The organism is Pseudomonas sp. S09G 359 (assembly GCF_002843605.1).
Classification (GTDB): domain Bacteria; phylum Pseudomonadota; class Gammaproteobacteria; order Pseudomonadales; family Pseudomonadaceae; genus Aquipseudomonas.
This window is the reverse complement of the sequence record NZ_CP025263.1, coordinates 3682011-3795027: the sequence shown is the minus strand read 5'-3', so window position 1 is coordinate 3795027 and position 113017 is coordinate 3682011. Positions and strand designations below refer to the sequence as shown.

General features: G+C 61.5%; 103 protein-coding genes, 1 tRNA gene and 3 pseudogenes (2 of these 107 only partly in view). 44 read left to right on the top strand and 63 right to left on the bottom strand.

What is annotated here, in order from left to right:
• Positions 1–537, top strand: the final stretch of a protein-coding gene (gene nirB / locus CXQ82_RS17190; RefSeq protein ID WP_101271076.1) for a nitrite reductase large subunit NirB. It extends 2007 nt beyond the left edge of the window; 537 of the gene's 2544 nt are visible here — the last part of the coding sequence; its start codon lies off the left edge, out of view; the stop codon is at positions 535–537.
• Complete coding sequence (gene nirD / locus CXQ82_RS17185; protein WP_101271073.1) at positions 537–896, top strand: nitrite reductase small subunit NirD; 360 nt, start codon at positions 537–539, stop codon at positions 894–896. Before nirB ends, nirD begins: the two co-directional genes overlap by 1 nt.
• 172 nt (positions 897–1068) lie before the next feature.
• Here nirD and CXQ82_RS17180 read toward each other — a convergent pair whose 3' ends face one another.
• The 6 genes from CXQ82_RS17180 to CXQ82_RS17155 form a co-directional block, all read right to left on the bottom strand.
• The gene (locus CXQ82_RS17180) at positions 1069–2400 is read right to left on the bottom strand and encodes an ABC transporter substrate-binding protein (protein ID WP_101271071.1); all 1332 of its coding nucleotides are present in this window, start codon (positions 2398–2400) and stop codon (positions 1069–1071) included.
• 31 nt (positions 2401–2431) lie between these two features.
• The gene (locus tag CXQ82_RS17175) at positions 2432–3499 is read right to left on the bottom strand and encodes a branched-chain amino acid ABC transporter permease (protein WP_101271068.1); all 1068 of its coding nucleotides are present in this window, start codon (positions 3497–3499) and stop codon (positions 2432–2434) included.
• A gap of 22 nt (positions 3500–3521) precedes the next feature.
• Positions 3522–4403: a branched-chain amino acid ABC transporter permease gene (locus CXQ82_RS17170; RefSeq protein WP_101271066.1), complete on the bottom strand. Its 882-nt coding sequence runs from the start codon at positions 4401–4403 to the stop codon at positions 3522–3524.
• 2 nt (positions 4404–4405) lie between these two features.
• Positions 4406–5182, bottom strand: a complete 777-nt coding sequence (locus tag CXQ82_RS17165) for an ABC transporter ATP-binding protein (protein WP_101271064.1) — start codon at positions 5180–5182, stop codon at positions 4406–4408.
• 10 nt (positions 5183–5192) lie between these two features.
• Entirely contained in the window at positions 5193–6248 is a 1056-nt protein-coding gene (locus CXQ82_RS17160; protein ID WP_101271061.1) for an AMP-binding protein, read from the bottom strand.
• Positions 6249–6406: 158 nt separating this feature from the next.
• A complete protein-coding gene (locus CXQ82_RS17155) occupies positions 6407–6904 on the bottom strand; it encodes a MarR family winged helix-turn-helix transcriptional regulator (protein WP_241088937.1) in 498 nt (165 codons plus the stop codon).
• A 49-nt stretch (positions 6905–6953) separates the two neighbouring features.
• Between CXQ82_RS17155 and CXQ82_RS17150 the strand changes: the two genes are divergently transcribed.
• On the top strand, positions 6954–8444 hold the full coding sequence (locus tag CXQ82_RS17150) for an FAD-dependent oxidoreductase (RefSeq protein ID WP_101271057.1): 1491 nt from the start codon (positions 6954–6956) through the stop codon (positions 8442–8444).
• Here CXQ82_RS17150 and CXQ82_RS17145 read toward each other — a convergent pair.
• Positions 8394–9068: an aspartate/glutamate racemase family protein gene (locus tag CXQ82_RS17145; RefSeq protein ID WP_101271055.1), complete on the bottom strand. Its 675-nt coding sequence runs from the start codon at positions 9066–9068 to the stop codon at positions 8394–8396. The two genes, CXQ82_RS17150 and CXQ82_RS17145, sit on opposite strands and share 51 nt — an antisense overlap.
• A gap of 77 nt (positions 9069–9145) precedes the next feature.
• Here CXQ82_RS17145 and CXQ82_RS17140 point away from each other — a divergent pair, with 77 nt between their 5' ends.
• Entirely contained in the window at positions 9146–9574 is a 429-nt protein-coding gene (locus tag CXQ82_RS17140; protein WP_101271053.1) for an HIT family protein, read from the top strand.
• Positions 9575–9578: 4 nt separating this feature from the next.
• On the opposite strand, the gene CXQ82_RS17135 is transcribed toward CXQ82_RS17140, so the two are convergent.
• The gene (locus CXQ82_RS17135) at positions 9579–10445 is read right to left on the bottom strand and encodes an aldo/keto reductase family oxidoreductase (RefSeq protein WP_101271051.1); all 867 of its coding nucleotides are present in this window, start codon (positions 10443–10445) and stop codon (positions 9579–9581) included.
• Between the two features lie 132 nt (positions 10446–10577).
• Between CXQ82_RS17135 and CXQ82_RS17130 the strand changes: the two genes are divergently transcribed.
• Complete coding sequence (locus tag CXQ82_RS17130; RefSeq protein ID WP_256581812.1) at positions 10578–11162, top strand: TetR/AcrR family transcriptional regulator; 585 nt, start codon at positions 10578–10580, stop codon at positions 11160–11162.
• Positions 11163–11180: 18 nt separating this feature from the next.
• On the opposite strand, the gene CXQ82_RS17125 is transcribed toward CXQ82_RS17130, so the two are convergent.
• Positions 11181–11741: a cysteine hydrolase family protein gene (locus CXQ82_RS17125; protein ID WP_101271047.1), complete on the bottom strand. Its 561-nt coding sequence runs from the start codon at positions 11739–11741 to the stop codon at positions 11181–11183.
• A gap of 120 nt (positions 11742–11861) precedes the next feature.
• Between CXQ82_RS17125 and CXQ82_RS17120 the strand changes: the two genes are divergently transcribed.
• Positions 11862–13250 (top strand): hypothetical protein, encoded by a 1389-nt coding sequence (locus CXQ82_RS17120; RefSeq protein ID WP_101271045.1) that lies wholly within the window; start codon positions 11862–11864, stop codon positions 13248–13250.
• 146 nt (positions 13251–13396) lie between these two features.
• On the opposite strand, the gene CXQ82_RS17115 is transcribed toward CXQ82_RS17120, so the two are convergent.
• On the bottom strand, positions 13397–14017 hold the full coding sequence (locus CXQ82_RS17115) for a LysE family translocator (RefSeq protein WP_101271043.1): 621 nt from the start codon (positions 14015–14017) through the stop codon (positions 13397–13399).
• 83 nt (positions 14018–14100) lie between these two features.
• The gene (locus CXQ82_RS17110; RefSeq protein WP_371917363.1) at positions 14101–15582 is read right to left on the bottom strand and encodes a PAS domain-containing methyl-accepting chemotaxis protein; all 1482 of its coding nucleotides are present in this window, start codon (positions 15580–15582) and stop codon (positions 14101–14103) included.
• Between the two features lie 247 nt (positions 15583–15829).
• On the opposite strand from CXQ82_RS17110, the gene CXQ82_RS17105 reads away from it, so the two are divergent.
• Complete coding sequence (locus tag CXQ82_RS17105; protein ID WP_101271039.1) at positions 15830–18028, top strand: OsmC domain/YcaO domain-containing protein; 2199 nt, start codon at positions 15830–15832, stop codon at positions 18026–18028.
• Positions 18029–18823: 795 nt separating this feature from the next.
• Here CXQ82_RS17105 and CXQ82_RS17100 read toward each other — a convergent pair.
• Together CXQ82_RS17100 and CXQ82_RS17095 are read right to left on the bottom strand one after the other, a co-directional pair.
• A complete protein-coding gene (locus CXQ82_RS17100) occupies positions 18824–19990 on the bottom strand; it encodes a cystathionine gamma-synthase (RefSeq protein WP_101271037.1) in 1167 nt (388 codons plus the stop codon).
• Positions 19987–21363 carry a cystathionine beta-synthase gene (locus CXQ82_RS17095; protein ID WP_101271035.1) on the bottom strand — a complete coding sequence of 459 codons (1377 nt, stop codon included), beginning with the start codon at positions 21361–21363 and terminating at the stop codon, positions 19987–19989. Before CXQ82_RS17095 ends, CXQ82_RS17100 begins: the two co-directional genes overlap by 4 nt.
• Before the next feature lie 248 nt (positions 21364–21611).
• On the opposite strand from CXQ82_RS17095, the gene atzF reads away from it, so the two are divergent.
• Both atzF and CXQ82_RS17085 read left to right on the top strand, forming a co-directional pair.
• The gene (gene atzF / locus CXQ82_RS17090; protein ID WP_101271033.1) at positions 21612–23408 is read left to right on the top strand and encodes an allophanate hydrolase; all 1797 of its coding nucleotides are present in this window, start codon (positions 21612–21614) and stop codon (positions 23406–23408) included.
• 2 nt (positions 23409–23410) lie between these two features.
• A complete protein-coding gene (locus tag CXQ82_RS17085; RefSeq protein WP_101273812.1) occupies positions 23411–24106 on the top strand; it encodes a GntR family transcriptional regulator in 696 nt (231 codons plus the stop codon).
• A 310-nt stretch (positions 24107–24416) separates the two neighbouring features.
• Here the strand turns inward: CXQ82_RS17085 and dapA are convergent, their stop codons facing one another.
• From dapA to CXQ82_RS17065, 4 genes are all read right to left on the bottom strand, one after another.
• Positions 24417–25280 (bottom strand): 4-hydroxy-tetrahydrodipicolinate synthase, encoded by an 864-nt coding sequence (gene dapA, locus CXQ82_RS17080; RefSeq protein WP_101271031.1) that lies wholly within the window; start codon positions 25278–25280, stop codon positions 24417–24419.
• 283 nt (positions 25281–25563) lie between these two features.
• On the bottom strand, positions 25564–26055 hold the full coding sequence (locus CXQ82_RS17075) for a VOC family protein (RefSeq protein WP_101271029.1): 492 nt from the start codon (positions 26053–26055) through the stop codon (positions 25564–25566).
• Positions 26056–26110: 55 nt separating this feature from the next.
• On the bottom strand, positions 26111–26506 hold the full coding sequence (locus tag CXQ82_RS17070; RefSeq protein WP_101271027.1) for an ester cyclase: 396 nt from the start codon (positions 26504–26506) through the stop codon (positions 26111–26113).
• 10 nt (positions 26507–26516) lie between these two features.
• Entirely contained in the window at positions 26517–27137 is a 621-nt protein-coding gene (locus tag CXQ82_RS17065; RefSeq protein ID WP_101271025.1) for a LysE family translocator, read from the bottom strand.
• Positions 27138–27412: 275 nt separating this feature from the next.
• On the opposite strand from CXQ82_RS17065, the gene CXQ82_RS17060 reads away from it, so the two are divergent.
• Both CXQ82_RS17060 and CXQ82_RS17055 read left to right on the top strand, forming a co-directional pair.
• Positions 27413–28396, top strand: a complete 984-nt coding sequence (locus CXQ82_RS17060) for a DUF1852 domain-containing protein (protein ID WP_101271023.1) — start codon at positions 27413–27415, stop codon at positions 28394–28396.
• 27 nt (positions 28397–28423) lie between these two features.
• Positions 28424–29458, top strand: a complete 1035-nt coding sequence (locus CXQ82_RS17055) for a methionine synthase (protein ID WP_101271021.1) — start codon at positions 28424–28426, stop codon at positions 29456–29458.
• Between the two features lie 29 nt (positions 29459–29487).
• Here CXQ82_RS17055 and CXQ82_RS17050 read toward each other — a convergent pair whose 3' ends face one another.
• Positions 29488–30405, bottom strand: coding sequence for a LysR family transcriptional regulator (locus CXQ82_RS17050; protein WP_101271019.1), 918 nt, complete (start codon positions 30403–30405; stop codon positions 29488–29490).
• Positions 30406–30520: 115 nt separating this feature from the next.
• Here CXQ82_RS17050 and CXQ82_RS17045 point away from each other — a divergent pair, with 115 nt between their 5' ends.
• From CXQ82_RS17045 to CXQ82_RS17035, 3 genes are all read left to right on the top strand, one after another.
• On the top strand, positions 30521–30925 hold the full coding sequence (locus tag CXQ82_RS17045) for a RidA family protein (RefSeq protein WP_101271017.1): 405 nt from the start codon (positions 30521–30523) through the stop codon (positions 30923–30925).
• A 121-nt stretch (positions 30926–31046) separates the two neighbouring features.
• Entirely contained in the window at positions 31047–32174 is a 1128-nt protein-coding gene (locus CXQ82_RS17040) for a saccharopine dehydrogenase family protein (RefSeq protein ID WP_101271014.1), read from the top strand.
• A gap of 3 nt (positions 32175–32177) precedes the next feature.
• On the top strand, positions 32178–32675 hold the full coding sequence (locus CXQ82_RS17035; protein WP_101271011.1) for a DUF2269 domain-containing protein: 498 nt from the start codon (positions 32178–32180) through the stop codon (positions 32673–32675).
• 4 nt (positions 32676–32679) lie between these two features.
• On the opposite strand, the gene CXQ82_RS17030 is transcribed toward CXQ82_RS17035, so the two are convergent.
• A complete protein-coding gene (locus CXQ82_RS17030; RefSeq protein ID WP_101271008.1) occupies positions 32680–33048 on the bottom strand; it encodes a DoxX-like family protein in 369 nt (122 codons plus the stop codon).
• Positions 33045–33497, bottom strand: coding sequence for a thiol-disulfide oxidoreductase DCC family protein (locus CXQ82_RS17025; protein WP_101271006.1), 453 nt, complete (start codon positions 33495–33497; stop codon positions 33045–33047). Before CXQ82_RS17025 ends, CXQ82_RS17030 begins: the two co-directional genes overlap by 4 nt.
• Before the next feature lie 180 nt (positions 33498–33677).
• On the opposite strand from CXQ82_RS17025, the gene CXQ82_RS17020 reads away from it, so the two are divergent.
• Together CXQ82_RS17020 and CXQ82_RS17015 are read left to right on the top strand one after the other, a co-directional pair.
• Positions 33678–34328: a hypothetical protein gene (locus CXQ82_RS17020; protein ID WP_101271004.1), complete on the top strand. Its 651-nt coding sequence runs from the start codon at positions 33678–33680 to the stop codon at positions 34326–34328.
• 121 nt (positions 34329–34449) lie between these two features.
• The gene (locus CXQ82_RS17015) at positions 34450–34917 is read left to right on the top strand and encodes a DUF1203 domain-containing protein (RefSeq protein WP_101271002.1); all 468 of its coding nucleotides are present in this window, start codon (positions 34450–34452) and stop codon (positions 34915–34917) included.
• 93 nt (positions 34918–35010) lie between these two features.
• Here the strand turns inward: CXQ82_RS17015 and CXQ82_RS17010 are convergent, their stop codons facing one another.
• The 5 genes from CXQ82_RS17010 to CXQ82_RS16985 form a co-directional block, all read right to left on the bottom strand.
• On the bottom strand, positions 35011–35367 hold the full coding sequence (locus CXQ82_RS17010) for a VOC family protein (RefSeq protein ID WP_101271000.1): 357 nt from the start codon (positions 35365–35367) through the stop codon (positions 35011–35013).
• Positions 35368–35425: 58 nt separating this feature from the next.
• On the bottom strand, positions 35426–36919 hold the full coding sequence (locus CXQ82_RS31780) for a methyl-accepting chemotaxis protein (RefSeq protein ID WP_101270998.1): 1494 nt from the start codon (positions 36917–36919) through the stop codon (positions 35426–35428).
• A 319-nt stretch (positions 36920–37238) separates the two neighbouring features.
• Positions 37239–39401: a TonB-dependent siderophore receptor gene (locus tag CXQ82_RS16995; RefSeq protein ID WP_101270996.1), complete on the bottom strand. Its 2163-nt coding sequence runs from the start codon at positions 39399–39401 to the stop codon at positions 37239–37241.
• 211 nt (positions 39402–39612) lie between these two features.
• A complete protein-coding gene (locus CXQ82_RS16990) occupies positions 39613–40260 on the bottom strand; it encodes a CPBP family intramembrane glutamic endopeptidase (protein WP_101270994.1) in 648 nt (215 codons plus the stop codon).
• 169 nt (positions 40261–40429) lie between these two features.
• Positions 40430–40924, bottom strand: a complete 495-nt coding sequence (locus CXQ82_RS16985) for an Lrp/AsnC family transcriptional regulator (protein WP_101270992.1) — start codon at positions 40922–40924, stop codon at positions 40430–40432.
• Positions 40925–41044: 120 nt separating this feature from the next.
• Between CXQ82_RS16985 and CXQ82_RS16980 the strand changes: the two genes are divergently transcribed.
• Both CXQ82_RS16980 and CXQ82_RS16975 read left to right on the top strand, forming a co-directional pair.
• Positions 41045–42079 carry a histone deacetylase family protein gene (locus CXQ82_RS16980; RefSeq protein WP_101270990.1) on the top strand — a complete coding sequence of 345 codons (1035 nt, stop codon included), beginning with the start codon at positions 41045–41047 and terminating at the stop codon, positions 42077–42079.
• A 63-nt stretch (positions 42080–42142) separates the two neighbouring features.
• Entirely contained in the window at positions 42143–43546 is a 1404-nt protein-coding gene (locus CXQ82_RS16975; protein ID WP_101270987.1) for an amino acid permease, read from the top strand.
• Between the two features lie 83 nt (positions 43547–43629).
• On the opposite strand, the gene CXQ82_RS16970 is transcribed toward CXQ82_RS16975, so the two are convergent.
• From CXQ82_RS16970 to CXQ82_RS16885, 19 genes and pseudogenes are all read right to left on the bottom strand, one after another.
• The gene (locus tag CXQ82_RS16970) at positions 43630–44391 is read right to left on the bottom strand and encodes a PIG-L deacetylase family protein (protein ID WP_101270985.1); all 762 of its coding nucleotides are present in this window, start codon (positions 44389–44391) and stop codon (positions 43630–43632) included.
• Between the two features lie 177 nt (positions 44392–44568).
• On the bottom strand, positions 44569–45228 hold the full coding sequence (locus CXQ82_RS16965) for a glycosyltransferase family 2 protein (protein ID WP_101270982.1): 660 nt from the start codon (positions 45226–45228) through the stop codon (positions 44569–44571).
• Positions 45225–45824: an SAM-dependent methyltransferase gene (locus CXQ82_RS16960; protein ID WP_101270980.1), complete on the bottom strand. Its 600-nt coding sequence runs from the start codon at positions 45822–45824 to the stop codon at positions 45225–45227. Before CXQ82_RS16960 ends, CXQ82_RS16965 begins: the two co-directional genes overlap by 4 nt.
• The gene (locus CXQ82_RS16955; RefSeq protein WP_101270978.1) at positions 45821–46579 is read right to left on the bottom strand and encodes a PIG-L deacetylase family protein; all 759 of its coding nucleotides are present in this window, start codon (positions 46577–46579) and stop codon (positions 45821–45823) included. Before CXQ82_RS16955 ends, CXQ82_RS16960 begins: the two co-directional genes overlap by 4 nt.
• The gene (locus CXQ82_RS16950; protein ID WP_101270976.1) at positions 46576–47574 is read right to left on the bottom strand and encodes an acyl-CoA dehydrogenase family protein; all 999 of its coding nucleotides are present in this window, start codon (positions 47572–47574) and stop codon (positions 46576–46578) included. The genes CXQ82_RS16955 and CXQ82_RS16950 overlap by 4 nt, the downstream gene beginning before the upstream one ends.
• A 1-nt stretch (position 47575) precedes the next feature.
• Complete coding sequence (gene glgX / locus CXQ82_RS16945; RefSeq protein ID WP_101270974.1) at positions 47576–49735, bottom strand: glycogen debranching protein GlgX; 2160 nt, start codon at positions 49733–49735, stop codon at positions 47576–47578.
• A gap of 121 nt (positions 49736–49856) precedes the next feature.
• A complete protein-coding gene (locus CXQ82_RS16940) occupies positions 49857–50126 on the bottom strand; it encodes a DUF2934 domain-containing protein (protein ID WP_101270972.1) in 270 nt (89 codons plus the stop codon).
• A gap of 24 nt (positions 50127–50150) precedes the next feature.
• Positions 50151–52901: a malto-oligosyltrehalose synthase gene (locus CXQ82_RS16935; RefSeq protein ID WP_101270970.1), complete on the bottom strand. Its 2751-nt coding sequence runs from the start codon at positions 52899–52901 to the stop codon at positions 50151–50153.
• Positions 52898–54982 (bottom strand): 4-alpha-glucanotransferase, encoded by a 2085-nt coding sequence (gene malQ, locus CXQ82_RS16930; protein WP_101270968.1) that lies wholly within the window; start codon positions 54980–54982, stop codon positions 52898–52900. The genes CXQ82_RS16935 and malQ overlap by 4 nt, the downstream gene beginning before the upstream one ends.
• A complete protein-coding gene (gene treZ, locus CXQ82_RS16925) occupies positions 54979–56724 on the bottom strand; it encodes a malto-oligosyltrehalose trehalohydrolase (RefSeq protein WP_101270965.1) in 1746 nt (581 codons plus the stop codon). The genes malQ and treZ overlap by 4 nt, the downstream gene beginning before the upstream one ends.
• Positions 56725–56743: 19 nt before the next feature.
• Positions 56744–58300, bottom strand: coding sequence for a glycogen synthase GlgA (gene glgA / locus CXQ82_RS16920; protein WP_101270963.1), 1557 nt, complete (start codon positions 58298–58300; stop codon positions 56744–56746).
• A 540-nt stretch (positions 58301–58840) separates the two neighbouring features.
• On the bottom strand, positions 58841–59794 hold the full coding sequence (locus CXQ82_RS16915) for a D-2-hydroxyacid dehydrogenase family protein (RefSeq protein ID WP_101270960.1): 954 nt from the start codon (positions 59792–59794) through the stop codon (positions 58841–58843).
• 26 nt (positions 59795–59820) lie between these two features.
• The gene (locus CXQ82_RS16910) at positions 59821–60822 is read right to left on the bottom strand and encodes an alpha/beta fold hydrolase (protein ID WP_101270958.1); all 1002 of its coding nucleotides are present in this window, start codon (positions 60820–60822) and stop codon (positions 59821–59823) included.
• A 44-nt stretch (positions 60823–60866) separates the two neighbouring features.
• The gene (locus CXQ82_RS16905) at positions 60867–61310 is read right to left on the bottom strand and encodes a YqaA family protein (RefSeq protein ID WP_101270956.1); all 444 of its coding nucleotides are present in this window, start codon (positions 61308–61310) and stop codon (positions 60867–60869) included.
• A 3-nt stretch (positions 61311–61313) separates the two neighbouring features.
• Positions 61314–61760: a DUF411 domain-containing protein gene (locus tag CXQ82_RS16900; protein ID WP_101270954.1), complete on the bottom strand. Its 447-nt coding sequence runs from the start codon at positions 61758–61760 to the stop codon at positions 61314–61316.
• Between the two features lie 82 nt (positions 61761–61842).
• On the bottom strand, positions 61843–62301 hold the full coding sequence (locus CXQ82_RS16895; protein ID WP_101270952.1) for an SRPBCC family protein: 459 nt from the start codon (positions 62299–62301) through the stop codon (positions 61843–61845).
• Positions 62302–62391: 90 nt separating this feature from the next.
• Positions 62392–62904: pseudogene (locus CXQ82_RS31980) on the bottom strand (methyl-accepting chemotaxis protein); the annotation flags it as partial.
• 348 nt (positions 62905–63252) lie between these two features.
• A pseudogene (locus CXQ82_RS31975) lies at positions 63253–64290 on the bottom strand (cache and HAMP domain-containing protein); the annotation flags it as partial.
• 230 nt (positions 64291–64520) lie between these two features.
• Positions 64521–65516 carry an aldo/keto reductase gene (locus CXQ82_RS16885; RefSeq protein WP_101270948.1) on the bottom strand — a complete coding sequence of 332 codons (996 nt, stop codon included), beginning with the start codon at positions 65514–65516 and terminating at the stop codon, positions 64521–64523.
• Between the two features lie 116 nt (positions 65517–65632).
• Between CXQ82_RS16885 and CXQ82_RS16880 the strand changes: the two genes are divergently transcribed.
• Positions 65633–66544, top strand: a complete 912-nt coding sequence (locus CXQ82_RS16880; RefSeq protein ID WP_101270946.1) for a LysR family transcriptional regulator — start codon at positions 65633–65635, stop codon at positions 66542–66544.
• Here CXQ82_RS16880 and CXQ82_RS16875 read toward each other — a convergent pair.
• Positions 66541–67446, bottom strand: a complete 906-nt coding sequence (locus CXQ82_RS16875) for an AraC family transcriptional regulator (RefSeq protein WP_101270944.1) — start codon at positions 67444–67446, stop codon at positions 66541–66543. The two genes, CXQ82_RS16880 and CXQ82_RS16875, sit on opposite strands and share 4 nt — an antisense overlap.
• 102 nt (positions 67447–67548) lie before the next feature.
• Between CXQ82_RS16875 and CXQ82_RS16870 the strand changes: the two genes are divergently transcribed.
• The 6 genes from CXQ82_RS16870 to CXQ82_RS16845 all read left to right on the top strand — a co-directional run bounded on the left by CXQ82_RS16870 (position 67549) and on the right by CXQ82_RS16845 (position 72230).
• Positions 67549–68109 carry a carboxymuconolactone decarboxylase family protein gene (locus CXQ82_RS16870; RefSeq protein WP_101270942.1) on the top strand — a complete coding sequence of 187 codons (561 nt, stop codon included), beginning with the start codon at positions 67549–67551 and terminating at the stop codon, positions 68107–68109.
• 40 nt (positions 68110–68149) lie between these two features.
• Positions 68150–69211: an acyl-CoA dehydrogenase family protein gene (locus CXQ82_RS16865; protein ID WP_101270940.1), complete on the top strand. Its 1062-nt coding sequence runs from the start codon at positions 68150–68152 to the stop codon at positions 69209–69211.
• Positions 69208–70011, top strand: coding sequence for an ABC transporter ATP-binding protein (locus CXQ82_RS16860; RefSeq protein ID WP_101270938.1), 804 nt, complete (start codon positions 69208–69210; stop codon positions 70009–70011). Before CXQ82_RS16865 ends, CXQ82_RS16860 begins: the two co-directional genes overlap by 4 nt.
• Complete coding sequence (locus CXQ82_RS16855) at positions 69998–71197, top strand: ABC transporter substrate-binding protein (RefSeq protein WP_101270936.1); 1200 nt, start codon at positions 69998–70000, stop codon at positions 71195–71197. Before CXQ82_RS16860 ends, CXQ82_RS16855 begins: the two co-directional genes overlap by 14 nt.
• Positions 71194–71955, top strand: coding sequence for an ABC transporter permease (locus CXQ82_RS16850; protein ID WP_101270934.1), 762 nt, complete (start codon positions 71194–71196; stop codon positions 71953–71955). The genes CXQ82_RS16855 and CXQ82_RS16850 overlap by 4 nt, the downstream gene beginning before the upstream one ends.
• 86 nt (positions 71956–72041) lie before the next feature.
• The gene (locus CXQ82_RS16845; protein WP_016978057.1) at positions 72042–72230 is read left to right on the top strand and encodes a hypothetical protein; all 189 of its coding nucleotides are present in this window, start codon (positions 72042–72044) and stop codon (positions 72228–72230) included.
• A 4-nt stretch (positions 72231–72234) separates the two neighbouring features.
• Here CXQ82_RS16845 and CXQ82_RS16840 read toward each other — a convergent pair whose 3' ends face one another.
• Positions 72235–72615, bottom strand: coding sequence for a fe2+ zn2+ uptake regulation protein (locus tag CXQ82_RS16840; protein WP_101270932.1), 381 nt, complete (start codon positions 72613–72615; stop codon positions 72235–72237).
• A gap of 236 nt (positions 72616–72851) precedes the next feature.
• Here CXQ82_RS16840 and CXQ82_RS16835 point away from each other — a divergent pair, with 236 nt between their 5' ends.
• The 3 genes from CXQ82_RS16835 to CXQ82_RS31290 all read left to right on the top strand — a co-directional run bounded on the left by CXQ82_RS16835 (position 72852) and on the right by CXQ82_RS31290 (position 76779).
• Positions 72852–75140, top strand: a complete 2289-nt coding sequence (locus tag CXQ82_RS16835) for an acylase (RefSeq protein ID WP_101270930.1) — start codon at positions 72852–72854, stop codon at positions 75138–75140.
• Between the two features lie 212 nt (positions 75141–75352).
• Positions 75353–75426 (top strand) — tRNA-Cys (locus CXQ82_RS16830).
• Positions 75427–75765: 339 nt separating this feature from the next.
• Positions 75766–76779: a DUF3800 domain-containing protein gene (locus CXQ82_RS31290; RefSeq protein WP_157832172.1), complete on the top strand. Its 1014-nt coding sequence runs from the start codon at positions 75766–75768 to the stop codon at positions 76777–76779.
• A gap of 44 nt (positions 76780–76823) precedes the next feature.
• Here CXQ82_RS31290 and CXQ82_RS16825 read toward each other — a convergent pair.
• A pseudogene (locus tag CXQ82_RS16825) lies at positions 76824–77558 on the bottom strand (tyrosine-type recombinase/integrase); the annotation flags it as partial.
• A gap of 32 nt (positions 77559–77590) precedes the next feature.
• Between CXQ82_RS16825 and CXQ82_RS16820 the strand changes: the two are divergent.
• Positions 77591–77896: a lysozyme gene (locus CXQ82_RS16820; protein WP_101270928.1), complete on the top strand. Its 306-nt coding sequence runs from the start codon at positions 77591–77593 to the stop codon at positions 77894–77896.
• Entirely contained in the window at positions 77893–78393 is a 501-nt protein-coding gene (locus CXQ82_RS16815; protein WP_101270926.1) for a lysis system i-spanin subunit Rz, read from the top strand. Before CXQ82_RS16820 ends, CXQ82_RS16815 begins: the two co-directional genes overlap by 4 nt.
• Positions 78394–78397: 4 nt before the next feature.
• Here the strand turns inward: CXQ82_RS16815 and CXQ82_RS16810 are convergent, their stop codons facing one another.
• Together CXQ82_RS16810 and CXQ82_RS16805 are read right to left on the bottom strand one after the other, a co-directional pair.
• The gene (locus tag CXQ82_RS16810; RefSeq protein WP_101270923.1) at positions 78398–79069 is read right to left on the bottom strand and encodes a hypothetical protein; all 672 of its coding nucleotides are present in this window, start codon (positions 79067–79069) and stop codon (positions 78398–78400) included.
• Between the two features lie 134 nt (positions 79070–79203).
• The gene (locus tag CXQ82_RS16805) at positions 79204–79542 is read right to left on the bottom strand and encodes a hypothetical protein (protein ID WP_101273811.1); all 339 of its coding nucleotides are present in this window, start codon (positions 79540–79542) and stop codon (positions 79204–79206) included.
• A gap of 591 nt (positions 79543–80133) precedes the next feature.
• On the opposite strand from CXQ82_RS16805, the gene CXQ82_RS31285 reads away from it, so the two are divergent.
• On the top strand, positions 80134–80562 hold the full coding sequence (locus CXQ82_RS31285; protein ID WP_157832171.1) for a hypothetical protein: 429 nt from the start codon (positions 80134–80136) through the stop codon (positions 80560–80562).
• 220 nt (positions 80563–80782) lie between these two features.
• Here CXQ82_RS31285 and CXQ82_RS16800 read toward each other — a convergent pair whose 3' ends face one another.
• From CXQ82_RS16800 to CXQ82_RS16780, 5 genes are all read right to left on the bottom strand, one after another.
• Positions 80783–81031 (bottom strand): DUF6124 family protein, encoded by a 249-nt coding sequence (locus CXQ82_RS16800; protein ID WP_101270921.1) that lies wholly within the window; start codon positions 81029–81031, stop codon positions 80783–80785.
• 518 nt (positions 81032–81549) lie between these two features.
• Positions 81550–81804 carry a hypothetical protein gene (locus CXQ82_RS16795; protein WP_101270919.1) on the bottom strand — a complete coding sequence of 85 codons (255 nt, stop codon included), beginning with the start codon at positions 81802–81804 and terminating at the stop codon, positions 81550–81552.
• Positions 81792–83210, bottom strand: coding sequence for an efflux transporter outer membrane subunit (locus tag CXQ82_RS16790; RefSeq protein WP_101270917.1), 1419 nt, complete (start codon positions 83208–83210; stop codon positions 81792–81794). Before CXQ82_RS16790 ends, CXQ82_RS16795 begins: the two co-directional genes overlap by 13 nt.
• Complete coding sequence (locus CXQ82_RS16785; protein ID WP_101270915.1) at positions 83210–84775, bottom strand: DHA2 family efflux MFS transporter permease subunit; 1566 nt, start codon at positions 84773–84775, stop codon at positions 83210–83212. Before CXQ82_RS16785 ends, CXQ82_RS16790 begins: the two co-directional genes overlap by 1 nt.
• Positions 84768–85877, bottom strand: a complete 1110-nt coding sequence (locus CXQ82_RS16780) for an HlyD family secretion protein (protein WP_101270913.1) — start codon at positions 85875–85877, stop codon at positions 84768–84770. Before CXQ82_RS16780 ends, CXQ82_RS16785 begins: the two co-directional genes overlap by 8 nt.
• Positions 85878–85977: 100 nt before the next feature.
• Between CXQ82_RS16780 and CXQ82_RS16775 the strand changes: the two genes are divergently transcribed.
• From CXQ82_RS16775 to CXQ82_RS16765, 4 genes are all read left to right on the top strand, one after another.
• Positions 85978–86688 (top strand): CerR family C-terminal domain-containing protein, encoded by a 711-nt coding sequence (locus CXQ82_RS16775; protein ID WP_101270911.1) that lies wholly within the window; start codon positions 85978–85980, stop codon positions 86686–86688.
• A 142-nt stretch (positions 86689–86830) separates the two neighbouring features.
• Positions 86831–86989, top strand: a complete 159-nt coding sequence (locus tag CXQ82_RS31460; RefSeq protein ID WP_177409914.1) for a hypothetical protein — start codon at positions 86831–86833, stop codon at positions 86987–86989.
• 352 nt (positions 86990–87341) lie between these two features.
• Positions 87342–87950, top strand: coding sequence for a LysE family translocator (locus tag CXQ82_RS16770; protein ID WP_101270909.1), 609 nt, complete (start codon positions 87342–87344; stop codon positions 87948–87950).
• 314 nt (positions 87951–88264) lie between these two features.
• The gene (locus CXQ82_RS16765) at positions 88265–89272 is read left to right on the top strand and encodes a GlxA family transcriptional regulator (protein ID WP_101270907.1); all 1008 of its coding nucleotides are present in this window, start codon (positions 88265–88267) and stop codon (positions 89270–89272) included.
• Between the two features lie 23 nt (positions 89273–89295).
• On the opposite strand, the gene CXQ82_RS16760 is transcribed toward CXQ82_RS16765, so the two are convergent.
• From CXQ82_RS16760 to CXQ82_RS16740, 5 genes are read right to left on the bottom strand one after another with little or no spacing between them, the layout of a single operon-like run.
• A complete protein-coding gene (locus CXQ82_RS16760) occupies positions 89296–90549 on the bottom strand; it encodes an FAD-binding oxidoreductase (protein ID WP_101270905.1) in 1254 nt (417 codons plus the stop codon).
• A 3-nt stretch (positions 90550–90552) separates the two neighbouring features.
• Positions 90553–92124 (bottom strand): aldehyde dehydrogenase (NADP(+)), encoded by a 1572-nt coding sequence (locus CXQ82_RS16755; protein ID WP_101270903.1) that lies wholly within the window; start codon positions 92122–92124, stop codon positions 90553–90555.
• Between the two features lie 58 nt (positions 92125–92182).
• Positions 92183–93130: a dihydrodipicolinate synthase family protein gene (locus CXQ82_RS16750; RefSeq protein WP_101270901.1), complete on the bottom strand. Its 948-nt coding sequence runs from the start codon at positions 93128–93130 to the stop codon at positions 92183–92185.
• Positions 93131–93148: 18 nt separating this feature from the next.
• Positions 93149–94090, bottom strand: a complete 942-nt coding sequence (locus CXQ82_RS16745) for a 4-hydroxyproline epimerase (RefSeq protein ID WP_101270899.1) — start codon at positions 94088–94090, stop codon at positions 93149–93151.
• Positions 94091–94101: 11 nt separating this feature from the next.
• Positions 94102–95727 carry an APC family permease gene (locus tag CXQ82_RS16740; RefSeq protein ID WP_101270897.1) on the bottom strand — a complete coding sequence of 542 codons (1626 nt, stop codon included), beginning with the start codon at positions 95725–95727 and terminating at the stop codon, positions 94102–94104.
• Between the two features lie 187 nt (positions 95728–95914).
• On the opposite strand from CXQ82_RS16740, the gene CXQ82_RS16735 reads away from it, so the two are divergent.
• Positions 95915–96697, top strand: a complete 783-nt coding sequence (locus tag CXQ82_RS16735; protein WP_101270895.1) for an AraC family transcriptional regulator — start codon at positions 95915–95917, stop codon at positions 96695–96697.
• Positions 96698–96803: 106 nt separating this feature from the next.
• Positions 96804–98867 carry a maltose alpha-D-glucosyltransferase gene (treS, locus tag CXQ82_RS16730; RefSeq protein ID WP_101270893.1) on the top strand — a complete coding sequence of 688 codons (2064 nt, stop codon included), beginning with the start codon at positions 96804–96806 and terminating at the stop codon, positions 98865–98867.
• Positions 98868–99496: 629 nt separating this feature from the next.
• On the opposite strand, the gene CXQ82_RS16725 is transcribed toward treS, so the two are convergent.
• Both CXQ82_RS16725 and baeS read right to left on the bottom strand, forming a co-directional pair.
• Positions 99497–100192, bottom strand: coding sequence for a response regulator (locus CXQ82_RS16725; protein ID WP_101270891.1), 696 nt, complete (start codon positions 100190–100192; stop codon positions 99497–99499).
• 3 nt (positions 100193–100195) lie between these two features.
• Entirely contained in the window at positions 100196–101581 is a 1386-nt protein-coding gene (gene baeS, locus CXQ82_RS16720; protein WP_101270889.1) for a sensor histidine kinase efflux regulator BaeS, read from the bottom strand.
• Positions 101582–101727: 146 nt separating this feature from the next.
• Here baeS and CXQ82_RS16715 point away from each other — a divergent pair, with 146 nt between their 5' ends.
• The 5 genes from CXQ82_RS16715 to CXQ82_RS16695 all read left to right on the top strand — a co-directional run bounded on the left by CXQ82_RS16715 (position 101728) and on the right by CXQ82_RS16695 (position 109263).
• On the top strand, positions 101728–102897 hold the full coding sequence (locus tag CXQ82_RS16715; RefSeq protein ID WP_101270887.1) for an efflux RND transporter periplasmic adaptor subunit: 1170 nt from the start codon (positions 101728–101730) through the stop codon (positions 102895–102897).
• Positions 102898–102899: 2 nt separating this feature from the next.
• Positions 102900–106028, top strand: a complete 3129-nt coding sequence (locus CXQ82_RS16710; RefSeq protein ID WP_101270885.1) for an efflux RND transporter permease subunit — start codon at positions 102900–102902, stop codon at positions 106026–106028.
• Positions 106025–107410 carry an efflux transporter outer membrane subunit gene (locus CXQ82_RS16705; protein ID WP_177409913.1) on the top strand — a complete coding sequence of 462 codons (1386 nt, stop codon included), beginning with the start codon at positions 106025–106027 and terminating at the stop codon, positions 107408–107410. Before CXQ82_RS16710 ends, CXQ82_RS16705 begins: the two co-directional genes overlap by 4 nt.
• Before the next feature lie 916 nt (positions 107411–108326).
• On the top strand, positions 108327–108743 hold the full coding sequence (locus CXQ82_RS16700; RefSeq protein WP_101270883.1) for a hypothetical protein: 417 nt from the start codon (positions 108327–108329) through the stop codon (positions 108741–108743).
• A gap of 127 nt (positions 108744–108870) precedes the next feature.
• Positions 108871–109263, top strand: coding sequence for a tautomerase family protein (locus tag CXQ82_RS16695; protein ID WP_101270881.1), 393 nt, complete (start codon positions 108871–108873; stop codon positions 109261–109263).
• A 33-nt stretch (positions 109264–109296) separates the two neighbouring features.
• Here CXQ82_RS16695 and CXQ82_RS16690 read toward each other — a convergent pair whose 3' ends face one another.
• Both CXQ82_RS16690 and ppk2 read right to left on the bottom strand, forming a co-directional pair.
• Complete coding sequence (locus CXQ82_RS16690) at positions 109297–109902, bottom strand: cysteine hydrolase family protein (RefSeq protein WP_101270879.1); 606 nt, start codon at positions 109900–109902, stop codon at positions 109297–109299.
• 63 nt (positions 109903–109965) lie between these two features.
• A complete protein-coding gene (ppk2, locus tag CXQ82_RS16685) occupies positions 109966–110883 on the bottom strand; it encodes a polyphosphate kinase 2 (protein ID WP_101270877.1) in 918 nt (305 codons plus the stop codon).
• A gap of 188 nt (positions 110884–111071) precedes the next feature.
• Between ppk2 and pstS the strand changes: the two genes are divergently transcribed.
• Together pstS and pstC are read left to right on the top strand one after the other, a co-directional pair.
• The gene (gene pstS / locus CXQ82_RS16680) at positions 111072–112103 is read left to right on the top strand and encodes a phosphate ABC transporter substrate-binding protein PstS (RefSeq protein ID WP_101270875.1); all 1032 of its coding nucleotides are present in this window, start codon (positions 111072–111074) and stop codon (positions 112101–112103) included.
• A 74-nt stretch (positions 112104–112177) separates the two neighbouring features.
• On the top strand, positions 112178–113017 hold the 5' portion of the coding sequence (pstC, locus tag CXQ82_RS16675; RefSeq protein WP_101270873.1) for a phosphate ABC transporter permease subunit PstC. The gene runs 126 nt beyond the window's last position; the window shows 840 of its 966 coding nt (coding positions 1–840); it begins with the start codon at positions 112178–112180; the stop codon falls past the right edge of the window.

Here is a 113017-nt window from a genome sequence, read left to right as displayed (position 1 = left end):
TCGCCGCACAAGCTCAAGTTTGCGGTGTCTGGCTGCACCCGCGAGTGCGCCGAGGCCCAGAGCAAGGACGTCGGCGTGATTGCCACCGAGAAGGGCTGGAACCTCTACATCGCCGGCAATGGCGGCATGCGCCCGCGCCATGCCGAGCTGTTCGCCACCGACCTGGACGACGCCACGCTGATCCAGTACATCGACCGCTTCCTGATGTTCTACATCCGCACCGCCGACAAACTGCAGCGTACTTCGGTATGGCGCGAGAGCCTGGAAGGCGGCCTGGATTTCCTCAAGGACGTGATCCTGCACGACAGCCTCGGCCTCGGCGCCGAGCTCGAAGCGCAGATGCAACTGGTGGTCGACCGCTACGAATGCGAGTGGGCCAACGCCCTCAAAGACCCGGAAAAACTCAAGCGCTTCCGCACCTTCGTCAATGACAAACGCCCGGACCCGGACATCCATTTTGTCCAGGAACGCGGCCAGCGCCGGCCGATCATGGCCGCCGAACTCAACCTGATTCCCGTCATCGAGGAGATCGCCTGATGAGCCAGCCCCACATTCAACAACTCGCCACCTGGAAAGGGGTGTGCAGCGAGCAAGACCTGGTGAGCAACTCCGGCGTGGTGGTGTGGCTGGACGGCGCGCAAGTGGCGCTGTTCTACCTGCCGGGCGCGCAGGAGCAGACGCTGTTCGCCATCGACAACCATGACCCGGAATCCGGCGCGAATGTTATCGGCCGTGGCTTGGTGGGCAGCATCAAGGGCGACCTGGTGGTGGCCGCGCCGATCTACAAGCAGCATTATCGATTGCAGGACGGGCAGTGCCTGGAGGCGCCAAATCAGCGGTTGCGGGTATGGCCGGTGCGGTTGAACGCAGGCGTGGTGGAACTCGGCCTGGACTGAGCGCTGAGTGGGATTCAGCTGATACACCGGGGTCCAAATGTGGGAGGGGCGGTGCGACGATTCGACTTGCTCGCGAATGGGGAGTGTCAGTCACTGCATTTGGCGACTGACCCACTGCATTCGCGAGCAAGCCCGCTCCCACACTTCTGTATTGCGTTTCAGCCGATGGATCTTACTGCTCCTTGCTGCAATCCCTCGGCGTAATGCCTTTCTCCTTGGCGTACTGCGCGGCCGACGCTTCGATGATCGGCCGCAGCAGTGCGCGGTCGGCCTGGACCCAATCGCTGATCAGGTTCCAGCGCTGCCCATCCCATTGCTGAAAGCGCACCGCGCCGCCGCCTTCGTGGTCGGCGCAGGAGAGTTTCAGCGGTTGTACCAGGCCTTTCGCGCCCAGCGCTTGCAGGCGCGCATCGTCGAGGTTCAGGTGCTCGAACCCCCAGCGTACCTGTTCGCCGGTAAGCGCTTGGTGGCCGTATTTTTCCTGGGCCAGGCGCACGGCTTCGACGTTGAGAATGCCGTTGACCACGCCCAGGTTGTAGTACACGGTGCCGAAGCGTTTCGGGTCGGCCAGGTTGCCCTTGCCGGCGTCGACCACTTCCTGCTTGATACCTTGCAGTACCGGGAAATCAGTGCCCGACGGGTGGGTGGTGATCGAGATAAAGCCCTTGGCCGCACTGCCGGCCGGCACCACGTCTTCTTCCGAATTGCTCCAGATATTGCCGATGATGTGATCGGCCGGGTAGCCGACCTTTTGCGCGGATTTTAGCGCCACCGGGTTCATCACGCCCCAGCCGCGCAAGATCACCCAGTCGGGCTTGAGGCGGCGGATGTTCAGCCATTGGGACTGCTGTTCATTGCCGGGGTGCGGCACTTCCAGCAGGGTCAGTTCGAAACCGGCGTTTTTCGCCAGGGTTTCCAGTACGCCGTTGGTTTCCTTGCCGTACGGGGAGCCGTGGTAGAGCACGGCGATTTTCTTGCCCTTGAGTTTGTCGGCGCCGCCTTCGCGTTGGCCGATGTAGTTGATGATCGCCGAGACTTCCGAGTACGGGTTCAGTTGCAGCGGGAACACGTAGGGGAACACGCTGCCGTCGGTGGAATCGGTGCGCCCGTGGTTGATGGTGATCAGCGGCAATTTGTCGGCTGTGGAGCGGTCCAGCGTGGCGTAGGCAATGCCCACCGACAGCGGGTTGGTGGCGGCGGCGGGGGCGCCGTTCAAGCCACCCTTGAGGCGCTCGTAGCACTCGACGCCTTTTTCCACCACGTATTCGGTTTCGCATTCGCTCCAGGTCAACTTGACCCCGTTCACACCGCCCTTGGCGTTGACGTATTGCAGGTAGTCGATAAAGCCACCAAAGAACCCGGTGCCACCGGCGGCGTAAGGCCCGACCCGGTAGCTCTGCAACGGGAAGTATTGTTCGTTGGCGGCCTGGGCGCCGCCGGTGAGCCCGGCGGTGATCAAGGCCAGGCCCAATGCCAGGCGGCGCAGCGATAAGCGGTGTGTCATAGAGGGTATTCCTGGGGGGGGGGTGATGAATTTAATAACGCAACGGCCAGACCCTGGCCCGTTGGCGAAAGCGCTGCCACAGTCGGGCCAGCCCCTCCGGTTCTTTGATCAGGAAGGTGATGATCAGCGCGCCGAACAGCATCTTCTGGATGTTTTCCAATTGGCCCGCGTCCATCAGCCCCGCAGGTAACAGGGCAAACAGGTTGCCCAGCAGGATCGGGAACAACACGATGAACGCCGCGCCCAGGACATTGCCGAGCACGCTGCCGAGGCCGCCGATAATGATGATGAACAGCACCTGGAACGAGCGGCTCAGGTCAAAGCCGTGGGGCTCCACCGTGCCGAGGTAGGCAAATGCCCACAGTGAACCGGCGACGCCCAGATAGAAGCCGCTGATAGCAAACGCCAGCAGCTTGGCCTTGAGCAGGCGGATGCCGATCACGGCGGCGGCGGTGTCCATGTCGCGCACCGCCATCCAATTGCGACCCAGCTCGCTGCGTACCAGGTTTTTACCCAGCCAGAACAACCCGACTACCACCGCCAGGGTCAGCAGGTAGCGGCCCCGGGGCGAGCTGAAATCGAGTCCGGCAATCAGCAGCGGCGGCGAGGTGATCACCCCGGACGCGTTGTCGTTGGTAAACCAGCTGAAGCGGGTGAGCACCCACTCGACCACGAACTGCGCGGCCAGGGTTGCCACCAGCAGGTAGAAGCCCTTGATGCGCAGGCTCGGCAAACCAAAAAACACCGCCACCAACGCGGCGATCACGCCGCCCAGGGCGAAGCTCACCAGCAACGGCAAGCCAGGCACGCGCAGTTGCAGGTTGTAGGCGGCAAATGCGCCCACCGCCATGAACGCCGCCGAGCCCAGCGACAGTTGCCCCGCGTAGCCGGTGAGCAGGTTCAGCCCCAGCCCGGCGAGGGACAGCACCAGCAGCGGCACCAGGATTGCGCTGAACCAGTAGTCGTTGCCCAGCCACGGCACGGCCAGAAACGCGAAGCCCAGCAACAGCCACAGCGCGATGCGGTCCTGACGCAGGCGGAAGGTGCGGCGCTCGGCCGCGTAGGAGGTGCTGATTTGACCGACTTCTTGATACAGCATGCAGGCATTTCCTTAAAAACGATCAGACCCGTTCGATGGCACGCTCGCCGAACAACCCGGCAGGCCGCACCAGCAAAAACAGCAACGCCAGGACGTAGGGCACCCAGTTTTCAATACCGCTGCCGATAATCGGCCCGAGGTAGATCTCGGCGATTTTCTCCGCCGCACCGATGATCAAACCGCCGACAATCGCCCCACCAATCGAGGAGAAGCCGCCGATGATCAACACCGGCAACGCCTTGAGCACCACCAGCGACAGCGAGAACTGCACCCCCAGGCGCGCGCCCCAGAGCAACCCGGCCACCAGCCCGACAAACCCCGCCACTGCCCACACCAGGGCCCAGATGCGCGGCAGGCGAATGCCCACCGCCATCGATGCCAGCGGGTCATCGGCCACCGCACGCAATGAGAGGCCAATCCGGGTTTTGTTGAACAGCAGTGACAGCACCAGCACCAGCGCCGCTGCGGTGCCGGCGGCAAACAGATCGAATTGCGACAGCAGCATGCCGCGGATTTCCAGCGGCTCATCGGCGATGCCCAAGTCCAGCCCGTGCACCTGCGCGCCCCAAAGGAACTGCGCAAACCCTTCGATCATGTAGGACAGACCGAGGGTGGCCATAAACAGGATGATCGGCGGGCGATTGACCAGCGGGCGCAGCACCACTTTCTCGATCAACAGCGCCAGCACCACCATGCTGGCCAAGGTGGCGAGGAATGCCCAGGCAAAGGGCAGGCCGCGTTCGAGCAGGCTGACAAACGTCAGCGCGGCAAACAGCACCATGGCGCCCTGGGCAAAGTTGAACACGCCGGAGGCCTTGTAGATCAGTACAAAACCAATCGCCACCAGGGCATACATCACGCCCGCGAGGAGGCCGCCGATCAGCACTTCGAAGAAAAATTCCATGCTCAACTCCCCAGGTAGGCGGCAATGACCTCGGGGTTGGCGCGCACCTGTTCCGGGGTGCCATCGCCAATCTTGCGGCCATAGTCGAGCACCACCACGTGGTCGCACAAGCCCATGACCACGCCGATATCGTGTTCGATCAAGACCACCGTGGTGCCGTATTCGCGGTTGATGTCGCGGATGAACTGGCTCATCTGTGCCTTCTCCTGGGCGTTCATGCCGGCCATGGGTTCATCCAGCAGCAACAGGGTCGGTTCGCAGGCCAAGGCACGGGCCAGTTCCACACGTTTTTGCAGGCCGTAGGGCAGGGTGCCCACCAGCACGTGACGCCACGGGTGAATCTGCAAAAAGGCGATCACCTGTTCGGCGTGCAGACGGTGCGCGTCGTCCTCGCGTGGCGCGCGGCCCAGGCGCAGCATTTGCTCGACCCAACTGCTGCGGCGCTTGAGGTTGCGACCGCTGAGCACGTTGTCGAGCACGCTCATGCCCTTGAACAACGCGATGTTCTGGAAGGTGCGCGCGATACCTCCCTCGGCGGCCTGATGCGCGCGCATGCGTCGGCGGGTCTGGCCGGCGTAGCGGATGCTACCGCTCTGTGGGTGGTAGACGCCGTTGATCACATTGAGCAGTGAGCTTTTGCCGGCGCCGTTGGGGCCGATCAGCCCGCAGATGTCGCCGGCCTTCACATCGAAGCTGATCGAGGTGATGGCCTTGATGCCCTTGAACGACAGGGAGATGTCATCGAGCCGCAGTAATACTGTTTCAGTGGAGGTGGGCATGGCGGGCTCGTCAGGCTGGGTGAGACAGCAGGGGGGCGATGGGTTCATGGCGCGTGGACGGTTCCTGCCAGTTGCCGGGGTGAATGCCCAAGGCGGCAAAAAACGCCGCGCTTTGCGGGCTCAGCGCCGGCCCCACCAGCAGGGGCGCACGCAGGCGGCTCATGCCCAGCACATCGCGCAGCGGCCGGCGTACCAGCCAGTGGCCAAGCCAGCGGCGCACGGGCGATGGAGTTGGCTGCATGGCCCAGGTGTACAAGCGATGGCTGAACGTGCCGGGCAGTGGCAGACGCTCGCGCGCCCACTCTTCAAGGCGCCCGTAGGACTCGCGGGTGCCTAGCACCAGCGTCGGGCCCAGTTCTCGGCGGTCGGTATCGCGGGTGCTCAGGGCTTCGGGGAAGTTCAGGCAAAACCCGGCCAGCAGCCAGGGTGCGAGCAAGTAGCGCGCCTGCCCGCTGGCGGCAAATACCCGAGCCGCCAAGGCCTCTTCGTGGCTGCCGAGGTGCTCACGGGCGATCAGCGTGCGAGCGCCCGCCAGCAGTTGCGCATGGGTCAACTGCACGCGCATGTCGGCATGGAACACGAAGGCGAGATCGCTTGAATGTGCAGCGCATGCGGGCGCATCGGCGTCGATGTACAGGTCGGCGTAGGCGATCAGGCTTCTATGTTGGGGCTGGTTCAAGCCGCGCCCGTCGAGGTACACCAGCACCTCGCACTCACTCACCTGCTGAACGCTCTCCAGGTCTTGTGCCAGCACCAAACGCGGTCGCAGTGCCGCCAGCCGCGCACGGTTGTCGCGGTCGGGGTCCAGCAGGGTGACGCTGGCGCCCAACCATTGCGCGGCCAGCGCCAGCAACAGGGCCTCGGGGCGCGCCTGGCTGAGGATCAACACCTCATCGTCGCGCCCAACGCCGCGCTGTTGCAGGGCGCCAGCCAGTTGGCCGATGTCGTCGGCCAGTTCGCTCCAGCATCGCTCATGCCAGATGCCCAGCCGCTTGTAGCGCAACGCAATCGCCTTGCCGCGGGTTTGGGCTTGGCGCAACAGCGCCTGGGGCAGAGTGTGGGGCATGGGTGCATCCTTCGGGGTGTATGCGAAGGCGATTGCACGGGCCATGCCAGGGGAATAAAAGCTTTTACTTCAAGGGGATACGGCGGTTGTGCGGAGAAAAGGCATGTGTCGATTCAGCACAAGCTGTCCAGGCACTGTTGTTGCGGCAACAGTCAGGGTTAGTAGATATCTTTGGTGGCGCGGACCGAATCGTCCTTCAGCTCGTCGGCGAACTTGCGCATCAGCCGCACCAGGTTGTCGAAGTCGCCCTCGTCCCAGGTGGAAAAGATCGATACGCCAATCTTCTCGCGTGCTTCATCGACACGGTCGGTCATGGCCTTGCCTTTTTCGCTGATCACCGACTCGCGCACGCGGCGGTCGGCTGCGCTTTCCTGGCGCAGGATCAAGCCGAGGCTTTCCAGCTTGCCGACTTGGCGGCTGACGGTGGTGTAGTCGCGGCCGACGCGGTCGGCCAGTTCGACCACGCCGATCGGGCCCAGCCGTTCCACCAGCACCAGCAGCGGAAACAGCGCGCGATCCAGGGAAATCCCGGCCTCGCGCACCATGGCTTCGTCACGTTGCGGGCGGTTCATCACACCCACGATTTCCACCAGGGACCCATGCAGATCGCGCAGCTGGGCGGATATATGTGCGGTTTGCACATTTTTAATTGACACTGATTTTCTCCGTCTTAATATGTGCATACTACACATATAGGTGATCCGTATGAGCGAGCCATGCGCTGTCGATGTACTGATTTGCGGTGCCGGTGCCGCCGGCCTGACCTTGGCGATTGACTTGGCCAGGCAGGGCATCCCCCTGCGCCTGATCGAAAAAAGCCCGCGACCCTTCCACGGTTCGCGCGGCAAGGGCATTCAGCCACGGTCGCAGGAAGTCTTCGAAGACCTGGGGGTTCTCGACCGCCTGGTGGCACTGGGGGGAGTCTATCCGACTGAGCGGCGCTACCGCGATGATGGCAGCTACAGCGATGCGGATTTCATCGAAGCCCAGGCACCGACACCTGCCGAACCCTATCAACAACCGTTGATGCTGGCGCAGTTTCTGACCGAGCAGGTGCTGCGCGAGCGCCTGCTGGAGCTGGGTCATCAGCCAGAATTCGGCTGTGAGTTGGTGGGCTTCGTGCAGGCTGAGGATGGCGTCACTGCGCAGCTTGTCGGGCCGGCGGGAGAAGAACGCGTCCGCGCACGCTGGTTGATCGGCGCCGATGGCGGCCGCAGCCTGGTGCGGCATGTGCTTGATATCGGTTTTCCAGGCAAGACCCTGGGCGTCAGCGCCCTGGTTGCCGACGTGGTGTTGAGCGGTTTACCCCGCGACCGCTGGCATCGTTTTGGCGAAGGCGACATGCAGCGCCAGATTGCCCTTTGCCCACTGGCCGGGACCGAGCTGTTCCAGATCCAGGGGCCGATTGCGCCCGATGCCGACATTGATTTCAGCGCCGAAGGGCTTAGCGCAATTGTCTCCCAGCGGACCGGGCGCGACGATATACGGGTGCATTCGGTGTCGTGGGCATCGGCCTACAACATGAATGCGCGCCTGGCCGACAGGTACCGGGTTGGCCGGGTATTGCTGGTGGGCGACGCGGCGCATATCCATCCACCTACTGGCGGCCAGGGTCTCAACACCAGTGTGCAGGACGCCTATAACCTGGGCTGGAAGCTGGCGGCGGTGATCAACGGTGCGCCGGATGGATTACTCGACAGCTATGAGGAAGAGCGTCGTCCTGTTGCCGCGAATGTGCTCGGGTTATCGACTCAGTTGCTGGGTGAGATGAAAAAGGGCGAGATGCGTCGGGGCAGGGAAGTGCATCAGTTGGATATCGGGTACCCGCAGTCTTCATTGGTCCTGGCGCATCCGGCATGTACGGCCAGCCTATGTGCCGGTGATCGGGCTCCCGATGCGCCGATACGTGGCGCCGCCGGGCAGGCGTTACGGGTGTTCAATCTGCTGCAAGGCCCGCACTGGACACTGCTGGGCTATGGCGCGTCGCGCGCGCTGGTGGCGCCACGGCCAGGCCTGCATATCCATGTGTTTGGCGCGCAAGGTGAGTTGGTCGACGACCAGGGTCATTTTCAACGTGCCTATGGGCGGGCGATAGGTGATTGGGTGCTGGTGCGTCCCGATGGGTATGTCGGCGCGATGGTTTCGTCAGCCCAGGTCGACCTGCTGGAGGCCTACCTCGGGCGGGTGCTCAACTGAGCGCACGGCGGCTTCCAGGCCGGTCAGGGCACTGGTGAGCGGGCGTGGGCCTGCCGTGACAGACGCGGCCGCGCCGCCCATTGATGCCTGAGCCAACGCAACCGTTGATGCACCTGCCACGTAGGCGGCATCGGCGGCCTTGGCGACAGCCGCCAGGTAACCGTCGATGTCGCCCGCCTTGAACAGGTCCCATGCCCCCGGAACCCATTGCACCTCGACGCGCGCATTCGCGTGCAACGCCGCCTCACGGAACAGCCGCGAGGTGGGCTCCAGGGTTGTCTGCACCGCACACAACACCACGACCTTGCCGCCGGCCTGAACCGCTGAAGTGGCGAGTGCTGCGTCGGTGCGCAGAATCGGCGTGCGGGTGCCGATCCCTTCAATCGCCGGGCCCAGGGTCGAGCAGGTGAGGACAACCGCATCCGCGTGCTGCGCCAGTGCCAGCAGCGCCGCTGCGGTTGCAGCGGCGATTTCGGGCGTCAGCTGGCCGGCGTGTTCGGCTGCGGCCAAGAGGCCGGCGCGCACTTCATGACGCAGCACCTCCGGGCCGAGCCCCAAGGCTTGGGCGGCCGCGTCAAACACGCTGATGTTACTGGCGGCGGTGTGCAGGCAGGCAATGCGCATGGGTGGGTTCCAGGGCTGGAAATCGGGTTGCAGCGCGTTAAGATGCCGTCCCCACCCAGCTTAATCAAGGACACGCTGTGGCGCTGATCATGGAACGCGTAGCACTGGCTCGCAACGGAGCCAACGACAAAGTCATCTGCCGCATGCCCTCGGGCTGGGCAGTGATGGGGGACGTGCAATTCTTGCCGGGGTACTGCCTGTTGTTACCCGATCCCGTAGTGGCGAGTTTGAACGACCTGGACGCCGAGGCCCGTGCTGTCTATCTGCTGGACATGGCACGCATCGGCGACGCGGTGCTGCAGGCCACCGGCGCGCTGCGCATGAACTACGAGATCCTGGGCAATTCCGAGCCCGAGCTGCATTGCCATCTCTTCCCACGCTACGCCTCGGAGCCAGACGACAAACGTAAGATGCCCGCCTGGTTTTATGACTGGAAAAACGCGGTGCCGTATGCCGAAGACGTGCATGGGGAACTGCGCAAGGCTATTGCGCAGTTGCTGGGCTGAGACCTCAACCGGCGATGGCGTTCAGTTGCGCCACCACGTCATCCGACAAATCCAGTTCCCCCACCGCCAGGTTTTCATGTAAATGGGCCACCGACGAAGTGCCGGGAATCAGCAGGATATTCGGTGAACGGTGCAGCAACCACGCCAGCGCCAGTTGTTTGGGCGTCACCTCCAGCTGCTGCGCAAGGCTGGACAAGGTAGACGACTGCACCGGGCTGAAACCACCCAACGGGAAGAACGGCACATAGGCAATGCCGTCCTCGGCCAGTTCGTCGATCAAGGCGTTATCGTGCTGTTGGGCGATGTTGTAGAGGTTCTGTACGCAGACGAACTTGACCAGGGCACGCGCTTCGGCGACTTGCGTCGGGGTGACGTTGCTGATGCCGATGTGGCGTACCAGCCCCTGGTGTTGCAGCTCGGCAAGCGCGGTCAATGAGGCTTCGATTGAGCCTTCACCCGGCCCCATCAGGTTATACGCGCAGCGGAAATTAACCACATCCAGCACGTCCAACCCAAGGTTGCGCAAGTTGTCGTGTACGGCCTGGGTCAGTTGCTCTTTTGACGCAGCGGCATGCCATCCGCCCTCATTGTCGCGACGGGCACCGATTTTGGTGACGAGGGTGAGATCATCCCGATAAGGGTGTAGCGCCTCGCGGATAATCTGGTTGGTGACGTGGGGCCCGTAGAAGTCGCTGGTGTCGATATGGTTCACACCGGCTGCGACGGCCTCGCGCAGCACGGCCAGTGCCGCGTTACGATCCTTGGGCGGGCCGAACACATGGGGGCCTGCCAGCTGCATGGCGCCGTAGCCGATGCGGTTGACCTGGCGGTCGCCGAGGGTGAATGTGTCGCTGGTTGCCAAACGTGTCATGTGCGTCGCCCTTGCTTCAACTGAGTAAGGCTCTAATATGAAGGATCCTTCAGATATTGGAATTCGCATTCCGTGAGCTTTCCCAAACCCTCCTTGAAGCCAAGAAAATCGGCGGTTCAGGCGCGCTCAGCGGTGACTGTCGAGGCGCTGCACCAGGCAACCATTCAGGTTTTGATCCAGCAGGGGCTGGTGCGTTGCACCACCACCCGCGTGGCGGAACGGGCGGGGATTTCGGTGGGCAGTGTCTACCAGTACTACCCCAACCGCGACGCCTTGCTCGCCGCCGTATTGGAGAAACACCTGGAACGGTTCGCCCAGACTGTGGAGCAGACCTGTGCCCGCCATCAAGGCATGCCGGTGGTTGAAATGGCGGCCGGGTTGGTGTCGGCGATGGTCGCCGCCAAACTGCGCGACCAGGGCATTTCCAAAGCCCTGTATGCCATCGCGGGCGAGCGGGGCGGCGCTGAGTTGGTCGCCCGGGTCAATACGCGCGTGGTGGCGGTGATCGCAGCAATGCTCGCGACCGCCGCCGATGCGCATTTTGACGACCCTCACCTGACCGCGGCCATTTCCTTCAGTGCGATCGCCGGCCCGGTGCGCACGCTGCTCGAAGGCAATGCGTCGCCTGCCTTCGAGGCCGGTCTGGAACAACAGACCACGTTGTTGTTGACCGCCTACCTGCAGACCCATCAACACGTTTTATCAAGCAAGGAATAGACCCCGTGCATATTGCGCTCAGATCCTGGCGATGATCTCGGCAGTCTCCACCACCCTGGCATAGTCCATCGCCAGGTTGCTCAGCGACAGCGCGTGCACATCCTCCGCCGGCCAGAGGCGTCCCGCCAGGTCGGTCTGGTCGAACGTGTAGCAGGCGTCCGCCGCCACGATCACCTCAAAGCCCAGGTTGCCGCCCGACCGCGCCGTGGCCTCGACAGAGTTGTTGGTAATCACCCCAACGATCACCACCTGCCGGATCGCACGGGCATGCAGCCAGCGTTCCAGCCCGGTGTGGGTGAAGGCATCCGGGACGTTTTTCTCCACCACATGCTCATGGGGCAGTGGTTGCAGTGCGGCCTGGAACTCACAACCCGGCTGGCCCGGCCAGAACACCGAACCGGGCGTGCGGGAAATATGCCGCACATGCACGATGGGCCGCGATGCTTGCCGCCATGCGCTGAGCAGGCGCTGCATCTGCCCTTCGGCGTCAGGGTTGTTACGCCGCCCAAGCGTAGGCTGGTGCATGCCCTGTTGCATGTCGATGAGCACCAGTGTGGCGTTGCTGGCTAGCGGTTCCATGGCACGTCCTTTGGCTGCTTGAGGCACGAAACATATCAGCCAACGTGGGCCGCAAAACAGCGATTTGTTCGAAAACACACGCTACACTGCCGCCCCCGAATTTCAGCAAGGATGCTTTGAATGCGTTCGCTTGTCAGCGCTGTGCTGCTCTCCACGGCGCTTGCCGCCCCGGCCATGGCCGAACCCCGCTCGTTCTCGGTCGATGACCCCAGTGGCAACTACCTGGTTGAAGTGCTGTTCCCGCAAGTGCCCGAAGACCTGCGCGAACTGGTGCGCGCACTGATCACCGTGCGCGACAAAAATACGCTTGAGATTCTTCAGCAACTGGAGACGCCAGCGGGCAATGTGCCGCTGGACCGCGACGGCAAAACCGATACGCATCACCTGGTGGGTGAGTACGGCCTGTTGTACTTCGCTGACATCAACGGCGATGGTCGCCAGGACCTGGCGATCCGCAACGACACCGGCGCCGACAAGGACTTCCAGTTCAACTACGACGTGTACCTGCAAGACCCGCAGAAGCGCCAATGGGTATTGAACCGCCCCTTGACCGACCTGGCCAACGAAAACTCCGGCGGGATGTTCACGATCAATCCCAAGGACGGCGTGATTCACACGCAGACCGACCGAGGCTGCTGCTGGACGCGTAGCAGCCGTTGGCAAATGCGTGACGGCGAGCTGATGCGGCTGAGTTTCTACACCCAGGAAGACGTGCCGGCGACGGACGACGACGCCAACAACAGCATGCCCAGCGGCTATATGCTCCGCACCACCGGCGAGTGGAAAGACGGCCAATGGCTGGAAACCCCAAGGCTCGAAGGCCCGGTCAATGAAGACGCGCAGCGGCTGGTGGGCACCCTCGACGGCAAGATCCCGGTGGAAATCTGGTACCAGCAGCAGGGCGCCGTGATGATCGGCGAGCTGCGCTACACCAAGAGCGGCAGCGCCAAACCGATTAAACTGGTGGGCGATCGCGGCGAGTATGGCGACGAATCCTTCCTCTACCTGCACGAATACACCGACGACGGCCATCAGACCGGCATCTGGCGCATCAAGTCGGATTACACCGGCACCTGGGTCAGCGGCGCCAAGGGTGACAAGCGTGAGCGGGCCATCCAGCTGCACGACGAATACCGTGAGCCTGAATACGACAAGTTCGACGAAGTCGCCCGCGACCAGCGCGACGGCCACTACCAGATGCGCAATGACTTCCTCGACCGCGACGGCGACCTGGACTTGAAAATCCTCCCTGAACGCGACGCCCAGGGCAGGGAACTCGCGGAGTTCACTATCACGCTCAAAGACACCGGCACCGACAAAGTCATCGTGACCACCCACCTCACCGTGCCGATGGAAACCGAAAACCTCATCATCGTGCGCGAACCGGAGGCGGGCCGCCGCGCGGGGCCGTACCACATTCAATTGGTGAAGAACTTTGCAGTTATCGAGCACAACTCGGCGCCGGACTTTCCGGATTATTTGACCGGGATGTATCGCAAGCAGCCGTGAGGTGGGCGTCGTACGCTCCTCACTCCAGGTCGATGTGAAATGTGGCAGCGCTCATTGGGTTCGGTTTGAGCGCTGACAGGTAGATTTAGCCCACTTGCTGTAACGCGCCCAATGACAGTGAGCTGCCCGGTTCGCCTTGCGGCGGCTCAACGCCTACTGAACGCCAACCGCGCCGCAAACATCACAAAGATCACGCCCGTAGTGCGGTCCATCCACTGAATGACCTTTTCCCGGCGCAGCACGCCGGACAGCTGCTGCGTCGCGCCAATCAACACCAGCGACCACAGCAGCCCCAGCGCTACATGAATGCTCACCAGGCCGAAGGTCCAGGCAATCAATGATTGGCCCTGTGGAATGAATTGCGGCAGGAACGACACATAGAAAATCCCCACCTTGGGGTTCAGCACATTGCCCAGCATACCCTTGATAAACCAGTTGCCACTGGGCTTGCCATCCGCCACGGCAGGGGCCAGGGAGCGGCGCGGGCGCAGCAGCATGTTCAGGCCCAGCCAGGCCAGGTACGCGGCGCCGCAGTATTTGAGCAGGTTGAAGGCCACTTCCGACACCGCAATCAACGCGCCCAGGCCAAAGGCCACCGCCGCACCCCACACCAGGCAGCCGGCGTTGATCCCCAGCGTGGCCTGCAACGCCTGGCGTTTGCCTTCCACCGTGGCGGTGCGCAGCACCAAGGCTGTGTCGAGCCCGGGCGTGAGGGTGAGCAGGGTGGCGGCGAGGGTGAAGGCAAGGAGGTTGTCGGTGATGGACATGCGCTGGGCTTCTTGGCGGGGCTTGCAGCGACGTTAACCCACGCCGGTCCGCCCTGCAAACGGGCGGACCGGCGTGGGGTGGGTTAGCGGTTGAAACGCTCGACCAAGGCGTATTGGGTCGACGCGGTATTGGTCAATTCCTTGCTCAGGTCGGTGGATTGGTGGGCTTGCAGCGAGGTCTGGTCGGCCAGTTCGGCGATGGTGGTGATATTGCGGCTGATCTCCTCGGCGACCGCGCTTTGCTCCTCGGTGGCGGCGGCGATCTGGGTGGTCATGTCGGTGATGTGCGACACCGCTTCGCTGATACCCACCAGCGCCTGGTCGGCTTCAAGCACCCAGGCCACGCCTTCCTGGGCCTGGCGTTGGCCGTGCTGCATGCTGGTCACGGCGTTGTTGGAGGAGGTTTGCAGTTGGGTGATCAGGGCGTGGATCTGAGTGGTGGATTGCGAGGTGCGCTGGGCCAATTGGCGCACTTCGTCGGCCACCACGGCAAAGCCGCGACCCATGTCGCCAGCACGCGCGGCTTCAATGGCGGCGTTAAGGGCGAGCAGGTTGGTTTGGTCGGCGATGCCTTTGATCACATCCACCACGCTGCCGATTTCATCGCTGTCGCGGGCCAGTTGCGCTACGGTGGCGCCCGTTTCGCCGACTACCGCAGACAGGCGCTCGATGGCTTCACGGGTGTCACGCGCGACTTCACGCCCGCGCCCGGTGAGGGTATTCGCTTGTTGGGTGGCGTCAGCGGTGCGCTGCACGTGGCTGGCGACTTCCTGGGTGGTGGCGGCCATCTGGTTGACGGCCGCCGAGACTTGTTCGGTCTCGACGCGCTGGCGGTCCAGGCCTTTGGCGCTGGCGGTGGCCAGTTGATCAGATTGCCCGGCGAGGGCACTGAGTTGCTCGGCACTGTCCTGCAGGCGTGTGAGGCAGGTTTTCAGGCGTGCGGTCTGGCTGAGGAACGCGGTTTCCAGGCGCGCCTGGGGGCCGCGGGCGTCGCTGTACATCTGCGCGATCAAGGCATCCGAGGTCGACGGCTCCACACCCGCCAGCAGGCGTAAGGTGCTGCCTTGGCGAACGCGTGAACAGAGCACACCCACCGGCACCGCGACGGCCACGGCGACTGCAATGGCCAGCGGCGCGCTGAGAAACAACCCGGCGACGCTGCCGGCGACCGCGGTGGCCACGTAGGGCACGCTACTCAGTAGGGCGGGCAGCCAGGCATCCTGGCGCGGCACGGCCGGTTTGCCCTGGCTGATGCGTCGGTAAAGCGCTTGGGCGCGACGGATCTCGTCGGCCGTGGGCTTGACCCGCACCGACTCGAAGCCGACCACGTTGCTGCCGTCGAATATCGGTGTGACGTAGGCGTTGACCCAATAATGGTCGCCGTTTTTCGAGCGGTTCTTGACGATCCCCATCCAGGGCAGGCCCTGCTTGAGCGCATTCCACATATGCGCAAATACGGCCGGGGGCACGTCGGGGTGACGCACGATGTTCTGCGGGGCGCCGATCAGGTCGGCCCGTTCAAAGCCGCTGATGTCGACAAAGGCATCGTTGCAGTAAGTGATCACACCTCGAACATCCGTCGCCGAGATGAGTTTTTGTTGCGGCGCGAGGGAAATCTCGCGTTGTGTTACAGGCTGGTTGTTGCGCATTCCGACTACTCCCTGGTTGCACTCAGTCCATCGGCGCCAACTGGCAGAAGATTAATGCACATCTGCTATTTCGCCAGCCGCTGGTCAAAAGCCTGAAACTTCCCGATGAAACACCTCATAATGGCGGCCATTTTTGTTTAGCCCGTTATTCTGGTGTGCCCGTATGGAAATTAAGGTCAACTTTCTCGACAACCTCCGGCTTGAAGCCAAGTTCGATGACTTCACGGTGATTGCCGACCAACCCATCCGCTATAAAGGCGATGGTTCGGCGCCGGGCCCATTCGATTACTTCCTGGCGTCGTCGGCGTTGTGCGCGGCGTATTTCGTGAAGTTGTATTGCGAGACGCGCAATATCCCCACGGACAATATTCGCCTGTCGCAGAACAACATCGTCGACCCGGAAAACCGCTATAACCAGATCTTCAAGATCCAGGTGGAATTGCCAGCGGATATCTCCGATAAGGACCGCCAGGGCATCCTGCGTTCCATCGACCGTTGCACGGTAAAAAAAGTGGTGCAGGCCGGTCCCGAGTTCGTGATCGAGGAAGTCGAAAACCTCGACGCCGATGCCCAGGCATTGTTGATGCCCAGCAGCACTTCCCAGGCGGGCACCTACATTGCCGGTAAAGACCTGCCGCTGGAGCAGACCATCGCCAATATGTCCGGGATCCTTGCCGACCTGGGCATGAAGATCGAGATCGCGTCGTGGCGCAATATCGTGCCCAACGTGTGGTCGCTGCATATCCGCGACGCGCACTCGCCGATGTGCTTCACCAATGGCAAGGGCGCCACCAAGGAAGGCGCGCTCGCGTCGGCGTTGGGCGAGTTTATCGAGCGGCTCAACTGCAACTTCTTCTATAACGACCAGTTCTGGGGCGAAGACATCGCCAACGCAGCGTTCGTGCATTACCCGGACGAGCGCTGGTTCCAGCCGGGGCCTGACGATGCGCTGCCAAGCGAAATCCTCGATGCCTACTGCCTCAAGATCTACAACCGCGAGGGTGAGCTGCGTGGTTCACACCTGTTTGACACCAACTCCGGCAATGAACAGCGCGGTATCGTGTCGCTGCCGTTCGTGCGCCAGTCCGACGGCGAAGTGGTGTATTTCCCGTCCAACCTGATCGAGAACCTCTACCTCAGCAATGGCATGAGCGCGGGCAATACCCTGGCCGAAGCCCAGGTGCAGTGCCTGTCGGAGATTTTCGAGCGGGCAGTGAAGCGCGAAATCATCGAGGGTGAATTCGCCCTGCCGGACGTGCCCGCCGAGGTGTTGGCCAAATACCCCGGCATCCTGGCCGGTATCCAGGGCCTGGAAGCCCAGGGCTTCCCGGTGCTGGTCAAGGACGCGTCCCTGGGCGGTGAATTCCCGGTGATGTGCGTGACCCTGATGAACCCGCGCACCGGCGGCGTGTTCGCCTCGTTCGGCGCGCACCCAAGCCTGGAAGTGGCGCTGGAGCGCAGCCTCACCGAACTGCTGCAAGGCCGCAGCTTCGAAGGCTTGAACGACTTGCCGCAGCCGACCTTCGAAGCCCAGGCGGTGACCGAGCCGAACAACTTCGTCGAGCACTTTATCGACTCCAGCGGCGTGGTGTCGTGGCGCTTCTTCAGTGCGCAGTCGGACTACGAGTTTGTCGAGTGGGACTTCTCCGGCGAAGGCGAAGACTCCAACGTCCAGGAAGCCGCGACGCTGTTCGGCATTCTGCAAGGCATGGGCAAAGAAGCCTATATGGCCGTGTACGAGCACCTCGGCGCCACCGCGTGCCGCATCCTGGTGCCGGACTACTCGGAAATCTACCCGGTGGACGACCTGATCTGGGACAACACCAACAAGGCGCTGTTTTTCCGTGAAGACATCCTCAACCTGCACCGTCTGGACGAGGCCGAGCTGACCGCACTGGTCGAACGCTTGATCGAAAGCGAGCTGGACGACTACACCGACATCACCACCTTGATCGGCATCGAATTCGACGACAACACCGCCTGGGGTCAACTGACCATCCTGGAGTTGAAACTGCTGATTTTCCTGGCCTTGCAGCAGTATGAAGAGGCCAAGGAATGCGTGGAGATGTTCCTGCAGTACAACGACAACACCGCCGAACGCGGCCTGTTCTACCAGGCGATGAATGCGGTGCTGGAAATGGAACTGGACGACGACCTGGAACTGGCGGATTACGAAGCCAACTTCCGCCGCATGTTCGGCAATGAGCGGATGGACGCGGTGATCGGCTCGGTCGATGGCAGCGTGCGCTTCTACGGGCTGACGCCGACCAGCATGAAGCTGGAAGGCCTGGACCGGCATTTGCGTTTGATTGACAGCTACAAGAAGCTGCATTCGGCACGGGCCAACATCACTTCTGCCTGACGCAGGCTCAATGTAGGAGGGGGCTTGCCCCCGATGGCGGAGTATCAGTCAACAGATACATTGGCTGATCAACCGCTATCGGGGGCAAGCCCCCTCCCACATTGGATCACTGGCGCATGTTCTGAATGTGCGCTTGATTGACAGCTGGCGGAAGGCTGTACAGCACGGGCGAAGATCACTTCTGCCTGACGCAGGCCCAATGTAGGAGGGGGCTTGCCCCCGATGGCGGAGTGTCAGTCAACAGATACATTGGCTGATCAACCGCTATCGGGGGCAAGCCCCCTCCCACATTGGATCACTGGCGCATGTTCTGAATGTGCGCTTGATTGACAGCTGGCGGGAAGCTGTACAGCACGGGCGAAGATCACTTCAGCCTGACGCAGGCTCAATGTAGGAGGGGGCTTGCCCCCGATGACGGAGTGTCAGTCAACAGATACATTGGCTGATCAACCGCTATCGGGGGCAAGCCCCCTCCCACATTGGATCACTGGCGCATGTTCTGAATGTGCGCTTGATTGACAGCTGGCGGGAAGCTGTACAGCACTGGCGAAGATCACTTCTGCCTGATGCAGGCCCAATGTGGGAGGGAGCAAGCCCCCTCCCACATTGGATCACTGGCGCATGTTCTGAATGCGCGCTTGATTGACAGCTGGCGGGAAGCTGTACAGCGCGGGCGAAGATCACTTCTGCCTGACGCAGGCTCCATGTGGGAGGGGGCTTGCCCCCGATGGCAGTCTTTCAGTCACTGCATCTGGTGACTGGCCCTCCCACATTGATCTTTGTTGTCCGGCCTATTTAGATTTGGGCCAGCGCCTGCGCCAGATCCGCCCTCAGATCTTCCACATCTTCAACCCCCACCGATAACCGCACCAGCCCATCACCAATCCCCAACTGCGCCCGCGTGGCCGCCGGGATGCTGGCATGGGTCATGATCGCCGGGTGTTCGATCAAACTTTCCACGCCCCCCAGGCTTTCGGCCAGGGCGAAGATTTTGACGGTTTCCAGGAAGCGCGTGGCACCGGCCAGGTCGGTGTTCAAATCCACCGAAATCATCCCGCCAAATCCACGCATCTGCCTGCGGGCCAATGCGTGCTGGGGGTGGGACGCCAACCCCGGGTAATACACCCGCGCCACTTGCGGTTGCTGTTCCAGCCACGTGGCCAGGTCGAGGGCGTTGCTGCAATGGCGCTCCATGCGCAAGGCCAGGGTTTTTACACCGCGCAGGGTCAGGAAGGCGTCGAAGGGCCCGGCGATGGCGCCCACCGAGTTTTGCAGGAAGCCCAGGCGTTCGGCGAGTTCTGCGTTGTCGCCGACGATGGCGATACCGCCGATCACATCCGAGTGGCCGTTGAGGTACTTGGTGGTGGAGTGCACCACCACATCAACACCCAACTCCAGCGGGCGCTGGATCCAGGGGCTGGCGAAGGTGTTGTCGGCTACGCAGATAATCCCGCGAGCCCGGCAGATACCGGCAATGGCGCTGAGGTCAGTGAGGCTCAGCAGCGGGTTGCTTGGGGTCTCGACCCAGACCATGCGTGTGTCGTCCTGCAGCGAAGCTTCAAACGCTGACAGGTCACTCAAGTCCACAAAACTGAAACGGTGCCCGGCGCTGCGTTGGCGCACTTTGTCGAACAGGCGGAAGGTGCCGCCGTACAGGTCGTTGCCCGAAACGATATGTGCGCCGGCATCCAGCAGTTCCAGCACGGTGGAGATCGCCGCCAGCCCGGAGGCGAAGGCAAACGCCTGGCTGCCGCCTTCCAGGTCGGCCACGCAACGCTCGAGGGCAAAACGCGTGGGGTTGTGGGAGCGGCCGTAGTCGAAGCCCTTGTGCACGCCAGGGCTGTCTTGCAGGTAGGTGGAGTTGGCGTAGATCGGCGGCATCAGCGCGCCCGTGGTCGGGTCGGGGGATTGCCCGGCGTGGATCACACGGGTGGCAAACGCGCTTTTATCGGGCAGGCTCATGCAAGGGATCTCCGTAGGTGGTTGAGCAGGTCGACGCGGGTGATCAGGCCGTAGAAGCCCGACTCATCGGCGATGATGGCGACCAGGCCGCGATCCAGTTCCGCCTGCAGTTCGGCCAGGCTCGCGCCGGGGGCCAGGGTTTGCAGGGTGTTGGTCATGGCGCTGGCGACGGTCATGGTGAAATGCGCGGCATCGTGGTGCAGGCCCAGCAGGATGTCGGATTCATCGATTACCCCCACCAGCTCGCGGCCGTCGACCAGCACCGGCAGTTGCGACACGTCGGCCAGGCGCATGCGCTGGAAGGCGGTGAGCAAAGTGTCGTCGGGGCTCACGCTGATCACGCGGCCATCTTCGAAGCGGCGGGCGATGAGGTCGCGCAGGTCGCCGTAGTGTTTGTACTGCAACAGCCCGGCGTCGTTCATCCATTGGTCGTTGTAGACCTTGGACAGATAGCGCGTGCCGGTGTCGCAGACAAAGGTCACCACGCGCTTGGGCTCCGTCTGTTCGCGGCAATAGCGCAGGGCGGCGGCGAGCAGGGTGCCGGTGGAGGAGCCACCCAGAATGCCCTCGGCCTTGAGCAGTTGGCGGGCGTGGTCGAAGCTTTCTTCATCGCTGATGGAATAGGCGTGGCGCACGCTGGAGAGGTCGGCAATCGAGGGGATGAAGTCTTCGCCGATACCTTCCACCGCCCACGAACCCGGGGTTTCAAGCCTGCCGCTGCGGCTGTATTCGGCCATCACCGAGCCCACCGGGTCGGCCAGCACCATTTCCAGCTCAGGCTGCACACGCTTGAAGAAACGCGTCAGGCCGGTGAGGGTGCCCGCCGAGCCGACACCCACCACGATCGCGTCCACGTCATGCTGGGTTTGCGCCCAGATCTCCGGGGCGGTGCTGGTTTCGTGGGCCAGGGGGTTGGCCGGGTTGTTGAACTGGTCGGCGAAGAATGAACCGGCAATATCCTTGGCCAGGCGCGCGGCGACATCCTGGTAATACTCGGGGTGGCCCTTGCCGACATCGGAGCGAGTGATGTGCACCTCGGCGCCCATGGCCTTGAGGTGCAGCACCTTTTCCGTGGACATCTTGTCGGGCACCACCAGCACCACGCGATAGCCCTTGGCCCGGCCCACCAGCGCAAGGCCCAGGCCCGTATTGCCGGCGGTGGCTTCGATAATGGTGCCGCCGGGGCGCAGGCGGCCGTCACGCTCGGCGGCGTCGATCATGGCCAGGCCAATGCGGTCCTTGATCGAGCCGCCGGGGTTCTGGGATTCAAGCTTGAGGAACAGCGTGCAAGGGCCGGTATCGAAGCGGCTGACCCGTACCAGTGGGGTGTTGCCGATCAGTTCGAGTACGGCGGGGCGGGGAAGCGTAGGCATGTCGTCACCTGGGGGCTTAGGGTGGGGGGACAGCAAATCGCACAACATGGCTTGGAACAGTAGGCCTGTATCCGGCGGGTCGCAACCAAGCGGTCCGCTGAATGTCTTTTTTTGGCGCATCAGCGTTGCCGCGGTGCGCCATGTGGGCGCACGGTGTGCGCCGATTTCCTCGTAATAATTGGGCGAAGTGACCTGGCCTGGGCTTTGCTATAGAGAATTCAAACTTGGATACAAGATGGAGTCTCCCCATGCAAAACGCTTTCGGCTGGACCCTCGGTGAATGGTTGGATGCTTACCGCAGTGGGGCCATTACCACAGATTATTTACTGACCCTGGCCACGCAATACCCCGTCGACGATAGCGCCTGGATCGCCCACGCCACGCCTGCGCAACTGGCCGAGCAATTGGCGCAACTGAGCGACCGGCTGGCGGCCGTCGGCGGCGACATGGCCAAGCTGCCGCTGTATGGCGTGCCGTTTGCGATCAAGGACAATATCGACGCGGCCGGTTGGGACACCACGGCAGCTTGCCCCGAATTTGCCTACACGGCGGCGCAGGATGCTTCTGTGGTGCAGAAGCTGTGCGCGGCCGGTGCAATCCTGATGGGCAAGACCAACCTCGATCAGTTCGCTACGGGCCTGGTGGGCACGCGCTCGCCCTATGGCGCGGTAGGCAACAGCTTCAACCCGGATTATGTCAGCGGCGGCTCCAGCTCCGGCTCGGCGTCGGTGGTAGCGCGTGGCCTGGTGGCGTTTGCCCTGGGCACCGATACCGCAGGCTCCGGGCGCGTACCGGCGGGGTTCAACAACATTGTCGGGTTGAAGCCGACCAAGGGGCGTTTCTCCAATACCGGCGTGGTGCCCGCGTGCCGCACGGTGGATTGCATCTCGGTGTTTGCGCTGACCGTCGACGATGCCGAGGCGGTGGCGCAGGTGGCGGCGGGTTACGACGCCAGCGACGCTTACTCCCGCGCCAACCCGAACACGGCGCCGGTCGCGGTGGCGGCCTCGATCAAGCTAGCGATCCCGGCAGTCCTGGAGTTCTTTGGCGATAGTCAGAACCAGGCGGTATTCGAGCAGGCGGTGGAGCGTTTCAAGGCCCTGGGGGCGGTGATTACGCCCGTGGATTTCACTCCGTTCAAGGAATTGGCGGATCAACTGTATTACGGCCCTTGGGTCGCCGAACGCACCGTGGCCCTGGAGGGCATGCTGCAAACCCAGCCCGACGCGATCAACCCGGTGGTGCGCGGCATTGTCGAAAGTGGCTACACCTACAGCGCATGTGATGCCTACAAAGCCGAATACTTGCGCGCGGAACTGAGCCGCCGCATCAACGACAGCCTGGCCGGTTTCGATGCCTTGCTGGTGCCCACATCACCGACGATTCGCACGCAGGCCGAAATGGCCGTGGAGCCGGTGCGCTACAACTCGCAATTTGGCTACTACACCAACTTCACCAACCTGGCCGACCTCTCGGCCCTGGCGTTGCCAGCCGGCCTGCGCGCCGATGGCTTGCCCAGCGGCATCACCTTGCTTGCCCCGGCCTGGCATGACAGCGCGCTGGCGCACCTGGGCAAACGCTGGCAGGCCGGGCTTGACCTGCCGTTGGGCGCCACCGAGCGCGGTTTGCCTGCGCCGACGCCGACGGTACAAGCGTCCGGCAGCGTGCGTGTGGCGGTGGTGGGTGCACACCTCACCGGCATGCCGCTGAACTTCCAGCTCACCGGCCGCAACGCGGTACTGGTGGAGCAAACCCTCACGGCCGACACCTATCGCCTCTACGCGCTGCCAGGCACCGTGCCGCCCAAGCCAGGGCTGGCCAAGGCGGACAGTGGGCGGCCGATCATCGTAGAACTGTGGGACATGCCCATCGCGCGCTTTGGTGAGTTTGTCGCCGAGATCCCCGCGCCGCTGGGTATCGGCAACCTCAAGCTGGCGGATGGGCGCAGTGTCAAAGGCTTTATCTGCGAGCCCTGGGCGTTGGCGGATGCGCTGGACATCACCGAGTTCGGTGGCTGGCGTGCCTTCATTGCGAGCCGGGGGTGAGCGTGCAGCTGGCCACGGCGAGAACCTCCAAGGCGCGCCCCGACAGCCTGGCTGAACTGATTTACGCGCAGCTCAAGGCGGATATATTCGACTTCCGCCTGTTGCCGGGTGACCGCTTCAGCGAAGGCGACGTGGCCACGCGCATGCACGCCAGCCGCACGCCGGTGCGCCAGGCGCTGTATCGCCTGGAGAAGGAAGGGTATCTGGAGGTGTATTTTCGCAGCGGCTGGCAGGTCAAGCCGTTTGACTTTGCCTACTTTGAAGACCTGTACGACGTGCGTATCGTGCTGGAACTGGCCGCCGTCGGCCGCCTGTGCCTGATGGATGAACCGAGCCCAGTGCTGTTGACGTTGCAGGCGACCTGGCTGGTGGCCGCGGGTGAACGCCTGCAAGACACCCAAGCAGTGTCCGCGCTGGATGAACGCTTCCACTGCGCCCTGGTGGAAGCCGCCGGCAACCGCGAAATGGCGCGCATGCACTTCGACATAACGGAAAAGATCCGCATCATCCGCCGCCTCGACTTTACCCAGGCGCCGCGTATTGCCGCGACGTACGAGGAGCATGGGCAAATCTTGACGGCGATCCTGCAACGGCGCAGTGAACAGGCGCAGCAACTGCTCAAGCGGCACATCGAACTCAGCAAGCAAGCGGTGCGCGAGATCACCTTGCATCGGTTGCATGTGGCAAGACAACCCTGAACCCGCTCGCCACCGGGATATAAGCGGCTGTGATCCCGAGGTAAGAGGCAAGAATTGCCTGATAGCGCTAATCCCCTGCAAACCCGCTTCTCGTGGCGAGCGGGCTTGCCCGCGTTGGGTTGCGCAGCAGCCCCAAACCCAGCACCCAAAGACCGCCTGACACACCGCCTGCGTCTGCACTGGGGCCGCTGCGCGCCCCAACGCGGGCAAGCCCGCTCGCCACAGGGGTATGGGTGGGGCTGTGATCCCGAGGCAAGAGGCAAGAATTGCCCGAAAGCGCTAATCCCCCGCAAGCCCGCTCGCCACAGGGTTATTGGGTGTGCTTGAGGCGTTCGCGTAATCGAACCAGCATCACGTCGCTGGCTTGTTGCATCGGTGCGCGCAACTCGCTGCCGATCAGGCCCTGCAAGGCCAGGGCAGCTTTCACCGGCGCTGGGTTTGGCTCCATGAACAGTGTGTTGATCAGTGGTACCAGGCTCAGGAACGTTGCCCGTGCTTCGGCCAACTGGTTATCCCGCACCTGCTGCCACAGCGCCACAAATTGCGCGGTCTGCACGTGCGCCGACGCGGCAATCGCCCCACTGGCACCCAGGCACAGCGCGTTGAACATCTGCAGGTCCTCGCCGCACAGCACGTCCACCTCGCCACTGGCCAGCAGCGCCAGGGTATTACCCAGGTTGCCGCCACAGTCCTTGATTGCGGCGATGCGTGGGTGCGCGACGATATTCAGCAGGGTGGCCTGCTCGAAGGTCGCGCCGGTACGGTAGGGAATGTCATACAGGATTATCGGCACGCCTGACGCATCCGCCACCGTGCGAAAGAACGCTTCAAGGCCGGCCTGGGACGGGCGGATATAACCTGGCGCCGGCACCAATAAACCGGCCACCGGGCGCTTGAGGATTTCGCTCTGGAACTGCAGCAATTCAATCTGGTTATTGCCCGCCAGGCCCATCACCACGCGGTGCGCCGGCACAAGTTGCAATACCGCGTCCAGCACGGCCAGTTGTTCCTCTCGGCTCAGCGCGGCGGCTTCACCCGTGGTGGTGCACACCATGATCCCGGCCACATGCTGTTCCAGCAGGTGGCTGACCAGCCGGCGCAGGGCGATAAAGTCGATGGCGCCGTCATGGAACGGCGTGACCACGGGAACCCAGATACCTTGAAACGATGACATGTACTTTCTCCTGAAGGTTGACCGATAAAGTCACCGTCAGAAGGGCATGGGGAATTGTGCAAGGGGGGGAGGGAGTCCGCGCTCAATGTCCTGTCAGCTCATCTGACGGGACAGCGCGCCCCGATCACATGAGCGACTGTTTCTTCGATTTGAGGGCGTGCGCAACGCAACCTTGCGCCTTGGCAATCAAGCCAATGACGGATCGGTTAGCGAATAAAAATGCGGACATTTACTGACACACCCTGAAGAAGAGCTCCATCTTCAGGGGATGTCAGTAAATGTGTCAAGCACCTGGCGAGCCTTTTACGGCCGCCTCAATCGCAGCAATGTCGATCTTGCTCATGGTCATCATCGCATCGAAGGCCCGCTTGGCGATTACCGGGTCGGGATGGGTCACGGCATCCGTCAACACTCGAGGCGAGATCTGCCACGACAGCCCCCATTTATCCTTGCACCAGCCACACGCGCTGGCCTGGCCACCGTTGTCGATGATGGCGTTCCAGTAGCGGTCGGTTTCGGCCTGATCATCAGTGGCCACCTGGAACGAAAAGGCCTCGCTATGGCTGAACGCCGGGCCGCCATTGAGGCCGATACAAGGGATGCCCAGCACGGTGAAATCAACGGTCAACACGTCGCCCTGTTTACCCGCCGGGTAATCGCCGGGGGCTCGGTGCACGGCGTTGACCGCGCTGTCCGGGAAGGTCTTGGCGTAAAAGCGCGCAGCCTCTTCGGCGGTGCCGTTGTACCAGAGGCACAGGGTGTTTTTATTGGCCATGATCGATCTCCACGTATGAAGGGGTGCGTGGAGTTTAGACGACCCTCGGCCGGGGCTAATCGCCGCCCAACTGCTGCGCGATCGCCGCCGTATCAATCACCGACCACACTCGCGAAATTTTGCCGTCGACACATTCGTAGAACACATTCTCGGCGAATTTCACCTTGCGGCCATTGATCGGCAACCCAAAGAACTCGCCCCTGGGCGTGACGTTGAAGTCCAGGCGGCTGGCGATGTTCGGTGGATCGGCGATCAGCAACTGGATGTGAAACACCAGGTCGGGGATTTCGCGAAAGTCCCGTTCCAGCATGCCGCGGTAACCGGCGAGGCCGACCGGTTTGGCGTTGTGGGTCACCTGCGGGTGCACGAACTCGCCCAACTGATCCCAGGCCTGGCGATTCAGGCAGTCGATGTAGCCTTGGTAAAAACTGGCGAGTTGGTTACGGGTCAACACGTTCTCCTTATGCACGACGCGCCATCAACAATACCGAAGCCGCCGCCGACAACAACCCGGCGCAGCAGCGATTGAATATCCGCTTGCCTTTAGGCTCGGCAAACCAGCGGCGCATATGCACGCCCATGTAAGCGTAGAGGCTGATGGCGACCCATTCGAGCATCAGGAACAGCGCGCCGAGCACCGCGAATTGTGGCGTGATTGGTTGGCCGGGCACCACGAATTGCGGGAGGAAGGCGGTGAAAATCAGGATGGCCTTAGGGTTGCCCGCCGCCACAAGAAACTCCTGGCGCGCCAACGCCCATAAACCCACCTTGGCGGAAACCGCTTGCGCCTCAGCCTCGGGATTGGCTCGCCACAACTGAAACGCCAGATAAAACAGATACGCCGCGCCCAGGATCTTGATCACATAGAACAACAACTCTGAGGTTTGCAGCACCACAGCAAGCCCGGCGGAAGCGAGGGCGATCATCCCGGCGAAGGCCAGAAGGCGGCCGATCCCGGCGAGGCACGAGGTGCGGTAGCCATAGCGGGTGGAGTTGCTCACCGACAGCAGGTTGTTCGGGCCGGGAGCCATGTTCAGGGCGAAGCAGGCGGGGAGGAAAATGGCGAGGGTGGCGAGGTCCATGGCGGCTCCGGGTTCATGGGGGTGGAGAGTTTGAGGGTAATGGGCGTTGAGGCGGTTGGATAGCCCATCATCGCGATAGTGCAATTGTGGGGCGACATTAGAATAAGGGGCCACATCATGAACAGCGCTAACGATTTAGTGAAATCAATTCATTTTCTATCAATCTAGTCTTCAGCATAAACTACATCTTAATCACAGACATTATAAATACTGCTAAGTAAAAGCCAGACGATTACAAATCAGGTTTGCCGCGGGTATTAGGGTGCAGAATTGCAATGACTACAGAATTTTCATTTACCATTAAAAGCATTTGCTTTGACGAGGATTATCACCCCTCGGAAAATACGCGCATTACTACTAACTTCGCTAATTTGGCGAGGGGCGAAAGTCGTCAAGAGAACCTGCGCAACACGTTAAGGATGATTGACAACCGCTTCAATGCCTTGGCGCACTGGGACAACCCCACGGGTGATCGTTATTCCGTTGAGCTCGAAATTGTATCCGTTGAAATGGGTGTTGATGCTGAAGGTGGCAATAATGCCATCCCTCTGATTGAGATACTAAAAACGAATATTATCGATCGAAAAACCAATGAGCGCATTGCGGGCATGGTCGGTAATAATTTTTCCTCCTATGTCCGGGATTACGATTTCAGTGTGCTGTTGCTGGAACATAATAAGGGCCGGCAAGAGTTTAGCGCTCCCGATGACTTCGGCGACCTGCACGGAAAGCTGTTCAAGCAATTCGTGAACTCCACAGCTTACAAGGAGCATTTCAGTAAGCTGCCGGTTATATGCTTGAGTGTTTCAAATACCAAGACCTATCATCGGACGGAAAACCTGCACCCTGTGTTGGGTGTTGAATACCAGCAAGACGAATACTCCTTGACCGATGAATATTTCCGGAAAATGGGCTTGAAGGTTCGCTATTTCATGCCTCCCAATAGCGTTGCGCCGTTGGCGTTTTATTTTGCCGGCGATTTGCTCAGTGATTACACCAACCTTGAACTTATCAGTACCATCAGCACGATGGACACCTTCCAAAAGATTTACCGGCCGGAGATTTACAATGCGAACTCTGCGGCAGGCAAGTCCTATCAGCCAAGTTTGAAACATCAGGATTATTCATTAACCCTGATTGTCTATGATCGCGAAGAACGTGGCCGCTTGGCGGTTGAGCAGGGGCGGTTTGTTGAAGAGAATTTTATCAAGCCCTACCACGCTGTTCTTCAGCAGTGGTCCGCTAGTTGCGCTCTTTAACTGATTAAAAGTACAAGGTTGTCTATCGTGAAAAAATTATTACCCACGTCCACTGCGGGCAGCTTGCCTAAACCCGCTTGGCTTGCACAGCCAGAGACCCTTTGGTCGCCTTGGAAGTTGCAAGGTGACGAACTGACTGAGGGCAAGCAGGATGCCTTGCGTTTGTCATTGCAGGAACAACAGCAAGCCGGCATTGATATCGTCAGTGATGGCGAACAAACGCGCCAACATTTTGTGACGACGTTCATTGAGCACCTCAGCGGCGTTGATTTTGAGAAGCGTGAGACCGTTAGAATTCGTGATCGTTATGATGCGAGTGTACCTACCGTGGTGGGTGCGGTAAGTCGCCAGAAGCCGGTCTTTGTTGAAGATGCCAAGTTCCTGCGTCAGCAAACCCAGCAACCCATAAAGTGGGCGCTGCCGGGGCCCATGACGATGATCGACACGCTTTACGATAACCATTACAAAAGTCGCGAAAAACTCGCGTGGGAATTCGCCAAGATTCTCAACCAGGAAGCCAGGGAACTGGAAGCGGCGGGCGTTGATATCATCCAATTTGATGAGCCGGCCTTTAACGTGTTCTTTGATGAGGTGAATGATTGGGGGGTTGCCACCCTGGAAAGAGCCATCGAAGGCCTTAAGTGCGAAACGGCCGTGCACATTTGCTACGGCTACGGCATTAAAGCCAATACCGATTGGAAAAAGACACTGGGAACCGAGTGGCGACAGTATGAAGAGGCGTTTCCCAAGCTGCAGAAATCCAGTATCGATATCATCTCGTTGGAGTGTCACAACTCCCATGTGCCCATGGATCTCATCGAACTGATTCGCGGCAAGAAAGTGATGGTCGGCGCCATTGATGTGGCAAACCATGCGATTGAAACACCTGAGGAAGTCGCCAATACCCTACGCAAAGCACTGCAGTTTGTAGATGCCGACAAGCTCTACCCTTGCACCAACTGTGGCATGGCGCCGTTGCCTCGTGGCGTCGCAAGAGGAAAGCTCAGGGCGCTGAGTGCGGGTGCGGAAATTGTTCGAAGAGAACTTTTGAACGACCGCTGAACATGCTGCTGCGCAGCCATTGCTGTATTTCAAGGGGCAATATTGCAACCTTGGCGCGCCATCAACTGCGCCACCCAGTCGATAAACACCCGCAGTTTGGTGCTGATATGCCGGTTCGGCGGAAACGCCACATACAGGGGCATAGGGTCCATGCGCCAGCCCTCGAACAGCGGCACCAATTCCCCACGGGCCTGGTAGGCTTCGGACATGTAGGTGGGCAGCCACAGCACGCCTAGCCCCGCCAGGCCGGCGGCGAGGTAGGCATTGCCATCGTCCACTGCCAACGCATAGCGGCCTTTGATCTGGAGGCTTTCCGCGCCGTTGCGCATGGCGTAGGGCAGCGCCTTGCCGGTACGTGCCCACAGGAAGCCGACGATGCGCTGGTGCGAGTCTTCCAGCTCCCGTGGGTGCACGGGTTGGCCGACGCGGGCCAGGTAGCTCGGCGCGGCGAACACACCCAGTTGCAGGTCGCCCACGCGGCGGGCCATCAGCGACTGGTCCGTCAGCTCGCCGCCACGCACCACGCAGTCGACGTTCTCATCGATCATATCGACGATGCGGTCGCTCACCCCCATATCGATCTGGATGTCCGGGTAGCGCGCGTAAAAATCCGGCAGGGCGGGCACCAGGATCATGCTGGCCAGTGGGCTTGGCACGTCTACGCGCAAGCGGCCCCTGGGTTGCGTCGAGGCGCCGGACAGGCTGGTTTCGGCGTCGTCCATATCCGCCAGCAGCCGTAGCACGCGCTCGTAGTACACCGCGCCATCGGCGGTGACGTTGACTTTGCGTGTCGTACGGTTGAGCAATTTAACCCGCAGCCGCGCCTCGAGCTGCTGCACCAGTTGGGTTACGGTGGTCTTGCTCATGTGCAGGGTTTCAGCGGCTTTGGTAAAGCTGCCGGCTTCCACCACGCGGGCGAAGGCCTGCATTGCATCAAAACGGTCCATTGCGGCTTCCGATTGTTTGGGTTTTACAAACAGTGATAGCTAAGGTTGCGCGTTTATCCAGCGGGCACAAGCCCCTAGAGTTTCTCTCCCGTTAACTTCCTCGAGAGAGACTCTTATGACACAGCGTGATGTGGTTTTTCCGCCTGGCCGCCAGGCACTTTATGAGCGCAATCGTTATTCGCCGGCGATCAAGTCCAATGGCTTTCTGTTCGTGTCGGGGCAGGTCGGCAGCCGTGAAGACGGCTCACCCGAGCCAGACCTGGAAGACCAGGTGCGGCTGGCCTTCAACAACCTGAATGCGATCCTGCAGGCCGCGGGTTGCAGCTTCGATGATGTGATTGATGTGACGGTGTTTATCGTCGACCCCGAATCCAGGTTCGAAACCATCTGGAAGGTGGTGCCGGAATTCTGGGGCAATGCACCGCACCCGACGCTGACCGGCGTGGGCGTTACGTGGTTGTACGGTTATCAGTTCGAGATCAAAGTGATCGCCAAGGTGCCGGAGCCCATCACAGCGTAAACCGCAGCAGATGCCGGTTGATCACCGCTCATGAAGTTAAAGAAATCGGGTATCTTTAGCCGCCTCAGCCGCCAGCCTGCTCCAGGCTCGGCGAGCGATCGATGGTTTAGGGACGAACGAAATGGCACTCAAGGTGATGGTGGTCGGTGGCTACGGCAACTTCGGCAGCATCGTTTGCCGGCATTTGGTGGGCGCGCCGGGCATTGCACTGGTGATCTCTGGTCGCGACCCGCATAAGTTGCAACGCAAGGTGGATGAGCTCAACACGTCGTCGGTCAATGCGTGCGAAGGCTGGTGCGGCGATGCCATGGGCGCTGGCTTTGCGCGTGTGTTGCAGTCGATGAACATCCAGTTGGTGATACACACCGGTGGCCCGTTCCAGGGGCAATCCTATGCCGTCGCCCAGGCGTGCATCGACGCGGCGGTGAACTATTGCGACCTGTCCGACTGCCGAACCTTCGTCAATGGTGTGGGCGTGCTGGATGCCAGCGCCAGGCAGGCGGGCGTGGCCATCCTGAGTGGCTGCAGCTCGGTGCCGACGCTGTCGTCGGCGCTGATCGATCAGTACCGCCATCGTTTCATGCGCATCGACACGATCGAGCATGGCATTTCCTCCTCGGCGAAAATGCCGGGGCTGTCGACCGTCGAGGGGGTGCTCGCCTACGCGGGTAAACCGATCAAGCAACTCCGCAATGGCCAGGTGCACCCGGTGCTGGGCTGGCAGGACCTGACCCTACGCAAGATGCCCCAGCTGGGCACGCGGCTGTTGGCCAACGTCGACGTGCCCGACATGGACATATTCGCCAGCCGTTATGGCGCCCATACGCTGAGCTTCAAGGCGGGTGCCGGGCTGAAACTTGGCGGCGTCGCCAATGGCCTGCTGGCTCAGGCGCTGCGGGTGGGACTGGTGCACAACCACGTCGTGTGGGCCGCACGACTGCATCGCCTGGGCACCTGGTTTGAACGCTTTGGCGATGGCAAAAGTGCGATGTACATCGACGTACACGGCCTCGGTACAGGCGGGCGGCCACTGTCCTTGGCCGTGCAACTGACGGCCCTGAACGACAAAGGCCCGGAAATCCCCAGCTGCGCGGCCGTCGCCCTGGCGACAAAAATGGCCCAGGGCTATGTACCTGAGCCAGGTGCCCGGCCGTGCGTGGGCGAAATCAGCGTCGACGAATACATGGCGGCCATCAACGACCCGGCAAACCTGAGCCTGGCCGTGCATTTCTCTGACGGGCAGGGCTGACCCATGCTCTACCTGTGCTTGAAATACCTGCACATCATTGCGGCGATTTTCCTGTTCGGCTTCGGCATGGGCTCGTACCTCTATCTGATCGCCGCGAGCCGTACCGCCAACCCCCAGGTGATCGCCCATGTGGCGCGCATGGTGGTGCAGTTCGATACCTGGATCACCACGCCGGCGGGCTTCATCCAGATCATCACCGGCCTGCTGCTGATCCACCTCACCGGGCTCGGCTTGACCACGCACTGGGTGCTGACCTCGCTGGTCATCTTCCTCTGCGTGGGTTCGCTCTGGCTGCCGGTGCTGGTGCTGCAGACGCGCCTGCAGCAGATGGCGTCGACGGCGGCACACACCGGCACAGCCCTCGAAGAGGGCTACCGTGACGTTTACCGCAAATGGTTCTGGATGGGGGTTCTTGGCTTCCTGGGGATGTTTGTGATCGTGTTGATCATGGTCACGAAAATGACCCCGTGGCAGCTGGTCGCGTTACTGGCAGGTGCCTGAAACTTCAGCGCCTGGCACTCCAGGCCACCGCACACAATGTCAACCCCGCCACATTCAGCGACACTGGATTGAACGCTTCCTTGAGCAGTCCGGGGCTGAACACCGCCACATCCACCAGCAGCCCCAGCAGCGCTGCCGCCGCCACCGCGATCGGCCAGGGATTGCGCGGCGCCAGCAGTATCCATAACGCCAGGGCAATCTCCCCAACCCCCGCGAGGGTGGCGAACAGCTGCACCTGCTCGATGCCATGGGCCTCGATCATCCTCTGCTCGCCCGCGCTCAGCCACAGCAACTTCGGCACCAGCCCATGGTAGGCAAACATGAACGCCAGGCCACCGCGCGCGATCCAGTTGATGCGCACCAGAGCGTTCACAATGGCGCCTTCAGAAAGCGTTGTTCGTGGTCCGCCGTCGGCAGCAGGCAGCTGTCGTATTTGCCGAAGAGCCGATAGCGATTGCGCGCGACACGGTCGTAAGCCCAATCCCGCAGCACTCGCGGCACGCCACGCAACAGCCCCAATGGGCGCCAAGCGGCCGGCAGTTGCCCGATGATCTCGAACACCGCCTCCGAACGCAGCCAATAGTGCCGATCACGAATCACCGCCAGGGTGTCGAACTGATCCAGCGGCAACCCCGCCCACGCCAGCAACGCCTGCCCCTCGGGCGACTGCACGGCCGCCAACCGCACCCGCCGCGAATGATCATGGCGAATCAGAAACCGTGCCCAGCCGTTGCACAGCTTGCACACACCGTCGAACAACACCACGGTTTCACCGGGCTGCAGGAGGGGCGCGGGGATAGGGCGGGTATGGGATGGGGGCATGGGGGTGGGTCCAGTGGCGCTGGGTGAGGTGGGATCATACCTGGGTTGGCGAGGGGCAGTGTGGCAACGAGGTCGGCTGTTTTCACCAGAGTCGGCCAGAAGCAGATGTTGGGCTGCGCACGGCGATTTGTCCCTGGTACTGCAGTACGATGCGCGCTAAAGGCACTTATTAGGAAAGACATGAACTTCACTGACGAATTGGTAGCCGCCTTCCCGGCAAGAAATCCGGTACCTGCGGTACTGCGACAAACCATGGAGTTTCTGGAAGCACTAGGCTGCGTCCGTCACTACAGGAGTGGCGGCCGCTACATGACCTTGCATCCCGAACCTGAATACAACAACAGCGCTATCACCGCCTTTCACGTTCCGGACCCCGCCGATACTGCCCGTTGGACTGCCAGCGAAGATCCCCGAGTAAACGAACGCCTATCAATATTCCTCAGGACGGGGGGCGATGGATCGTGGGCAGGGTTGTGGCTGGACGACCACGATCAGCAGCGAATCGTCCATCTTGGCTCGGGCTCGGGATCAGACATGCTCTGCATCTTGACCCATGGTGTGGAAGACCTGATTCGCTTACTGGCCATCGGTTACAACGAGCACTGCTGGCCAGAGGAATTTTCGATAACACCGTCCGAGTTGCGTGAACAGCACTACGAAGATGATGACTACCCAGCACCGCCCAAGGCATTGCGCGACTACGTGGAACGCACGCTCGGCCTCAGCATCCCGGCACGCGCATCGGACCTCATCCCAAGCACAACAAGCATGGACGCGCGTGAGTCCAGTGACCCATTCTGGAACTGGCTTAAACAGGTAAGCAATGAATGAAAGGTTCCGTACATCCAGGTTGGCTTACGGCGGCAGCAGCTCGAATAAAGCAGCAAGAATCGGATAGTAAGTACTGTACGATTCCAGCCTGATAGGACTCCAAACCAATAGGAGTTCGACCATGGCGTTTCGTATAACTGGCCTTTCCCCCGAGCCATTCCAGTCGCTGTTTGGATTGCCCGACCAAGAGCTCGTGGCTCTCGGGATAAAACGTTACATCGTCGACAGCCACCCAGGCTTTCCCGACCGTATCGAAATGAAGGATGCGCAGCTAGGTCAGAGCGTGCTTTTACTCAACCATGTCTGTCAGCCAGCCAAGACGCCATACCATGCCTCACACGCGATCTTCATACGGGAGTGGGCCACGCAAACTTATGACGCAGTCGATCAGGTACCCGAGTCTATGCGAATCCGCCTGCTATCACTTCGCGCTTTCACTGATGATGGGATGCTGCTCGACGCCGACGTCGCTGATGGAATAGCAATAGAACCTGTGGTTACTCGGATGTTTGCCAATCCAGAGGTTAGTTACATTCACGTTCACAACGCCAAGCAGGGTTGCTACTCCGGGCGAATAGATCGGGCGTAGTCTCGGCAGATTAAATGCAAAGCCCTGCTCAGCCTCTTAACGTGCCGCGGATTTCTCCCTTGCGCGAGACACCCGGCACCGCTGCTCACAGGCCTAGCCGTGATCGCTCCACACCGCCAATTCATACCCATCCGGATCGGTGAAGTGAAACCGGCTACCCCCCGGAAACGTAAACGTCTCTCGGGTAATCATCGCGCCCAGGGCTTTTAGCCGCTGTTGGGTGTCGGCGAGGTTATCCGCGTACAAGATGATTAAAGGGCCGCCCGGTCGAACGGGCTCGCCGGTGGTGAAGCCACCGGTCAAGCGGCCGTCGCTGAACTCGGTGTAGGTGGGGCCGTAGTCGACGAAGGTCCAGCCGAACGCATCGGCGTAGAAGGCTTTGCTGCGTGCAATGTCGCCAACGTTGAGTTCGATATTGTCGATCTGCCGGTCTTTACCGCGAACGCCCATGGTTGCCTCCTTGGCTGATGTTTGAGGTGGCGAGTGTAGCGTATTTGCCATTCAGGCCTCACGGATGAAACTTCCTCCCCAGCGCATCCAGCCGCACCGCAATCGGTGGCAATTGCTCGCTGCTCCTGGCCAGCATCTCCACATCGTCGGCGGTGCTTTGGGCAATGCTCTGCACTGACTGCAAGCGCCCGACAATCTCCAGGTTGGCCGCCGTCTGCTCGCGGGTGGTGGTGACGATACGCCCGTTGAGCTCATCGATCTGGGTGATGTCGTTGCCGACTGCGCGCAGCATTTCGACCGCCACCTGGCTGTCTTCCACACAGCGCTCTACGCCCTGGCGGCTGTCGTGCATGGCTTCCACGGCCTGGCGGCTGCCTTGCTGCAAACTGTCGATAATGGTTTTGATCTCCTGTGTGGAGACGGCGGTGCGTTGCGCCAGGCTGCGGACTTCGTCGGCGACCACGGCAAAACCCCGGCCTTGCTCGCCGGCGCGGGCGGCTTCGATGGCGGCGTTGAGGGCCAGCAGGTTGGTCTGGTTGGCGATGCTGCTGATCACTTCGAGCACGGAGCCGATCTGCTCGGCCTGCACGGCCAGGCCTTGTACGGTCTGGTTGGTGCCTTGCAGGCGTGAGGCCAGTTGGCTGATTTCATGCTGGGCGCGGCCGACGCTTTCCTGGCCGCGCAGGATTTGTTTGCTCGCGACGCCGGCGTGTTCAACCGCTTGTTCAACGTGCACCGTAATGTTGCCCATGGCGTCTTCCATGCGCTGCATGGAGCCGGTCATTTGCGCGATTTCCGCCAGTTGGTGGCGGGCGCCTGTCTCCAGGGTACCGCTGGCGTGGGCCAACTCCTGGCCGAGTTGGCCGAGGCCGTGGGAGTCGCGTGCGACGCCGTCGATAAGGCCGGTAATTTGCTGCAGGAAGTGGTCGAAACGCTTGGTGAGGGACACATGCACCTTGCCTTCCCCAGTGGCGGTTTCGACGGTGAATTGCGAGGTCACGGCGAGCATCTTTTCCAGCATTTCCTGGCTCTCGACCGCGTCTTTGTGGCTGTGCAGGGCCAGGTAGAGCAGGGCGATCGTTTCCATTACCACGTAGAAGGCGTGCACGAAAATCATGCCCCAGCCGCCATGATGCTCCATCACAAACACCGGCAAACCTTGATGCTGCAACGCGTGGAACACCACGTGGTGCGCGGCGATGGTCAGTGCCGCCACCAGGATCGGCAGCCAGTCACGGTAGAACGTCAGTACCGCGAGCAGGGCGAAAATCCCGAAGTGCGATTCGATCACGCCCTGGGCCTGGTTGATATGCAACGCGGCCATGACCATCAGGCCTGCGCCCAGTGCACAGCGCATCACGCGAGTGCCGCCGATGGCACGGTACAGCGCGGTGAGCACCAGGCTGGTGCCGCCGCCGACGATGATCGCCTGCAGCAAGGTGTCGTGCCAGAACGCCAGGCCCACAGAGAACCCAAACATCAGCCAGATCAACGCCAGCATGATGCGGTCGGCCTTGCGGTAATGCTCCCTAAAACGCGTGCGTGCGGGCATTGACTCTTACTCCATGAGGACGGACCAGGAACAAAGCATGCGGCGTGCCACTACGGCGCGCCAGTACCGAGCAAAGCAGGAATCAGGCGTTATGTGGGTTCAAGAACGCCAATAGGCTATCGGCGCGTGTGGGAGCGACTTTAGGCGGGGGGAATGTGCGGCGGACCTTGTCGTCATGCCAATCAGTTAAAGGCGAACACCGTACCTGTGGCGAGGGAGCTTGCTCCCGTTGGACTGCGCAGCAGTCCCATTCTTCTACACAAAGAGCGGGGCCGCTTCGCGGCCCAACGGGAGCAAGCTCCCTCGCCACCCTGCTTTTTTAGAAGCTGTACTTGGCCGTCAGCATCATGTTGCGTGGGTTGCCGTAGCTGTCACCGCCATAGCTCACGTCGCTGGCAATGGCATTGTAATAACGACGGTCGAAGATGTTATTGGCATTGACCTGCAGGTCCAGGTGGTCGTTGACCTTGTAGCCGGCCATCAGGTCGGTGATCGCGTAGGAACCCTGTTTGAGTCGGTAGGTGCTGCCATCGGCCAGCTTGACGTCGTTGTACATGCGGCTCTGCCACGACATGTTGCCGCCGACACGCAGCCGTTCCAGCGCGCCCTGGAAGCGGTAGCTGGTGGTCAGTTTGAACAGTTGCTCCGGGGTATCCGTGTCGAGTTGCTTGTTGACCAACTGCGGGTTGGCCTCGTCCTTGATGGTGTGGGTACGCGCGTAGGTATAACCACCGCCGACCTGCCAGTTCTCGGTCAACGCGCCTTGCAGTTCGAAGTCGATACCCTGGCTGCGCACCTTGCCGGAGGCTTCAGAGCAAGAGGCCTGCGGGCAGTTTGCGACGATCACCGACACGGCGCGGTTTTCCTGGTCGACGTTGAACAACGCCACGCTGGCATTCAACGCACCGCCGAGGTATTCACCCTTGATGCCGACTTCATAGTTCTTGCCGACGATCGGCTTGAGCGGGGTGCCCGAGGTGTCCTTGGCCGTCTGCGGCGTGAAGATATCGCTGTAGCTGACATAGACCGAATGGTTGTCGTCCAGCTCGTAGATCAAGCCGGCGTAGCGGGTGAGGTTGCGGGTCACATGGTAATCGCCGTCGTTACTGCCATGGGCGTCGTAGTCATACCAGTCCAGGCGCGCGCCGAGGATCAGCTTCAATGGGTCGGCCAGGCTCAGCCGCGTGGTCACGTAAACACCGTCCTGGGTGGTGACCTCACGGTCGTTGGTGGTGTGCACGAAGTCCGGCTTGCCCGCCGTGAGCGGCCAGTTGAGGTTATACGGGCTGTAGTTGTGGGTGGTCATGTCGTAGATGCGCCGGCTGGCGCCCACCACCAGTTCATGGGTACGCCCGAACGCCTGGAACGGGCCGCTGGCGAAGGCATCGATGCCGGCCTGGTCTTCATCGTAGGACGCCTGGTAGACCGTACGGGCCAGCGTGTTGGCGACCCAGCGCGACTGATAGGAACCAGAGAACAGCGCGTTCTGCTGGGCGTAGTTGGCGTTGACCTGGAGTTTCCAGTCGTTGGCCAGGCGCTGGCGCAGCTCGGCGAATACCGTGTTGATCTCCTGGTCCTTGTTTTCCCAGTCGGTGCCTGGGTTGTAGGAGCGTGGCAGGTTCAGGTGGTGGCCATCCTGGCCGATCATCGAGGAGCCCCAGAAGTAGTTGGTCTTGTCCTTCTGGTTGGAGAAACCGAGGGTCAGGCTGGTGTCTTCGCTCAGGTCGGCTTCGGTGACGGCGTAGAACAGGCCATGATACGACTCGACGTCATCGATAAAGCTGTTGGCATCGCCGTAAGAGGCAACCACCCGGCCGCGCAAGGTGCCGCTGTCGTTCAGCGGGCTGGAGGCGTCCAGCTCGCCACGGTAATCTTCCCAAGTGCCGGCGGAGCCGGTCAGGGTGACTTTCTGCTCGTCCAGCGGCCGCTTGCGCACCAGGTTGATGGCGGCCGAAGGGTTGCCCGCGCCGGTCACCAGGCCGGTGGCACCGCGTACGATTTCGACACGATCGAACATTGCCAGGTTGGGCTGGGCGCCCACCGACACGCCGTTATAGCCGCTGGGGATGCCGTCGTACATCAGGTTGTCGATGTCGAACCCGCGCGAGGTGTAGGACTCGCGGCCAGGGCCGTTGGAGTAGTTGAGGAACAACCCTGGCGTGGCGTTGACCACATCGTTGATGCTGGTCATGGCCTGGTCATCCATACGCTGGCGGGTAATCACGGTGACGGCCTGTGGGGTTTCACGCAGGGTAAGGGGCAGCTTGGTCGCGGTCTTCATTGCGCCCGTGGTGTAGGACTGCGTGCCTTCGGTGGTCTCGCCAAGCTGCTGCTCGCCGGAGACCTGGGTGGCGCCCAGTTCAATCGTGGTTGCCGGGGCTTCGGCATCAGCGGCGAAGGCCGCAGGTGAAGTGGCGAGGCACACAGCCAACGCGATCAGGCTGGGTGTAAAACCTTTAGCGGCATGTTGTTGCACGGACATGGAACGGACTCTCCCCGAAGTACCGTCCATGGCGAATAATAAAGATGATGATAATTATTCGCGTTAATCTGCCGTAATCTTTCGTATAAAAAAAGCCTTTGGGAAGAATCAGTTAACGAATTTTTCACATCTTGAGGGCAGGCGTTTTGCCATCTTTGCCGGTGAAGGGCGCGAACATCGGGTGTGTCGCGCCCTTAGGGCGGAGGCTGGATCAGCCGTAAAACCCGGCCCACGCCCAGGTCCAATCCAGGCTCGAACCCAGCACTTCCGCGAGCATGTGCAGCAGGATAGGCACCAGCAAACCACCGCTGGCAATCCGCGCCCATGCGAACAGGCAACCGATCACGAAGATCAATGCCAATGTGATCGAGCTGCCGTATTGGGTGTGCAGGCTGGTGAACAAGGCTGACGTCACGATAATCGCGACCCACTTCCAGACCACACTGCGCTCATAGGGAAACAGGCGTAGCAGGTAGTGACGCATCATCAGTTCTTCGGCGATGGGCGGCAGGATGATCAACGCGCCGAGTTTGATCAGGGTTTGCCCCTGGGTCAGGCCACTGAACAGGTCTGCCATGAACGCTTCACGCGGCTGGTTCATCACGATCACGGCCAACCCGCACAACGCATACAAGGCAATCACGCTGATCGCGCCCAGGCGCAAGGGTTGGCGGATGCGCTTGCCGTAAAACGTCGCGGCGAGGTTGCGCCGGTGCTGCAGCACGAACAGGCCCGACAGCAACACTGCAATCACGCCGAGATTGGTGATGAACATCGAGTAATGCTGCGCCTCTGGCGGCGTCAGCAAGAGGCCCGGAACGGGGGCCAGGGTGAAGACCAGTGCCGCCACCACAAACATTCCGAGGCGTCTGAAGAAGCGGAAGTTTGAGGGGGAGGGTGTGGTCTCGCGGAGGGTGTCCGAGGGGGTCAGAACGTGTGTCACAGTCGCTCCTTGCGTGCGATCAAATAAGGCATTTTGCCATTATTTTTTCGTGGCCGAGCACCTGTCGCAAAATATTGCGGTTTATCTAAGCCTGTCGCTTCGCAATCGCCACCCGGCTCGTGGCCTTCACTTCGCGCAACGCCAGGCTCGACTGGATCGAGGCAATGCCCAACTGCCGGCGCAACACGCTTTCGACGAACTCGCTGTAGCTGTCCAGGTCCTCGGCCAGTACCTGCAACAGGTAATCCGCGTCGCCGGTGATCTTGTGGCACGACAGCACCTCCGGCAGTTCCTTGATTACGGCCTCGAAGGCATCGGGCGCGTGGTCGGTGTGGATGGCGAAGCGCACGTGCACAAACGCCATGATGTCCAGGCCGAGCATCTTGCGGTCGAGGTTGGCCTGGTAGTCCTTGATCACGCCTTCTTCCTCCAGGCGTTTGCGTCGGCGCCAGCAGGGCGTGAGGCTCAGGGACAGGCGTTCGCTCAGTTGGGCATTGGAAATACTCGCGTCTTCCTGAAGCAGGGCGAGGATGGCGAGATCGGTGTCGTCAAGAACGACCTGTTTGGTTTTATTTTTCATATCTGGCTATCACAAGGGTAAAAACACCCGATAAACCTAACAGCCTCGTAAGTAAAAGCAAAGAACACCCCGCACTGCCAGAACAAAATAGACCTGTCTTTTACTGGCGGATGTATTCAAATGCTGACTGTTTTTAGTGATGACCACCGTTTGCACCATGGCACCGAACTGAAGGATGGCGTGCTCAAGCCGTCGTTCGAACAACCCAGCCGCGCCGACACCGTACGTGACCGCGTGCAGCACGTTGGGCTGGGCGACATCATCGTGCCGCGCAGCTTTGAGCGTGCCTGTTACGTCAATGCTCACAGCGAGCGCTACATCGCCTTCCTCGAAAGCGCATGGGCCGAGTGGACCACCCTCGGCCGCAGCCATGACGCGCTGCCGCTGGTGTGGCCGGTGCGTGACCTGGCCAACGATCAGGTACCTGCGTTTATCGACGGCAAGCTGGGCTTCTTTGCCATGGACGCCGGTTCGCCGATCACCGCCACCACCTGGAACGCGGTGAAAACCAGCGCAGATATCGCGCTTACCGGCCTGGCGCTGATCGATGAAGGCCACACCAGCGCCTTCGCCCTGTGCCGCCCACCGGGGCACCATGCGGCCCGCGAATACATGGGCGGTTACTGCTACCTCAACAATGCCGCGATTGCCGCGCAACAGGCCATTACCCAAGGCGCCAAGCGTGTGGCGGTGCTGGATGTGGACTTTCACCATGGCAACGGTACGCAGAACATTTTCTACGACCGTCCAGATGTGCTGTTCATCTCCCTGCACGGCGAGCCGGCCGTTTCCTACCCATATTTTTCCGGATTCAGCAGCGAGCGTGGCGCGGGTGCCGGGGAGGGCTTCAACCTGAATTACCCGCTGCCCAAAAACACCACTTGGGCTCACTACCAGAGCGCATTGATCGACGCCTGCCAGAAACTGCGTGCCTTCGCGCCCGAAGTGCTGGTGATCTCCCTGGGCGTGGACACCTTCAAGGACGACCCCATCAGCCACTTCCTGCTCGACAGCCAGGACTTCCTCGGCATGGGCGAGATCATCGCCAGCGTCGGCGTGCCGACCTTGTTCGTGATGGAAGGCGGCTACATGGTCGATGAAATCGGCATCAATGCCGTCAACGTGCTGCACGGCTTCGAAAGCAAGACCGCCTAATAACAAGCAACGCTCAATCCCTTTTTTCTGCCAAAACTCAAAAACATAACAAGAGGTTTTGTGATGAAAACAACCACGCCCGGGCTTTGTGAAAAGCCTGCGTTGCAACGCACCCTGAGCAACCGCCATATTCAGCTGATGGCCATGGGCGGTGCGATCGGCACCGGCCTGTTCATGGGCTCCGGCAAGATCATCGCGCTGTCCGGTACCTCGATCATCCTGATCTACATGATCATCGGCCTGTTCGTGTATTTCGTGATGCGCGCCATGGGTGAGCTGCTGCTGTCCAACCTCAACTTCAAAAGCTTCGCTGATTTTGCCGGGGCGTACCTGGGGCCGCGTGCGGCGTTCTTCCTGGGCTGGTCGTACTGGCTCAGCTGGAGCGTGGCGGTGGTGGGGGATGCGGTGGTGGTCGGCGGGTTTTTCCAGTACTGGTTCCCCCATGTGCCGGCGTGGATGCCCGCCGTGGGCATGTTGCTCACGCTATTTGCGCTGAATGTGCTGACGGTCAAGCTGTTTGGTGAAGTGGAGTTCTGGTTCGCGATCATCAAGATTATCGCTGTGGTCACGCTGATCAGCGTGAGTGTGGTGCTGATCGCCAGCTCGTTTGTCTCGCCCACCGGCGTCACGGCGTCGTTGAGTCATTTGCTGGATAAACAGGCGGCGTTTCCGAATGGCCTGTTCGGGTTCTTCGCCGGGTTCCAGATGGCAATCTTTTCCTTTGCCGGCACCGAACTGATCGGCACCGCAGCCGCGGAAACCCGCGCGCCGGAGAAGACCTTGCCCAAGGCGATCAACTCGATTCCGCTGCGCATCATCCTGTTCTACGTGCTGGCCCTGGCGTGCATCATCGCGGTTACGTCGTGGCAGCAGGTTTCGCCGAGCAAAAGCCCGTTCGTGGAGCTGTTCCTGGTGGCGGGGTTTCCCGCCGCGGCGGGCATCGTGAATTTCGTGGTGCTGACGTCGGCCGCGTCGTCGGCCAACAGCGGGGTGTTTTCCGCCAGCCGCATGCTGTTCGGGCTGGCGGACCTGGGGGATGCGCCGGGCATCTTCCGGCGTTTATCGCAGAACAGCGTGCCGTTTATCAGCCTGGCGTTTACCACCTTTTTGATGCTGCTGGGACTGGTGTTGCTGTTTGTGGTGCCGGAAGTCATGACGGCCTTCACCATCGTGTCCACGGTGTCGGCGATCCTGGTGATTTTCACCTGGTCGACCATCCTCGCGTCCTACATCGCCTACCGGAAAAAACGCCCGGACCTGCATGCACAATCCACCTACAAGATGCCTGGTGGGGTGCCCATGGCCTGGTTTTCCCTGGCCTTTATGGCCTTCGTGTTGTGCCTGCTGGCGCTGCGTCCGGACACCCGTTTGGCGTTGTATGTGATGCCCGCTTGGTTTATCTGGCTGGGGATTGCGTTTCAGCTGTCACGCTTTCGCAATCGGTGGCAGCAGAACCCGGCGCTATAGTTGTTTTTACTAAGCCCTACGTTTCATCATGCGCGGAATGTCTACTGCGCCCTGCGTGTACACACTGCGATACAAAGCCGGGTTCAGGACAACACAATCTCGTAGGGCTCGCGCATCCGTTCCAGCAGCACTTGGGCCAGCATTGGTGGCAGGCCGATCTGCGGGTCGCCCACCAACTGGCTGGCGTAGGCATGGGCAGCGTGGAGTTTGCGTGCCACGCTCCAGGTGTCGAGGCGTACTTTGCGCGCGCGCTGCCAGGGGATCATCGCGCCTTCGCGGGCGGGCCAGTGCCACGCCCAGATCGGCAGCTCATACAGCTGCGCGCCGACCAGGCTGCAGGCCTTGGCACTGGCTCGGCCGACGGCGTCGTGGTCGTCATTGCCGTCGTTGCGCCAAGTGGAAAACACCACGTCGCCCGGTTGCAGGTACCGCGCGATAAATTGGCTCAACTGCGGCTCACGCGCGGCGAGGGCGTTATCGCAAAAGCCGCCACGAATCCATTTCAGGCTGTGTAAAGGCATGCCCAGGCGGCGCAGGGCTTCGGCGCTTTCCTGGGGCCGCACCACACTCAGGCGGCTGGCCGGCCATACATGGGAGCCGGGATGGCTGGCGCTGCCGTCGGTGATGGAGATCAGTTGCAGCGGGTGTTCCAGGGTGCTGAGCAGTTGCAGTAACCCGCCGCAGGCCAATACTTCATCGCCCGGGTGGGGGGCGATGATCACTACGCGCGCCCCGTTGGGGACTAATGCTGCAGGGGTGATAGGCGGAATCTGCGCCAGTTGTGGGGCGCTGTTCCAGATTTGCGCGGGACCACGGCGGCCCTCGCTTAAGGAGGCAAGCTTCATGGGTGTCACGTCCTTGTCGATTGATGCTGGGTCGTACCCCGTTGACGGGACGACGCTCTTTTTCCACCACAGGCTCCGCCGTGGAGGTTGCGCGGCAGTCCAACCCTGGGCCGCCGGCAAGGCGTACTCAGCATAGCTAAGGATCAGGCGGTTTTACATTTAGGCAGGTCGTTTTTTTCAAGAAGCCAGCATCAGGCTCTTCAGATAGTCACCAAAACCGCCCTGCGCACGCGCCTCCAGGCGCGCGCTGGTGATGACTTGCGGGGCGTGGCTCCAGGCGATGGAAGCGCCGCAGCGCTCCAGGTCGCGCACCAGTTGCACATCTTCATGGCAGGCCAGCGGCTCGAAACCACCGGCGCGCACATAGGCGCCGGCACTGATGCCCAGGTTGGCACCGTGAATATGGTGGTGACCGTCGCTGGCCTGGTAGGCCTGGTGATAACGGATCTGCGCGGTGGGGTCGAACCCCTCGCTCCAGGCGTCCACGGTCACCGTGCCGCACACGGCGTCGGCCTGCAGCGCCAACTGCGCCACCAGCCAATCGGGGGCTACGCGGCTGTCGGCGTCGGTGCAGGCGATCCAGCGCGCGCCCTGGTTGAGCAGATGCCGCGCGCCCACCCCGCGTACATGGCCTACATTGCGCGCCTGGACTTCCAGGCGCTGTACCGCATAACCCTCGGCAATCGCCGCACTGGCGTCGCTGCAACTGTCGAGTATCACCAGGATCTGCACCGGTTCACCTTGCAATCCGGGGTGGTTGGCTGCGATCAAGGCTGCATTCAAGCAGTCGCCCAGCAACGCCTCTTCGTTATGTACCGGGATCAGAATACCGATCATCGCAGACCCTCAAGGGTGGCGACCGAGGTGCCGTCGCGGCTCCACAGGTCGAGGAGAAAATCTTCTTCGTGGTGGCTGGCAACCCGGGGCATGCCCAGGCGCTCATGCAGCAGGTGGTGGACCTGTTCGGCGGTCTGCGGGCAGCCCTCGATCACGGGGCGCCAATGGCAGGCCAGCACCTGGCCGTCCGGCGTCAGGCTGGCGACGGCGCAGTCTATGAGGCGGCTCAGGTCATCGGCGTCGAGGTAGTAGCACAGCTCGCTCAACACGATCAGTTCGAACCGGCCCGTCGGCCATTGCGCCGGCAGCCGGCTCTGTTGCACCTCTGCATGGGTGAAACCCAGCAGGCGCGTGCGCGCCAGGTCGACGGCGACCGCTGCCGTGTCGCAGCACAACAACCGGTCGCAGCGGGGTGCCAGCTCAATGCTCAGTTCGCCATTGGCGCAGCCGGGTTCGAAGATCGCGGCGTAGCGCGGGCGGGTCAGCAGCGCCAGGGTCAGCGCGCGCTTGCGGCGCTCGTACCAGCGTTGGCGGAACGCCCAGGGGTCGTCGTTATCGGCAAACAGTTGATCGAAATAGCCGGTGGTCACGCTCATACAAAAACCACCTCAAAAGGTTGCAGCAGGCGCTCCACCACATAGGGTGCCAGCACCGGCGGCAGGCCGATCTGCGGGTCGCCCTCCAACTGGCTGGCGAATGCGTGGATGGCATGGCGTTTGCGCGCGATGGCCTCGCAGCTCAAGGGGATTTTGCGCGCGCGGTGCCATGGCACCTGGCTATCCTCGGGAGAGGCCCAGTGCCAGGTCCACACCGGCAGTTCATACAAAGCGGCGCCCACGGCCTGGGCCGCCTTGGCGCTGGCGCGGCCAACGGCTTCGTGATCGCAATGGCCGTCTTCGCGCCAGGTGGTAAACAGCACATCCGTGGGTTTGAGATGGCGTTGGATAAACGCCGCGAGCTCGTCTTCCCGCGCTGCCACCTGGCTGTCGGCAAAGCCCGCCCGCAGCCATTTGAGGCTGTGCAAAGGCAGCCCTAACCGATGCAGGGCCTGCGCTGATTCCTGCGGGCGTACCACGCTCAAACGCTCCACCGGCCAGCGCCGCGAGCCTGGGTGGCTGGCGCTGCCGTCGGTGACCGAAATCAGCTGCATCGGCCGCCCCAACGCGGCCAGGCCTTGTAGCAGGCCACCACAGCCGAGCACTTCGTCATCCGGATGCGGCGCGATGATAACGGCGCGATGGCCGTCGGGCACCAGCTCGGCGACGCTGATCAGCGGCAATTCGGCGATCAGCGGCGAGGCCTGCCAGTGATGCAGCGGCGTGCCTTGGCCAACGATCGGGTTGGGTTTCATAACTGCCACCTCCCTGTGGTGTCACCGGCGACCAGCTCGCCGAGGCCGGCCAGGTCGCGCTCGGCGTGGCTCTGGCGCACGAACACCGGCAGGTCTGTCATCAATTGCGCAAAGTGTGGGTCTTTGCAGTAAGGCCCTGCACCCACCGCGCGGCCGACATGCCGCATCACTTGCTCAACCGTGTCTTCGATACAGGCGCGGGCCTGCTGGGCGAGTTGCCTGGCGTCCGCCCCGGGTTCACGGTCGATCTGCTGTGCGCTGTCACGCAGTACGCAGGCCGCACTGTTCAAGGCGCTGTCAACGGCGCCCAGGTGGGCGAGGGCATGGGGCTCCGGGCGTTTGCCGCAGTGTTCGCGCAACACCTCCGCCAGCCGTTGCGCCGCGCCATACCAGCACGCCGCAATGCCGACGCCGCCTTGCCAGAAACCAGCTCGGGCGAGGTAGTCACCGGGGCCGCCGACGGCAATGCCGTGGGCACCGTCAAACAGCACTTCCACGCTGCCGGTGGCAGCCATGCCCACGGCCTGCCACCCCTCGTTGGTCACGGTAATACCCGGTTGATCCATCTGCACCGCCACCAATTGCTGGCGGTCTTGTTCATCCCAGGCGGTCAACAGCCCATGGCTGACCACGGCGGCACCGGAACACCAGGCCTTGCGCCCTTGCACCCGTAGGCGTTGACCTTCGCGCTGAACGCGTACTCTAGCGTTCGGCGGTTCGGCCGCCCACATGCCCCAGGTGCTGCCCAAGGGCGGCAAGGGGCTGTGCAGCTCGGCAATAATCGCCAAGGCGTCGGTGTGGCCTTCGAACAGCTTGCACAAGCGCAAGTCGTGGCCGGCGACCTGCGCCAGGCGGCTGAAGCGCGCCAATGTCCGGCCGCTGCCGGGCAACGGCAATTGGTCCAGGCCTTCTTCCTGAAGTGCCTTCAGGGCTACCCCCAGTGCCTGCGTATCCGCATAGCCCCGGTAGCCTTGAAGGAATCCATGCAAAGCCATCTCACACCTCGTCTTCGCGCTGCAGCTCAAACAACAGCAGCGAGCGCCCGGTCACGGCGTATTCGTGCTCGAAATCAAAGCGTTCCTGGCCGCGCACCGCGATATCGTTGGTGTCGAGCATGCAGGTCCAGAATTCACCTTCGGGCACCGGCGGCAGGCGGAAATTGACCATGTCGTGATGGGCGTTGACCACCAGCAGCAAGGTCGCGTCGGCACCGGCGCGGCGAATCCCGGTCTCCTGGGCGCGGCCATCCATCAGCATGCCCAGGCAGCGGCCGTGGCTGTCTTCCCACTGTTCGGTGGTCATCTCGTTGCCATCGGGGGCCAGCCAGGTTACGTCTTTTACACCGATGTCTTCGTTGTAGTCGCCCACCAGGAAGCGCCCGCGACGCAGGATCGGATAGGCCAGGCGCAGCTTGATCAGGCGTTTTACAAACTTGAGCAACGACTTGCCGTCATCATCCAGTTCCCAGTTGACCCAGCCGATCTCGCTGTCCTGGCAATAGGCATTGTTGTTGCCGTGCTGGGTGCGGGCGAACTCGTCACCGGCGACGATCATCGGCGTGCCCTGGGCCAGCAGCAGCGTGGCGAAGAAATTGCGCATCTGGCGCAGGCGCAGTGCGTTGATTTCCGGGTCGTCAGTGGGGCCTTCGACGCCGTGGTTCCAGGACAGGTTGTTGTTGCTGCCGTCCTGGTTGTTCTCGTCGTTGTCTTCGTTGTGCTTGTCGTTGTACGACACCAGGTCGTGCAGGGTGAAACCGTCGTGGGCGGTGATGAAATTCACCGAGCTGTAGGGGCGGCGGCCACGGTGGTTGAACATCTCGCCCGAGGCGGTCATGCGCCCGGCGAAGTCTGCCAATTGGCCGTCATCGCCTTTCCAGAACGCACGCACGGTGTCGCGGAAGCGGTCGTTCCACTCCACCCAGCCCGGTGGGAAGTTGCCCACCTGGTAACCGCCGGGGCCGCAGTCCCAGGGTTCGGCGATCAGTTTGAGCTGGCGCAGCACCGGGTCCTGGCGGCAGGCCACGAGGAAGCTGTGGCGCTCATCGAAGCCATCGCGGTAACGGCCGAGGATGGTCGCAAGGTCGAAGCGGAAGCCGTCGACATGCATCTCGTTGGCCCAGTAGCGCAGGGAGTCGGTGACCATTTGCAGCACGCAAGGGTGGCTCAAATCCAGGGTGTTGCCGGTGCCGGAATCATTGATATAGAAGCGCTTGTCGTCGGGCATCAGCCGATAGTACGAGGCGTTGTCGATGCCGCGCATGGACAGGGTCGGGCCGCGCTCGTTGCCTTCGGCGGTGTGGTTGTAGACCACGTCGAGGATCACTTCGAGCTTCTGTTCGTGCAGGTGCGCAACCATCTCCTTGAACTCGGCGATCTTGCCGCTGGCCAGGTAGCGCGGGTCGGGGGCGAAGAACGCGATGCTGTTGTAGCCCCAATAGTTGGTCATGCCTTTTTCCAGCAGGTGCTGGTCGTTGACAAAGGCGTGCACCGGCAGCAATTCGACTGACGAGATGCCCAACTGGCGGATGTGCTTGAGCACGTCGTCTTCCATCAACCCGGCGCAGGTACCGCGCACCGACTCGCCCACCGAGGGGTGGCGCATGCTGATGCCGCGCAGGTGGGTTTCGTAAATGATCGTACGGTCCCACGGCACGCGTACCGGCTGGTCGTTGCCCCAGGTGTGCGCCGGGTCGATGACCTTGCACTTGGGCACGAAGGGCGCGCTGTCGCGTTCGTCGAAGCTGAGGTCGTCATCGGGGTGGCCGATGGTGTAGCCGAACAGCGCCTCGGACCATTTAAGTTCGCCCACCAGCTGTTTGGCATAGGGGTCGATGAGCAATTTGTTGTGGTTGAAGCGATGCCCGTTGGCCGGGTCATAGGCACCGTACACGCGATAGCCGTAGATCAGCCCGGGGTGGGCGTCGGGCAGGTAGCCGTGAAAGATCTCGTCGGTGTATTCCGGCAGTTCAATACGTTCCAGCTCGACTTCGCCGGCATCATCGAACAGGCACAGTTCGACTTTGGTGGCGTTGGCCGAGAACAGCGCAAAGTTGACACCCAGGCCATCCCAAGTGGCGCCGAGGGGGAAGGGCAAACCTTCACGAATCCGCGACGGCTCGTTACCCGGCGTCGAAGGGGTTTTATGGGGTTTGCTCATGGTGTTGCTCCTGCAAGGGTCTTTTTTCGGGCCGAACGCGGCCGTGCTGATGAAAGCTCAGCGGAGAAATAGGGGCGATGAAAATGCCTCGTGCCAGCAGCGCCGGCAGGAGGCTTGAAGGTCAAGGCTTAGGCTTTTTCGGCGCCGGTGGTTTTTTTGCGGCCGGCGGCGTTGGCTTGCTGGCGGCGGGTGCCGGGGGCTTGGCCTTGGCGGCAGGCTTGGGCGCCGTCTTCGGCTTGGCGGCGGCCTTGGGTTTGCTCGGCGTCAGCGCTTCGGCTTCTGCCAGCTTGCGCGCCATCTCCCAGTGTCGCGCATCCTCGCCATGGGGCTTACCCTCAGACTCCCAGATCTGATGTGCTAACTCGCGTATGCGTTTGTCTTCAGTACTCATCGCAATGCTCCTCACAGAAAATTTTCAGCTTTCTTGATCATCAGGATTGATAAAGACATTGACCGGGAAATCCCCCAGGGCAGCGCTGATCAACAGCTCCTTGTTTGGTGTGACTGCGCCTGTATGAAAAAGTCCCTTCCAGTTTTGGGTTGTTGCGGCGAACGGTAATTTGACCCGGGTATCGCCCCAAACCTGCGCATTGATCTGGGGGTACACACCGTTTTCAAGCAGGTCGTGGGACCAGCGTGGCACCACCACCAACAGGCGTTTGCCCTGGTGTTCGCGACAGAATGCGAGCACCCGCTCGGCGTGTTGGCCGACCACTTCAAGCGCTGTGTAGGCGCCGCTGCGGAACAGCTCAGGATGGGCCTTGCGCAAGGCCAGTACCTGGGCAATCAAGGCCTGTTTGATGCGCCCGTCACGCCAATGGAACAACAGTTCACCGGTGTCCGGTGGTGCCTCCAGCGCGAGTTGCCGCGCGTTGAAATCCACTGGCCGGCGGTTGTCCGGGTCCACCAGGCTGAAGTCCCAGAACTCGGCGCCCTGGTACAGGTCCGGTACACCCGGCACGGTGATGCGAAGCAAGGATTGCGCCAGCCCATTGAGGGCGCCGGCGGGGGCGATGAGCTGGGCCGCGTTGCCGATGGCGGTGCGCAAGGGCTGGCCTGCATCACTGAGCAACAGACGTGAGAGGAACGCTTCCACGCCTTGCTCATAAGCCTCGTTGGGCGCGCTCCAGCTGCTTTGCAACTTGGCTTCGCGCAGGGCCTTTTGTTGCCACTGCCAGAGGCGTTGCTGGTAGCCGGAAAAGTCTTCGCCTTGGTCCAGTGGCCAACTGGCCAACAGCACTTGATAGAGGATCAGTTCATCACCGGCCGACGGCGCGTTGGCATCGCTGCGCAACGGCGCAGCCAGGCGGCGCCACTGCTCCACTTGTTCGACGTACCAGGGCGCGCACTCACTGAGCACCGCCAGGCGCGCGCGGCTGTCTTCGCCGCGTTTGTGGTCGTGGGTGGCGGTGGCCAGCAGGTTATCCGGGAAGGCCTGCAACCGCTGCGTGTTGAGCCGATGGAATTCGGCCAATGGTGCGCTGAACTGTTCGGTGCTGAAGCCCACGTCGTTACGCGACAGCAACACTGCCGAGCGATAGAACGCGGTATCTTCCACGGCCTTGGCGGCGGCGGGCGAGGTCAGTTGCTGGAAGCGCACGCAGGCATGCTTGAGGATCTTGCGCTCGCGGCCCACCGGGCGCTCGCGCCAGGGCTGGCCGCCGAGCCAGTTGGCGAGGTGCTCGAGTACCGGCCAGTCGCCTTCGTTCAAGGTGCTGCGCGCGCCTTCCAGCGCCTGCTGGAACAGCGCGTCGTCAGCCGCGTTGCGACCCCGGGCACTGATATAGGTGCGGTACACCGGGAAGTGCACGATCAGTTCCTGCAAGGCGCGGCGGATCGCGCCCAGGGTCAGGTCGCGGGTCATTACATCATCGCGCGCCACTTGCAGCAGGGCCTGGGCCACGCTTTCAAAGTCGCCGCCCAACGAGCCATTGAGGATCTGCTGGCGCGCCAGCCGGGCTTCTTCGATAAACGCCGAGGGCCGTTCGCTGTGCTGGGTCCACAATGCGGCCAGCGGTTCAAAACCGTCCGGGTGGTGTTGCAGCAGCGACAGCTGATTCATGAACTCGTAGCCGGTGGTGCCGTCCACTTGCCAGTCTTCGCGCAGGGTTTCGCCTTCGCCGAGGATCTTCTCGACGAAAATCGGCAGATGCCGGTCCGGCGCCAGCGCATCGACCCGCCGGCGCAGCTTGCGGCAGTAACCGCGTGGGTCGGCGAGGCCGTCGATATGGTCGATGCGCAGACCGTCCACCAAGCCCGCGCTGATCAGCTCGAAAATCTTGCCGTGGGTGGCTTCGAACACAGCGCTGCGTTCGACGCGCAGGCCGCCGAGTTCGTTGACATCAAAGAAGCGCCGCCAGTTGATATCGTCCGCCGCCGTGCGCCAGCTCGCCAGGCGATAGGCCTGCTGCTCGAGCAACTGGTGCAGGCGTTGGAAACCTTCGGGTTGGCGGCCGTCAAACTCAGCCAGCCGCTGCTCGATGGCCGGCAGCACTTCGGTAGCCCGTTCGGCCAGCGCTTGTTTGAGCCAGGCCGCCTCGGCGTAGGCATCGTCTTGATAGGCCAGGGCGCTGAAGCGGTCGGCGATCGGCTTGAGCTGTTCATCGGTGCCCAGGATCGCGGCGTAATCGCGGGGGCAGATCGGGAAGCGGTGCTCATAGTGTTCGACGTAGAACGTGCCGTGGCTGGCGTCAAAGTGCAAGGTCAGGGTGCCGGTCTGCAGGGCTTCGCCGTAGTCGCTGCCGAGAAAGGGCATCAGCAATTGGCCCTTGAGCAACGGGTCTGGCGAATGCCACTGGATATCGAAGAATTCGCTGTAGGGGCTCAGGCGCCCCCATTCCAGCAGGTCGAGCCACCAGGGGTTGTCGGCGCCGCCCACGGCCATATGGTTGGAGACAATATCGAGGATCAGCCCCATACCGTGCTCGCGCAAGGTCGCGACCAGGCGGCGCAAGGCAGCTTCACCGCCCAGTTCGGGGTTGACGCGGGTGGGGTCGACCACATCGTAGCCGTGCATCGACCCGGCGCGCGCGCTGAGCAATGGTGAGGCGTAGAGATGGCTGATGCCCAATTGCGCGAAATACGGCACCAGCGGCACCGCATCGTCCAGGGTAAAGCCCTTATGGAATTGCAGGCGCTGGGTGGCGCGCAGCAGTGGCGCGTTCATCGGTCACGCTCGTAGGCCTGGTTGCGCGCGACGGCCAACAGTTCGAGTCGGCGCGCGGCCCCGGCGTTGTCCAGCAGGCTGGCGGCTTCGCCCGGCAGGCGCCGGCGCCAATTGGGGTGGGTGTCGGTGATGCCGGGCAGGTTGGCTTGCTCCTCGGCGCCCAGCGCGTCTTCCAATGGCAACAACACCAGGGGGGCACGGGTATGGCCGAGGTAACGCACGCTGGCGTCGATCATATGGTCGGTTTCATTGCGGATCTCTTCGACAAAATTCTGCGGGTCCTGGCTCAAGGCCTGGCGCAGGGCCTGGCGTTCGCGCAGGCGGTGTTCACTCCATTGCTCGACGGTGGGCGCGTCGATCAAACCGAGCTGGATGTTCCACTCGATATCGCGGCTGTGCCACCAACCGTTGAGGGTGGGCAAATCGTGGGTGCTGGTGGTGGCCAGAGCGTTGTCCGGCCAGTCGAGGATCGGCTTGAACTGGCCATCGTGGCCTTGCTCGAACAGCAGCACGCGCATGCCAAGAATCGAACGGCCGCTGAGTTTTTCACGCAGGCCATCGGGCACAGTGCCGAGGTCTTCGCCGAGCACGATGGCCTGGTGACGGTGGGACTCCAACGCCAACAGCCGCAACAGGTCGTCCACCGGGTAATACAGGTAGGCGCCGTCTCGCGGGGAGGCGTCCATGGGGATCACCCACAGGCGTTGCAGGCCCATCACATGGTCGATGCGCAGGCCGCCGGCATGGGCAAAGTTGGCCCGCAGCATTTCGATAAAGGCACGAAAGCCATTGCGCTTGAGGCCTTCGGGGGAAAACGCGGAAATGCCCCAGCCCTGACCCGCGCGGTTGAGAATGTCGGGTGGTGCGCCCACGGTCAGGTCGGCGAGCAGCTCGTCCTGGCGGCTCCAGGCCTGGCTGCCACCGCCGTCGGCGCCCACCGCCAGGTCGGCGATCAGGCCAACCCCCATGCCGCTGCCTTTGGCGGCTTGCTGGGCGCGCGCCAGGCAACGGGCGATCAGCCATTGGGTAAAGGCGAAGTAGCCGATCTCATCGCGGTTGGCTTCGGCGAATTGCGCCAGCGCCGGGCTTTGCGGGGTGCGCCACTCTTGCGGCCAGTGGCGCCAGTCGAGCGCTTCACCGGCAGCGGCCCGCTGCGCCTGCACGGCTTCGAAGCGGCAGTGGTTTTCCAGGGCTTCACCGCCGGCCTGGCGAAAGCTCAGGAAGTCGGCGTGTTGCGGGTGCTGGCCGTGGCGGAAGTCTTCATACAGCGCGCGCAACAGTTGCTGCTTGGCCTTCGCGGCGGCGGGCCAGTCGATCAGGCTGTGTTGCTCCAGGGTGTGCAACTCATCTTCCAGGCCGAGGGCCTCGATGGCGTTGCGCACTTCGCGCTCACCGAGGATACAGCCGGGGGAGGCATACAGGCTGTTGAGGAACAAACGGCTGGACGGCGAGTACGGGCTGTAGCGGCCGGTGTCGGCGCTGAACATCGCGTGCATCGGGCTGATTGCCAGGGCATCGGCGCCGCGTTCGGCAGCGGAACGCGCCAGGTGCTCCAGCGCCAGGGTGTCACCAAAACCGCCATCGCCCAGGCGCCGCAGCGAATACAGTTGGGCGCTCAGGCCCCAGGCGCGGGCGGGGCTGTTATCCACTGCTTCGGCGACGCTGTAGCAGTGGGTGGGGGCGACGGCGAGGGTGAAGGCCTGGTCATTGATATGCACCTGGTGGTAGCCGAGGGCGATGACGCCAGGCAGCACCGCGTCGCCATCGAGGCGCAGCTCCAGGGTTTCGCCGCCTTCCAGGTTGACCCGGCACAGCGTGTCGGGCTCGAAATAACGCGCCAGGTCGAGGCCATGGCCGCTGTCGACAGTCATCAACGGCGGCAGGTGTTTGTCCAGTTGCACCTGCTCCAGTTCCAGCAGGCTGGCGTCGATCTCGGCATCGGTGTCGGCCGGGTGGCCCAGGCCTTTGAGAACGGCGCGCAGGGCGTCGGGTGTCACTCGTTGCGGGCGGCCGTTTGCGTCGATCCAATCGACGGCCAGGCCCGCGCGGCTGGCGAGGATTTCCAGGTTCGCTTCGCTCAAGGGTGCTCTCCAACAGGGGATAGGGTGACGCGCGCGCTGTGCGGCGGCAGGCAGGCGCCTTGCTCGGCAGGCGTTTGGAACAGCACGTGCGCGCCGGCCGGATAGGCCAGGGTGGCGGTGCTGAGGTTGAGGTCAATCTGCAATAGACGCCCGTCGCCCAGGCGCCAGCGCGCACTCACGGCGCCGTCTGCCAGCACCTGCGCGCCGAGTGCCAGGCTGCCAGGCAGGTGCGGCACGATATGGCGGTGGCGCAGGCTCAGCAGTTGGTGGTAGAGCTGCGTGTGTTCGTTGTCGGCAAACGACGGCGCCGATTGCTTGAAGGTCGCTGCCGCGTTGGGGTCCGGGATGCGTTCACGGCGCTCGGGGTCTTTGAATGCGGCAAAATCGGCAAACTCATTGCGCCGGCCTTCACGCACCGCCTCGGCCAGTTCGCCATGGTGGTCGGTGAAGAACAGAAAGGGTTCGTCGGCGTTGGTTTCATCGCCCATGAACATCAGCGGAATCATCGGCGACAGCAGCAGTAGGGCGGTCGCGGCCTTGAGCGCCTGGGGCGGGCAAAGTTGATGCAGGCGCTCGCCGAGGGCGCGGTTGCCGATCTGGTCGTGGTTCTGCAGGAAGGCGACGAAGGCAGTCGGCGGCAGATCACCGCTGGGCTCACCGCGCGTGTGGCCGTGGCGGGTCGTGTCGCCTTGGTAAATAAAGCCTTCGCCGAGGCAACGGGCGAGTTTGGCCGTAGGGTCTTGGGCGAAGTCGCTGTAATAGGCGTCGGTTTCGCCGGTGAGCAGCACGTGCAGCACGTTATGAAAATCGTCATTCCATTGCGCGTCGAACGCGTGCTTCAACAGGCTGGCCTGGTTCAGCTCGTTTTCCAGCACCAGCCAGACGTGCCGGCCGGTGTCCACTTGTTCACGCACGCGCTGCGCCAGTTCCTCGAGGAAACCCGGGTTGTCGATGGCGTGCACTGCGTCCAGGCGCAGGCCGTCGAAGCGGTATTCGAGCAACCACATCAGCGCGTTATCGAGGAAGAAGTTCCGTACTTCACGGCGCTCGAAATCAATTCCGGCGCCCCACGGGGTGTGCACATCTTCATGGAAGAAGCTTGCAGCGTATTGGCCCAGGTAATTGCCATCGGGACCAAAGTGGTTGTAGACCACATCGAGGATCACCGCCAAGCCGTGCTCATGGGCGCTGTCGATCAGGTGCTTGAGCTGTTCGGGCGTGCCGTAGCTGGATTGCGGCGCGTAGGGCAGCACGCCGTCATAGCCCCAATTGCGTTCGCCGGGAAATTGCGCCAAGGGCATCAATTCAATCGCGGTGACGCCCAGCTCCGCCAGGCGTGGCAGGTGTTTCTCAACCTCGGCGTAGCCCCCCAGCGCGCCAACGTGCAGTTCGTAGATCACCGCCTCATGCCACGGGCGGCCTTGCCAGCTACTGTGGCGCCACGGGTAGGCGAGCGGGTCGACTACCAGGCTCCAACCATGCACGTCCAAGGCCTGGGCCCTGGACGCGGGGTCGGGTACATCCACTTCTCCATCGATATTGAAGCGGTAGCGGGTGCCGGCAGGGCACGTCACTTCGGCTTCGAACCAGCCATCCGCCTGGGGCAGCATGGCGATGGATTTGCCGTCTTCCAATTCAACGCTGACATAAAACGCGTCTGGCGCCCACAAGGCAAAACGCGTGTGTTGCGCGTCCAGCATGATTGCGCCGTGGGGCCAGGTTTCCAAAGTCCGTAACGGCATCTATGAAGACCTCCCTTGATTATTTAGTCGATTTCCCCAAGGCCTTGGCCACCAGTTGTTCGTACAGTTCTGCGTAGGGTTCTACCGCCTGGCACCAGTTGAAGGGTTGAGTCATGGCCCGGCTGCGCATGGCATTGAGCAGGCCTTTGTTGGCGAATACGCGCAAGGCGCGGCTCAGCGCTTCTTCGTAGCTTTCTACCGTGGATTCATTGAACAGGAAGCCGGTGACGCCATTCTCGATAGTGTCCGCCAGGCCGCCGGTATTACGCGCCACCGGCAGTGAGCCGAAGCGTTGTGCGTACATCTGGCTCAGGCCGCAAGGCTCGTAGCGCGACGGCATCAGCAAAAAGTCACTGCCGGCAAACATGCGGCGGGCATCGGTTTCGTTGAAGCCGATACGCACGCCAACCTGGCCGGGGAAGCGCAACGCCAGTTCACGCATGGCTTGCTCTTCTTCCGGCTCGCCGCGCCCGATAATTGCGATCTGGCCGCCGTTTTCGACAATAAAGCTGGCGACGGCTTCGGTCAGGTCCAGGCCTTTCTGGTAGACCAGGCGCGACACCACGGCGAACAGCGGGCCGCTGGAGTCATGCAGGCCGAACAGTTCGCGCACATGGGCGGCGTTGGTGGCCTTGCCGTCCCAGTCGCCGATGTTGAAGTTGTGGGTCAGGTGGGTGTCGGTGGAGGTTTCCCAGCTTTCATCAATACCGTTGGGGATACCACTGAGCAGGCCTTGCTGGGTCTTGGCGGCGAGGAAACCGTCGAGGCCGCAGCCGAATTCCGGGGTGGTGATTTCCTGGGCGTAGGTGGCACTCACCGTGGTGATGTGGCTGGAATACGCCATGCCGGCCTTGAGGAACGACATTTTGCCGTAGAACTCCATGCCTTCCTGTTGCAGCGCATGGGGCGGGATACCCAGCTCTGGCGTGGAGGCCAGGCTGACCACGCCCTGGTAGGCCAGGTTATGAATGGTGAACAGGGTCGGTGTGCGTGACCCACGCCAGTGCATATAGGCCGGGGCCAGGCCAGCGGGCCAGTCGTGGGCGTGCACCAGGTCCGGGCACCAGTGAATCTGCGCGAGGTTGGCGGCCATGTCGGCGGCGGCCAGGCCCAGGCGGGCGAAGCGAATATGGTTGTCAGGCCAGTCGCGGCCGTTGTTGGCGCCGTAAGGTGTGCCTTCACGCTCGTAGAGTTCAGGGCAGATCAGTACATAGATGACCAGGCCGTCCTTGAGGTCCATGCGCCCGATCTTGCACGGCGGCAATGCGGCGTGGCCGCCCAGCTCGCCAATGATGTGGATCGGGTTGTCGCTTTCCATCACCTGCGGGTAGCCGGGGATCAGCACGCGCACGTCATGCAGATGGGCCATGGCGCGGGGCAGGGCGGCGGACACGTCGCCCAGGCCGCCGGTTTTGACCAGGTCGGCGAATTCGGACGTTACGAAGAGCACTTTCTTTCGATTAGGGTTCTGACTCACGATCGGCCGCACAGTGTTGGGCAGGTCGGCCAACGAGGTCGGTCCCCCTACCGGCTGACTGAAGCGCTCTCCCTGAGTATCTACTGCGGCACTGATCATAATGCACTCCCATTTGTTGGTCGGCTAATGGCCCGCTGCCATTAGCTCCGATTGGCCGCATCCTGCGGCCAGGCGCACAAGCACTGTACAAACTGGCAAGGCGTATGCCAGTTGCACGGCAAGCGTAAAAAGATTGGATAGACGGCATTCGCTGTGAAGCGCGGGTGCTCGCCTTACCTTAAAACTGGACCAATGGCAGAGTCGGAAAGTTTCGATTTTTTGCGGGGTTTTTGTTTTGGAACGGACCCATCGGTCATCAGTCTAGGACAGATCCTAGAGCCTGTAGGGTTTCTAGGAGAATTTTGTAGGACAAAAAACTTGTAACCGCAAATGGATCGGTTATTAGCCCGGATCTCGACCTGCCGCAGGGCCTACTCCGGCGAACAGGCTGTTGTGGCGAGCGGGCTTGTCGAATCGTCGCACCGCCGCGTTGGGCTGCGCAGCAGCCCCAATTCAACAGCTGCCAGAATAGCCCCGCGTCACGCCCCAACGCGGGCAAGCCCTCTCGCCACAACAGCGCGGGCGCCCTTTAATGGTGCGTCAGCCGAGCACGCGAATGGGCGCCTGATTGGCCCAGGCCTGGATAGCCTCGATCATCTGCTGGTAGAACTGCCGGTAATTCTGCTCGCTTACGTACCCCACATGCGGCGTGGCCAGCACATTGGGCAGGCGGCGGAACGGGTGCTCGGCCGGCAACGGCTCCTCGGCGAACACATCCAGCGCCGCCCCGGCCAGGCGGCCGCTTTGCAATGCCTGCACCAGCGCCGGCTCATCCACAATCGGCCCGCGTGCGGTGTTCACCAGGCGCGCGGTGGGCTTCATCCAACCCAATGCCTCGGCGTCGACCAGGCCACGGCTGAGGTCACTGAGCACCAGGTGGATGCTGAGGATATCGGCCTGTTCGAACAGTTCTTGTTTGCTGACCCAGGTCACCCCGGATTGCGCCGCGCGCTCGGGCGTGAGGTTTTCACTCCAGGCAATCACACGCATGCCGAACACCTGGGCGAACTGCGCGACCTTCTGGCCAATGCTGCCAAGCCCGAGAATGCCCAGGGTCTTGCCGTACAGGTCGCCGCCCAGGCCAACCTGCCAGCCGCCGGCGCGCAGCGAGTTGGCTTCGGCGAGCAGGTTGCGGGTGCTGGCCATGATCAGCGCCCAGGTCAGTTCCGGCGCCGCCTGCTTATAGCTGTCGGTGCCGCATACCTGTATGCCCAACGCCTTGGCGGCGGGAATGTCGATGGCGGCGTTGCGCATGCCGCCAGTCACCAGCAATTTCAGGCGGGGTAGCTCCTGCAACAGGGCCTTGTCGAAGGTGGAACGTTCGCGCATCACGCAAATCACCTCGAAGCCCTGCAAGCGCTCGACCATCGTCGCGGTATCCGCCGGGTAGTCGTGCAAAAAATGCACCTGGCCGACGGATTCCAGCACCGACCAATCCACCACGCCACTGGCCACATTCTGCCAATCATCAATGACTGCGATCTGTACCGACATTCACGAGTGCCTCGAAAAAGGTTGGATTAAAGGGCGTTCAAACCCTGCAACAGCGCTTTATGAAATTGGGCCGGTTCTTCCATCTGCGGTGCATGCCCCAGGCCAGGGAATTCCACCAGGGTGGCATGCGGGATCAGCTTGGCCGCCTGCTCACCGAGTACCTCGTAGTTGCCGAGCTTGGCCTTGACCTCCGGCGGCGCGAGGTCTTTGCCAATCGCGGTGTTATCGGCGGTACCGATCAGCAGCAGGGTCGGCATCTGCAGGTTCTTGAACTCGTAGTACACCGGCTGGGTGAAGATCATGTCGTAAATCAGCGCCGAATTCCATGCGACCAGTTTATGCCCGGGGCCGTTGCTCAGGCCGGCGTACATGTCTACCCAGCGCTCGTACTCCGGCTTCCAGCGCCCCACGTAATAGGTGTTGAGCTGGTACTTGCGAATGCCTTCGGCGCTGACGTTGAGCTCGCGTTCATACCACTGGTCCACGCCGATAGAGGGTACGCCCAGGGCTTTCCAGTCCTCCAGCCCGATGGGGTTGACCATCGCCAGCTGTTCGGTTTGCTTGGGGTACATCAACGCGTAACGGGTGGCGAGCATGCCGCCGGTGGAGTGGCCAATAATCGTGGCCTTGTGGATGCCGAGTTTTTCCAGCAATTGATGGGTGTTGCGCGCCAGTTGCTGGAAGCTGTACTGGTAGTGGTCGGGCTTGCTGGAGGTGCAGAAGCCTATCTGGTCTGGCGCGATCACGCGGTAGCCGGCGTCGCTCAACGCCTTGATCGTGCCCTCCCAGGTGGCGCCGCAGAAATTCTTGCCGTGCATCAGCACCACGCTGCGGCCGTTGGCCTCTCCTTTGGCCGCGACATCCATGTAGCCCATTTGCAGGGATTTGCCCTGTGACTGGAAGTTGAAGTGCTCAAGGGGGTAGGGGTATTTGAAGCCTTGCAGCTCGGGGCCGTAGGTGGCGGCAAATGCCGGGGCGGCAGTGGCCGTCAGCAGGCCGGCGAGGCAAAAAGCGCGGATTAGAGGCATTGGCGGGTCTCCGAGAAGGGTGCTCGGATGCTGTTGCGAGGGGATTAAGTGGGGATTAACAGCCACTGCAAGGTCAGCGCGGCCAGCACGCCATAACGCAGGCCCTTGGCCAATGTCACCAGCAGCAGAAAACGCCACAAGGGCTCGCGCATCACCCCTGCCACCAGCGTCAGCGGGTCGCCAATGATGGGCACCCAACTGAGCAATAGCGTCCAATGCCCCCAGCGCGCGTAATGGTAACGAGCCTTGTCCAACTGCTTGTCGCTGACCGGAAACCAGCGTCGCTGCTTAAAGCGCTCCACGCCGCGCCCGAGCAGCCAGTTCACCACTGAACCGAGCACATTGCCCAGCGTCGCGATCCCCAGCAGCAGCCATAAGCTGTAGTGCCCACTGACCAACAGCCCAACGAGCACGGCTTCTGATTGCAACGGCAGCAAGGTCGCGGCACCGAAAGCGGCGAAAAAAAGCCCCAGGTAACCTGCCAGCACCGGTCAGTGCGCCGGGTATTCGGCCACTACCACGTCTTTGCCGTCACGGGTCAGGCCGATGACCTGATAAGCGTCGCTCATGCCGTCCATTTCCATGCCCGGCGAGCCCATGGGCATGCCCGGTGCGGCGATACCGAGCAAATCGTCACGTTTGCGCAAGGCCAGTACTTGCTCGGCGGGCACGTGGCCTTCAACAAACTTGCCGTCGATCACGGCGGTGTGGCACGAACCCAGGCGCGGGGCCACGCCGAGGCGTTGCTTGACTGCACTCATGTCTGTTTCGACATGGTCGTTGACCTTGAAGCCATTGCTCTCAAGGTGGCTGATCCACTTCTTGCAGCAGCCGCAGTTGGCATCGCGGTGCACGTCAATGGGGATCAGGTCGGTGGCCTGGGCGAACGTGGCGGCAAAAAGCGTCGAAAGCAGGGCCAGTCGCAATGGGTTTTTCATCGGCGGTCTCAGTGAATGCGGGGCGATAAGCCAGGCATTCTCCCTGCTTTTTCCCATGGGGCGCGGCGGTAATGTTTCAAAATTATACGAAGGGCGGGTTTTCCAGCCGATGCTTGAGCTGGTCGATGGCGATGGCCGACAGCTCGATCATGCGCTCATGCAAGGTAGCCAGCTGCAATTCGGTTTCATAGGTCAGCACCCGTTTGAACAGCGTGCCGTCGCGAAACGGTTGCAGAAAGTAGTGGATGGAGCCATCCACGGCCAGGGAGGTAAACACGGTCTTGAACTCGCCGGGGCGTCGGGCGATCTGCACGCGGTAGCTCATGGGCACGCGTACGCCGAGCAGGTCGATCATTTCGGTAAACCGCGCACCGGCGGGGAGGGGGCCGGTGGTGCCGGTGTCGGCACTCAGGGATGTGGGGTGCCATTCATGCCAGCGGTCGGGCTGGGTTACATAGTCGTAAACGGCATCGATGGGGGCCTGGATAAAGCGTTCCTGACTGATCCGCTCCAAGCGGACCGACTGCTCGACAGCGCGCATGGCACACCTCCTGTGTGGCGGGGCTAAACACTTGGAACTGTCAGAATAGTCCCACTCCCGCGCATTGCACGGGAGTGTCTCAGTAATTTATCACTGCACCTTGAAGCGCCCCATCAGCGCAATCACCCGACCATTGGCATCCAGCAGGCTTTGGGTATTGGTCTCGGTGGCGTGGCCGCTTTGCACCAGCTCGTCGACCATATGCCGGATATGCACCATGCTGCGGTTGATCTCCTCGGTCACCGCGCTTTGCTGCTCGGCGGCCGTGGCGATCTGGGTGCTGAGGTTGTTGATATGGCTGACCGAGCCGGCCATTTCGTCCAGACCGGTGTTCACCCGTGCCGTGGCATCCGCCGCCGATTGGCAGCTGGCCTGGGTGTTTTCCATGGCCGCCACCGACGAACTCACGCCGGCAGTCAGGCGTGCGAGCATCTCGTTGATTTGCGAGGTGCTGGCCTGGGTGCGCGCGGCCAAGGCGCGTACTTCGTCGGCGACCACTGCAAAACCACGGCCTTGTTCGCCGGCCCGCGCTGCTTCAATCGCGGCATTCAGGGCCAGGAGGTTGGTCTGGCCGGCAATTGCGCCGATCACGCCGAGGGTTTCGGTGATGCGGGCGGCGTCCTGGCGCATGTTTTCCACGGTGTGGGTGGCGCTGGCGACTTCGCCGATCAACGCCCCCACACTGCTGGACGCTTCGCCCACCACCACGCGGGAGCGGTCGGCGTGTTCGTTGGCGCGCTGGGTGAACGAGGCGGTTTCAGCGGCGTTCTGCGCAACGGTATCGGCGGTGGAGCTCATCTCGGTGATGGCGGTGACGGTCTGGTCGGTCTCCGAGGCGTGGCGGACCAGGATCTGGTTGGTGTGCGCCGAGGTTTTCTGCAGTTGCTCAAGGCCCGATGACATGGCACCCGTGGCCAGGGTCACTTCGCCGATCATGTTTTGCAGGTAGACGATAAAGCGGTTGACCGAGTGGCCGATGGCGCCCAGTTCGTCTTCGGCGCGGATAGTGATGCGTCGCGTCAGGTCGGCGTCGCCCGTGGACAAGGCATCGATATTGCTTTTCAGCGCCCTCATGCGTTGCACCAGTTGGCGAATCGCATACACCGCGAGCAGCACCAGCAGCAACACCATGGGGATTTGCAGCAGGGCCAGGCTGCCGAGCACGTCATCACGCTGGGCGGTGATGAGCGACGTAGGCAGCGCAGTCGCGAGGAACCACGGTGTGCCTTCGATCGGGCGCATATAGAAGGTGCTGGCGACGCCCTGGTTGTCGAATTCGCTGCGTTGCAGCGCCTGGTCGCGGTGGGCCAGGGCTTTGCTGACCTGGGCAGCAAACGCCGAGGAGCTTGCCAGTTCGCTGATGTTCTTCAACACCACCGGGCTGCTCAGGCGCGTACTGTTGCTGATGATCTTGCCGTCGGCTTCGACGATCAGCATCTGCCCGCCGATGTCTTTTTCCTTGCTGGCCACCAGCTCGTTGAAGAAGCCCAGGGTCACGTCAATGGTGGCCACGCCGTACGCGGCGCCGTCACGCTGGATCGCCATGGCGCAATTGGTGCGCGGCTCCTGGCTGGCATCGTCCTTATAGGCTGCGGCCCACGCGCATTGGCCACGCGGCGAGGCGAGGCCGCCCTTGTACCAGCTCTGGTCGTAATAGTTCGGCGCAGGGTCGCTGTTCCAGAACGTATTCACCGCCAGCTTGCCCGACGCATCGCGGTGCCAGAAGGTGCTGTGTTTATTGCGTCCGGGGGTGCGCTGGTTCGGCAGGGGCCAGATGCCGCCGCCGAAGACTTTCAGCTCGCCATACTGGTCCACCAGGCCGGGGAGCACCTTGTCGATGGCGTCGCTGTCGAGCAGGGGGATGGTTTGGGTGATGCTGCGTTGCTGGGCCTGAACCTTGTTCAGTTCGCCCTTGATCTGATCGGCCACTTCGGCGATGCGGTTGAGCACCACCTGTTCTTCGGTGTGGCGCAACGTGGGCGCGACCATCTGGCCGATACCAACGACGGTCAACACGATTAGCACCAGGACGAACAGCACCAGAAACAGGGTGTAGCGGGCTTGGATAGAGCGCAGTGGGGGCATGGGGTCGTCCTTACGAAGCGTTTATTATTCACGCGGCTTTGTTAGAGCTTCGTCGGGCTATCGGCTTGGGCTGTAGGAGCTTTAGGTACCATCGTGCAAGAAAGTGCAGGCGCCGCCGAACGGCGCCCCCCACCTTAGATATCCAGCATCGCCATGACTTCCTTGGGGTAACGCAAGCCTACCGTTGCGTCGGCGGGGAAAATCGCCTCGAGTGCCGCGCGTTCGGCAGCGCTGAGGGTGATCGACACGGCTGCCACGTTCTGTTCCAGGTATTTGCGTTGCTTGGTCCCGGGGATCGGGATGAGGTAGTCACCCTGTGCCAATACCCACGCCAAGGCCAGTTGCCCGGCGGTCACACCTTTGTCGGCGGCCAGGCGTTTTACCTGCGCCACCAGTTGCAGGTTTTTCGCGAAGTTTTCGCCCTGGAAACGCGGGCTGAAGCGGCGGTAATCATCCGCACCGAAATCCTCCGGGCTTTGCAGTGCGCCGGTCAGGAAGCCCCGGCCCAAAGGGCTGTAGGGCACAAACGCGATGCCCAGGCGCTGGCAAGTGGCGAGGCAGCCGTTGCTTTCCTGGTCGCGGCTCCACAGCGAATATTCGCTTTGCAGGGCGCTGATCGGATGCACCTTGTGCGCCCGCTCCAAAGTGGCGGCGGAGGCTTCGCTGAGGCCCAGGTAACGGACCTTGCCTTGCTTGACCAGCTCGGCCATGGCGCCAACGGTTTCTTCGATGGCCACGTTCGGGTCGATACGGTGCTGGTAATACAGGTCCAGGGTCTCGACCCCCAGGCGCTGCAGTGTGCCGTCGATGGCTGAGCGAATGTAGTCGGGGCGGCCATTCACGCCACGCAGGGCCGGGTTGGCCGGGTCGCGTACGATGCCGAACTTGCTGGCCAGGAACACTTGGTCGCGCTTGCCGGCCAGGGCTTTGCCGAGCAGCTGTTCATTGGTGTGGGGGCCGTAGATGTCGGCGGTGTCGAGAAAATTGACGCCCAATTCCAGCGCGCGATGCAAGGTGGCGACGGCCTCCGTGGTGTCGGTGCCCGGCGTGTAGAAATCGCTCATGCCCATGCAGCCGAGGCCGATGGCGGAAACCTGCGGGCCGTTTTTGCCCAGTTGACGAGTGTGCATGGGGTTAACTCCTATTGATGAGGCGCCCATTGTCATCCTCGACAAAAGCAGGATAAACCGGCTAAAAGCACTATCACTATTCGTAATTTCTAAATAATCCCCTGAGGTATCGCCCCGTGGACCGTTTCAACGCGATGCGCGTGTTTACCCGGATTGTCGAGTTGGGCGGGTTTGCCAAGGCGGCGGACAGCCTGCAACTGCCGCGCGCTTCGGTGACGGTGTTGATCAAGCAATTGGAAGCCCACCTCGGCGTGCAGTTGTTACAACGCACCACACGCCAGGTCAGCCCCACCCTGGATGGCGCCGCGTACTACCAGCGTTGTGTGCAGTTGCTGACAGACCTGGAGGAAACCGAGGCGGTGTTTTCCACCCGGCGCCAGAACCCGCGCGGCACGCTGAGCATTGATATGCCGGCGGGCATTGGGCGCTTTCTGGTGATCCCGGCCTTGCCGGCGTTCACGGCGCGTTACCCGCAGATCGAGCTGGAAATCGGCCTTAACGACCGCCCGGTGGACCTGATTCGTGAGGGGGTGGATTGCGTGCTGCGTGGCGGTTTGGCGCTGGACGACTCGCTGGTGGCACGGCCGCTGGCGATGATGGACCAAGTCACCTTGGCCAGCCCCGGTTACCTGCAGCGCATGGGGATACCGCAAAACCTCGACGATTTGGCCCGGCACCAGATGGTCGAATACGTGTCCAGCGCCAGCGGCAAACGCTTCGGCCTGGAATTTGAGCTGGGTAACGAACTGCGCCCGGTCAACCTGCAAAAGGTGGTGGCGGTGAATAGTGCCGACGGCTACTTCTGTGCCTGTGAGGCGGGCTACGGGCTGATCCAGGCGCCGTACTATAACGCCATGGCGCGACTCGCCCAAGGCACACTGGTGGAAGTGCTGCCACAGCTGGCCGTGCCAAAAATGGCCCTGACCGCGCTGTACCCGCCGCATCGCCAGTTATCGCAGCGGGTGCGCGTGTTTGTCGATTGGCTGGTCGAACTGTGCGCTCAACCTGGCACTGGCTTGCGGCGCTAGGCCTGCGCCTTGCGGTAGGCGCCCGGTTGCTGCCCGGTCACCTTGTGAAAGGCCCGGGTAAACGCCGCCACCGATTGATAGCCGACCGCCAGCGATACATCCGCCACGGTCTGGTCTGCCTTGAACAGCTGGCAGGCGTGGCGCATGCGCATCATCAGCAACACCTGCCCCGGCGACTGCCCGCACAGTTCATTGAAGCGTTTGAAAAACGCCGAGCGTGACAGCCCGGTGCAGGCGGCCATGCTTTCCAGGGTCCAGGCGTCGGCCGGGTGGGCTATCAATTGTTCGAGCAAATTGGCGAACGCCGGTTGCCGGCCCAGTGCGGCCAGGCCGCCGAGTTCAGTGTTATCCAGCACCTGTTGGCGCAACACATACAGAAACAGCAGGTGGCACAGCCGTTCGAGCAAGGCGGAAGACGGCGCCGGCGTGCGTTGGCATTCTTGCAGGATCAGTTCGAACAGGTTGCGCGCGGCAATCAGCGACGGGTCGCCGGCGCGCAGAATGATCCAGGCGGGCAGGGTATCGACAATCATCGCCGACAACCCGGACTGGAAATCAAAGAACCCGCAGACCAGCCCCACGCCATCGCTGGCGCTGGTGTCCAGCGGCAGCATCGGGCGGCGCGGGCACTCCTGCGCGCCGGCTGCCGTGGCGGCGCCGGACAGCCGATATTCAAGGTCACGCAACAGGAACACCGCATCACCCTCGTTCAACTGCACGGGCGTGGTTTCTCCCTCGATATGCAGCCAGCACTGGCCCTGCACAATCAGGTGGAAACTCGCCCGGGCCAGGCCATGGGTGCTGGCGTGCCAGTCACCGCAATAACGGCCGACGTGAAACAGGCTGGTGTTGAGTTCGAGGCTGTCTAATAACCAATCGACAAGTGCACTGGACGAATTCATCTAATGGAAAGACTCAAGAGCAAGTAATCGCTACTTTAGACTATTGAGGGGTTTTTTTATAACCAACAGACTGGGTACACGAACTGATCAGGAGACCTCTACATGTCCCGTGTACCGTTGCTCACCCCCGAAACCGCGCCGGACGCCGCCAAGCCTCTGCTGGAAAACGCGCTGAAAGCCTCGGGTTTCATCCCCAACCTGTTGGCGGTGCTGGCCAATGCCCCGGCCGCGCTGGAAACCTACATTACCGTCTCCGGCCTGAACGCCAAGGCTGAGCTGAGCCTGGCCGATCGCGAAGTGGTGCAACTGATTGCCGCCACCACCCACGGCTGCGATTTCTGTGTTGCCGGCCACACCGCCGTGGCGCGCAACAAGGCCAAGCTGCCCGAAGACGTCATCGATGCGCTGCGCCGGCGTGGGGAATTGCCCAACGCCCGCTATGAGACTCTCGCTGCGTTCACCCGTGAAGTGATCGCCACCCGCGGTGATGTGAGCGACGCCGGTTATGACGCGTTCCGCGCCGCCGGGTATTCCGAAGGCCACGCGCTGGAAGTGATCTTGGGCGTCAGCCTGGCCACCCTGTGTAACTTCGCCAACGTGTTCGCGCGTACCCCGTTGAACCCGGAACTGGCGCAATACCGCTGGGAAAAACCGGCAAGCTGAATCGGCGATGGTCCCTCTGCTGTAACAAGGAGACACATGAATGCTTGACCCAATCTTGAGCCGTTGGCTCGATGTTCAAGCGCAGGCCCTGGACGTGGGCAGTTGCGATCCACAGGAAGTGCTGCCACGGCTGGCAGACGCCAATGTATTGCGTATCGGCGTGCCGAAACACTTGGGTGGCTTGGGCGGCGATGTCGCCGGCGCAGTGGAAGCCATCGCCAATGTCGCCAGCCATTCCCTGGCGGCGGCGTTCGTGTGCTGGGGCCAGCGTTCGTTTATCGAGTATTTGTTGCAAAGCCCGAATGAGCGGCTGCGCGAGCAACTGCTGCCGGACCTGCTCAGCGGCAAGCTCGCCGGGGCGACCGGGCTGTCGAATGCGATGAAGTTTCTGTCAGGCATCGAGACGTTGCAGATCAGCGCCGCGCCCAACGATCACGGCTGGACCCTCAACGGCAAACTGCATTGGGTGACCAACCTGCGCAAAAACGGCTTTGTCGCCGCCGCGGCCATCGAGCATGCGGGCGGCGGCGCGCCGTTTATCCTGGCGATCCCGGATTCGGTCGCGGGCCTGCAACGTTCCGGTGACCTGGAGCTGCTCGGGCTGCAATCGAGCAATACCGCCGCGTTGGGCCTGGAAGGTGTTGAACTGAGCCGCGACTGGCTGCTGCATGCAGATGCGCGCAAGTTTTTGCCGGCGGTACGCCCGGCGTTCCTGGGGTTGCAGTGCGGCATGTCGATTGGTTTGGCGCGTCGTTCGCTGGCGGAGGTGGCCAACCATTTGGGCGCCAGCCGCACCGTGTTGCGCGACGAATTGGAGGCGCTGCGCGCGACCCTGGACCATCTGGTGACTGAATTGAAAAACGGTCTGTTGGCCGGCCGTTTCGCGGCCGAACCGGTGCCGCTGTTCAAGCTGCGTATCGCCCTGGCAGAAACCGCCGCCAGCGCTGTGCAACTGGAGTTGCAGGCCAGCGGCGGCAAGGCCTACCTCACCGCCCACGGCAGCGGGTTTGCGCGGCGCTGGCGGGAGTCGGCGTTTGTGCCGATCGTGACCCCGAGCCTGGTGCAATTGCGCACCGAGTTGCATCGCCAGGCCAACCTATGAGCCACGCCGTATTAAGCGCCCAGGGCATTTGCCTGGGGTATGCCAGTGGCCCGGTGTTGCAGGGTTTTGACCTGCACTTGCAGCCCGGCGAAGTGGTGTCGATCCTCGGCCCCAGTGGCGTCGGCAAGTCCAGCCTGTTGCGTGTGCTCGCCGGTTTGCAGGCGCCCCAGGGCGGTAGCGTGCAGGTGTTGGGCGAGCCGTTGAATGGCCCGCATCCGCGTGTGGCGGTGGCGTTTCAAGACCCTAGCCTGTTGCCCTGGCTGAGTCTGGAAAAAAACGTCGCCTTCGGCCTGGATTTCGCCCGCCAGCCGCAATTGAGTGTTGATGAGCGCCGCCAGCGCGTCGACCACGCGATTGCGGCGGTTGGCCTGGAACATGCGCGCCTGCAATTTCCGCCGCAGTTATCTGGCGGCATGGCCCAGCGTACCGCGCTGGCCCGCTGCCTGGCGCGTCAGCCCCAGGTGCTGTTGCTGGATGAACCCTTCGGCGCCCTGGACGAAGTGACCCGCGCCGACATGCAGCACCTGTTGCTCAAGGTCAACCGGGAACAGGGCTCGGCGGCGGTGTTGATTACCCATGACATCGACGAAGCACTGCTGCTGTCCGACCGCATCCTGCTGTTGGGCAACCGCCCGGCGCGGACCTTGGGCGAATGGCACATCGACCTGCCGCAACCGCGCGAAGAACAGGTGGACGCCATCGGCGCGCTGCGCATCGAGATTCTTAAAACCTTACGGCAGGCGAGCCGCCCTCAACCCAATCCTTTAGACCTGCCGGAGCCCAGCCATGTGCCTGGATGACCTGACCCACTCGCGCCGTGATTTTCTCAAATTGTCCGCGGTACTCAGCGCCGCTGGCGCCTTGCCGTTGCTCAGCAGCCTGCAGGCACGTGCCGCCAGCGAACCGGACGCGCCGGTGCGCATCGGCTACCTGCCGATTACCGACGCCACGCCGCTGCTGGTGGCACATAACAATGGCCTGTTCGAAGCCGAAGGCATCAAGGCCGAACGCCCGGTACTGCTGCGCAGCTGGGCCCAGGTGATCGAGGCGTTCATCTCGGGTCAGGTCAACGTGATTCACCTGCTGTCGCCGATGACGGTATGGGCGCGCTATGGCAGCAAGGTGCCGGCCAAGGTGGTGGCGTGGAACCACGTCGGTGGTTCGGGCCTGACCGTGGCGCCGGGGATTACCGATGTGAAGCAACTGGGCGGCAAATCGGTGGCGATTCCGTTCTGGTATTCGATCCATAACGTGGTGGTGCAGCAGCTGTTCCGCGACAACGGCCTGACGCCTGTCGCGCGCGCGGCAGGCAGCGCGATTGCGGCCAATGAGGTCAACCTGATCGTGTTGCCGCCGTCGGACATGCCACCGGCCCTGGCCAGCCAGCGCATCGACGGCTATATCGTCGCCGAGCCATTTAATGCGCTGGCGGAAAACCTCAAGGTCGGCCGCGTGCAGCGGTTTACCGGGGATGTCTGGCGCAACCACGCGTGCTGCGTGGTGTTCATGCACGAACATGACCTGACCAACCGCCCAGAGTGGTCGCAGAAGGTGGTGAATGCCATCGTCAAGGCCCAGGTCTGGACCCGCGACAACCGCGAAGAGGCGGTGAAGCTGCTGTCCAAGGACGGCCCTAACCGCTACACGCCGCATGCCGAACCGGTACTCAGCAAAGTCCTCGCGCCGGCCGCTGGCGACCGCGCCGTGTACCTGGCCGATGGCGCTATCCGGCATGCCAACTGGGATGAGCACCGCATCGACTTCCAACCGTACCCATTCCCCAGCTACACCGAAGAACTGGTGCGCCGCCTGAAAGACACGCTGATCGAGGGCGACAAGAAATTCCTCGCCGACCTCGACCCAGCCTTCGTCGCCAAGGACCTGGTGGACGACCGTTTTGTACGCAACGCCATCGGGGCTGTGGGCGGCATGCAGACCTTCGGTTTACCCGAGGGCTTTGAGCGGACCGAGGAGATTGGCGTTTGAATAACCGCAGAGTCCCGGGCTGGTTGCTCGGGTTGAGTGGCTTGGCCGGCTTGCTGTTGCTCTGGTGGCTGGGGGTAAAAGTGTTTGGCGCGGCGGGCGGTTTGTCGGCGCGCTTTTCGCTGGCGGCCACCTTCAGCAGCCTGTGGGAATTGCTTGGGCGCGGCGAGTTGTATGTGCATGTTGCCGTAAGCCTCAAGCGCATTTTCGTCGGCTTGTTCCTGGCGTTGTTGGTGGGCGTGCCGCTGGGGCTGCTGGTGGGCAGTTCGCGCAACCTGGAGGCGGCGACCACGCCGGCATTCCAGTTTTTGCGGATGATCTCACCGCTGTCCTGGATGCCCATCGTGGTGATGCTGATGGGAGTAGGGGACCAGCCGATCTACTTCCTGCTGGCGTTTGCGGCGGTGTGGCCGATCATGCTCAACACCGCGGCGGGCGTGCGTCAGCTCGACCCGCGCTGGCTGCAGTTGAGCCAGAGCCTGAGCGCTACCCGCTGGGAAACCTTGCGGCGGGTGATCATTCCCGGGGTGGTCGGCCATGTGTTGACGGGCGTGCGCCTGGCCATCGGCATTCTGTGGATCGTGCTGGTGCCGTGCGAGATGCTCGGGGTCAGTGCCGGGCTGGGCTATTACATCCTGGATACGCGTGACCGCCTGGCTTATTCGGAACTGATGGCGATGGTGTTGCTGATCGGCCTGCTGGGCTTTGCCCTGGATGCGTTTGCACGCTGGTTGCATCAGCGGTGGGTGCATGCTGGCTGATTGACCTGCCAAAGTGCGCCATGGCCTGTAATATGTGTGCCTGTCGACCACGCAGTGGATACATTTTTCAGGTTCAGGAACCCGTCATGACCCAAAAGCAACGTTTGAAATACTCGATTCTGATCGCCCTGGCCGTACTGGCGACGATGTTTGGCCTGTCCTACCTGCAGAACATCGGGGCTATCAGTGAGAAGACGTTCCAGACCATCGCCATTGCTGTCGCAGTGGTTGTGGTGGTGATCAACGGCATCATGCGCCGCAAGGTCAAGCTTTAAGCCCTCAAGCTCGACCTTCGAGTACCTTGGCAGCCTCTTCATGGAGGCTGTAGCTTTTATCCGCATTGAGGGTGATGACGCCCTCGCTGCACAGGCGTTTAAGCACCTCGCGCACACTCAAGAACGACAGCGGTATGCCCAGCTCCAGCAAATGGCTGTGCACGCCGCGTACCCCCAGGGTGCGCTGGTTGTCGGTGGCCGTGAGCAGGGCGTCGATGACCTTCAGCCGTATCAGGCTGGTACGCAAGCCAAAAGACTTGAGCAAATGGCGAATACGCTGGTTGCCGTGCTGTTCGGGCGCCTTGCCGAACGCTTGTGCGCCGCTGCCAAAATTGGCATCGACGGTCGGTGAATGTCCATCCGTGGGCACTTGCGGGTTGTACATGCAAAAAACTCCTTATCAGAGCCTGATCAGGAAAAATGAGCGCTCTTAGTTAATAAGACGAACGAGCGAGCAAAATCATGAAGTCTTCGATGTAGAAATTTTGTCAGTATCGGTTTTGTCACAGCTGAGCGGCCTTAAAAAACGCTTACCCAGGCTAAATTGCTCGCGGTTTTTTGCGTCTTTACGGTGGGGTAGCTGCCCCAAGTGAGGGTGTTCAATTTGACTGTGGAGTCTGCGTGATTATTTCCAATCGGTTGTCCAGGGTATGCGTGGCGGGGCTGTTGCTGGGAGTGAGCCTGGCCGCATCGGCGCGGGAGCAGGTGGCACAGGCGTCGGCGGATATTCGCCGGACCAGTTTCGGAGTGCCGCATATTCGTGCCAACGATGAGCGTGGCCTGGGGTTTGGCATTGGTTACGCCTACGCCCAGGACAACCTGTGCCTGCTGGCCAATGAAGTGGTCACGGTGAACGGCGAGCGGGCAAAATTCTTCGGCCCCGAGCAGGCGACCCTGGAACAGCGCAACAACTTGGCCAGTGACGTGTTTTTCACCTGGCTGAACACTGCGGACGCCGTGGCGGCGTTCTGGAAGGCGCAAACCCCGCAGATCCAGCAGCGGATCGAAGGCTACGTCGCGGGCTATAACCGTTACCTGAAAGAGCAGGGCGCGCCGGCGCAGTGCCAGGCTGCGTGGGTCCGGCCGCTGGTGCCTGAAGACCTTGTCAAACTGACCCGCAGGCTGCTGGTAGAAGGCGGTGTCGGCCAATTCGCCGAGGCCCTGGTGGGTGCCAAGCCACCCCAGGCCACCGCCAGTGTGCAGCCAAATGCCAGCGCCTTTGCACTGGCCGCTGCCCAACAACAGCGTTTTAGCCTGGACCGCGGCAGTAACGCCGTGGCGGTAGGGCGTGAGCGCTCGTTCAATGGGCGCGGCATGTTGCTGGCCAACCCGCATTTCCCGTGGGTGGGCGGCATGCGTTTTTATCAGATGCACCTGACCATTCCTGGCCAGCTGGATGTGATGGGCGCCGCCTTGCCGGGCCTGCCGGTGATCAATATCGGTTTCAACCGGCATGTGGCGTGGACCCATACGGTCGACACGTCCAAGCACTTCACGCTGTACCGCCTGACGCTGGACCCCAAGGATTCCACGCGCTATATGCTCGACGGCAAATCGATTGCCATGGATAAAACCTCGGTGACCGTCCAGGTCAAACAAGCTGACGGCACCACCAAAGCGGTGGAACATGCGGTCTATAGCTCGCAATTCGGCCCGGTGGTGCAATGGCCCGGCAAGCTGGATTGGGACAGCCACTACGCGTTCAGCCTGCGCGACGCCAACCTCGGCAATGACCGCGTGTTGCAGCAGTGGTACGCGATGAATCGCGCCGGCAGCCTCAAGGACCTGCAAACCTCGGTGCATACCCTGCAAGGCATTCCGTGGGTCAACACCCTGGCCGCCGATGACCAGGGCCAGAGCCTGTACATGAACCTATCGGTGGTGCCCAACGTCAGCGCGGCCAAACTGGCGCAATGCAGCGACCCGCGCGCCGGCCTGCAAATGATCATGCTCGACGGCGCCCACAGCGCCTGCGCCTGGGACGTGGACCCACGTGCGGCCCAAGCCGGCATCTTCCCGGCTGACCAGTTGCCGCAACTGCAGCGCAGCGACTACGTGCAACACTCCAACGACTCGGCCTGGCTGGCCAACCCCAAGGCGCCGCTGACCGGCTTCTCACCCGTGATCAGCCAGGACCACATCGGCCTCGGCCCACGCGCACGCTTCGCCGTGCAACGCCTGCAATCCCTGGAGAAACAACCGATCAGCGTCAGCGACCTGCAAAACATGGTCATGGACAACGAGGTGTACCTCGCCAGCCAAGTCATGCCCGACCTGCTCGAGTTCTGCGCCAACCACCTGGGCGCCGACGCCGCCGCGCTGCAACCACTGTGCACCAGCCTGAAAAACTGGGACCAGCGCGCCAACCTCGACAGCGGCTTGGGCTTGGTGCACTTCATCAACCTGGTCAAGCAGCTGCAGCAAATCCCCGACGCCTGGCGCGTCGCCTTCGACCCGGCCCAACCCCTAACGACGCCAAGCGGCTTGGCCATCGACCGTGAGCCGGTGGCCAGGGCCCTGCGCGCAGCTATGCTGGCCTCCACCGCCAGCATCACCAAACTTGGCCTTGGCGCCGAGAGCAAATGGGGCGATATCCAGGTTTCCGGCCAAATCCCGATCCACGGTGGGCCCCAGGAACTGGGGATCTACAACGCCATGCAAACCGTGCCCCGCGCCGACGGCAAGCGCGAAGTGGTCAGCGGCAGCAGCTACCTGCAAATCGTCACCTTCGACGACAAGGGCCCCCAGGCAGTCGGCGTGCTGGCATTCTCCGAATCCAGCAACCCGACGTCCCCATACGCCAAGGACCAAACCCAGGCGTTCTCCGAGAAAAAACTGCGCCCGCTACCGTTCACCGAAGCCCAGATCAAGGCTGACCCGCACTACCAGCAGCAGCGCATCAAGGAGTAGGGCGCGCACGCAACCCCTTGATGCCAATACGAAATATTTTTGAAATCAAGGGGTTGCAGGTAAAAGCAAATGAGTACATAATGGCGCCCATCGAACGCAACGAAGCATTAAAAACTTCAATGTATTCAATGAGTTAGAGTAGAGGCAGGGTTTTATAGCCCACTCAAGTTTTTATGCGGTGAGTGTCAGTGGTTTTGACATTGATCGTTTGAGGCCGAGTAGCAAAATGGTTATGCAGCGGATTGCAAATCCGCCTACGCCGGTTCGATTCCGACCTCGGCCTCCACTCTTAGAAACCCCGTAGATTAACGTCTACGGGGTTTTTTATTGGCTGTGATTTATTAACCCTTCCGCAACTTTTGAAATGCCTTCCGCAACCTTGGTCCCTTTCGGCAAATACAGTGCGTCAAGATCGACTTTAACAAGCGCTCAGTACGCTACCGGGGTGGCGCACAGTTGAACGGTTCACGAGGCGCGTCCTCACTGTTTGAGCACATCAAATAGCTTGACGAGAATGTTGCGCGCTGAGACTTTCTCGGGCGGCTGCCATGATGGCATGTGCCGACAGTCGGTGGGGCTGCTCGGGAGGGCAACAATATTACATATGGGACACATAGGGAGCGGTATGCATATATTTATCGATGAGTCAGGGAGTTTTGTTTATACCCCGGAAAAGTCTGCGTGGAATTCAATTTGTGCACTTGTAATCCCGGAGCGTTTTTTAGAAGAGGCAGAATGCACTCTAATAGATTTCAAAAAAGAAAATGGCTGTCCGCCAAGCGATGAGTTGAAGCTTGGTGAGGTGGTCGATGAAATGAGCTACTTTAGACTTCTTATTCGTTTGGCTCAAACGAGTTGCACTCTTTACGGTGCTGTCACCGACGCTCATACAAATACACCCGAAGCATTAGCGGATCACAAAGCATCTACTGTTAAGGGGTTGCTTGCGAATGTAGAGAAGATGCACTATGAAGAAGGCCGTCAGTCAGTGCGGAATGCTGCAGACCAAGTTAAAAAATTGTCTGATCAACTCCATATACAACTTATTTGTCAGATATCACTAATGCAGCTTGTAGTCTGGCAGTCTGTGCTTTATTACGCTCAGCACGAACCAGAGACTCTATCCTCGTTCGTTTGGCGGGTTGATGGTAAGGCTCTCGAAAAAAAGACTGAGTACGAATCAGCTTTTGAAAAGCTATTGCCTGCCTACCTCCAAACTATGTCTATTTCTGATCCGATTATTACAGTTACAGATTTTGATTACAGCCATATGGCTGATTTTATTTACAAGGAAGGTGAGGGGCCTGATTATTTGAAAGAAAGCTATGGAATCAATGTGGACTCCACAGGCGCCTTAAATATTGGGAAGATCTTCAGGGATGATATTAAGTTCGTAAATTCTAAGGGGAATTTCGGTGTGCAGTTGGCAGATCTGCTTAGTGCTGGGTTAAGAAGATGTCTTAGGAAGGGGTTTAAAGATAATCTCAGAGCCGCTGCTTTTTTGGGTCGGTTAATGGTTCAGAGGCCGAAACAAGAATTTCCAGTACTTCTCCTGACTCTTGGTAATGAAGTGGCGATTGATACATATACCGCCACTCTCGTGAGGATGATGCGTAAGCAACAAAGACCCGCTGTTTGACTTGTTGCTGTTTTCGCGACATTAGATCTAATTGCAGATGTTGATTTCGTGGGCTTTACAATCTCGCCAACTCTCCGATAAACCTTTCGAGTCATCTCTTCAGTTGAATGACCTAGCAGTCGACTGGCGTGTGCCAGCTCGATCTCGCTTGCTGCTTTCGGTCGAATGTCCTTGAACTGGAATTGGCGTATCAGTATCGCCAGAGCTGCGTCTCCGTCGGCGCCAGCTTTGATGGCTGCTTTCTCGCGAGCTTCGTCCCAGCGGTTGCGCAGCATTTGCTGGCTCATCCGAAGGCCGGACGTGTTGGTGATCAGCCTCGATGTCTTAATCCCGCTGAGAGCCCGGCGCTCCTGGAGGTCATTGATAAAAGCGTTCAACCCTGACTCAACGCCATCATCTTCCAGGCGAAGGCGCAGTTTCTTCGCGCTCTTTCCCTGTTTGATCATCAAGAACCCAGCGTTCAAATCAGTGGTTGCCACTTTAAGCACGTCGGCGGGGCGCTGGCCAGTCAGGTAGGCCAGGTCCATTGCGTCCCTCAGTTCCTGCACTGCCGCTTCGTAGACTGCATTCCACACGATGTCGCCGGCGTAATAGTCCCTCGGAGTCTCTTTGTTACGGCGTACACCGAAGCAAGGATTCGCGTTGTTGGTGAGGCCCCACTCGCGTGCGATGGTGAACATGTGCGATAGCAGCGCGATTTCGCGGTTGGCCCTGACCTTAGCCGTCCTGGCGTCTCTGTACTGGGCAACCACCTGCGGAGTGATGGAATCAATGGGCGCTTTACGGCGCGACACGCGGAATTGTCGCCGGTATGACTATCACCAACGAACAGGCCGAGCGGATGCTGGTGAACGACATTGGGCGGTTTGAGCCTGAGATCGAGCGTTTGGTCAAGGTGCCATTGAATCATGCGCAGTGGGATGCACTGATGAGCTTCACCTACAACCTGGGTGCCGCCAACCTGAGTTCGTCGACGCTGCTCAAATTGCTGAATGCCGGTGACTACGCCAGCGCGGCCGAGCAGTTTCCGCGCTGGAACAAGGCCGGTGGCCAGGTGCTGGCCGGCTTGACCAAGCGGCGCCTAGCCGAGCGGGCGATGTTCCTGGAGGCGGTATGACGCCCGGGCAGATCCTGGCCGCCATCCTGCTGGCAATGGCTGTCAGCGGCGCCGGCACTTGGCAGGTTCAAGATTGGCGCATGGGCAAGCAGCTCGCTGAGCAGGCCGACCTGCACAAAGATGACCTTGCAGCAATCAGCAATGCCGCTGCTGCCCAGGCCCGCACCGAGCAGGACAAGCGCCTGGCCACAGAGCACAAGCTCGCCGCCCAGGACCAACAACATACCAAGGAGTTATCCGATGCCCGCCGCAGCCAGGCTCTTCTGCGCGATCGCCTTGCCACTGCTGATGTGCGCCTGTCAGTCCTCCTTGCCGAGGATCCATCCAGTGGCTGCAACATGCCTTCCACCCCCGGCGCCTTCGGCGTGGTTCATGCAGCCCGTCGAGCCCAACTTGACCCAGCGCATGCTCAGAGAATTATCGCCATTACCGATGACGGAGATAGTGCCGTAATCGCGCTTCGGGCGTGCCAGGAATATATCCGCATTTTGCAATGAATAACTAACCTTCGATGGTGAACATTTCGGACATTTTGTTGTTTTTTCTACCAGCTAACGTGGTATTGATCTTGAGGTGGTAATTCGAAAGTTTTTCATACTCCTGCAAAACTTGCTGAATGGTAGTCAGCCCGTTGGTGAAGTAATTCTGAAGATTGTTTCGCAAACAGTCTGCGACTACCTGAAAATTATATAGCTCTTTCATTAGCTCTTCATGGTGGTCTTCGTGAATCTTTGTTAATTTTCCTCCCCAAAACTGTAGTTCATTTTTGGTTTGGTGGATTTTTCGATGTTGTTTAGATAGGGTCTTTCGGAGGGCGTCAATGTTTTGAAATGTTTCCGCGACAAAAGCTTGGCTTGGGACTATGTTCCCTGCGAGAGGGCATATCGAAGTGTTTTCAATTAGGATTTCATATACTGTTGTTTCGATAAGGACTAGTTCGGCGACGTAGCTTTTTATAATCTGATAAGAGTCTTCTTGTATTTTTGATTTTTTCCAATTTGTGATTGTTGTCGTGGCAACTAATACGCCGACCAGTGCCGCGATGGCTGATGTGGTGTCGGCAAAGTTTGTGGGTTGGCTAGGAATTTGTAATAACTGGTTGGTGTAAATTCCAGCGAAATATATGGCGATCAATACGGTTCCATATGTGATGTATTTGAGAGTTCTGATCATTATCTATCCGTAGGTGTTTTTGGTTGTTTGATCGCTTTCGGGTTGCCGGGCATGCCCGTGGATTCTGCGAATTTGTGAATACCTCACCGGTGTGAAGTATGTCCAGAGATGAATTTACCCTATGCTCTCAAAAGCTAGACAATCGTAGAAGGTCGGGGCCTCATTTCATTCAGGATCTGTCGTAACTCTACAACCTCACGCCTGCTGGCGTTAGCCGAAGTGGTCAGGTCTGCGATCTGCTTTCTCATTGCTGCCGCTTCAGAGCCACGTTCGCGCAGATAGCCGGCGAACTCAGCATTCTTGGACTGGGTTTCAAGCAGCATCTGGCTGATTCCGAAAACGTCCTCGCGGGCCTTGCGTAACTGATAGGTCAGTTCCTGAATCTCGTTTTCCAGTAGCCGACAGTGCTGCCGGTACATTTGCAAGGGGGTGGGGAGGCCGAGCCAACCGCAGGTGACTTCATCTTCGTACATGGTAGGTAGATCCGATAACTGTATGTGTATACAGTGATCGAGGCTTGCCATTCGTGCGACTTCAGGCGACGAAGCGTAAAAAATCCATTCCGCAATCGAAATCGTGCCCCTCGGATTCCGGAGGCCCTAGCACCCTTAAAATTTTGAAAGTGCGGAATTGATGGGCGATTAAGTTGCTGATAAATATGGTTATTTTCGTGGATTGCAAATCCGCCTACGCCGGTTCGATTCCGACCTCGGCCTCCACTCTTAGAAACCCCGTAGACTCGCGTCTACGGGGTTTTTTATTGCCTGGTGGAAAGAGAGAAGGCACTTCAATCCCTTGCAATGGTGCGTAGTGATAGTTTAGCTTTGTGGCTATGTGACATCATTTTGCGATGAGGCGATAATTGGATCACCTTTCAATAATTCTAGTTTGACGCTCTATCGCAGCTAAGTAATGCCGTTGCCGATCTTGTCAGTTAAAATAATGATTGATAGGGATTGGCCGCTCTAAAAGTTAGTCTTGAATTATGCTGCGTTAATTATGAAGTGCCGATGTACTTGTTTTGGTATTTGGAATGTAAGCGAAATCGACAACGGAAGGGTAGAATGCGCGAGGAATTAGTAGAGCTAGTGAAGTGTGAGATAAATCGCCGATATAATGGCTATAGTCCGTCCGGTATTAGCATTAAAAAATTTCAAGATGGTCGAGGCTATGTTGATTTTTTATTGGGGGTGAAGCCGTGTTCAGCCGAGTTTTCCATTACTCAGGGTCTAGTCTATATTTCACGTGGTCCGCAGGACGATTTTTATAATGAATACCCACTTATCAAATCGTTCGTGGATCCTGAGTTTGATTTTGAAACCTGTTGTGAACAAGCTTTCCAATTGACTAAGTATAATGGCAGGGTGACCAATCTTACACTTATAAAGCGGCGGGAAGATGGGATACATATTGAGTTCAAGTGCAATGTTTGTACGGCAAGGCTGCTTTTTGATGGAAGTAATGCAAAGTCTCCATGGAGTAAGATTCTTTGATTGGTTGTTTAGAACTTTTTACGCGGTTGTCGAGAGGGAAGGCTACAGTTGAGTGTCCAGATTGTTTGGTTCGTTAGCGGTTAGAATAAACGCTGAAAGCAAATAAAATCGTCACGGTTACTGTGTAAGTATACAAGTGCTCGAGTAAATGAGGCCAGACCACCTTCTCCGTATCTGCGATGATGGTTGGCCTCCATTTTGCCAGCCTTGCGTTTGTTACTCAGGAACTTATTGGGATCGATTTTTCTAACGCAACATTCACGAGTAGCCGTGAGTCTTCAATCAACTGCGCCAATCCAAAGGTCTGAAGACGCTGCGAACCACTCGAGGCGAACGCTTGTTCATTCGCCATAGCCGATGCTGAAGCCAAAATCTCACTTGCGTTCACTAATGCCTCCTCAGAACTCAAGTCTGGCCTTACGTTAAAAATGCTCGTGGTGGCGTCGGTGTCGATTGGGTATTTTTTCATGAGTGCTGCTCCGGCGCGCTAAAAAACGGTCGAGCATTCATAGACGATAGGCATTGCTCTGTTTTAATTGTCACTTCATGAACTTCGTTGCTTCGCTCTGTAAAAAGCATTTTGTCGATCCTCAGACAGTTAAGAGGCCACCACCGCCGTTGCGACACGGGTGGGTGGTGGGCCGTGCGAGGGTCGCAAACCGGTGTCCGAGGGTACCGGCCGGGCAAAAGCCCGCCTCACACGGTCCACCATAGATGCGGTAAGCAGGCATAAAAAAAGCGCCTGCTACAGAGCTATGGCGCTACCGCGCCTCAGACTACTTCAGGTTGCGACACCCGGCCACAGGATTTACTGCGACGGCGAATCCTAGCCAGATTGCTTCCTATGGCTCAACCCCGCCGAGTTGTGGGAAATATCCGAGGCTCGGAAAATCAGCAGAGTGTGTTGTTTAAAGAGGGGAGTACTGGACGAGTGGGGCGCCACGCACCACTGTTGTCGTATCGTTAGCCTGCCGGTTTGAACGATTCTTATACGGCCTCACGCCGGATAATACGTTGCTCCTTCACCTCTTCTGCATACGCCCCAAGCTTCGCTTGTTGGGCGTTCAGCAGCGCGCACACCTTCATCAGCGTCGCCACCTCATCCGGCGTCTTGCCCCGCGCCGCCATCGCTGTGAGCTCAACCACCGACCATCCAATCATCGCCGCCGCATCCTCAAGATCGTAAAACAGCTCCTGCTGCGCCGTTCTAGGCCCATCTAAATCACGTATCAAAGTGTCCACCCCAATCCCAGTGCCTTATGCAACGACGCAAAATCCTTCAACAATTCCGCATCCCCGGAAATCCGGCTTTCCTGCGCCTGATAGCGCGTGCGCTCCGCGTCCAGCCAATCCAGTGTACTCGCCGTGCCCGCGCGGTAGCGTTGCCGCGTCAGGTCGGCGGCGCGTACGGCTGAAGATTCCACGTTGCGCAACAACACCACGTTTTGCCGCTGGTGCCCATAGCGCGCCAGTGCCACGTCCGCATCGCGCAAGGCACCCAAGACTACACTTTTGTACTGCGCGAGGGCTTCGTCGCGGCCGGCTTCGGCGCCTTTGACGCTGGCGGCGACGCGGCCGAAGTCGAGGGCGTTCCAGGTCAGGCGGGGCAGGATCAGCCAGGTGCCGTTGCTTTTGCGGGCGAGGTGGCCCGGGTCGCCGGCGGAGAAGGACAGGTCGCCCATCAGGCTGAGCTTGGGGAACCAGTCGGCGGTTTTCTCGCCGATCTGGGCGTTGCTGGAGGCGAGTTTGCGTTCGGCTACGCGGATGTCAGGCCGAGCTTTGAGGATGGCGGCGGGATCTGCGATGGGGACGACAGAAGGGATGGCGGGCAGCGCGCGTGTCGTATTGAGGCCACTGTCGAGTGCGCCCGGTTCCCGGCCGCAGAGCAGGCTCAGTTGGTCCATGGATTCGACGATCGCGGCTTGCAGCGGCAGGCGTTGGGCTTGGGTGTTTTCGGCCTGGGTGAGGACTTGTTCCAGTTGCAGTTGGGAGGCCACGCCACGGTCGCGGCGTTGTTGGGTGAGGTCGAGGGCCTGGTTTTCGATGTCGACGCTGGCTTCGACCAAGGCCAGGCGCGCTTGCTGATCGCGCAGGTCGGTGTAGGCCTGGACGATTTCGGCGGCCAGTTGCACTTGGGCGTCGGCCAGTTGTGCTTGCGAGGCGTCGGCTTCGGCCTGCGCCGCTTCGACGGCACGCCGGGTGCCGCCGAACAGGTCGGCTTCCCAACTGGCATCGAAGCCGGCGAGATACATCGTCAGCGGGCCGCGACCGCCACCGCTGCCGCCGAGTGCAGAGGTGTCCGGCGAGCGCAGTTTGAGCATCGCCGCATCACCGGTGACCTTGGGCATCGCGTCGGCGCGGGCGCCGCTGAGGCTGGCGCGCGATTGTCGCAAGCGTGCCTGGGCGGTGGCGATGTCCGGGCTGTTGTGTAACGCCTTGTCGATCAGTTCATTGAGTTGCGGGTCGCCCAGGGTTTGCCACCACTGGGCGACGGCCGGCGCGTGTGGCGCGGTATTGTCGGCATGCGGCAAGCGGCCGGCAGCCAGGGTTTTTGGCGCCGCATCCGGCGCGCCGTGGTAGTCCGGGCCGACGGTGCAAGCGGACAGCAAGCCAACGGCCAGCAGGAGAGAAAACGAACGAGGATTCATCAAGTTACCGTGCGCTTTTTGAGGATGAAGATCAGGGGCAGGCAGGCCAGCATGGCGAACCCCAGCAGGTAAAACGCGTCGTTGTAGGCCATCACCGAGGCTTGCCGTGCGATGTCGCTGGCCAGTTGGGTCAATGCCTGCAAATTCGCAGTGGAGGGATCGCCCGTTTGCGCCAGGTAGCTGGCGGCATTACTGGCCATCTGGTCCTGGGCGAGTTGGCTGTTGGCCTGGATACCTTCGCGCAGCATGTCGTCGTGGAAGTGGCTGCGCCGGTCCATCAACACGCCGAGCAAGGCCAGGCCGATGGTGCCGCCGAGGTTGCGTGACATGTTGTAGAGCCCGGCGGCATCCCCGGCTTCGTGGGTCTGCACCGAGCGCATCGACAATTGGCTGAGGGGCATCATCACCAGGATCTGCCCGAAGCCGCGCAACAGCTGCGACCAGATGAAATCATGGCCGACGCTGTCGGCGGTGAGCTGGGTGTCGACAAAACAGCTGGCCCAATACAACAACAGGCCGGCGCCGACCATCCAGCGCAGGTCGTAGCGGCCGAGCATTCGCGGCAAAATCGGCATCAGCAAAAACGCCGGGATACCCGACAGCAGCATGATCGACCCTGCCTGCTGGGCGTTGTAGCCGGACAGGATGCCGAGAAACTGCGGCACCAGGTACGCCGTGCCATACAGGCCGGCGCCCACCGCCGTACCGATCAGCAACACGCTGCCGAAGCTTTTATTGAGCACCAGTTGCAGGCGCAGGATCGGCGTACTCGACCTGAACTGCCCAAGTGCAATCAGCAAGAACCCGACAACCGTGGCGATGCTTAACCAGACGATCAGCAACGAATCAAACCAGTGCTCGCGCTGGCCTTCTTCGAGCACCACGGTGAGTGAACTCAGGCCCATGGCCAGGCCGAGGATGCCCAGCCAGTCGGCGCTGATAAAGCGTTGCAGGTGCATGCGCTCGCTGGGCAGGCCGGTGATCAACAAGGTGATCAGGGCGATGCTGATCGGCAGGTTGAGAAAGAAACACCAGCGCCAGTTGATGTTTTCCGTGAGCCAGCCGCCGATCACCGGGCCCAGCAGCGGGCCGAGGATCACGGTCATGCCGAACAGCGTGGTGCCGATGGCCAACTGGTGCGGCGGCAGGCGCGTGCGCACGATGGTCTGCGCGGTGGGGATCATCGCGCCGCCGGCAAAACCCTGGCCGATGCGCCCGGCGATCATCGCGCCGAGGCTGGCGGAGAGGCCGCAGAACATCGAAAACGCGGTGAACATCAACGCCGTGCCGATCAGGAAGCGGCGCAGGCCAAATACCCGGGTGAGCCAGGCAGCGAGGGGGATCATGACGATTTCCGACATCAGGTAGCCGGTGGCGATCCACGTGCCTTCGGTGCCGGTGGCGCCGATCTGGCCCTGGATCTGCGGCAACGCCGAGTTGGTAATCGACACGTCCAGGGTCGCCAGCAACGCGCCAAGGGCGCCGGCGGCGACGGCGATCCAGTCGGTCAGCGAGGCGTTGCGCGGTGTCTCGGCGGCCACCCCGGCCATGCTCGCCTCAGCCATGGTTGGCATCTGCGCCGTGGGTGCGGGTGTCGACTTCCACGGTGGCCGACAGGCCGGGCATCAATGCGCTGCGAATGTCGTCCGGCACGTCGAGGGCGATTCTTACCGGTACGCGCTGGACGATTTTGGTGAAGTTGCCGGTGGCGTTGGAGGGCGGCAGCAAGGCAAATTGCGCACCCGTGCCGGGCGACAGGCTGTCGATATGGCCTTGCAGGGTACGGCCCGGCAGTGCATCCACATGCACGGCAACGGACTGGCCCGCACGCATGTCGCCGATCTGGGTTTCCTTGTAGTTGGCGGTCAGGTAGATGGCGCTGACCGGCACTACCGTCAGCAGGCGCGTGCCCGGCTGTACGTACTGGCCGACCCGTACGCCACGGTCGGCGACACGTCCGTCGAGCGGGCTGCGGATGACCGCATCGTCCACGTCCAACTGGGTTTGCGCTTCGCTGGCTTTGGCCACGCCGAGTTGCGCCTGGGCTTGTTTTAGCTGGGCCTCAAGCGTGCCGTAACGGGTCTGGCTGGAGCGCAACGCGGCTTGTTTGGCCGCGACGGTGCTGCGCGCCTGGGCGAGTTGGTTGTTGAGTTGGGCCAGGCGTTCTTCCGGCTCGGCACCGGAGCGGGCCAGCGGTGCATAGCGGGCGACTTCGGTCTGCGCGTGCTGCGCGTCGGCCTGGGCGCCTTGCAGCTGCGCGCGGGCTTCGGCGATGGTCGAGTCCTGCTGCACCAGGTCGGCCTGGGCCTTGGCGAAGTCGGCATTGCGCGCGGCAATCGTCGCTGCAGCTTCATCGCTCACGGCCTGGTATTTGCGCGCATCCAGGCGCACCAGCACGTCGCCGCGCTTGACGTTCTGGTTGTCGCTCACCAATACCTCGGCGACGTAGCCGTTGATCTTCGGCGCCACGCTGATGCTGTCGGCCTGCAAGTAGGCGTCGTCGGTGGTTTCGATAAAACGCCCGGTGACCCACCACCAGGCGCCCCACGCCACGCCGATCAGCAGCGCCACGCCGGCCAGGGTGAGCAGGATGCGTCGGGCCTTGCCGCGTTGGCCGTTGGCGGTGTCTTCAGGAATGACCTGAGGGGAGGGCGGTGCAGCGGACATCGGGTCACTCCAGAATTTATATCGGTTGGAATAAATTCTATTTTTCGCCAATTTTTGTCAACTGGTATATTTTGCCGGGTGTATTCGAATGGAGTTGCACATGGCCCGACATAAACCTGCCGCAGAGGGTGGTTATCAGCGCGGTGAAGAAACCCGTTCGCGGATTATCGACGCCGCTGTAATCGTATTTGGCGAACGCGGCTACGACGGCGCCTCCACCCGCGATATCGCCACGGCCGCCGGGGTTAACGCGCCGGCGATCCAGTACTACTTCGATGGCAAGGAGGGCGTGTACCTGGCGTGCGTCGAGCACTTGATCACGCTGCTGTGGCGCAAGATGAGTGAAACCGTCGAGGCAGCCGAAAGCGCCTTGGCCGATGCCAACTCGGGCGATCCAGCGTTGATTGACGCCTCACTGGGCATTTTGGGCGCGGTGGTGTCGACCATCCAGGACAGCCCGCAGACCACGGCGTGGCGTGCCTTCCTGGATCGCCACCAGGCCGGCTTGTGCCCGCAAAGCGCGACGCTGGCGTTTGAGGAGCGGTTCAAATCCCGCATCGCCCGGGTGATCCGTCAGTTGATTGCGCGCCTGGCAGGCTTTGCCCTGGAGGACGAACGCACGGTGATTCACTCCATGGCGCTGTTCACCCAAGGCCTGGCCTTTCGAGTGCAGAAGCCCAAACTGCTCGAAGCGCTGAAGTGGACCGAGGTCAGCCAGAAGGAAATGGAATTGGTGCGGGATGTGGTGCTGATGCAGGCGCGGTTTACCCTGGAGGGGCTGGTCCGGCAGCGGGACATGCGGGTTCCCTGACGAGCGAAAGCAGGCACTGACGCAACTTGTACCGTGGGCCATACAATCCCTACCATCACGTTACACGATAGCCGTGACGCACTTCATTTTGCGCTGTCCTATCTTGCGAGAAGTTAATCTCGTCAAGTAAGAGAGTGCAGTCATGAAGTTGAATTACCTAACTAAGGCGGCGGTTGTTATCGCGCTGTTGTCGACCCTGTCGGGCTGCTGGATGTTTATGCCACCGGGTGGCGGCGGCGGTGGGCATGGTGGTGGGCACGGCCAAGGCGGCGGTCCTGGCGGCGGTGGCGGCCCGCGCTGACAGATAGGCAAATGGAGGCAAACCCTGCTGAGGGGTTTGCCTTTTTTTTTGCCTGTCGTAAGTACACCGATCAGTGAAGGCAAGCCACTGGCAGTTTATGACAGGCAAAGAAAAGCCCGTGATGGGGAGCACGGGCTAAAGGGATGTTCATTAGGAGCTGGGTTAACCATAGGCCCGTGACTGTGAAAGGTTTGTGAAATGGATGTAGGCGTTTTCTTAACTCGTTCATCGATCTGACCGCCATGTACTGCCGTAAAGTGTATTCCTTGATCCGTCCCTAGCTGTACGGGGCGGCGGGCGCGCTATCCCGTTACTGTCGCAGGCATACCACCCCCCGTTTGGATGCTGCCTCATGTTCATGTCCACCAGCTTGCTGTCGGCCTTTGTGCTGTTTGCCTTCGTGTCTTCGATCACGCCAGGTCCCAATAACACCATGTTGCTCGCTTCGGGCGTGAACTTCGGGTTTCGCCGCTCGATGCCGCATGCATTGGGGATCAGCATCGGTTTCATGCTGTTGGTGATTTGCGTTGGCCTGGGCCTGGGCGAGGTGTTCAAGGTATTTCCGTGGGCCTATACGCTGTTGCGCTATGTCGGCGCGGCCTACCTGTTGTACCTGGCATGGAAGATCGCGACGGCGGGCGGCATGTCCGATAGCAGCGCTGAACACGGCAAGCCCATGACCTTCCTCGGCGCAGCCGCGTTCCAATGGGTCAACCCCAAAGCCTGGATCATGGCGCTGGGCGCCATCACCACCTATACGCCGGCCGAGGGCTATATCACCAACGTGCTGGTGATTGCGCTGGTGTTTGCCGTGGTCAACCTGCCCAGCGTGTGCGTGTGGGTCGGCTGTGGCAGCGGCTTGCGCAACGTGCTGCGCGAGCCGCGCTGGCTGCGGCTGTTCAACTGGTCGATGGCCGGGTTGCTGGTGCTGTCGCTGTACCCGATGTTGTTTGCCAGCTGAAGGCTAGACCGGCGAGATGGTCGCCAGCAGGCCGATGCCAATGGTCAATACCAGAAAACCGAACAGGAAAAGTGCCATCTTGGTCATAAGGCCTCCGAAGGGAAGGGAGTGGGGATGGGGCTATTCTCCATCCACAACGTATTTCGGTACAGATTCAGATAACAAAGAAAAAACCGTATCAGATCCGCCCGCCGCTGTTCTGCTGCGGGCTTTCGCCGGGTGCGGTTTTCGCAAGATCAGTGCCTGAGACAGCCGCCGCAATTGCCCCTAAGATGGCGCCCATTGCAGCTATAAAAAAAGTGGGCCGACCCTCGATGGAAAGACGTCAATTCAGCGGTGGCATGAAAGGCAAGAACCTGCGCTACCTCAATGAAACCTCGCAGCCGGCGTCGGTTACCCGGGTCGGCTTCCTGCTGCTCGAACATTTCTCCCTTCCGGCCTTCACCCAGACCCTCGACACCTTCGTCACCGCCAACCTGTTGCGCCCTGATCTGTTTGCCGCGCGCACCTTCGGTTGCGGCGATGGCGAGGTCATCAGTGACCTGGGCCTGGTGATCCGGCCCGACGCACGCCTCGATGCCTCGGCCTTGCATGAGCTTGAACTGCTGGTGATCTGCGGCGGCTTCCGCACCGAACTCAAGGCCGGCGACGCCTTCATTCAGTTGCTGCGCAGCGCCGCCGAGCAGGGCGTTATTCTGGCCGGATTGTGGAACGGTGCATGGTTCCTCGGCCGTGCCGGCCTGTTGCACGACTACCGCTGCGCCATCCACCCGGAGCATCGTCCGGCGTTGGCTGAAGTGTCCAAGGCCACCCACGTCACCAGTGAACCCTACGTGATCGACCGCGACCGTCTCACCGCCTCAAGCCCCTCCGGCGCATTTCACATGGCCTTGGACTGGATCAAAGGCTTGCATGACAAAGCCTTGGTCGAAGGTATCGAAGACATTCTGGCCTTTGAGGAATCGCGCTATCGGCGCATCAAGCCCAGCGAAAACGTCAGCGTCAGCGCGCCCCTGCGTGAAGTGGTGAAGCTGATGGACGCCAACCTCGAAGAACCCCTGGAGCTCGACCAACTGGCGGTCTACGCCGGGCGCTCGCGTCGCCAGTTGGAGCGCCTGTTCAAGGAGCAACTGGGCACCACGCCGCAACGCTACTACATGGAGTTGCGCGTGACCGAAGCTCGGCGCCTGTTGCAACACACCGAGCTGTCACAGGTGGAAGTGCTGGTTGCCTGCGGGTTTGTGTCGCCGAGCCATTTCAGCAAGTGCTATAGCTCGTATTTCGGCTACCGGCCTTCCAAGGAGAAGCGACTGGTCAAGTAGCGGCCAGCCGTTGAATGGCGCGGTTAGAAACGCTCCAACCGGTAGGGATGCACACTCGGTAAGCCAGGCTCGCCAGTGCCGGTTTCTGCCAGGTGCCCGATCATCTCCGCCGTTACCGCTGCTTGGGTCAACCCCAGATGCTGGTGCCCGAACGCCAGCAACACTTTGCCATCGCAGACCCGATCGATGATCGGCAGCGAATCCGGCAATGACGGCCGAAAGCCCATCCACGGTGTCGCGTCCTCGGTACTTAGCTCCTCACGGAACAAGCCCTTGCTCAACCGATGCAACTGCCAGGCGCGGTCCATATTCGCCGGGCGCTTGAGGCCGGCGAATTCCACTGTACCCGCCAGGCGCAGGCCGCCTGCCATGGGGGTCATGATGAATTTGCGTTCCAGGGAGGTCACCGCGAAGGGCAGGCGCTGCTGTTCATGGGGCAGCATCAGGTGGTAGCCGCGCTCGGTGTCCAGTGGGACGTTGTTGCCGGTCAGCGCAGCGGTGAGTTTGGCCGAGTGGGCACCGCAGGCGATCAATACCTGATTCGCAGCGAACAAGCCCTGATCGGTGACCAGCGTCACGCCCAGGTCAGCCACCCGTGCATCCAGCACCTGGCGCTGAACAAATTCCACGCCACTGGCCTTGGCCGCCGTCACCAATTCGCACAGCGCTGTGTACGGGTCGAGGAAATGCCCGGTGCTGGGGAAAAACAGCCCACCCCTGATCTGCTCGCTCAATTGCGGCGCGACCTTGCGTATGGCCTCGGCGCTCCAGAAATCCACCGGCACATTCTGCTGCTGCATGCGTTGCTGCAACGCATCGATAGCCGCTCTTGAATTCGCCCGTTCGAACACCAGCAGCGAGCCGTCCTCGCGCAACAACGCCGGCCGTTGGATGCTGTGCAGCAAGCGCTGCCAGGCGCCGAGGCTGGTCTCATTCAAGGCACGGAGGCCCGCCACCGTTTGCCGGTAGCGGGCCGGTTGCAGGTTCAACAGCAGGCGGATAAACCAGGGCAGGGCGCGTGGCAGGTACCGCCAATCCAGGCGCAGCGGGCCCATGGGGTCGATCAGCATGGCGGGCAAGCGCTTGAGGATCGACACGTCGGCAATCGGGAACACTTGCTCGGTGGCCAGGTGGCCGGCGTTGCCATAAGAGGCGCCCATGCCAGGGGGCTGCTGGTCGATCACCACCACCTGCCGGCCCTGGCGCGCCAGCTGCAGGGCGCAGGCGACGCCGATGATGCCGGCGCCGACCACGGCGATATCTGCACGCTCAGCCATCGCCTATGCCTCCCGCTCGCCGTCGAGCAATCGCCGCAGCGACAAGGGGTTGCCCTGTTGCAGCGCCTCCGGCAACAGCGCGTCGGGGAAGTCCTGGTAGCACACCGGGCGCAGGAACCTATGGATCGCCGCCGTGCCCACCGAGGTGCTGCGCGCATCCGAGGTGGCCGGGAAGGGGCCGCCATGCACCATGGCATCGCACACTTCCACGCCGGTCGGCCAGCCGTTGACCAGCAGGCGGCCGGCCTTGCGCTCCAGCACCGGCAGCAAGGCCCGGGCGTCTGCAAGGTCAGCCTCGTCCATGTGCAGGGTGGCAGTGAGTTGGCCTTCCAGATGCTCGGAGACCTGGCGCACTTCATCCGCGTCAACGCACACCACCATCAACGACGCGGCTCCGAAGACTTCGGCTTGCAGATGCTCGTCTGCCAAAAACGCACTGGCCGCAGTCACGAACAGCCGCGCCTGGCCCTGGTTGGGCCCTTGCGCCGGCAAACCCTGTGCGGCGACCTGCGCGTGGTCAGCCAAGGCGCCGATGCCGTCGGCATAGGCACTGTAGATACCCGGTGTGAGCATGGTCTGCGCTGCGCAGTGCGACAGCCGCTCGCCAGCCACCTTGATGAAGTGATCGAGGGCCGGCCCTTTAACCGCGATCACCAAGCCTGGGTTGGTGCAAAACTGCCCGGCGCCCTGAGTCAACGAGGCCACGAACCCTTGCGCCAGGGCCTCACTGCGCGCTGCCAGGGCCGCAGGAAACAGGTACACCGGGTTGATCGAACTCATTTCCGCATACACCGGAATCGGCTCCGGGCGCGCCTGCGCCGCCTGGCACAGCGCGACACCGCCACTGCGCGAGCCGGTAAAACCCACGGCCTTGATGCGCGGGTCGCTGACCAGTGCGATGCCGACTTCATGGCCCGCCCCGTACAGCAGCGAGAACACGCCTGCGGGCAAGCCACTGTCGCTGACCGCCTGGGCGACGGCGCGGCCCACCAGCTCGCTGGTGCCGGGGTGGGCACTGTGCGCCTTGACCACCACCGGGCAACCGGCGGCCAACGCGGAGGCGCTATCGCCACCGGCCACCGAAAACGCCAGGGGGAAGTTACTCGCGCCAAACACCGCCACCGGGCCGAGCGCAATGTGACGCTGACGCAGGTCGGCGCGTGGCAGCGGCTGGCGTTGCGGTTGCGCGGTGTCCACGCGTACATCCAGCCATTCACCGGCGCGCACGCTGCGCGCAAAGGTGCGCAGTTGCCCGCAGGTGCGCCCGCGCTCACCCTGGATGCGCGCAACCGGCAGGCCGGTTTCGGCCACGGCGCGCTCGATCAGCACGTCGCCCAAGGCTTCAATGTAGTCTGCAATGCGCTCAAGAAACCGCGCGCGGTCCTCCAGGGACGTTTCGCGATACGTGTCGAACGCCGCCCACGCCAAGGCGCAGGCCTGTTCCACATGCTCACGGCTGCCACCGGCGTAGGCTGGCTCCATGGGCATGTTGGTGGCGGGGTTGATCGCGCGGATCTCATCGCGAGTGCCGCAGAGGGGTTGCTGACCGATCAGCATCTTGCCCGTCAGAGTCATGGGGGTGTCCTTAAAAAGCGGGTTGGCCGCCGTGAGAACCACGGCGGCGCGTTGGCAATCAGTCGGCGTTCTGCTCGGCCGACCAGTTCGCGTACCACTGGCGGAACAGCGCGTACTGGGCCTCGGCATACCGGCGCTGGGCGTCGCTGAGCACGTCGGTTTCGTTGAAGTGCAGTGCGTAGCCGGTGTCGCCGTTGAGCACCATCAGGTGCTTGTAATACAGCACCAGGTCGCAGCCTTCGTCGAAGGAAGACAGTACCGCCAGCGCGGCTTCCAGCTCCCGGGCCAGGCGGCGGGCCTTGGCGTCGCCCTTGGCCGCTTGCTTGCTCAGGCTCACCAGGTGCAGCACTTCGCGGGGCAGGGCGTTGCCGATACCGGTGATCGCGCCGGTGGCGTTGCAGTTGACGAAGCCGTGCACCACTTGGGTGTCGACACCCACCATCAGGGTCACGCTGTCGTCCTGGGAGGTGATGTGTTCGGCGGCGTAGCGCAGGTCGGCGCCACCGCCGAACTCCTTGAAGCCGATCAGGTTGGGGTGTTCGCGGCGCAGTTCGAAGAACAACTCGGCGCGGGTCGCGAAGCCGTAATACGGGCTGTTGTAGATCACCGCCGGCAGGTTTGGCGCGGCCTTGAGGATCGCCGAGAAATGCGCCTTCTGCGCGGTGGCGGAAGCACCCCGGGACAGCACCCGTGGAATCACCATCAGGCCGTGGGCGCCGACCTTGGCCGCATGGGCTGCGTGGGCGATGGCTTCACGGCTGTTGACTGCACCGGTGCCGACGATGGTTGGCACGCCGGCGGCGACCAGGCGGGCCACGCCTTCCTGGCGTTCGGCTTCGGTCAGCAGCGGCCAGTCGCCCATGGAGCCGCAATACACCACGGCGCTCATGCCGGCCTCGATCAACTCGCGGCCCTTGGCGACCAGCGCGTCGAAGTCCGGCTTGCGCGCGGCGGTGCACGGGGTCATCAGGGCGGGGATGCAGCCGGTGAAGATGTTGTCGCTCATGGTTCTAACTCCGTTCAGTCAAATAGAGAGGGCTTGGATGCCCCAGGCGAAAGGGTCCTGCGCGTCGATCAGCAAGGTGCTGTCGGCGGTCATGTAGGCGCGGCCGGTGATGAAGGGGCGCACACGTTCGCCGTCCCATTCATAACGGCCTTCGAATTGGCTGCCGGTGATGCTGGCTTGGGTCCAGGTTGCACCGGGCGCAAGCTTGCCGTCGGCGGCCAGGCACGCCAGCTTGGCGCTGGTGCCGGTGCCACACGGGGAGCGGTCGTAGGCTTTGCCGGGGCACATCACGAAGTTGCGGCTGTCGGCGTGGGCGTCGTCGGCGAACAGTTCGACATGGTCGATCAGCGCGCCATCCGCACCGTGGATGCCCTGGTCTTCAAGGGCCTTGAGCATTGCCCAGGTGTAGTCGGTGAGGGCATCGACGTTGTCCATCTCCAGCGCCTTACCGTGTTCCGACACCAGGAAAAACCAGTTGCCGCCCCAGGCGATATCGCCCTGCACCACGCCATGCCCCGGAACCATCACCGGTACCTGCTGGCGATGGCGATAAGCGGGCACGTTGCCCAGGGTCACCGCACCGTCTTCATGCAAGGTGGCGCTGACCGGGCCGACCGGCGTGTCGATCACATGCACCCCAGGCGCGATGCGCTGCAGATGGTGCAGGGACGCCACCAGGCCAATGGTGCCGTGGCCGCACATGCCCAGGTAACCGGCGTTATTGAAGAAGATCACCCCGCAGGTGGCCCCTGGCGTGACCGGGTCACAGTACAGCGCGCCGACCAGCACATCGTTGCCACGTGGCTCCAGCAGGCAGGCGCGACGCCATTGATCATGTTCGGTGCGCAGGTGTTCCAGCTGCTCGGCAATGCTCGCGCCCTTGAGCGCGGGGAAGCCGGTGAGCACCAGGCGTGTGGGTTCGCCGCCGGTGTGGGAGTCGATCACATGCAGTCGCTTCATAAAACGCTCCATCAGTGGGTGGCCGGGGTCAGTGGGGCGCGGGTCTGGGGCTCGTCGACGGCTTCGCTTTCATCGGCTTCATGCTCCAGGCGTACCAAGTGCGCCGGCACGCCGGTGGCGGCGCCCCAGTAGTAGATGCCCAAGGCGCAGACGGCGACGACCAGCGTGTCGAACGGGTGGCTGATCACGCCGATGCCACCAAAGCTGCCGAGCTTGGACAGCAGAATGGTCACCGCGTAAAAGCCGATCAGCCAGGCCGACGAACGCACTTGCTGCTTGAGGTTGATATGCGCGGTGGGCGCCCAGCGCGCACACAGCAGGTACACCACAAACATCAGGATTTGCAGGCCGAGCAGCCAGGAAACGGTGCTCCAGCCGGACCAGTACACGATCAACGCTGCAATGATGAACGACAGCGGGCCCAGCACGGCCATGCCCTTGACGCGGAACGGGCGGGCCATGCCCGGCGCGTTGCGACGCAAGGCGGCGACGGTGACCGGGGCCACGGCGTAGCTGAGGATCAGCGCGGCAGACACCACGTTGATCAGCGCTTCCCAGGACGGAAACGGCAGGGTCCAGAACACCGATAAACCAAAGGTCAGCCACAGTGCCGGGCGCGGGATGCCGGACTTCTCATCGATGCGCGTGAAGACCTTGAAGAAGGTGCCGGTCTGCGCCCAGCCGTACACCACACGCGGGGTGGCGTTCATGTAGATATTGCCGCAGCCGCTGGGGGAGATCACCGCGTCGGCCACCACCAGGTAGGCCAGCCAACCCACGCCCAGTGCCAAGGCAATATCGCGATACGGCAGCGCCAGTTCCTTGCTGATGCCGGCCCAGCCATTGGCGAGCATTTCGGTCGGTACGCCACCGAGGAACGCGGTTTGCAGCAGCACATAGATGGCCGTCGACAGCAGCACCGACAGGATCAGCGCAATCGGAATCGTGCGTTGCGGGTTCTTCACCTCGCTGGCCACCGAGATGATCGGTGTCAGGCCCAGGTAAGCAAATATCACCCCGCCCGCCGACACCGCCATCTCGATGCCCGAGAGGCCGAACGGGGCAAAGCCCTGCACCTGGAAATTCGCTGGTTTAAAGAAGGTGAACAGCACGCCGATCACCAGCAGCGGCACGATGAACTTGAACACGCTGACCAGGTTATTGGCGATGGCGAAGGTTTTGACGCTGCGGTAATTGAGCACGAAGAACAGGCACAGCAGGGCGAATTGCACCAGCCAGCCAAGGGTGGTCGGGTCGCTGGAACCGGCCTTGGTCAGATCGGGAAACCAGGCGGCCGCATATTGGCGCGAGGCAACCACTTCGATGGCTACCAGGCTGGAAAACGCGATCAGCGTGATAAAACCCATCAGGTAACCCAACAGCGGGCCGTGGGAGTACACCGGGTAACGCACCACGCCACCGGCGCGGGGCAAAGCGGCACCAAGTTCGCAGTACACGATGCCCAACAGCAGCACGGCGAAACCACCGATCAACCAGGAAATTATTCCGGCCGGGCCGGCGATAGCGGACACATGGCTGGCTGCAAACAGCCAGCCCGAACCGAAGATGGCACCCAAGCCGATAAAGGTCAGGTCCATCAGGGACAGCTGTTTCTTGAACTTGCCTTGAGCTGACATAGCGTCGCCTTCTTGTGAGTTATTGGATAGGCAGCAGTGGGGCTATCCTGAACTCACGGGTGCGCTGGCGATTGATGTTTTTTGCCGACATGGATGACGAATTCAGCACAGTTTGCGTCGCTCGACAGAGTCCTGGGCATCGGGCAATCTGCTACGCGTCGAGGCAATCAACAGGGGCTACACAGTGATGATGCACAGCGCATTTGCGAGCCTTTGCCAAGGGAGCCAGGCGAATCGGCCCCACAGCATCGAGCAGCTATTGGCGGGTGTGGCGCAGCTGTTGCCCATGCTCGATGTGATCCCCAACGCCGCGATTTTCATCAAGGATACGGAGGCGCGTTACGTCCTCGCCAACCGCACCCTGGTGCAGCGCTGCGGCCTCAAGCAGCTGCAACCGTTGTTGGGCAAGACCAGCGCCGACGTATTCCCCGCACAACTGGGCCCCGGCTACACCGAGCAGGACCGACGCGTGCTGGAACAAGGATTTGTGCTCGAAGACCAGCTCGAGCTGCACCTCTACGGCACCCGCGAACCGGGTTGGTGCTTGACCCACAAGTGGCCTTTGTACAACCACGCAGACCAGATCATCGGCCTGGCCGGGATTTCGGTCGACCTGCAATCGGCCAGCGAAACCCACCCGGCCTACGGGCGCCTGGCCGCCGTGGACGAGCACATCCGCACGCACTTCAACCGCCGCGTCACTTTGGGCGAACTGACGCGAATCGCCGGGATTTCCGTGGCGCAACTGGAGCGCTACTGCAAGCGCGTGTTCCACCTGACACCCCGCCAGATGATCCAGAAAGTGCGCCTGGAACACGCCCATCGGTTGTTACACACGGACATGCCGATTACCGACGTGGCGCTGCAGTGCGGGTATACCGATCACAGCGCGTTTACCCGGCAGTTCAAGGCCTCGACCGGGTTTACGCCGCGGCAGTATCGGCAGGCGACGGGGGGAGGTCAGGGGTGACTATTGCTTAGGGATTGAGTTGGCGTAGCGATTTCGATGCAACGAATGCGCCCTGCGCGCCTCATATGTCTACGAGCGACTTTTCACCACAACAGGTACCAGGCTTATGACCGCAGCGCCAAACAACCACGTCAACTGGCTGGTAGAACAGTCGATGCTGCACGCGGCACGCCAGCGCGCCAAGCTCTATTCGGGTCAGGGCCGGTTGTGGCAGCAGCCTTACGCACAGACGCGGCCGCGTGATGCTTCGGCGTTGTCGTCGGTGTGGTTTACCGCGTACCCGGCGTCGATCGTGACGCGCGAGGGCGGTACGGTACTGGAGGCGTTGGGGGATGAGGCGCTGTGGCAGGCGCTGTCGAAAATCGGTATCCAGGGCATTCATAACGGCCCGTTGAAAAAATCGGGTGGCCTGAGCGGCAGCGAGCACACGCCCACCATCGACGGCAACTTTGACCGCATCAGCTTCGAGATCGACCCGCAATTGGGCACCGAGGCGCAGTTGCAGGCGTTGACGCGCATGGCGGCGGCGCACAATGCGGTGATCATCGATGACGTGATCCCGTCCCACACCGGCAAGGGTGCGGATTTTCGCCTGGCCGAGATGGCCTACGAGGATTACCCCGGGCTCTACCACATGGTGGAAATCCGTGAGGAAGACTGGCCGCTGCTGCCGGACGTGGCCGAGGGGCGCGATGCGCAGAATCTCAGCCCGGCGCAGGTGGATGCCCTGCGTGACAAGCACTACATCGTCGGTCAACTGCAGCGGGTGATCTTCTTCGAACCCGGGGTGAAGGAAACCGATTGGAGTGCTACCCAGGTCGTGCTGGGTGTGGATGGCAAACCGCGTCGCTGGGTGTACCTGCATTATTTCAAGGAGGGCCAGCCGTCGCTGAACTGGCTGGACCCGACCTTTGCCGCGCAACAGATGATCATTGGCGATGCCTTGCATGCCATCGATGTGATGGGCGCGAAGATCCTGCGCCTGGACGCCAATGGTTTTCTCGGTGTGGAGCGCAAGCTGGATGGCAGCGCCTGGTCGGAAAGCCACCCGCTGTCGATCACCGGCAACCAGTTGCTCGGCGGGGCGATCCGCAAGGCCGGCGGCTTCAGCTTCCAGGAGTTGAACCTCACCGTGGATGACATCGCGTCGATGTCCCATGGCGGCGCCGATCTGTCCTATGACTTCATCACCCGCCCGGCGTATCAACATGCGTTGCTGATGGGTGATGCCGAGTTCCTGCGCCTGATGCTGCGTGAAATGCACCGCCAGGGCATCGACCCCGGCTCGTTGATCCATGCCTTGCAGAATCACGATGAACTGACCCTGGAACTGGTGCACTTCTGGACGCTGCATGCGCATGACAGCTTCCTCTATCAGGGCCAGACCTTCCCCGGCAATATCCTGCGCGAGCACATCCGCGAGCAGATGTATGAGCGCCTGGCCGGTGAGCACGCGCCGTACAACCTCAAGTTCGTGACCAATGGTGTGTCGTGCACCACCGCCAGCATCATCACCGCGGCACTGGGTATTCGTGACTTGGACGCGATCAGCGCTGCCGATATCCAGCAGATCCGCCAGATCCATTTGCTGCTGGTGATGTACAACGCTATGCAACCTGGGGTGTTTGCGTTGTCGGGTTGGGACCTGGTGGGGGCGCTGCCATTGGCGGCGGATGAGGTGGCGCATTTGATGGAGGACGGCGATACGCGCTGGATCCATCGCGGTGCCTACGACCTGGTGGACTTGAACCCCGAGGCCGAGCTTTCAGCCGGGCAGATGCCGCGTTCGAAAAGCCTGTACGGCAGCTTGAACAGCCAGTTGCAGGACCCCGAGTCATTCGCCTCGCAACTGCAAAAAATCCTCGCAGTTCGCCGCGCCTACGACATTGCCGCCAGCCGCCAGGTACTGGTGCCGGACGTGCAGAACCCGGCGCTGCTGATCATGGTCCATGAATTACCGGCCGGTAAGGGCACACAAATCACCGCGCTGAACTTCGGCGCCACGCCGATCACCGAGACGCTCAACCTGCCTGATATTGCGGCGGGGATGGTGGTGGACATCATCAACGAACGGGTCGAGGGTGATCTGACCGCCGAGGGTGAGTTCACGATTACGCTGGATGCGTATGAAGGGCTGGCGTTGCGGGTGATCAGCAGTTCACCAACATAGTTGAGCTGAATGTACCTGTTGCGGCGATCGGGCTTGTTTTGGCGATCGGGCTTATATGGTGAGCAGGCTTGTTGTGGCGAGCGGGCTTGCCCGCGTTGGGCTGCGTAGCAGCCCCAGGTCAGTCACCGAGTTCTACCGGTAAAACGCGGTAGCAGGTTTTAGGGCCGCTTCGCACCCCAACGCGGGCAAGCCCGCTCGCCACAATAAGCCCGCTTGCCACACAGGCGTCGCCTAGGTACGGGTTTGAGTGCGACTAGGATCATGGCTTTTTTCAAGGAGATGAAACGGTGTTCGCAAAAAATACTCAGGTGATCGAGGCTGTTGTGCCGAGAGGGCTTGTGTGGCGAGCGGGCTTGCCCGCGTTGGGCTGCGTAGCAGCCCCAGGTCAGTCACCGAGTTCTACCGGTAAAACGCGGTAGCAGGTTTTAGGGCCGCTTCGCGCCCCAACGCGGGCAAGCCCGCTCGCCACAACAAGCCCGCTCGTCACACAGGCGTCGCCTTGATACGGGTTTGAATGCAACTAGGATCATGGCTTTTTTCAAGGAGATGAAACGGTGCTTGCGAAAAAATACTCAGGTAATCGGGGCTGTTGTGTACAGGCCAGCGGTCTGTAACGAAGGCAGTGTGCATCAGGGCTTCGGCTTAGCCTGGGCCAACTGAAACCGATACCCCACCCCATACAACGATTCGATCGGCGTTTCCCCCGGGCAGGCCTGTTCCAGTTTGCGTCGCAGGTTGCGGATGTGGCTGTCCACCGTGCGGTCAGTCACCACGCGGTGGTCGGAGTAGATCTGGTCCAGCAACTGGTCGCGGGAGAACACGCGGCCGGCGGAGCGCGCGAAGGTATTCAGCAGGCGCAACTCCAGGGGCGTGAGGTCCAGCGCGATGCCGTCGAGTGAGGCCTGGTATTGCGCCTCGTCGATCAGCAGGCGCGGGCGGGTGTTGTCCAGCAGTTGCGGGCTGCGGCGCAGGATGGCCTTGACCCGGGCCACCACTTCACGCGGGCTGAAGGGCTTGCAGATGTAGTCGTCGGCACCCAGCTCCAGGCCGAGCAGGCGGTCCACTTCCTCGACGCGGGCGGTGATCATGATGATCGGTATCGCGCTGAAGCCGCGCAGGTCCTGGCACAGCTGCATGCCGTCACGGCCGGGCAGCATCAGGTCGAGCAGGATCAGCCTGGGATCGTGGGCGCGCACTGCAGGGACCACTTGCAGGCCGTTGTCCAGGCACAGGGTGGTGTAGCCGGCCGCCACGAGGTAGTCCTGCATCAAGGTCGCGAGCTTGGGTTCGTCTTCGACGATCAGCACCGGACGTTCATCGCTCATGGTTCACAGGCTCCGTGGCAAGCGCAGGGTAAGCCACAACCCGCCCAGGGGCGAGTGGTCGGCGCTGAGGCTGCCGCCGTGGGCGAGGGCGATACTGTGACAGATCGCCAGGCCGAGGCCCGCGCCGCCACTGGTGCGGTTACGCGAGGCTTCGCCCCGGTAGAAACGTTCGAAAAGGCGCGGCAGTTGGCTGGCGGACACCCCGGGGCCGGAATCGATGAATTCGATGCGCAGCTCATCACGTTCCGCTGTGGCGCTGACGCGGACCACGCCATTTGGGTCGGTGTAGCGCACGGCGTTCTCCAGCAAGTTGGAGAACAGCTGCTGCAAGCGGCTGGCATCCGCCACCAGCTCCAGCGGCGGGGTCGGCAGCGCCAGTTCGACGCGCAGTTGCCGCGCGCTCAAACGCTCTTGGAACATGCCCACACTCTGTTCCAGCAACGTGTTGAGCACACACGGGGCCTTGCGATAGGTGAGGGCGCCGACGTCGGCCAGGGACAGCTCATACAGGTCATCCACCAATTTGCTGAGCATGCCGACTTCGCCTTGGAGTGATTTCATCGAGTGCTGGTCCAGCGTGCGCACGCCGTCTTCGATGGCCTCCAGTTCGCCGCGCAGCACCGACAACGGGGTGCGCAATTCGTGGGAGACATCGGCCATGAATTCGCGGCGCATCTTCTCGTTGCGCTCCAGCGTATAGGCCAACTGGTTGAAGTCCCGCGCCAACTGGCCTACTTCGTCATTGGAGGCCACGGCCACGCGGCTGCCGTAGTCACCACTGGCCAGGCGATGGGTGGCGGCGGCCACGCGCTTGACCGGCTCCAGCAGCGTACGGGCGATCCACCAGGCGATCAGCATCGCCAATAGCAGTGAGAACACCCCCATCACCAGGCTGGTGCGCAACTGGTACTGCTGGAAGCGTTCGCCACCGGCCTCGGTCACGCTCTGGAAGGGGGTGACGGCCAGCCAGCCGACAGTCTCACCGGCAACGATGATCGGCAGCGCCAAGGCGTCGTCGCCAATGGCCGGGTAGCCGGTGACGCGTTTTTTGTCCTTGTCGAGCAGGGCGATGCGGAACAGGGCGCCCGTGAGGTCGGAGATCTGCGGTGTCTTGAGGTCGCGCACCGGTTGCTGTTCGCCGGGCTCCGGGCGCATCACTTCAAACCAGCGGTCGGGCTGATTGCGAAAGAACTCCCAGCTGCCATCACGCGCGTAGGCGCTGGCCAGGCGTGGCAGCACCGGCGCCATGCGCTCCAGTGCCTGTTCATTGATGTAGCCGAGGAAGCCGCGCCCGAAACTCCAACTGGTGGCCAGGCCCATGCTCAGGATCACCAGCAAGACGCCGGCCAGCACCGCAATGAACAGCTTGGTGGAGATACTCAACTTCATGTATTCGGGCCGTTTTGGAGTGAATGCGACCATTTAGGCCTTCGCGTACGAAAGATTCAAGCCGCGCGGGCAATCTTCAATTTTCCTGCACATTTGCCTTGCAGCATGGCGTATGGCTCAAGCCGTTCCGTCTTGCAGAGGCAACTATGTCGACCAAAATATTCGCTAAATACCTGGTAACCGCCGCGGTTTTCCTGGCCCTGATCCTGCTGGTGCTGCTCGGCGGTTGCTCGGCCGGTGACCCCACGCCCCCGGTGGCGCCACCCACGGTGTCGGTGATCAGCGTGCAGCCGCGAAGCCAAGTGTTGACCACTGAACTCGCCGGGCGCACCCAGGCGTTCATGGTCGCTGAGATTCGCCCGCAGGTCGGCGGTATCGTGCAGCAACGGCTATTTGTCGAAGGCGCCGAGGTGAAAGCCGGGCAAGCCCTGTACCAGTTGGATGCGGCGCCGTACAAGGCGGCGTTGGCGCAGGCCCAGGCGAGCTTGAGCAAAGTGCGCGCCACGCTCAAGTCGGCGCAGACCACTGCCAGCCGTAATGCCCAGCTGGTGAAGATCGATGCCATCAGCCAGCAAACAAACGAGGATTCACAGGCCACGCTGCTGACCGCCGCCGCTGACGTCGAGGCCGCCCAGGCCGACGTCGAGACTGCACGGATCAACCTGGCCTACACGCGTATTACTTCTCCCGTTGCCGGGCGCATTGAAGTGTCCAGCGTGACGCCGGGGGCATTGGTGGTGGCCAACCAGGACACCGCGCTGACCACCGTGCAGCAACTCGACCCGATCTATGTGGACGTGACCCAGTCCACCACCGAGCTGCTCAACCTCAAGCGTGAGTTGGCCCGTGGCACCTTGCAGGGCATCGGCGAGGACGAGGCGCGGATCAGCCTGAAACTCGATGATGGCAGCCTCTACAACCATGCAGGCCGTTTGAAGTTCAGTGGGGTCAGCGTCAACCAAAGTACCGGTACCGTGACCCTGCGTGCCGAGTTCGCCAACCCGGAACACCTGTTGTTGCCGGGCATGTATGTGCGTGGCGTGTTGGAGCAGGGCCGGGATGACCAGGCCATCCTGATCCCGCAACGGGCGGTCAACCGCAGCGCCAGCGGCGTGACCTCGGTGTTGCTGGTGGCAGGCGGCAAGGTCGAGCAGCGCGTTGTCAGCGTGGACCGGGCCGTGGGCAACCAGTGGTGGGTCACGGCAGGCCTGCAGGCCGGTGAGCAAGTGATCGTCGAAGGCGGGCAGAAGGTGCACGTGGGGGCGGCTGTTACGGTGCAATCCGCCGACGTCGGTGCCTTGGCGAAGGAGGGCTGAACATGGCGCGGTTCTTTATCGATCGACCAATCTTCGCCTGGGTAATCGCGATTGTGATCATGCTCGGCGGCGCGCTGTCCATCAGCCAGTTGCCGCTGGAGCAATACCCCGACATCGCGCCGCCCACCGTGCGCATTTCCGCGACTTACACCGGCGCCTCGGCCAAGACCGTCGAAGACTCGGTGACCCAGGTGATCGAGCAGCAACTGACCGGACTGGATAACCTCACCTACATGTCATCCTCCAGCAGCTCGGCGGGCAGCGCGAGTATCAGCCTTACGTTCGCCGCCGGCACCGACCCGGATGTGGCGCAGATGCAGGTGCAGAACAAGCTGCAACAAGCCGAGTCGCGCCTGCCGCAGTCGGTGCAGAGCGAAGGCCTGACCGTGACCAAGGGCGGCTCGGACTTCCTGATGATCGCCGCGTTGGCTTCGGACAACCCCAGCGTCACCGGTACCCAGATCGGCGACTACATCTCCAGTACCTTGCTCGACTCCATCAGCCGCATCGACGGCGTAGGCGAGGTCCAAACCCTGGGGTCGGGCTACGCCATGCGCATCTGGCTCGACCCGGCGTTGCTGGAAAAGTATGCGTTGATGCCATCGGACGTGAGCACCGCCCTGGAAGCGCAAAACACCGAAGTGTCCGCCGGCCAGCTCGGCGCGTTGCCGGCGGTGAAGGGCCAACAGTTGAACGCCACCATCAGCGCGCGCAGCAAACTGCAGAGCGCAGAAGAGTTTCGCAATGTGGTGGTCAAGTCCTCCAGCGATGGCGCGGTGGTGCTGCTCGGCGATGTGGCCACGGTGGAGCTGGGCAGCGAGAGCTATGACGTGAACTCGGCCCTCAACGGCAAACCGGCCGCGGCCATGGGCGTGCAACTGGCGGCGGGGGCCAATGCACTGAAGGTCGGCGAGGCGGTCAAGGCCAAGCTGGCGGAGCTTGCGCCGTTTTACCCGACGGAAATGCAGCTTAAAAACGTGATCGCCTACGACACCACGCCCTTTGTCAGCCTGTCGATTGAAGAAGTGGTCAAGTCCCTGGGCGAAGCCATCGTGCTGGTGGTGCTGATCATGTTCCTGTTCCTGCAAAACCTGCGGGCCACGTTGATTCCGGCGATTACCGTGCCGGTGGTGTTACTGGGCACCTTTGGCGTGCTGGCGTTGATGGGGTATTCGATCAATACCCTGACTATGTTCGCCATGGTCCTGGCCATCGGCTTGTTGGTGGACGACGCGATTGTGGTGGTGGAAAACGTCGAGCGTGTGATGAGCGAGCAGGGGCTGTCGCCGCTGGCGGCCACGCGGCAGTCGATGGGTGAAATCACCAGTGCCCTGATCGGTATCGCGCTGGTGTTGAGTGCGGTGTTTATTCCCATGGCGTTTTTTGGCGGCTCTACGGGGATCATCTACCGGCAGTTTTCCGTGACCATCGTTTCGGCCATGGTGCTCTCGGTGCTGGTGGCGATGACCCTGACCCCGGCACTCTGCGCGACGTTACTCAAACCGTCGCACAGCCATGCTCACCAGCGTGGGTTCTTCGGCGCTTTTAACCGTGGTTTCGAGCGTTGCTCGGCGCGTTATGAACACAGCGTTGATTGGGTGCTGCAACGCAGCCGCCGCAGTTTGCTGGTGTACGCGCTGGTGGCGCTGGCCATGGCCGGTGGGTATGCCAGCCTGCCGACCTCGTTTTTGCCGGATGAAGACCAGGGCATCCTGATGGCTCAAATCCAGTTGCCGGTCGGCGCTACTGACAGCCGCACTCAGGCGGTGATGGCGCAGTTCGAGGCGTACATCCTCAAGCAGCCGGAAGTGGAGGCAATGATCAGCATCACCGGCCTGGGCATGGGCGGTAACAGCCAGAACACGGCGCGTGCGTTTATCCGTCTCAAGGACTGGAGCGAGCGTTTGGGCAGCGGCGCGGATGCCGCCTCGATTGCCCAGCGCGCCACCCTGGCGCTGGCCAGTATTGGCGATGCCGATGTGTTCGTGATGCAGCCTCCCGCCGTACGCGGCCTGGGGCAAAGCTCGGGGTTTGATTTGCAACTCAAGGACCTCGGTGGCCTGGGCCACGCTGCACTCGTGGCGGCGCGCGAGCAATTTATCGAATTGGCCAAACAAGACCCGCGCCTGCTCGGCGTGCGCAGCAATGGATTGGACGATACACCGCAGCTCAAGGTCAGTATCGATGACCGCAAGGCCGGGGCCTTGAGCCTGGCTACCAGCGATATCAATACCACCTTGTCCACGGCACTCGGCGGCACCTATGTGAATGATTTTCTCAATCAGGGCCGTGTGAAGAAAGTTTACGTGCAGGGCGCAGCGGACTCGCGCATGCAGGCCGCCGACCTGGACCATTGGTTTGTGCGCAACAGCAACGACGAGATGGTGCCGTTTTCGTCCTTTGCCACCAGCACCTGGAGTTATGGTTCGCCGTTGCTGGAGCGCTACAACGGCAGTGCCTCCCTGGAAGTGGTGGGCGACCCCGCGCCGGGGGTAAGTTCCGGGGATGCGATGGATGCCGTGGAGGCCATCGCCCGGCAGCTGCCCCAAGGCATCGGCTACGAGTGGACCGGACAGTCCTATCAACTGCGGTTGTCGGGTTCCCAGGCGCCGCTGTTGTACGCGGTCTCGGTGCTGTTTGTGTTCCTGTGCCTGGCCGCGTTGTACGAGAGTTGGTCGGTGCCGTTTTCAGTGATTCTGGTAGTGCCGCTCGGCGTTGTCGGTGCGGTTCTGGCCACACGGTTGACCGGGCTGAGCAATGACGTGTATTTCCAGGTCGGCCTGCTGACCACGGTGGGGCTGGCGGCGAAGAATGCGATCCTGATCGTCGAGTTCGCCAAGCACCTGCAAGAGCAGGGCAACAGCCTGCGCGAGGCCACGTTGCTGGCGGTGCGCCAACGTCTGCGCCCGATCCTGATGACCTCGCTGGCCTTCATGTTCGGCGTGCTGCCCTTGGCCGTCAGCAGCGGCGCGGGTTCCGCCGGGCGCCGCGCGATCGGCACCGGCGTGCTCGGCGGCATGTTCAGCGCCACGCTGCTGGGGATTTTCTTTGTGCCGCTGTTTTTTCTGTTGATCCGCCGCCGCTTCAGTCGCACCGGCACGACTCAATCTGCCCTGAAAGGTGACGCATGATCCGGTTTCACTGGCCTTTGCTGGCCGCGCTGGCCCTGAGTGGCTGCATCAACCTTGCGCCGCACTACCAACAGCCCGAGGCGCCGGTGCCAAGCGAATGGCAAGCGGGCGTCAAGGGCGAGGTGGCGGCCGATATCCAATGGCAGCAGTTCTTTACCGACCGCCGCCTGGCGCAATTGCAAACCCTGGCCCTGGCCAATAACCGCGACCTGCGCCTGGCCAGCCTGAATATCGAAAAGGCCCAGGCGCAATACCGCATCCAGCGCGCGGCAGCGTTGCCGACGATTGATGCCGGTGTCAGCGGCACCCACAGCCGCACGCCGGGGGCGCTGTCCAGCAGTGGTACGGCGACCACCGGCCACGACTACAGTGCGCAGTTGGGGTTGAGCAGCTATGAAGTGGATGTGTTTGGCCGCGTGCAGAACCTGCAGGACGAAGCGCTGGAAGCCTACCTGGCGCTGACCGAAACCCGCCGCAGCACGCAAATCAGCCTGGTGGCCGAGGTGGCCACGGCGTGGCTGACGCTGGCCGCCGACAACGAGCGCCTGCACCTGGCCGAGGACACCCTGGCCAGCCAACAGTCCACCTACGAGCTGACCCAGCGCAGCCATGCACTGGGTGGTTCGGCGGCACTGGCGGTGGCTCAGGCGCAAACCACCGTCGAGTCGGCACGGGGTGATGTGGCGGAGTACCAAAGCCAGATACTGCAGGACCGCAACGCCTTGCGCCTGCTGGTGGGCAGCGACATCCCCGACAGCTTGCTCCCCGGCACTCATCTGCAATCGGCGGCGGCACTGGTGGAGGTGCCGGGTGAACTGCCCTCGAGCCTGCTGCAGCGGCGCCCGGATGTGCTCGCGGCGGAGCACAGCCTCAAGTCCGCCAATATCGACATTGGTGCGGCCCGGGCGGCGTTCTTCCCCAGCATCAGCCTGACGGCCAGCGCCGGCTCTGCCAGTGCGTCACTGTCCAGCCTGTTCAAGGCCGGCAGCGGCGCCTGGAGCTTCGCGCCGAGCATCAGCCTGCCGATCTTCGATGCCGGCAGCAACCGCGCCACCCTCGACGCAGCCAAGGTCGAGAATGACATCCAGGTGCAGACCTACCAGCAAACCCTGCAAACCGCGTTCAAGGAAGTCGCCGACGCTTTAGCCGTACGCAGCACCCTCGACCTGCGCCTGGCCGCGCAACAGGCGCTGACCGAGGCGAGCCAGCAGAGTTATGACCTGTCCAACGCCCTCTACCGCGCGGGCTCGCAAAGCTACCTCGAAGCCCTCGACGCCCAGCGGTCGTTGTACAGCGCCCAGCAAGACCTGATTACCCTGCGCCTGGCTGAGCAGAGTAACCGAGTGAGTTTGTACAAAGTGATGGGAGGAGGGTGGCAGTAGAAGCCAATGCAACGCTGCTCGCGAAACAAATACCGAGACAGACGCGCCCGCCGTGACGAGCGGGCTAGTGTGGCGAGCGGGCTAGCCCGCGTTGGGCTGCGCAGCAGCCCCAGGTTGCCAGGCACACCGCATTCTTCATGACAGGGGCCGCTTCGCGCCCCAACGCGGGCAAGCCCGCTCGCCACATAGGCGGCGCCTTGATGCGGGCTTGAATGCAATCCGGATCATGGCCTTTTTCAAGGGAGTGCAACGATGCTTGCGACACAAATACTCAGACGAGCACGGCTTCTGTGGCGAGCGGGCTTGCCCGCGTTGGGCTGCGCAGCAGTCCCAATTCGCCAGTTACACCACATTCTTCATGACAGGGGCCGCTTCGCGCCCCAACGCGGGCAAGCCCGCTCGCCACAACGGCGGCGCCTTGATGCGGGCTTGAATGCAATCAGGATCATGGCCTTTTTCAAGGACACGAAATGATGCTTGCGACACAAATACTCAGACGAGCACGGCTTCTGTGGCGAGCGGGCTTGCCCGCGTTGGGCTGCGCAGCAGCCCCAGGTTGCCAGGTACACCGCATTCTTCATGACAGGGGCTGCTTCGCGCCCCAACGCGGGCAAGCCCGCTCGCCACATAGGCGGCGCCTTGATGCGGGCTTGAATGCAATCAGGGGCATGGGCTTTTTCAAGGACACGAAATGATACTTGCGACACAAAAACTGAGGCGAGCACGGCTTCTGTGGCGAGCGGGCTTGCCCGCGTTGGGCTGCGCAGCAGCCCCAGTCTGCCAGATACACCACATTCTTCATGACAGGGGCCGCTTCGCGCCCCAACGCGGGCAAGCCCGCTCGCCACATAGGCGGCGCCTTGATGCGGGGCTTGAATGCAACTAGGATCATGCCCTTTTTCAAGGGAATGAGACGATGCTTGCGAAACAAATTATGCGCGTGCAAATAGTTTTTCGTGTTATCGCTCTGGCCGCTTTCAGTGTGATGCTGACCGGTTGCATCCATTACGAGCACCAGAGCGCGGAAGGTAAGCCTGCCGCCCAGGTCGCGACTATCCAACAGCTCGACAAACACTTGGTGATCACCAAAATCGATGACAAGTCGACGCTGTTCTGGCTCAGTCGTCAAAGCGAATACCAACTCGGCGCCGGCACTCATAAGCTGACAGTCGCCTGGTACTTCGGCGAAAACAGCACTGGCGGTTTTGAGAAGACGGTGAACTTGGTAGGCGGGCGAACGTACGGGATGTCCGGCGAGATGTTCAAGGACCGTTGGACGTACGACATTCGCGATAGCGAGACGGGGCAGAGCGCAGTCGTAGCCAAGCCCTGAATAATTATGCGTAATAATTATTTTGATTGTTGCTAAATATGCGCTTGATGGCGGTTCTTGGCAGGGCTAGCTTAGTGATCACCGGCCACCCATGTGGGCTGGCCACCGACCTGCCAAGGATTCCCCAATGCCTTTAGTTCGAATCGACCTCGCCGCCGACACTTCCGTTGAAACCGCCGCCGCCATTGGCGATGTGATCTATGCGGCGATGACAGGCGTGGCCAACGTGCCCGAGCATGACAAATTCCAGATCATCAACCGCCATGCCGGAGATGAGCTGGTGTATCCCGCCGCCGGTTACCTGGGCGTGACCTACACGCCAAAGATCGTGTTTATCCAGATCACCTGGAGCGCCGGGCGCAGCATCGAGGTGAAAAAGGCCTTCTACAAATTTATCGCCGACGGCATCCACGCCAAAACCGGCCTGCGCAAGCAAGACGTGTGGATCAGCCTGGTGGATGTAAAGCGCGAAGACTGGTCGTTCGGCAACGGTGAGATGCAGTACGCACCTACAGAATAAGGCGGGCGACTCGTTGATGAGCCGCCCGTTTTTTCATTGGGTGGTCAATGCTTCCAGAAACTGCGTGTGTTTCAGCGTCTGCGAAAACATCGGCAGTGTGAAGTTCTCGGCGGCCTGTTGTTGCTCGTCGGTGAAGGTTGCCGTGCAATCGGTCAAGGTCACCACGTTGTAGCCTTTTTCATACCCCGAGCGCACCGTGCCTTCAACGCAGCAATTGGTGAGGAAGCCCGCTACCACCAACGTCTGGATGCCATTGTTGCGCAGCACCAGGTCCAGGCCGGTGGTGGCAAACCCATCCAGGCCGCGTTTGCCTTCGACCACGATATCCCCGGTTTCCTGGGACAGCGCCGCGCTGATCTCGGCGCCCCAGGTACCGGCGCTGAAGGCATTGCCGTCGGCGACGCCCTTGAGGATGCCGTAGTCACGCGTGGTCAACTCGGGGTAACCCGCGGCGAAGCTGATCGGCAAGTGGATGATCTTCACGCCGAGCTTGCGCGCCTGCTGCACGGTGGTTGCGGTGTTGGCCAGCATGTCGGACGTGTGCATGACGGCTTTGACGGCGTCATGGAACACGCCACCTTGGGTGGTGAAATCGTTCTGGAACTCGATCAACACAAGGGCGGTGGTGTGCGGGGTCATGGTGTGCTCCGATAGGAAGGCCGTATGCATTAATCGTAGATCAGATTTGCCGGCTGGTCCGCCTTAGTACACCGCCGGCACGATCAGCTCCGGTGGCGTCGGGCTGCGGGAATAGTCCTCCTGCCGGACGCGTTGCGGCAGTTCGATGGTGGGCAGCTGCACTTCTTCATAGGGCATCTGCCCAAGCAGGTGGTGAATGCAATTGAGCCGGGCCTTCTTCTTGTCGTCGGCTTGTACCACCCACCACGGCGCTTCAGCGATGTGGGTGCGGTCGAGCATGATTTCCTTGGCCTTGGTGTAGGCTTCCCAGCGTCGGCGTGATTCCAGGTCCATGGGGCTGAGCTTCCATTGTTTGAGCGGGTCGTGGATGCGGCTGAGAAAACGCAGGTGCTGTTCCTGGTCGGAAATCGAGAACCAGTACTTGATCAGCTGGATGCCGGAGCGCGCGAGCATGCGCTCGAACTCCGGTACGGTGCGGAAGAACTCCTCGTACTGGTCTTCATTGCAAAACCCCATCACTTGCTCGACGCCGGCGCGGTTATACCAACTGCGGTCGAACAACACGATTTCACCGGCCGCCGGCAAGTGGGAGACGTAACGCTGGAAGTACCATTGCGTCTGCTCGCGGTCATTTGGGGCGGGCAGGGCAGCAACGCGGCACACCCGTGGGTTGAGGCGCTGGGTAATACGCTTGATCACACCGCCTTTGCCGGCGGCATCGCGGCCTTCGAATAGGATCACCACTTTGGCGCCCGTCTTGACCACCCAGCTTTGCAGCTTCACCAGTTCGCCCTGCAGGCGGAACAGTTCGCTGAAATAAATCCGCCGCGCGGCCTTCTCGCTGCTTTCCCCGACATGTTCATCGAACAAGGCATTCAGGTCATGCCCGTCTTCGGATAATTCCAATTCCAGCTCTTCATCACTGTGATCCAGCAGCTCACGGTGGATGCGCAGCAACAAGGCGTCTTCTACTGAGGACATGGGAGGCACTCGCGTGGGGGGAAGAATGCCAGAGTGTTAGTCGCAATTTGTTACGAACCAATTACAGCAAAACCGCGCGTTGAGGCGATAAGCGGGGACAAAAACGCATCTGCCACTCATTTTTCATAAAAACGTAACAAAGCTGCTGCAAAGTCCCGGGGAGCCCGATACCACAAGGAATTCCCTGAATGAAAAGCTTGATGAAGTCTGCCGCACTCGCCGTTGCAGTGTCGCTTTGTGCCGGTTCTCTGGCGTTTGCCGACGAAAGCGTACGTCTGACCGGTTCCGGTGCCAGCTTTCCGGCACCGATCTACCTCACCTGGTTCAAGGATTTCAGCAAGAAAACCGCCGGTGTGACCGTGGATTACCAATCCAAGGGTAGCGGTGCGGGTGTACAGGACTTCCTGAATAAAACCGTGGACTTCGCCGCCAGTGACTCGGCGATGAAAGACGAAGACATCGCCAAGGTTGCCGAAGGCGTGCAATTGCTGCCGATGACCGCTGGTGAAATCGTGCTGGCCTATAACCTGCCGGGCAACCCGAAGGGCCTGAAGCTGCCACGCGATGTGTACTCCAACATCTTCCTGGGCAAGATCACCAAGTGGAACGACCCACAGATCGTCGCTGCCAACCCGGACTTGAAGCTGACCGACACGCCGATCACCGTGGTTGTACGTGCTGACTCCAGCGGTACCACTGCCGTGTTCACCAAGCACCTGGCGTCGATCAACGCGCAATTCCAGAAAGACCTGGGCGAAGGCAACACCGTCAACTGGCCAGCCAGCGACAAGTTCATCAAATCGCCGAAGAACGACGGCGTGACCGCCACCGTACGCCAGACCCCAGGCGCCATCGGCTACATCGAATACGGCTTCGCCAAACTGGCCAAGGTCGACTTCGCACAATTGCAGAACAAGGCTGGCCACTATGTTGTGCCAAACGCCGAAAGCGGTGCCGAGGCCCTGGCTGCTGTGAAGATGCCGGAAAGCCTGGTGGCCTGGTTGCCGGACCCGGACGGCGCCAAGTCGTATCCGATCACTTCCTACACCTGGATGATCTTCCGCAAGGACAATGGCAACCCGGCCAAAGCCAAGGCCATGCGTGAAATGGTTGAGTACAGCCTGACCGAGGGGCAGAAAATCGCCGACTCGATGGGTTACATCCCGCTGCCACAATCGGTGGTTGATCAGGTTCGCAAAGCGTCTGCCAACATTCAGTAACGCTTGTGAGGCCTCTCTCGGCGTGGGCAGTCAGCCATGCCGGGGGAGTTTTCCCCCTGTACCGGAACTAGCCAATGAACACACCTTTTGTCGTACCGGTTAACCCGGATTCTGCTTGCCAGCCGCCCTCTGCCAAGGATTTCCTGGTTGATCGCACCTTCCGCGCGCTTGCGCGAATTGGGGTGGTTCTGATTCTGGCGCTGGTCTTCGCCCTGGTGTTTGAGGTTGGCCGCAAAGCCTTGCCAGGCATGGAGAAGCACGGTTTTGACGTGCTGTTCGGCAGCGTCTGGGATGTTAACCAAGGCAAGTACGGCATTCTGCCGGCCATTTGGGGCACGCTCTACAGTGCATTTATCGCCCTGCTGATTGCCGGTTTTTTCGGCGTCAGCATGGCGATCTTCCTGACCCAGGACTTCCTGCCGGCCAAGCTGGCAGCCGTATTTCGTACCATCGTTGAATTGCTCGCGGCCATCCCAAGTGTGGTTTATGGCCTGTGGGGGATCTACGTGGTGATCCCGGCGATCCGCCCGCTGACGGCGTGGCTGAACACGGAACTGGGCTGGATTCCTTTTTTCGGCACGTCCCTCAGCGGGCCGGGCCTGCTCCCGGCCGCCCTGGTACTGGCGATCATGATCCTGCCGACCATTGCCGCGGTTTCCCAGGACGCCCTTACCGGCGTACCGATGAAAACCAAACAGGCCGCCTACGGCATGGGCACCACTCACTGGGAAGCGATCCTCAAGGTAATGGTGCCATCCGCCGCCACCGGCATTTTCGGCTCGCTGGTGCTGGGCCTGGGGCGCGCCTTGGGTGAAACCATGGCCCTGGCCATGCTGGTCGGCAACGCCAACAACATCTCGCTTTCGCTGTTTGCGCCGGCCAATACCCTGGCGGCCTTGCTGGCGCTGAACTTC

What these genes read in the sequence shown, in the direction of transcription:
- nirD (WP_101271073.1), top strand. Translation starts at nt 537, where the DNA reads ATGAGCCAGCCCCACATTCAACAACTCGCCACCTGGAAAGGGGTGTGC.
- CXQ82_RS17180 (WP_101271071.1), bottom strand. Translation starts at nt 2,400, where the DNA reads ATGACACACCGCTTATCGCTGCGCCGCCTGGCATTGGGCCTGGCCTTG.
- CXQ82_RS17175 (WP_101271068.1), bottom strand. Translation starts at nt 3,499, where the DNA reads ATGCTGTATCAAGAAGTCGGTCAAATCAGCACCTCCTACGCGGCCGAG.
- CXQ82_RS17170 (WP_101271066.1), bottom strand. Translation starts at nt 4,403, where the DNA reads ATGGAATTTTTCTTCGAAGTGCTGATCGGCGGCCTCCTCGCGGGCGTG.
- CXQ82_RS17165 (WP_101271064.1), bottom strand. Translation starts at nt 5,182, where the DNA reads ATGCCCACCTCCACTGAAACAGTATTACTGCGGCTCGATGACATCTCC.
- CXQ82_RS17160 (WP_101271061.1), bottom strand. Translation starts at nt 6,248, where the DNA reads ATGCCCCACACTCTGCCCCAGGCGCTGTTGCGCCAAGCCCAAACCCGC.
- CXQ82_RS17150 (WP_101271057.1), top strand. Translation starts at nt 6,954, where the DNA reads ATGAGCGAGCCATGCGCTGTCGATGTACTGATTTGCGGTGCCGGTGCC.
- CXQ82_RS17145 (WP_101271055.1), bottom strand. Translation starts at nt 9,068, where the DNA reads ATGCGCATTGCCTGCCTGCACACCGCCGCCAGTAACATCAGCGTGTTT.
- CXQ82_RS17135 (WP_101271051.1), bottom strand. Translation starts at nt 10,445, where the DNA reads ATGACACGTTTGGCAACCAGCGACACATTCACCCTCGGCGACCGCCAG.
- CXQ82_RS17125 (WP_101271047.1), bottom strand. Translation starts at nt 11,741, where the DNA reads ATGGAACCGCTAGCCAGCAACGCCACACTGGTGCTCATCGACATGCAA.
- CXQ82_RS17120 (WP_101271045.1), top strand. Translation starts at nt 11,862, where the DNA reads ATGCGTTCGCTTGTCAGCGCTGTGCTGCTCTCCACGGCGCTTGCCGCC.
- CXQ82_RS17115 (WP_101271043.1), bottom strand. Translation starts at nt 14,017, where the DNA reads ATGTCCATCACCGACAACCTCCTTGCCTTCACCCTCGCCGCCACCCTG.
- CXQ82_RS17105 (WP_101271039.1), top strand. Translation starts at nt 15,830, where the DNA reads ATGGAAATTAAGGTCAACTTTCTCGACAACCTCCGGCTTGAAGCCAAG.
- CXQ82_RS17100 (WP_101271037.1), bottom strand. Translation starts at nt 19,990, where the DNA reads ATGAGCCTGCCCGATAAAAGCGCGTTTGCCACCCGTGTGATCCACGCC.
- CXQ82_RS17095 (WP_101271035.1), bottom strand. Translation starts at nt 21,363, where the DNA reads ATGCCTACGCTTCCCCGCCCCGCCGTACTCGAACTGATCGGCAACACC.
- atzF (WP_101271033.1), top strand. Translation starts at nt 21,612, where the DNA reads ATGCAAAACGCTTTCGGCTGGACCCTCGGTGAATGGTTGGATGCTTAC.
- dapA (WP_101271031.1), bottom strand. Translation starts at nt 25,280, where the DNA reads ATGTCATCGTTTCAAGGTATCTGGGTTCCCGTGGTCACGCCGTTCCAT.
- CXQ82_RS17075 (WP_101271029.1), bottom strand. Translation starts at nt 26,055, where the DNA reads ATGGCCAATAAAAACACCCTGTGCCTCTGGTACAACGGCACCGCCGAA.
- CXQ82_RS17065 (WP_101271025.1), bottom strand. Translation starts at nt 27,137, where the DNA reads ATGGACCTCGCCACCCTCGCCATTTTCCTCCCCGCCTGCTTCGCCCTG.
- CXQ82_RS17060 (WP_101271023.1), top strand. Translation starts at nt 27,413, where the DNA reads ATGACTACAGAATTTTCATTTACCATTAAAAGCATTTGCTTTGACGAG.
- CXQ82_RS17050 (WP_101271019.1), bottom strand. Translation starts at nt 30,405, where the DNA reads ATGGACCGTTTTGATGCAATGCAGGCCTTCGCCCGCGTGGTGGAAGCC.
- CXQ82_RS17045 (WP_101271017.1), top strand. Translation starts at nt 30,521, where the DNA reads ATGACACAGCGTGATGTGGTTTTTCCGCCTGGCCGCCAGGCACTTTAT.
- CXQ82_RS17040 (WP_101271014.1), top strand. Translation starts at nt 31,047, where the DNA reads ATGGCACTCAAGGTGATGGTGGTCGGTGGCTACGGCAACTTCGGCAGC.
- CXQ82_RS17035 (WP_101271011.1), top strand. Translation starts at nt 32,178, where the DNA reads ATGCTCTACCTGTGCTTGAAATACCTGCACATCATTGCGGCGATTTTC.
- CXQ82_RS17025 (WP_101271006.1), bottom strand. Translation starts at nt 33,497, where the DNA reads ATGCCCCCATCCCATACCCGCCCTATCCCCGCGCCCCTCCTGCAGCCC.
- CXQ82_RS17020 (WP_101271004.1), top strand. Translation starts at nt 33,678, where the DNA reads ATGAACTTCACTGACGAATTGGTAGCCGCCTTCCCGGCAAGAAATCCG.
- CXQ82_RS17015 (WP_101271002.1), top strand. Translation starts at nt 34,450, where the DNA reads ATGGCGTTTCGTATAACTGGCCTTTCCCCCGAGCCATTCCAGTCGCTG.
- CXQ82_RS17010 (WP_101271000.1), bottom strand. Translation starts at nt 35,367, where the DNA reads ATGGGCGTTCGCGGTAAAGACCGGCAGATCGACAATATCGAACTCAAC.
- CXQ82_RS31780 (WP_101270998.1), bottom strand. Translation starts at nt 36,919, where the DNA reads ATGCCCGCACGCACGCGTTTTAGGGAGCATTACCGCAAGGCCGACCGC.
- CXQ82_RS16995 (WP_101270996.1), bottom strand. Translation starts at nt 39,401, where the DNA reads ATGTCCGTGCAACAACATGCCGCTAAAGGTTTTACACCCAGCCTGATC.
- CXQ82_RS16990 (WP_101270994.1), bottom strand. Translation starts at nt 40,260, where the DNA reads ATGTTTGTGGTGGCGGCACTGGTCTTCACCCTGGCCCCCGTTCCGGGC.
- CXQ82_RS16985 (WP_101270992.1), bottom strand. Translation starts at nt 40,924, where the DNA reads ATGAAAAATAAAACCAAACAGGTCGTTCTTGACGACACCGATCTCGCC.
- CXQ82_RS16980 (WP_101270990.1), top strand. Translation starts at nt 41,045, where the DNA reads ATGCTGACTGTTTTTAGTGATGACCACCGTTTGCACCATGGCACCGAA.
- CXQ82_RS16975 (WP_101270987.1), top strand. Translation starts at nt 42,143, where the DNA reads ATGAAAACAACCACGCCCGGGCTTTGTGAAAAGCCTGCGTTGCAACGC.
- CXQ82_RS16970 (WP_101270985.1), bottom strand. Translation starts at nt 44,391, where the DNA reads ATGAAGCTTGCCTCCTTAAGCGAGGGCCGCCGTGGTCCCGCGCAAATC.
- CXQ82_RS16965 (WP_101270982.1), bottom strand. Translation starts at nt 45,228, where the DNA reads ATGATCGGTATTCTGATCCCGGTACATAACGAAGAGGCGTTGCTGGGC.
- CXQ82_RS16960 (WP_101270980.1), bottom strand. Translation starts at nt 45,824, where the DNA reads ATGAGCGTGACCACCGGCTATTTCGATCAACTGTTTGCCGATAACGAC.
- CXQ82_RS16955 (WP_101270978.1), bottom strand. Translation starts at nt 46,579, where the DNA reads ATGAAACCCAACCCGATCGTTGGCCAAGGCACGCCGCTGCATCACTGG.
- CXQ82_RS16950 (WP_101270976.1), bottom strand. Translation starts at nt 47,574, where the DNA reads ATGGCTTTGCATGGATTCCTTCAAGGCTACCGGGGCTATGCGGATACG.
- glgX (WP_101270974.1), bottom strand. Translation starts at nt 49,735, where the DNA reads ATGAGCAAACCCCATAAAACCCCTTCGACGCCGGGTAACGAGCCGTCG.
- CXQ82_RS16940 (WP_101270972.1), bottom strand. Translation starts at nt 50,126, where the DNA reads ATGAGTACTGAAGACAAACGCATACGCGAGTTAGCACATCAGATCTGG.
- CXQ82_RS16935 (WP_101270970.1), bottom strand. Translation starts at nt 52,901, where the DNA reads ATGAACGCGCCACTGCTGCGCGCCACCCAGCGCCTGCAATTCCATAAG.
- treZ (WP_101270965.1), bottom strand. Translation starts at nt 56,724, where the DNA reads ATGCCGTTACGGACTTTGGAAACCTGGCCCCACGGCGCAATCATGCTG.
- glgA (WP_101270963.1), bottom strand. Translation starts at nt 58,300, where the DNA reads ATGATCAGTGCCGCAGTAGATACTCAGGGAGAGCGCTTCAGTCAGCCG.
- CXQ82_RS16915 (WP_101270960.1), bottom strand. Translation starts at nt 59,794, where the DNA reads ATGTCGGTACAGATCGCAGTCATTGATGATTGGCAGAATGTGGCCAGT.
- CXQ82_RS16910 (WP_101270958.1), bottom strand. Translation starts at nt 60,822, where the DNA reads ATGCCTCTAATCCGCGCTTTTTGCCTCGCCGGCCTGCTGACGGCCACT.
- CXQ82_RS16900 (WP_101270954.1), bottom strand. Translation starts at nt 61,760, where the DNA reads ATGAAAAACCCATTGCGACTGGCCCTGCTTTCGACGCTTTTTGCCGCC.
- CXQ82_RS16895 (WP_101270952.1), bottom strand. Translation starts at nt 62,301, where the DNA reads ATGCGCGCTGTCGAGCAGTCGGTCCGCTTGGAGCGGATCAGTCAGGAA.
- CXQ82_RS16885 (WP_101270948.1), bottom strand. Translation starts at nt 65,516, where the DNA reads ATGCACACTCGTCAACTGGGCAAAAACGGCCCGCAGGTTTCCGCCATC.
- CXQ82_RS16875 (WP_101270944.1), bottom strand. Translation starts at nt 67,446, where the DNA reads ATGAATTCGTCCAGTGCACTTGTCGATTGGTTATTAGACAGCCTCGAA.
- CXQ82_RS16870 (WP_101270942.1), top strand. Translation starts at nt 67,549, where the DNA reads ATGTCCCGTGTACCGTTGCTCACCCCCGAAACCGCGCCGGACGCCGCC.
- CXQ82_RS16865 (WP_101270940.1), top strand. Translation starts at nt 68,150, where the DNA reads ATGCTTGACCCAATCTTGAGCCGTTGGCTCGATGTTCAAGCGCAGGCC.
- CXQ82_RS16860 (WP_101270938.1), top strand. Translation starts at nt 69,208, where the DNA reads ATGAGCCACGCCGTATTAAGCGCCCAGGGCATTTGCCTGGGGTATGCC.
- CXQ82_RS16855 (WP_101270936.1), top strand. Translation starts at nt 69,998, where the DNA reads ATGTGCCTGGATGACCTGACCCACTCGCGCCGTGATTTTCTCAAATTG.
- CXQ82_RS16845 (WP_016978057.1), top strand. Translation starts at nt 72,042, where the DNA reads ATGACCCAAAAGCAACGTTTGAAATACTCGATTCTGATCGCCCTGGCC.
- CXQ82_RS16840 (WP_101270932.1), bottom strand. Translation starts at nt 72,615, where the DNA reads ATGTACAACCCGCAAGTGCCCACGGATGGACATTCACCGACCGTCGAT.
- CXQ82_RS31290 (WP_157832172.1), top strand. Translation starts at nt 75,766, where the DNA reads ATGCATATATTTATCGATGAGTCAGGGAGTTTTGTTTATACCCCGGAA.
- CXQ82_RS16820 (WP_101270928.1), top strand. Translation starts at nt 77,591, where the DNA reads ATGACTATCACCAACGAACAGGCCGAGCGGATGCTGGTGAACGACATT.
- CXQ82_RS16815 (WP_101270926.1), top strand. Translation starts at nt 77,893, where the DNA reads ATGACGCCCGGGCAGATCCTGGCCGCCATCCTGCTGGCAATGGCTGTC.
- CXQ82_RS16810 (WP_101270923.1), bottom strand. Translation starts at nt 79,069, where the DNA reads ATGATCAGAACTCTCAAATACATCACATATGGAACCGTATTGATCGCC.
- CXQ82_RS16805 (WP_101273811.1), bottom strand. Translation starts at nt 79,542, where the DNA reads ATGTACGAAGATGAAGTCACCTGCGGTTGGCTCGGCCTCCCCACCCCC.
- CXQ82_RS31285 (WP_157832171.1), top strand. Translation starts at nt 80,134, where the DNA reads ATGCGCGAGGAATTAGTAGAGCTAGTGAAGTGTGAGATAAATCGCCGA.
- CXQ82_RS16800 (WP_101270921.1), bottom strand. Translation starts at nt 81,031, where the DNA reads ATGAAAAAATACCCAATCGACACCGACGCCACCACGAGCATTTTTAAC.
- CXQ82_RS16790 (WP_101270917.1), bottom strand. Translation starts at nt 83,210, where the DNA reads ATGAATCCTCGTTCGTTTTCTCTCCTGCTGGCCGTTGGCTTGCTGTCC.
- CXQ82_RS16785 (WP_101270915.1), bottom strand. Translation starts at nt 84,775, where the DNA reads ATGGCTGAGGCGAGCATGGCCGGGGTGGCCGCCGAGACACCGCGCAAC.
- CXQ82_RS16780 (WP_101270913.1), bottom strand. Translation starts at nt 85,877, where the DNA reads ATGTCCGCTGCACCGCCCTCCCCTCAGGTCATTCCTGAAGACACCGCC.
- CXQ82_RS16775 (WP_101270911.1), top strand. Translation starts at nt 85,978, where the DNA reads ATGGCCCGACATAAACCTGCCGCAGAGGGTGGTTATCAGCGCGGTGAA.
- CXQ82_RS31460 (WP_177409914.1), top strand. Translation starts at nt 86,831, where the DNA reads ATGAAGTTGAATTACCTAACTAAGGCGGCGGTTGTTATCGCGCTGTTG.
- CXQ82_RS16770 (WP_101270909.1), top strand. Translation starts at nt 87,342, where the DNA reads ATGTTCATGTCCACCAGCTTGCTGTCGGCCTTTGTGCTGTTTGCCTTC.
- CXQ82_RS16765 (WP_101270907.1), top strand. Translation starts at nt 88,265, where the DNA reads ATGGAAAGACGTCAATTCAGCGGTGGCATGAAAGGCAAGAACCTGCGC.
- CXQ82_RS16760 (WP_101270905.1), bottom strand. Translation starts at nt 90,549, where the DNA reads ATGGCTGAGCGTGCAGATATCGCCGTGGTCGGCGCCGGCATCATCGGC.
- CXQ82_RS16755 (WP_101270903.1), bottom strand. Translation starts at nt 92,124, where the DNA reads ATGACTCTGACGGGCAAGATGCTGATCGGTCAGCAACCCCTCTGCGGC.
- CXQ82_RS16750 (WP_101270901.1), bottom strand. Translation starts at nt 93,130, where the DNA reads ATGAGCGACAACATCTTCACCGGCTGCATCCCCGCCCTGATGACCCCG.
- CXQ82_RS16745 (WP_101270899.1), bottom strand. Translation starts at nt 94,090, where the DNA reads ATGAAGCGACTGCATGTGATCGACTCCCACACCGGCGGCGAACCCACA.
- CXQ82_RS16740 (WP_101270897.1), bottom strand. Translation starts at nt 95,727, where the DNA reads ATGTCAGCTCAAGGCAAGTTCAAGAAACAGCTGTCCCTGATGGACCTG.
- CXQ82_RS16735 (WP_101270895.1), top strand. Translation starts at nt 95,915, where the DNA reads ATGATGCACAGCGCATTTGCGAGCCTTTGCCAAGGGAGCCAGGCGAAT.
- treS (WP_101270893.1), top strand. Translation starts at nt 96,804, where the DNA reads ATGACCGCAGCGCCAAACAACCACGTCAACTGGCTGGTAGAACAGTCG.
- CXQ82_RS16725 (WP_101270891.1), bottom strand. Translation starts at nt 100,192, where the DNA reads ATGAGCGATGAACGTCCGGTGCTGATCGTCGAAGACGAACCCAAGCTC.
- baeS (WP_101270889.1), bottom strand. Translation starts at nt 101,581, where the DNA reads ATGAAGTTGAGTATCTCCACCAAGCTGTTCATTGCGGTGCTGGCCGGC.
- CXQ82_RS16715 (WP_101270887.1), top strand. Translation starts at nt 101,728, where the DNA reads ATGTCGACCAAAATATTCGCTAAATACCTGGTAACCGCCGCGGTTTTC.
- CXQ82_RS16710 (WP_101270885.1), top strand. Translation starts at nt 102,900, where the DNA reads ATGGCGCGGTTCTTTATCGATCGACCAATCTTCGCCTGGGTAATCGCG.
- CXQ82_RS16705 (WP_177409913.1), top strand. Translation starts at nt 106,025, where the DNA reads ATGATCCGGTTTCACTGGCCTTTGCTGGCCGCGCTGGCCCTGAGTGGC.
- CXQ82_RS16700 (WP_101270883.1), top strand. Translation starts at nt 108,327, where the DNA reads ATGCTTGCGAAACAAATTATGCGCGTGCAAATAGTTTTTCGTGTTATC.
- CXQ82_RS16695 (WP_101270881.1), top strand. Translation starts at nt 108,871, where the DNA reads ATGCCTTTAGTTCGAATCGACCTCGCCGCCGACACTTCCGTTGAAACC.
- CXQ82_RS16690 (WP_101270879.1), bottom strand. Translation starts at nt 109,902, where the DNA reads ATGACCCCGCACACCACCGCCCTTGTGTTGATCGAGTTCCAGAACGAT.
- ppk2 (WP_101270877.1), bottom strand. Translation starts at nt 110,883, where the DNA reads ATGTCCTCAGTAGAAGACGCCTTGTTGCTGCGCATCCACCGTGAGCTG.
- pstS (WP_101270875.1), top strand. Translation starts at nt 111,072, where the DNA reads ATGAAAAGCTTGATGAAGTCTGCCGCACTCGCCGTTGCAGTGTCGCTT.